This window comes from Oryzibacillus soli (assembly GCF_051594765.1).
Lineage (GTDB): Bacteria > Bacillota > Bacilli > Paenibacillales > NBRC-103111 > Paenibacillus_AR.
In genome coordinates this window covers 115,344-230,686 of record NZ_JBPPGJ010000001.1, presented here as the reverse complement: position 1 = coordinate 230,686, position 115,343 = coordinate 115,344, and the positions used below count along the sequence as shown (strand labels likewise).

Here is a 115,343-nt window from a genome sequence, read left to right as displayed (position 1 = left end):
TTCTCTTCCCCATCTGGTGGATTTTCCGAACGTCTCTGATGACGAATGCCGAGATCTACAGATACCCGCCATCGCTGCTGCCGGAGAATTGGCTGTTTTCCAACTATGAGAGAACCCTGAAGGTATTTCAATTTTGGAAATATTTGTGGAACACGATGATCATTATCGTTCCTTCCTGTTTGGCGGGAACCTTCACGGCCACCTTGTGTGGATATGCCTTTGCAAGGCTGCGTTTTCGAGGCAAAAAGCTGATATGGTCCCTTTGTATCGGGTCCATGCTTCTACCTGCGATGGTTACGCTCATTCCGCTGTATATTGGGTGGACGCGGGGCTTGGGGCTCCATGACAGTTATCTGCCATTGATTCTGCCCTATTTCTGCGGCGGCGGAGCTTTTAATATCTTCTTGATCCGGCAGTTTATGATGTCCATCCCGAGAGAGCTCGATCAAGCGGCAACGATCGATGGCGCCGGATACTTCCGGATCTTGTTCAGCATCCTTATGCCGGCAATCCGGCCGGCTATGATCGTCGTTGCGCTGTTTATCTTCATCGGATTATGGAACGATCTTCTTCAGCAGATGATTTACATAAACTCGAGCGAGAAATATACGATTGCGTTGGGGCTTACCAACTTCAGAGGCCAATTGAAAAGTGATTGGTCGCTGACGATGGCGGCCACGTGCTTATCCTTTGCTCCGGGGGTCCTATTCTACATGATCGGTCAAAAGTATTTCGTAGAGGGAATCACTCTGACCGGATTGAAAAATTAGTCCTTATCCCCGTTATCCCATTCGAGGAGTGTGTTCGAAATGCAGGTTCATCTTCATGATCAATTTTGGAAGCCCAAGGTCCAACAGACGGTCTCCCATACGATTCCTTATCAATGGAGAGCGCTTAACGATGAAATCGAAGGCGCGGAGCCCAGTCATGCCGTGGAGAACTTTCGCATCGCGGCGGGAGATCAGACTGGAGCATTCTACGGGATGGTCTTCCAGGACAGCGACGTGGCCAAATGGATCGAAGCCGCCGCTTACAGCCTGCGGCAAAATGCTAATCCTGAGCTCGAAGCCATCATCGATGCCGTCGTGGATTTGATGGAACGGTCCCAGGGATCGGACGGATATTTGAATACGTATTATTCGGTAGCGGAACCGGAACAGCGGTGGAGGGACTTTGCTTTCGGGCATGAGCTGTATTGCGCCGGGCACCTGATCGAGGCGGCGGTCGCGTATTACGAGTCTACGGGCAAGCGGGCCTTTTTGGACATGATGTGTCGCTATGCAGATTATATCGATCGGATGATGGGTCCCGAACCCGATAAGATGCAGGTGTATTGCGGCCATGAGGAAATTGAGCTTGCCTTAGTCAAACTGTACCGGGTGACGAAGGAAAGCCGGTATTTGCAATTGAGCCGTTATTTCGTGGAGGAGCGGGGAAAGCAGCCCAGCTTTCTGACGGAGGATCCCGGGTTCGGGTACAAGTATAAGGACCGTTGGTTTGAACTGGATTATCATCAGGCTCACGCCCCCGTGAGAGATCAGGAAACGGCGGAGGGTCATTCGGTTCGGGCCATGTATTTGTATGCGGCAATGGCGGACTTGGCTCACGCATACGGCGATCCCACCTTGGTCGAGACCCTTCGCAAGCTATGGGATAACGTGACATCCAAGCGGATGTATATCACGGGGGGACTGGGCTCGCAGGGCCATGCCGAGCGGTTCACGATCGATTACGATCTCCCTAACGATACGGCGTACACGGAAACCTGCGCCTCCATTGGACTTGTCATGTTTGCTTCCAGAATGTTGAGCATCGAACTGGACAGCCGATACGGGGATGTGATGGAGCGCGTTCTGTACAATGGGGTGCTGAGCGGCATGTCACTGGACGGCACCCGTTATTTTTATGTCAATCCTTTGGAAGTCCATCCTGCCGTCGCGCAATACCGTTATGATATGCAGCACGTCAAGACCGAACGCGTCCCATGGTTTGGCTGCGCCTGCTGTCCGCCGAATATCGCACGGCTGCTGACATCCTTGGATCGTTACTTCTTTACGCAGAACGATGAGGAGATTGCCATGCATCTCTATGCTTCTAATGAAAGCAGCTTCGATGTCCAAGGGCGAAGGATGATCGTGCGTACAGATAGCCGTTATCCATGGGAGGGAAGGATTCAGGTCCGTGTGCATCTGGATGAGCCAACCGATTGCACCTTGTCTTTCCGGATCCCTTCCTGGTGCAGACAACCCAGCGTCACGGTCAACGGGGAGCTGCTGGGACTGGATCAACTTGTCAAGCGCGGGTATGCGTGTATAAGCAGAAGATGGATGGACGGGGATGACATCCAACTGGATTTTCCAATGACGGTCGAACGTATGGAATCGAATCCGAAAGTCCACGAGAATGCTGGCAAAATCGCCTTGCAATATGGTCCGCTTGTGTATTGTTTGGAGGAGGTGGACAATGGCCCGGATCTAACGGATATTTGCCTAGTCGAGGGCTCCGAATTCAAACCGGAATACAGAGAGGACCTGCTGGGCGGTATCGTCGTCTTAACAGGAGAAGGCCTTCGTTCTGAGCACACCTGGGCTAATGAACTATACCGGCCGGTCATCCGGAGTAAAACCAGCGTCCCGGTCTCGGCTATTCCATACGCATTGTGGGGGAATCGGAAGCCGGGCGAAATGACGGTTTGGGTTCGTGAACATAAGTAAGGTCCGAATGAATGTACAGCTCCCGTATGGTACGCTGTGGCTTCGATCCTAAAAACACAAAAGGATTTCCTGCACTTTACACAGCGGGAGATCCTTTTGTTTTATCGCCGATATAGCAGGCCAATCCCCAAAAAGTTATCTCAAGTCTATTGTGTGAAATGCCCGCAGCGTAGATGATGGTACTTGAGATAACCTATGAGGTTATGTAAAGCTAATGACGACGGTTCGAGTCCTACATCCAGGAGGAATACAGATTGAGCAAATATATGCTGCGGCTGCTTGCCTACAGTCTCGTGCTGGGGATGCTTCCCGCCATCATGATCGGAGCCGCTTCCTATTCCATCGCATCGCGGGATGTGGAGAACAAGGTGAAGGAAGCGAATATGCATTGGCTGTCCCAGACCCAGATGCGCGTGGAGCAGACGTTGAAGTCCATCGAGAAGTCCGCCACCCAATTCGCCAATTCCTCCCTTGTCGTGAATTCCATGAACACCTCGTATACTTCAGCCGACTTCGGGTCCGTCCGCGAGCTCTCCAAGGAGCTCTATAACCTGCAATCCAGCGATGCGACCATAACACAGGCCTACCTGGTAAATTTCGAACGGAATTGGGCGCTGAACCTGAATGTGCTGAAGCCGTTGGACAAGATGGAGAATCAGCAGGAATTGAAGGACAATGCCAAGGATCCCAAGAGCATCCGGTGGTATGCGGGTCTCACCGCTCCTTATCAAGAGGATCTCTACGAGCCTCTGGAAACCATCACCCTGGTGCACAAGATCCCCATCCTCCCGCAGACGGACCGGCCTAAGGGACTTCTGATGATCCGTATCATGGCATCCGAGATCCAAGCCATGTTATCCTCCCCGGATTCGACGAGCCCCAACCGCAGCTATCTGCTGGACCGGACGGGAGCGGATATCCTGAAGTCCGGCTCGGAGGCGGAGCCGTACCCGGAGATGAACCGCGCCGTGCTGAGCCGCTTGGAATCGGACCCGGAGCATCGGCCGGGACTTATCAATATGAAGCTCGGAGGGAAGCAAGCGGCCGTCTTGTACCGCCACTCCGACTATAACGGCTGGACCTACGTTTCCGTGGTTCCGATCGGGGAGCTGAAGAAGGAAACCCGGAAGATCGCAGCATTAACCATCACCGTCTGTGCGGCGATACTGCTGATCGTCATGGCGGTAGCCTTATTCGGCAGCCGGCGGATGTACCGCCCTATAGGGGCATTGCTGGAGGTGGCCAGAGGTCTCGGGCCCTCCGGCAAGGAGCCGCCAGTGCCGTCCCAGAGGGACGAGATGGAATTCATCAAGACCAGCATGCAGTCTCTTGCCCTATCGAGAGACCAGGTGGAGCAGCAGATGCGGGGGCAGGCGAGCCACTTGAAGGAATTCTTCGTCCTGAAGCTCTTCACGGGCCAGATTACGGAGAACGACTACCTGTACCGGTCCGGCATCCACGGCTTCCCCCAAGGCTGGAAGCGTCTGGGGGTCCTTGCTCTGCAGATCGACAATCTGCAGGAAACCCGGTACAACGAGGAGGATCGGGATCTCCTGCTTTATGCGGCCAGCAATATTGCCGAAGAAGTTCTCCCGGCGTCGGTCCGGTTTACCCCGATCACCCTGAATTCGACCCAGGTGACGCTGGTGGCTCCGGACAGCGACGATCCAGAGACAGTCAAGCGGATCCTGTACCAGGCGGCGGACTGTACGAAGAAGCATGTGGAGAAGGTGCTTCAGGTGAAGGTCAGCATCGGCATCAGCCATCCGTTCGAGCGGCTGACGGATACCGTTAAGGCCTATGGGGAAAGCCTTGCGGCACTGAAGACCAGGATCAGCCTCGGTCCGGATATCATCATTCACTACGGGGATATTGTGAGCTCCCCCGGCGCCGACCATTACGAATATACCCATCTGAAGGTGCTGGAGGAGAGGCTGGCCTACGCCATCCGGGAGCGGCAGCCGAAGACGGCCGTGGAGATGTTCGGACAGTATCTGGATGCCTTGCTGTATAAGGACGGTACATTGCACGAGCACCAGACGCTCTTGATCCAACTGGCTGCAAGACTGCTGCAGATTGTACAGGATCAAGGGATACCGCTGAAGAAGGTGCTGGAGGACGAGAGGATGATGGAGAAGCTGTTCCGCCTGCAGACCCGCGAGGAGATCATCCATTGGTTCGAATCCCGGCTGTTCGCCCCCATGATAGACCGGCTTGCGGAGCAAGCGGAGAGCCAGTATGTCACGATCGCGGATAAGCTGGTCCGAATGATCCAAGATCAATACGACCGGGAGCTGACGCTGGAATCCTGCTCCCAGCTGCTGAACTACCATCCCGTCTACCTGAGCCGGATCTTCAAGCGCGAGATCGGCATTCCGTTCAGCGATTATCTGAGCGATTACCGGATGAAGATGGCCCGGGTCATGCTGGAAACGACGGACATGAAGATTGCGGAAATCAGCGAGAAGCTGCAGTATAAGAATATCAGCTCCTTCATCCGGAACTATAAGAAGACGTATCAGATTACACCCGGACAGTACCGCGATAAGATCCTGAAGGGGGGAACGGAATGAAGCCCTATGCATCCGTGATGCTTGCCGCTGTGTTGGCGAGCTGCCTGCTAGGGGGCTGCGGCGGTTTCGTCGACGGCCGCGCAGGCGGCACCCCAGAGCCGGACAGGTACTATCTGTCCATCGGGACGACCTTGATCGGGGAGCTCCCTCCTAAGAATAACGAGGTGGAGAAGTCTATCGAAGCATATACCCATACGGATCTTCAGATCCAATGGATCCCGATGTCCGCCTACGATGACAAGCTCCGGCTGATGATCGCCTCCGGTGAGCTTCCCAAGCTTATCAAGCTGGGATACGCGCCCGCTTACATCTCCACCTTACGGGCCGGGCAGTTCTGGGAGATCGGCCCTCTGCTGAAGGACTATCCCCATCTGTCCGCGCTGGACCGGCAGTATTATACGAACATCTCCGTGGATGGCAAAATATTCGGCGTCCCGATCCTACGGGACCTGGGCCGCGCCGTCATTCAATACCGGAAGGATTGGTTCGACCGGCTGGGGCTGAAGGTGCCGGTGACCCTGGAGGACTGGTACTGGGTGGTGCGGGCCATGACCCTGGATGATCCGGACGGCAACGGGAAGCAGGATACCTACGGCATGGTGCTGGAGAAGCGGTATAACCAAGATGTCAGCTCCATCCTGACCCGGATCTCGGTATCCCAGGGCGGACCGAACAAGTGGATGGTGCAGAACGGCCGGTTCACGCCGGAGTTCATGACCCCGCCTTTCTTCGAGACCATGAAGCTGTTCCGCAGACTGTATCAGGAGAATCTGATCAATTCGGATTTCGCCGTCGTGGATACGAACGAAACGGCGAAGCTCTATGATTCGGGACGAGCGGGAATCCAGATCACCGGCGGCAATGCCCAGACCTGGCTGGACAAGCTCGGCAAGGCGGTCGGCGGCGCCCAGGTGGACGTAGCTCCTCTCGCAGGGCCCGGAGGCATCCGTCTGCCGGGTGAACCGGGCAACGCAGGCTTCTATGCCATTCCCAAGGAGACCGTCAAGACGCTGGGGGAGGTCAAGCGAATTCTAAGCTTCCTCGACCAGCTCCTGGAGCCCCCTATGCAGACGGTAATCGCCAAGGGGGTAGAGCACCGCCATTGGTCGGATCAGGGCGACTACACCGTGGTTCTCGATCGAACCTTGGACCTCAAGGAGGTGAAGCCATACCGGGATATGCTTCCTTTCCTGGGGGAGGATCAGAGCCCCATCAAGCCCAATCTCCAGCCGGAGCTGTACCGGAAGAACCTGCAGATCGGGAGGGAGAACCAATCCCATATCGTGGAGAATCCGGCGCTCAACCTGGAATCCGTTACCTACACGGAGCGGGGCAAGGAATTGGAGACCATCATCACGGATGCGGGTACCAAGTTCATCATGGGCCTCTTGGATGAGGAGGGATGGAAGGCGGAGCTGGCCAAGTGGAGGCAGGCCGGAGGCGACCGGATGATCCGGGAGTACGAAGAAGCGAATAGCAGAAGCGTGAAATAAATGCACGGCGGGGAGATTCAGGTCTCCGCCGTGTTTTTTTTGGCATGGAATAGTTGTCTGAAGCACACCGGAAGGTTATCCCATGATGATTTCCCAGGCAATGGCCGCATTCCTCGCACAAGGTTATGCCAGCCTTATAGCCGGAAATGGCGCGTAGGTCCGATAATGGGGCAGAAACCACTGAGATCAGGTAGGAGGTTACGAAACGATGAAGCAAGGATTGTCCGCTCCGGCACAAGCCCCCGTATGGCGAGCCCGCAAGGGCCGGTTCGGGATGCTGCTGCGGGATATGACGCGGGACAAGTGGCTGTATCTGATGCTCTTGCCCGGCGTGCTGTACTTTATCATCTTCAAATATGTGCCCATGTACGGAGTGAGCATGGCGTTCCAGGATTACAAGCCGTATACCGGCTTCTTGGGAAGTCCCTGGGTCGGGTTCAAGCACTTCGAGAGATTCTTCTCGGAGCCGCAGTTCGGCATGCTGTTCCGCAACACGGTCATCCTGGCCGTGTACAACCTGGTGTTCTTCTTCCCGCTGCCCATCGTTCTGTCGCTGATGTTGAATGAGGTCAGGCGTGCCAAGTTCAAGAGCTTCATACAGACCTTGATCTACATCCCCCACTTCGTCTCCTGGGTGGTGGTCGTCGGGATCTTCTACATCCTCCTCACCACCGAGAGTGGGGTATTGAACGAGCTCCTGAACCATATCACAGGGAAGAAGATCGCCTTCCTGCTCGAAGCGGAATGGTTCCGGACGATGATCATCACCCAATCCATCTGGAAGGAAGTGGGATGGGGGACGGTCATCTTCCTGGCTGCCCTGGCGGGAGTGGACTTGCAGCAATATGAGGCGGCCCGGATCGACGGAGCCGGCCGCTGGCGCCAGCTCTGGCATATTACGCTTCCGGCCATCCGAAGCACCATCGTGATCCTGTTCATCCTCCGGTTGGGCAGCTTCCTGGATTCCGGCTTCGAGCATATCTTCCTGATGCTGACGCCGACCAACCGGGAAGTGGGCGAGGTCTTTGACACCTATGTCTATACCAAAGGGATGACGCAAGCCCAATACAGCTACAGCGCGGCCGTCGGATTATTCAAGTCCGCCGTCGGACTGGTGCTGGTTCTGGGCTCCAACTGGCTGGCGAAGCGATTCGGGGAAGAGGGGATCTATTGAGATGATGCAGGATAAAACATGGGGCAACCGGATCTTCGATTGGGTCAACGGCTTCCTTCTCTTGCTGATCGCCGTCGTCTGCGTGCTACCCTTCGTGTATGTGCTGGCCGTCTCCTTTACCAGCCCGGCCGAGGTGGCGAAGGGCGGCTTGATTCTGTGGCCGAAGGAATGGTCGCTGGCGTCCTACCGCTATATTTTCTCCACCGATACGTTATTCCGCAGCATGCTCGTCTCCATCTATATCACCGTTCTGGGGACGCTCATCAATCTGTTCTTCACCTCCCTGATGGCTTACCCGCTGGCGAAGCCGCATCTGCGGGGACGCCAGGCCGTACTGCTCGGCGTTCTGTTCACCATGCTGTTCAGCGGCGGGATGATACCGACGTACTTCGTCGTGAAGGGTCTGCACCTTACCAATACCTTATGGTCCCTGATGATCCCGGGCGCCATCAGCGCGTTCAACCTGATCGTATTGAAGAACTTCTTCCAGCAGATTCCGGACGGATTGGAGGATTCGGCCCGGATCGACGGCTGCAACGACGTGGGGGTGCTCTTCCGCATCGTCCTGCCCTTGTCGCTGCCGGCCATGGCTACCTTCGGCCTCTTCTACGCGGTCGGACACTGGAATCAATTCTTCAATGCCGTGCTGTACATCAGTGACAGCCGCTTGTATCCCATTCAGGTGCTGCTGCGGCAGATCGTCATTCTATCCCAGAGCAGCATCGGAGACACGTCTATCGATAGCACGGAGATTCAACCGCTTACGATCCGGATGGCGGTCATCGTATTCGCCACGGTTCCCATTCTGCTGGTGTATCCGTTCCTGCAGAAGCATTTTGCCAAAGGGGTCATGCTGGGTTCGGTCAAAGGCTAGCCCGGTTCCCATAGATCACATTCATAGCGGAGGGGTAAAGAATGAAGAAAAGAACAGTGCTACTGCTGGGAGGCGTTCTGGTGGCCACCGCCGTTCTGTCGGCGTGCGGTTCCGAGGAGGAAGGGACGGCAGCCAGTACCAGTCCGGGGGCCAGCGGGCCGGCGGCGAAGCAGGAGGAGAAGTCGCTCGACCTGACCCTAGCCGTCACACTAGCGGGGGAAGCGCCGGCCAAGGGGAATCCGTTCGAACAGGCGCTTGCCAAGTATACCAACTCGAATCTGAACTTCCAATGGATACCGACCTCGGGCTACGATGACAAGATCAATGTCATGATTGCGTCGGGTGAACTCCCCAAGCTGGTGAAGGTCGGCTATATTCCCAGCATCATCAGCGCCATGCAGAACAATGTCTTCTGGGAGGTGGGGCCTTATCTGAAGGATTATAAGAACCTGGCCGCCCAATCTCAGACCTATTACGACAACGTGAAGGTGGACGGCAAGCTGTACGGGATTCCGATCTACCGGGGCATCGGCCGGGCTGTTCTTCAATACCGCAAGGACTGGTTCGACGCAACGGGACTCAAGGTGCCGAAGACGCTGGATGACTGGTATAACGTGATGAAGGCGGTTGCCGAAGGGGATCCCGATAAGAACGGGAAGAAGGATACCTACGGGATGATGCTGGACAAGAATTATAACCAGAACGTCTTCTCCACGCTGACCCGGTTAAGCGTCTCTCAAGGGGGCCCTAACAAGTGGAAGGTGGATGCCCAGGGGAACTTCACACCGGAGTTTATGACCGACGAATTCTATCAGACGCTGAAGCTGTTCAAGCGGCTCTATGACGAGAAGCTGATCAACCAAGACTTTGCGGTATCGGATGCGACCGTCATCGATAAAGCCTATGAATCCGGCCGTGTGGCGCTCCGCATCTCCGGCGGCAATGCACAATCCATGCAGACGAATCTCGAAAAGGTAGTGCCGACAGCCGTGATGGATGCCGTGGCGTTGGAAGGCACGGCGGGGATCAAGGTGCCGGCGGAGAGCGGCAACGCGGGTATTCTGGCGATCCCGAAGTCGGCGGTCAAGACCGAAGCGGAGATGAAGCGGATCTTGAGCTTCCTCGACAAGCTGCTGGACAAGGAAATGGTGAATCTGATCAACAAGGGGATCGAAGGCAAGCATTACAAGGTGGAAGGGGACTTCACCATTCTCCTGGACCGCGATGCGGATGCCAAGGAAGTGAAGCCTTACCGCGACACCCTGCTTCAGCGCGGGGAAGCCTACAACATGGACAAACCGATGAAGCAAACGGAGTTGTTCCTGAAGAACAACAAAGTGGTTTCGGATAACGACAAGTATGCGGTGCCGAATCCGGCGCTGACGCTGCTCTCCACAACGTTTACGGAGCGAGGCGGCGACCTCGAACAGATGATCACCGATGCCGAGACGAAGTTTATCATGGGCAAGATCGATGAAGCCGGCTGGAAAGCGGAAGTGGAGAAATGGAAGAAGTCGGGCGGCGACAAGCTGATGGAGGAATATAAAGCGTCCTATTTGAAGGCGAAGAAATAAGGGATCGGTTCTACGATGCCGCCTTATGAAGCGTGAATGCCGTAAGGCGGCATCATAATCCAATAAGGAAGGGGCTTTCATTAGTGGGTAATGGAATTCGTGCCTTACGGAAGGGGTTCATCCTGACGCTTGTCGCATCTCTCGTCCTGTCGTTGATTGGTTTGTTGGGTTGGCCGGCGCGGGAGGTCTTAGCTGCTGAGACTCCAGTGAACGTATCAGCCCCCCTCCAGGAATTCAGAATCGTGGGTGCGAACGGAGACAACATCAATATTACAGGGTACGGCAACAACGATCCGATTAACGTCTGGTTTACGCAAGGGTTGCCGAATGAACGTTGGCGGTTGGATTCGGTAGACGGGCAGAATTACAAGCTGGTGAATACGAAGACCCTGAAGCTGTTGTCGCCGAAGGATGGGGCCATGAGCGGAGAGTCGGTCCTGTTCGAGGATGCTTCGAGGGAGGAGCAGCTCTGGCAGTTTGTCGTGGCGGATCCCTTGAACGAGGAGGGATTCGTCCGGTATAAGATCGTGAACAAGGCCGACCCTTCCAAGGCGCTGACGCTGGATGCCGATGCCCGCAGGGTTCGGATCGATACCTATCAAGGCTTGGCCGTTCAGAAGTGGAGGCTGGTGAACGACGGGACGCCCGCATTCCCCGGCGCCGAGGGCGGCGGCAAGTATGTGACCGGCGGAAGAGGCGGGGAGGTCTACGAAGTAACGACGCTGGCCGATGCCGGGCCGGGCTCCCTGCGCGAGGGGGTGACCCAGAGCAACAAGACCATCGTATTCCGGGTAGGCGGCACCATCCATCTGCAATCTCCGCTAAAAATTACCGGCTCAAACCTGACGATTGCCGGCCAGACGGCTCCGGGTGAGGGCATCACGGTATCCGATTATGCCACCTACTTCGAGGCGGACAATCTGATCCTCCGGTACATGCGCTTCCGGCTGGGAGACCGGTTCCCCAGCGAGGACGATGCCTTCGGCGGCCGGTATCGTAAGAATATCATCGTCGACCATTGCTCCTTCAGCTGGTCCGTGGACGAGGTTCTCAGCATGTATGTGAATGAGAACACCACGGCGCAGTGGAACCTGGCCACGGAGAGTATGCTGATGACCACACACCAGAAGGGCAGGCACGGCTACGCCGGCATCTGGGGCGGCAACAATGCGACATTCCATCACAACCTGTTGGCTCATAACGTCAGCCGGAACCCCCGGTTGGCCGGTTCGCCTAACTTCCCGACGGATGTCTACAACAATATCATCTATAACTGGGGCTTCTTCTCGTCTTACGGTGGGGAACAGGGCTCCTATAACCTCCGCAACAATTACTACAAGTTCGGCCCCAACACGTACCGTTCGGTCCGGGATACCTTGTTCCTGGACGTAAGTGCAGAAACCCGTCTCTTCATCGGCGGGAACTATATGTTCGGTTCTTCGGAAGTTACCGCGGACAACTGGAAGGGGGCCGGCGGACTGGCCAACCCGGCTTCGAAGCTGAGCAGCCCCGTTGCGATGCCGCAGCCGGCATCTCCCGAGCCGGCCGTGGAAGCCTACGAGCAGGTGCTTGCCCATGCCGGTGCAACGCTGCCCAGGCGGGATGCGATCGATGCCCGGATCGTACAGGAGGTCCGGAGCGGAACCGGACGCCACATCAACTCTCCGAAGGAAGTCGGCGGATACCTGGAATTCACACAGACGGCCTCGGCCTTGGCGGATGACGATCACGATGGAATGCCGAATGAATGGGAAACGGCGAACGCATTGAATCCGAACGAGGCCTCTGACCGCAACGGAATTCAACCATCCGGATATACGAACCTGGAAGTGTATCTGAACAGCATGACCGGAAACGGCTCGTTGAATCCCCATGCGGCTATCGTCAGCCCAACGGACAACACCATTGCGGAGGAAGGGACGGACGTTGACATCGCAGCCGCCGCTTCCGATCCGGATGGGACTGTGGCGAAGGTGGAGTTCTACCTCGGCGATAGCCTGCTGGGGGTGGATACCGAGGCACCCTACACCTTCACGTGGAAGCAGGTCCGGGACGGCACCTACTTCCTTACGGTCCGTGCGGTTGACAACAGCGGCACGTCTACACAATCCAGCAACGTAGCCGTTCACGTCAACAAGACGGGCAGCACGGCTCCGTGGCAGTCGGCGGATATCGGGACGCCGGGAATCGCGGGGCATACGCAGCTGGGAGCAGCATCCAGGGAAGTGACGGTGAAGTCCGCCGGAGATATCGGGGGCCGCATGGATAGCTTCCACTTCGCTTACCAGACGCTGACCGGCAACGGGGAGATTGTTGCCCGCGTCGATAGCATCACCGCAACGGATGACGGAGCGGAGGCCGGGGTCATGGTGCGGGAGGACCTGGAGGCAGATTCCCCGTTCGTGGGTCTTCTAATTCCTTATGTGAAATACGGCAAGAAGAGTGTGGTCATAAAGCGTATGTCCGAGGGGGGGGCGGCTTCGACGGTAGAGCCGGACGCCTTCATCAATACCCCTTATTGGGTGAAGCTGGTCCGGCTGGGAGATACCTTGACCTCGCTCGTATCGGACAACGGAAACGATTGGATCGTCATCGACTCCACCGTGCTCCCTCTGCCGGAAACGGTCTATATCGGCTTAGCAGCCGATGCTTCTAAGGCGGATGACGATGTGAGCAAGTACAATACCTCCTTGTTCTCCCAGGCATCGGTCCAATCGCTGCCCGCCGACTTCCCTCCGGCACCGCAAGGCCTGACCGCGACCCCGGGTGATAAGTCTGTGACCCTGATCTGGAGTACGGTACCGGCAGCTGAAGGGTATAACGTGCTGCGTAGCGAGCTTCCGGGGGGACCCTATACCCCGGTCATCGAAGGGACCGCCGATACTTCCTACACCGACCGGAACCTGATTCCGGGCATGACCTACTACTATGTGGTGACTGCGGTGAACGAACACGGAAGCAGCTTCCATTCGTCGGAGGCGAACGCCACGGCGGAGGGGGAACCGGAGACCGTGTATTTCGTGAATGATGATTTCGAGAACCCAGCCGTGGACACGGTTCCAACAGGCTACACCTTTGCCCCCAATCCTCAGGATGCCGACCATAAGGTCACCGTGGCGAATCTGCCTTCCGGCAGTACGGGCAATCCGTCGGAGAAGGCGCTGATCCTGTATGACAACGCCGCTGGCAGCACGGAGCTGTTCCGCAAGTTCGCGCCGCAAACCGGGAAATTCGTTCTGGAGGTGGACATCATGTCCCCGGGCTGGCCGGGCACTTCGACGGTTCTGAATCTGCAGGACGATGCCGGCAGCAAGACGGGGCTGTCGTTCCAGCTCCGCAAGCCGACCGCACCGGCTGCAGAGAACAGCTATACCTTGGTTTATAAGAAGAATGGGGCGGATTACAAGCTGATGACTCCTCCCGCGAACAACCGTTGGTACAACTTGAAGATCGTGGCGAACGTACCGTCCAAGACGGCGGATATCTATATCGACAACGTCTTGGTGGAGGACAACGCCCCTCTTGAATCGGATCTCAGCTCCGTTGGCATCGGACGGATCTCGGCCAAGACGCCGGGCAGCGGCAAGGGCACAATCTACTACGATAACCTGAGAGTGTATGTGGAACCGGTTGAAAGTCCGAACGGACTGGCGGCTGCACCCGGCAATGGCAAGGTCCAGCTGAGCTGGACCGCGGCCGAAGGGGCCTCCACCTATACTGTCAAGCGGAGCACCGCAGACGGAGGTCCGTACACGACCTTGGCTGCCGGCATTACCGGAGTAACCTATATCGATGATACGGCTGCCAACGATACTACTTATTATTATGTGGTTACGGCCGTAGGAACAACCGGAGAGAGCGGACCCTCCAACCAAGCCTCGGCCACCCCGTCGTTGTCCGCCGTGAAGCCGGAAGCACCTGCAGGCCTGACTGCTTCACCGCGCAGCGCACAGGTGGATCTGGCATGGCAGGGCGTGGAGAACGCCATCTCCTATACGGTCAAGCGAAGCACCCATCCGGAGGGGCCATTCGTCTCCGTGACCTCGGGGTTGACCGGAAGCTCCTACCGGGACGGGAGCCTGGATAACGGGACCACCTATTATTATGCGGTATCTGCCACCGGCATTGGAGGAGAGGGGCCCGATTCGGCAGCGGCTGCCGTTACTCCTTACACACACCTCGCCACTCCCGCCGTGTCCGTCCGGTCCGTCCCGAACGGAGCCGAGCTGCAATGGGAGCCGGTGGAGGGAGCCGGGGCCTATCGGGTGAAGCGGGCCTCTTCACCGGATGGTCCGTACGAGACCGTGGCGGATGCGGTTCCGGGTACCGCCTATGCGGATACCGGATTAACCGCGGGCTCACCCTACTATTATCGCGTAACCGCTTGGAACGGCAGTACGGCCAGCTTGGATTCCTATCCGTCCGGCGTTCGGGCGGCCTCCCTTGACGGGACTCCCGGCTCCCCTTCGGGTCTTGCTGCGGTACCGGGGGATGGGGGCATCGCCTTAAGCTGGGAGGCGGTACCCGAAGCCACCTCTTATGCGGTGAAGCGGAGCACCTCCGCCGCAGGACCGTTCGCCGCCATTGCGAAAGGCGTCACGGGGACCTCCTTCACGGACGCGGGCCTTGTGAACGGAAACCGGTATTATTACTTGGTGACGGCTTCCAATGAAGCCGGGGAGGGGCTCTCGTCCGTCACCGTGGCGGAGGTGCCGGCGCAGGTGCTGACTGTAGCCGCCGACGGCAGCGGATCGTACACGAAGGTGCAGGATGCCATTCATGCCGTGCCTGCCAACAGCTCGCTGCCGACCATCATCAAGATCAAGAACGGGATCTACCGCGAGAAGCTGGATGTTCCTTCAACGAAGGTGAAGCTGCGGATCATCGGGGAAAGCCGAGAGGGCACCGTGCTGATCAACGGGGATGCCGCCAGCACGCCGGATGCCAACGGCAATCCGATGGGCACCTCCGGAAGCTACAGCTTCCGGGTACAAGCGGCGGATTTCACCGCGGAGCATCTGACCATCCAGAATGATGCCGGGATGAACGCAGGGCAGGCGGTGGCGCTCTACGCCAACGCGGAGCGGCTGGTCTTCCGTGACGTGAGCCTGCTCGGGCATCAGGATACCGTGTACGCCAACGGAGGCCGGCAATACTATGTCGACAGCTACATTGCCGGAACCGTGGACTTCATCTTCGGCGGCGCTGCTGCAGTGTTCGAGAATTCCGTCCTCCACAGCCTGGGCGGCGGATATGTCACGGCTGCTTCTACCGGTGCGGGCAAGTACGGGTACGTATTCCTGAACAGCCGGATCACATCGGAGCCCGGAGTAACCGGAGTGGCACTGGGTCGGCCGTGGAGGGGCGATGCGAACGTCGTCTACGTGAACAGTTACTTGGGAAGCCATATCACACCTGCGGGCTGGAATAATTGGGGGAATGCCAACAATGAGAAGACCGCCCGTTACGGCGAGTTCGCCAGCTTCGGTCCCGGGGCCGATGCCAAGAGCCGGTACAGCTGGACGAAGCAGCTGACTACGGAGGAGGCGGCGCAGTATGCTCCGTCTGCTGTATTGGGCGGCAGCGACGGCTGGGATCCGGCCGGCGTCATCCCGATTGCGGACGGCAACCGCGAGCTGGCCGCGCTAGTCGTGAACGGTACCGCGCTGCCGGAGTTCACTCCCGCGAAGACGGAGTACCGGGTGGAGCTGGCGGATCCCCACACGGTACCGGTCGTAACCGCCAACGCCCGTTCGGCAGCGTCTGCGGTTACGGTGGAGCAGGCGGCAGCGGTTCCCGGTACGGCGGTGATCCGCGTTGCCGCACAGGACGGCGGCATGCGGACCTATAAGGTGGCTTTCGTTCCGTTGGATCGCCAAGCGCCCATCATCACGCTGTTGGCGAACGGACAATCGGTTTCTACCGGCACCACCTTCCTGGATCACCAGACCGTCACGTTGTCCGTCTATGCGGAGGACTCGTTATCCGGTGTGAAGGAGCTGTCCGTACTAGTGGACGGCAAGCCGTATGTACCGAATACCGGGTTGGATTGGGCCGGACAATTGGGGCCGCATCGGATCCGGGTCCAGGCAACGGACCAAGCCGGCAATACCGCACTGGTGGAGGTGGAGCTCACCATGATCACGAGCATGGATTCGGCAGCCCTGTTGATCGGACGGTTCAGTCAAGCGGGTGAACTGGACGGACCGCTGCTGGCCCAACTCACCAATAAGCTGAATCAGGCCCGAGAGCACTGGAACAAAGGGAACCGGGCCCAGGCAGCCAAGCACCTGCACGATTTCCTGCAGCACTTGAATAACGGAGCGATGCAGCGGCATGTATCCGCCCGCGCGAAGTCGGTGCTTCAAGCCGATGCGCAGGCAATTCTCCAGAGCTGGAGCCAGCCGTAAAGGGGCTGGATGGGATCAGACTCCGGAAGGCCGGTCCACCGGCTCCGGAGTCTGCTTTTACGATGAAGGGAGACCTATACGATGTCCAACCGAATTTTCTTCCATGCACACCATGCCCCGATTGGGGCATATGCCAGCTTTACCCTGGGTTACCCGGGCGCCAGCGGCGGCTTCGATCTGGAGCTGGCCCAACCGCCCAAGGAACAGGTCTATGTGATGATGGAGCAGGAGGACGGAGGTTATTACCAAGCTCTGCCCTTCTACGGGGACAGCTTCGATGAAGGCCAGTGGTTTACCTTGGCGGAGCCTTCCCCCGGTCACCCGGAGGAGGACCTCCTCGTCCGGCCCTTCCGCCAGGACGAGATCAAGCGGGACTACCGGTTGGGAACCGATACGTGGCAGGCCGGCGCGCTGACCTTCCGCCTTCTGTCCCAAGTACGGCCGGTCCCGGACCCGGAGACCGCCAGGGAGGAGGAGCTGCAGGAAGCGCTGGTTCCGGCGATTCTGGCGGAGCTTACCTTAGACAACCGGAACGGAAGCCGCCCCCGCAAGGCCATGCTCGGGTATCAGGGCAGCGACCCGTACAGCCATATGCGCCGGTTCCGGACGGAAGCCGGAGTTACGGGCGTGGGGCAGGGCCGGCATACGGCCATTGCGACGCTGGACCCCGATGTCCAGGCGGTTCAGCACCGGACGATCGAGAGAATGATTCAGCGGATGGCGTCCGGTCTTCCGGCAGATAATGGTCTTGGCAAGACGGCAGCGCTTCTCATGGAGGTTCCCGCCGGAGAGTGCCGGACCTATCGCTTCGCCTTATGCTTTTACCGTGGGGGGGAAGTCACTTCCGGAGAAACCATGTCCTACTGGTATACCCGATACTTCCCGGACATCGAGCGTGTGGCCGAATATGCGTTGGAGCAATATGAGCCGATCAGCCGGATATGCCGGGAAGCGGACGGGATGCTCGCCGGCCCCAAGCTGTCGGAGAATCAGCGCTTCATGATGATTCATTCGATCCGCAGCTACTATGGGAATACCCAGCTGCTGGACTGGAAGGGCCGTCCCTTCTGGGTGGTGAACGAAGGCCAGTACAAGATGATGAACACCTTCGACCTGACGGTGGACCAGCTCTTCTATGAGATGCGCCTGAATCCGTGGACCGTCCGCAATGAGCTTGACTTCTTCGCAGAGCGCTTCAGCTACACCGATGAGGTCCGGTTCCCTGGCGAAGAACGGTTGTATCCCGGAGGGTTGAGCTTTACGCATGACATGGGGGTGGCCAACGCCCTGTCCCGGCCCGGGTATTCGTCCTATGAGCAGTCGGGGCTGACGGGATGCTTCTCCTACATGACCCATGAGCAGCTGACGAACTGGGTGCTCTGCGCCGCCGTCTATGCCCATCAGACCGGAGACCGGGAGTGGCTGCAGCACCGGCTGCCGATCCTGGAGATGTGCCTGTCGAGTATGCTGAACCGGGACCACCCCGATCCGGAGCAGCGCAACGGCATTATGGGCCTGGACAGCTCCCGCTGCCTCGGCGGGGCGGAGATCACCACGTACGACAGCCTCGACGTCTCTCTGGGACAGGCACGGAACAATATTTACCTGGCGGGGAAGTGCTGGGCGGCTTACGTGGCGTTGGAGCGGATCCTCCGGTCCTTCGGACGAACGGAAGCGGCGGAGACGGCCGCCGCTTCCGCCAGGCGGTGCGCGGATACCTTGGCCGGCCAGGTGAAGGACGGCGGCTACATTCCGGCCGTCTTATATGAGGATAACGATTCCCGTATCATCCCTGCAATTGAGGGCCTGGTCTTCCCGTATGCTTGCGGCTGTGATGGGGCTCTGGGCCGGGAGGGCCCCTATGCCTCGTATATCCGGGCGCTGGAGCGCCATCTTCATACGGTTCTATCCGTAGAAGGGGGCTGCCTGTTCGAAGATGGCGGATGGAAGCTGTCCTCCACCAGCAGCAATTCATGGTTGAGCAAGATCTATCTGTGCCAATTCGTCGCCCGCCGCATCCTGGGGCTTCCCTGGGAGGAAGCGGGTCGACGGGCGGATTCCGCCCATGTCGCATGGCTGACCGACCCGAGGAACGCCATCTGGTGCTGGAGCGACCAGATCCTCTCCGGCCTGGCCAAGGGTAGCAAGTATTATCCGCGCGGGGTGACCTCGATTCTGTGGCTGGAGGAATAGACATTTCCATAAGACGTGAGAGCAGACGGAGCGCGGGCTCCGTCTGCTATCTTTTTCATGGAAGCCCCTGCATACAGGGACTTGCCCCGGTATTCTAGATCTTCGTCCTGTAGGCTTTTGGGGAAAGACCGAATATTCTCGTAAACTGCCGGGTGAAGTAATTGCTGTCATTAAAGCCGCATATGCTGGAGATGTCCATGATGGGGAGCTTGGTTTGCTTCAGCAAGGAGCTCGCATGCTCCATCCGGAGCCTTTGCAGATAGGTCATGGGGGTTGTTTGGAAATAGGATTGGAAGACACGGTTCAGGTGCCGGACCGAGATGCCGGATTGATCGGCGATTTCCTCCAGCGTCAATGGCTCGAGATAATGGTCTTCAATATAGGAGATGGCATTCGCCAGATGTCTCAGATAACTGCCAGCGCCTCTCTCTTGATGCTCATACTGCCTGGATAAATACACGATGAGCTCCATCAGCTTGGAGATCAGCAGCGTCTGGTACCCCTGCTGCTTGCCGTTATACTCGTCGATCATCACGGAGATCAGCGAGGAGATGTACTCCAGGCTGGGGATGGGCAAGCTGAGGCTGCTGTCAAAGGCATGGATATTCCGGTAGAAGGGCTCCAGCACGAATAGGCTCTGAAAGCCGTTGGAGGTCCGAAGATCCGGACCGACGGACCGCAGGATTTCGGGACGGAACATTATATTGCATATCTTGAAGTCATGAGGGTCCTTATAGGCATGGAGCGTTTCGTCTTTGATGACGAAGACGTCCCATTTTTTGATAAAGGAATGATGGGAATTGACGATATGGGTAGCATTTCCATTCAAGACGATGACAAGCTCTAGGAAGTCAATGTGCTTATGCAGTTCCAAGTCCTCGTCATGCCCCCCGTATTGAATAAAGAATGGGAAATGCTCGTCCTTCGTAAACCATTCCAAATAGGTAATACTCATGCTTCCCCCTCCAAACCCCCTTCATAATGTCTATATTATGCTATTCCATGACTGGATTATCAAGGCTAACCTCCATTCCTTCTTATATAATTCGGATTATTAAGGAGTGATCTCAATGCATGCTTCGGAACAAAGAAAGTATTGGCTGGATACGATGCTGACCATCGGGGAGCCGGTGTTGTCGGCTCTTGCCAAGAGACAGCTGCGGCAGGTGCTGCCGACGGATTTCCATCCGGATCGCAGTCCATTAGCCCACCTGGAGGCCTTCGGCAGACTCGCCTGCGGCATGGCTCCCTGGCTTGAACGAGAGGGGCTTGCCGGAGAGGAGGAGCAGCTGCGCGCCCGGTATGCCAGTCTGATGCTGGAATCGCTGGACGCGGCCACAGATCCGTCTTCCCCGGACTATATGAACTTCGAAACGATAGGCCAGCCCTTGGTGGATGCGGCTTTTCTCGCCCACGCCCTTGTCCGGGCGCCCAACCGGATCGTGGCGGCGCTGGATTCCCGGGTGAAGGCTCAACTGGCCGCTTCCTTGAAGAAGACACGCCGTACGGTGCCGGGCGGCAGCAACTGGCTCTTCTTCAGCGCCATGGTGGAAGCCGGCTTATATGTCCTCGGCGATCCGGAATATGACCCATTGCGGATTGACTATGCGGTCCGCATGTTCATGAAATGGTATAAAGGCGATGGCGTATACGGGGACGGCGAGAGCTTCCATTGGGACTATTACAACAGCTTTGTCATCCAGCCCATGTTTGTGGATATCGTCACTTTGTTTGAACGGGAATTCGGCGACTACTCCGCATTGCGGACAGTCATTGTAGAACGAGCCCAACGGTATGCCTCCATTCTGGAACGGTCCATTTCTCCGGAAGGGACTTACCCGTACATCGGCCGTTCCCTCGTCTACCGCTTCGGGGCGTTCCAGCTTTTGGGCCAAGCGGCCCTTCAGCATTTTCTGGACGAGAGCCTGAAGCCGGCCCAGGTACGCTGTGCTCTAACGGCCGTTATCCGCCGGGTCATGGACGCACCGGGGAACTTCGATGCCAACGGATGGCTGCGTCCGGGGCTTTATGGGTTCCAGCCAGGCCTTGCAGAAGGATATATAAGCACAGGAAGCTTGTATCTGTGCGCCGCCGTTTTTCTCCCATTAGGCTTGCTGCCGTCTGATCCGTTCTGGGCGTCGCCCCATGAGAAGTGGACCTCCCAGCGTGTCGTCTCCGGTGAAGACCTGGAAGCGGATCACGCGATTAACCATTAAGAGGTGGGACAAGATGATACATCCGAATAAACCGAAAATTTGGTACGGCGGCGACTATAATCCCGAGCAGTGGGAGAAGCCGGTGTGGGACGAGGATATGCGCATGTTCAAGCTGGCCGGCATTGATGTGGCGACGCTGAACGTATTCGCATGGGCCAAGAACCAACCCGACGAGGACACCTACGATTTTCAGTGGCTCGACGACATGATGGATAAGCTTCATGCAGAAGGAATCGGCGTCTGTCTCGGGACGAGTACGGCTGTGCATCCCGCCTGGATGGCGCGCAAATATCCCGATGTGCTTCAAGTCAATTTCCAAGGCCAGAAACGCAAGTTCGGTGGACGCCACAATTCCTGCCCGAACAGTCCGACGTACCGTAAATATGCGGTTCGGATGGCTGAGAAGCTTGCCGAGCGTTACAAGAACCATCCGGCTCTTCTCATCTGGCATATCAGCAACGAATATGGCGGAGCGGGGAATTGTTACTGCGACAACTGCGAGAGGGCATTCCGCCAATGGGCGAAAGCGCGTTACGGCACCCTGGACGAACTGAACCGGGCTTGGAACACGTCATTCTGGGGTCACCTCTTCTACGATTGGGACGATATCGTCCTTCCGAATGCGCTTAGCGAGGAATGGCATGGCGCTGACGGACGGACGTCGACCAACTTCCAGGGGATTTCGCTGGATTACATGCGCTTCCATTCGGATAGCTTGCTGGAGTGCTACAACCTGGAATATGAAGCGGTGAAGAAGCATACGCCGGACATCCCCGTCACGACGAATCTGATGGGCGCCTACAAGAAGCTCGATTATCATAAATGGGCCAAACACATGGACGTGGTGTCATGGGACAACTATCCCCGGCTGGATACACCGTTCAGCTATACGGCCATGGTTCATGATCTGATGCGCGGACTGAAGGATGGACAGCCCTTCATGCTGATGGAGCAGACCCCAAGCCAGCAGAACTGGCAGCCGTATAACTCGCTCAAGCGTCCTGGCGTGATGAGGTTGTGGAGCTACCAAGCGGTGGCACGGGGGGCAGATACGGTCTTGTTCTTCCAGCTTCGGCGGTCGATCGGAGCCTGCGAGAAATTTCACGGTGCCGTCATTGAGCATGCCGGCCACGAGCATACCCGCGTATTCCGGGAATGCGCCCAGCTTGGTGCAGAGCTGGGGAAGCTCGGTGACCAGCTCTTGGATTCACGGGTAAGCGCGAAGGTGGCCCTTCTGTTCGACTGGGAAAACTGGTGGGCCATTGAAATGTCCAGCGGTCCGACCGTTGCCCTAAACTATATGGACGAAGTGCATAAGTTCTATGATGCGCTGTTCCGTTCGGGTATCGCGGCGGACGTCGTTGGCGTGGCCGCCGATCTAAGCGCCTATGATCTCGTCATAGCGCCGGTCTTATACATGGTGAAGCTGGGGGTGGCAAGCAGGCTGGAACAATACGTGAAAGCCGGTGGGACGCTCATCACGACCTTCTTCAGCGGCATTGTCGACGAGAACGACCTGGTCCGGACAGGCGGATATCCTGGCGAGCTTCGGCATCTGCTCGGCATATGGGCGGAGGAAATCGATGCTCTGCTGCCGGATCAGCGGAATCGGATGGTGATGCAGGAGCCGGCTCCCGGCTTGAAATCGGAATACGAGTGCGGCATGCTCTGCGATCTGATCCACTCCGAGGGTGCGGCCGTTATGGCGGTGTATGGCGACGACTTCTATCGCAGAATGCCGGCGCTCACCGTCAACCGGTTCGGTGAAGGTGAAGCCTGGTACCTGGCGACGAGCGCGGAAGCCGCGTTCCTGCAGGATTGGCTTCCGCAGCTGTGCGCCTCCCGTGGGATCGCCCCGCTTATTCCCCGCATGCCGGAAGGTGTGGAGACGACGCTGCGTATCAAGGACGGGCAAGCCTATTTGTTCGTGCTGAATCACAATGCGGATGCCGTTGCGGTTGACCTGGGTGAACGGTCGGGCATCGATCTCTTGACCGGCCTTACGGTGCAAAGCGGAGTGAATAAGCTTGCAGGCCGAGAGGTGTGGATTCTGCGGCTTCATTCAACGGAGTGATCTATCGAATAGGGTCTATCCCCTCCCCCCGAACAATGGGGGGATTTTTGTCTTGCCGTTTGCGGTACTGCGACGGATTCATGCCGTAGTACGAGGCGAACTGCCGGGTGAAGAAATCGGGCGAATGAAATCCGACGTCCCATGCAATCTCGGTAATGGGGCGGAGGGTGTACTTCAGCAGCTTCTCCGCCTGCCGAAGCCGATATTTGTTCAGTGTCTCGATGATGGAGTCTCCGACTTGTTCCTTGAATAAGTGAGACAGGCGGGAAGGAGACAGACAGACCTGGCGCGCCAGATCCTCGATGAGGTGGTTCTCCGCGAACTGCCGGGCAAGAATGTCGAGCACCTCCTTCACTCTCGGATCGAGAGGCTTCCGGTCGGTCTGCAGGCTTGCAGCCAGCAGCAGAATTTCTTCCAGGGCATTGAGCGTAAGCTCCTCCCGAAGAGTGGTGTAGGTGTCCAGACGATAGGAGAGGACACGGCGGAAAGCGGCTTCCATGGATTGGCGGATAAGCGGGCTGCCGATAGGAACATGGTAGACCGGTCCGTCGGTATTGCTTGCCGGAATCCAATCCATCCAAGAGATCCGAGGGATGAAATGGGCCCAGAGCTTCTCCCACACCTCCTGCTCCGCCGTGTAATAGTCGTGCATGACCCCTTGGGGAATCAGGGTCAGCGTGCCTTCCGTACACTCCAGTAATCCGCAGCCCGCATTATTGACGAAGCCTTTCCCCGCAAGGGTATACATCACCAGCCAGTCCTTCGTCCCCTCCGGGCGGTAACAGGAATAGCCGTATGGTTTGCAATAGGAATCGGAGACTAGGATGCCCGGGGGATGGGTGTATTGGGAAGAAGCAGCAGGATCATTCGGTTTTACAGCCATATCATCATTCCTTTCGGTTCCCCTTTATTCTAAAATAAACCTACAGGTCCTACAATGAATTTTCGCATCCTGTATGGCTTAGATCGCATGGGTTGGAGGTCGTACCATGGAGAAGGTGGAGCAAGATCAGACGGTTCTCCGTCTGGACGGATCATGGGCGTATGCCCTGGATCCCGAAGATGCGGGCGAAACGGAAGAATGGTATGGCGAGTCCGGCCTCCCCCATCAGGAGGGGACCCTCCGGCTTCCCGGCACCTTGGCGGGGAATGGAATCGGTCAGCAAACGGTGTGGAACGGCGAAATGAATCGCGAATCGGTCCGATCCTTAAGGCAGCACCATCGTTATGTCGGGGCGGCTTGGTATTCGTGTGAGCTTGCGGTCCCGGATCACTGGGCGGGCAAGCGGGTGGTTCTCTTCCTGGAGCGAGTCATGTTTCAATCGACCTTATGGATCAACGGCCGTCTGGCGGGTAGGCAGGATAGTCTGTCAGTCCCCCATCGGTTCGATGTGACGGCATTCATCCGGACAGGGGCTGCTAACAGAGTCACGATCCGCATCGACAACCGGGATCTTCATAAGCTCGGAGGGTGTCCGAGCGCCTATACGGATGAAACGCAGACCATCTGGAACGGCATGATCGGCCGTCTGGAGATGCAGGCAACGGACCGGGTTTATACGGATTCCATTCGCTTCTTCCCGGATATTGAGAACCGCAAAGTGAAGGTTACGGGGAGATGGATCAATCCTTCAGAGCTCGAAGCGTCCGCAACCCTAACCCTCACGGCCCAGCTTGTGAACGGTACGGATTCGCATCGGACGGATGGGATGCCGTATGGATTCACGCTTCCCCCGAACAGCTCGAATTCTTATGAGTTGGTCTACGATATGGGGGAAGAGGTACGGCTGTGGGACGAATTTCAGCCTGCTATCTATGAGATGCAAATCTTGACCCGTGTGGTAACGGCGGAAGGGTCCGAGGAGTCGGAGCGGCGCCACCGCTTCGGCATGCGTTCCTTCCGCCAGGCCGGGAACCGGTTCGAGATCAACGGGCGACCTGCCTTCCTGCGTGGAACACTGGAGTGCTGCATCTTCCCGTTGACCGGGCATCCGCCTGCGGACACGGCGCCTTGGCTGCACCTTTTTCAAACCGCCAAGGACTACGGGCTAAACCATATCCGCTTTCATTCCTGGTGCCCGCCTGAAGCTGCATTCGATGCGGCGGATCAGCTCGGGATCTATATACAGGCCGAAGGTCCGGTATGGATGGATACCTGGAATATGCCGGTCGGCGCGCATCCGGAGCATTATGACTATTTGCCGGAGGAAGCGAAGCGGATCGTGGATGAATACGGCAATCATCCGTCCTTCTGCCTGTTCAGCAATGGCAACGAATTGAACGGCGATTTTGGCCTGCTTCACCGGATCGTTGCGGCTCTGAAAGAGGAAGACGACAGAAGATTGTATACACTGACGACGAACTGGGACCGCCCGCTGGATCCGGCGGATGACTGGTTCTGTGCCCAGACCGTCGACGGTGCGGGAGTCAGGGGGCAATTTTATCCCGATGAATGGATGGTTTCCACCCTGCTCGACTTCCGGGAAGCGGTTGAGAAGCGGGAGGTTCCATTGATTTCTCATGAGGTAGGTCAATATGCGGTCTATCCCGACGTGGACGAGATCAATCGATACACAGGGGATCTCAGACCGGTTAACCTGGAAGCGATCCGAACGGATCTGGAACGAAGAGGGCTGCTGGGCTATCTACGTAAGTTCGTTCACGGATCGGGCAAGCTGGCGCTGCAGCTGTACCGCGAAGAAATCGAAGCCGCCTTGCGAACCCCTGGAATGGGCGGGTTTCAATTACTGGGCCTCCACGATTTCCCGGGGCAGAGTACGGCAACCGTTGGCATTCTGAATTCGCTCTGGGAATCCAAGGGCTTGATCGAGCCGGAAGCGTTCCGGGCATTCTGCAGGGAGACCGTTCTGCTCCTTCGCATACCGAAGCGCATCTATACGACGGATGAAGGGTTTAGGGCTCAGGTGGACATCGCCCACTTCGGACCCGAGGCGCTGCCGGCATCGGATTGGCAATGGAGTATCCGGAGCGAGGCGGGCCGTAGGCTGGATCATGGAGTGCTCCGGGCAGCAGCAATCGGGCAAGGCTCGGGAATTCCGATCGGAGCCTGGACCTCGGATGTATTCCATCGGTTGGAACGGAGCGAGAAATTGACCGTCTCCATTGAGGGGCCCGGCGGCCAATACCGGAATGAATGGCCGGTATGGGTGTTCAAGGATTCGGAGGAAGGGACCGGCACGGCTCATGATGGTCTCTTGGTAACGGATACCTGGAACGAAGCCGCCGAACAAGCGTTGGCAGAGGGAGGATCCGTGCTGTTCCTCGTTACGGCCAATATCTCTGGGGCCGTTCCCGGAGCCTTTCTTCCCGTCTTCTGGAGCCCTGTCCATTTCTCTACGGAAAATCCGTGCGGCATCTGGGTCCAGGCGGATCACCCCGTTTTCACCTCGTTCCCGACTGAAACGTATGCCGAGCCTCAATGGAAGGATCTGCTGGACCGTTCCGTATCCCTGTGTCTTGACGGTTTCCCTCTAGGGATCGAGCCGATCGTCCAGGTCATTCCGAACTTCTACCATAACCGCAAGCTCTCCAATCTCTTGGAGTGCCGGGTCGGCAATGGCAAGCTCATGATATGCGGGATCGACCTAACGAACGAGCTGGAGACCAGGCCGGCGGCCAGACAGCTGCGGCGCAGCATTTTCACTTATATGAAGACGGAAGCATTTGAACCGGAAATCCTCGTGACCGTTGGGGAAGTACGGAAGTTGTTAAGAGTTCAAGGGGGAGCGGCTGATGGTACCAATGGGTAGGCAAGTCATACGTTGCGATTCACTCTGGAGGTTTCGTACGGATCCTCTGGACCGCGGTCTGAGCGAGGGGTGGCCCCAGAATGGGCTGCCCGATCTGCCGGAGACCGACATGGTTTCGGTTCCCCATACCTGGAATGTAGATCTGGGGACGGAGGATTACAGAGGAACGGGCTGGTACGAGTACCGGTTCTCCATCCCGGGGTACACGACCGGACAACGGGTTTGGGCGCATTTCGAAGGGGTGTACCGAGATGCCACCGTTTGGATCAACGGAATGAAGGCAGGAGAGCATTTCGATTCCGGCTATACCCCTTTTCGGCTGGAGCTGACTCCCTATCTCAACCCGACCGGAGATAACCGTCTCGTCGTATCGGTAGATAACCGGAACAGTGAAACGGCTTTACCCCGGGGCAATCATTTCGACTGGGCGGATGACGGAGGCATCATACGGGATGTAAGCTTGATCATAACGGGGAAAGCAACGATCGATCATACGATTATTCGAGCGGCCCCTGAATTTCCCGAATGGCCCCATGCTGAGGCAGCAGGGGAAATCGATGTCGAGCTGATTCTAGCCGAACCAATCCCTGCAGAAGCATCGCAGGTCAAGATTACGTATTCCGTATCCAAGGACGGGGAGACGGTCTGGAGCGGCAGTGGTCCCCTTACGAATATGGGCCGGAAGTTGAATTCGGGTAAGATCAGAATTCCTTCCGTTGAGCTTTGGCATTTTGACCATCCTCACATATACGAAATGGAAGTATCTCTATACGAGGGGGATACCTTATGGGATAGAACGGTGACCTGTTTTGGGTTCCGAGAATTCCGGGTGGAGGGAAACCGGTTGATGTTAAACCGCGAGCCGGTTCGACTCGTTGGCGTGGAATGGATGCCAGGCTCTCATCCGGATGTTGGAATGGCGGAAACCGACGAGGTCCGAGAAACGTTTCTAACCAAGCTGAAGGAAGCGAATTGTGTCTTTACCCGATTTCATTGGCAGCAGGACGAGAAGCTTCTCGATTGGTGCGACCGTCACGGAATGCTTGTCCAGGAGGAAATTCCCATGTGGCAGCAGCCCGCGGAGCCTGATGGGGCCGCACTGGCGAAAGCGAGGGAACAAGCAGCGGAGATGGTTCTTCGGCATGCCAATCATCCCAGCATTATTGCATGGGGCATGGGGAATGAGCTGGACGGCCAGTCCGAGCAGACCGTCCGGTTTATGGAGACGTTGAAGTCCTCTATCAAGAGCCTTGATTCCAGCCGGCTGGTGAATTACGTCAGCCACATGGTTCATCTTGGGCCAGAGCGGGACGCGACCAAGGTCGGCGATGCGCTGATGTGGAATGACTATATCGGGACCTGGCATGGGAATCACGATATCGATGGAGTTATTACAGGTATCGTCACCCATCACCCCGATAAGCCGGTAGTCGTAGCAGAATTTGGACTTTGCGAGCCGGCATTCTCCGGAGGCGACCCGAGGCGGGTTGAAATTCTGAAGGAAAAGCTGGGCATCTACCGTAAGGTTCCGGCCATTGCAGGCGTGATCTTCTTCAGTCTTAATGATTACCGTACGCAAATGGGCGAGGAAGGCCAAGGCCGATTAAGACAGCGTGTACATGGCACGACGGATCTGTATGGAAGGGCAAAGCCGTCCTACGCTGCGCTTAAGGAGGAGGCTTCTCCTATACGGGTAGAGCTAACGGTCAGGAAGGATCCCCCCGGTCTACAATGCCATATCGAATGCAAGAAGGATCTTCCCGCCTATTCCATCCAAAATTATCGCATTCATCTTCGCTTGGAAGAAACGGACCATGAGCTTAGCCAATTATTGTCCCTGTCTCCCGGAGAGTCGGAAGATATTCAATGGGCGTTCCCGGTGAAGGGGAAGCTAACCGTTTCCGTAGTAAGACCCACAGGCTTCTGCGTATGGAGAAACCGGTATCTCCTTTCGAACGATGAGGTTTGTTTGCTATAGTCCATCACCATTTATAGAGGCTAAAGTCCTTCGCCAGCACATTGGGGCGTCTACTTATAGCCTCTTTGCGTTTATCAGGCTGATCTGTCCGAATTGTGCTAGTTGAAGACTCGATAATCAAGGTTTTGGTAGAAGGGGCTGTAATATAATGGTAATGGAAAACAATCCTAAGAGGAGTGATAGGGCTTGTCTGTCATACCGTTAGAGCGCGGCAGAACCAAGGCAAGACGCGGTTTATGGCGCCGCCTCGTTCAGCAGAAATACCTCTATTACATGTCCGTTCCGTTCGTGCTTTGGGTTTTTGTATTTCATTATTTGCCGTTATGGGGCTGGACGATGGCCTTCCAGAAGTTCCGGGTAGGCCGTTCGTTCTTCGAGCAAGAGTGGGTCGGATTCGATCACTTCCGCCTGTTGTTTCAGGATGCCCAGTTCTTTAACGCGCTCCGCAATACGCTGGCCATGAGCGTCATGGGCTTGGTCGCCGGCTTCACCGTTCCGATCCTTTTTGCGATTCTCCTGAACGAAGTGCGGGTTTCCTTTCTCAAACGTTTCGTGCAGACCGTGTCCTATCTGCCGCACTTTGTCTCTTGGGTGGTCGTGGCCGGCATCGTCACCAAGATGCTCTCGGCGGAGGGCGGTATCGTAAACGAGGTTCTTGTCAGACTGAACATCATCCACGAGCCTATCCCCTTCATGGCGAAGGAAAGCATGTTCTGGTACGTCGTCACAAGCGCTGACATTTGGAAGGAAACCGGTTGGAATGCCATCATCTATCTGGCAGCCATCGCAGGGATCGGCCCCGAGCTGTACGAAGCGGCCCGCGTAGACGGCGCAAGCCGAATCAGACAGATCTGGCACATTACGCTCCCGGGGATCCGCTCGACCATCATTATTCTCCTGATCATGTCCATCGGCCACCTGATCAGCATCGGATTCGAGAAGCAATTTCTCCTCGGCAACAATCTGGTCAAGGAGAAGTCGGAGGTGCTGGACCTGTACGCTCTCAACTACGGTCTAGGCATGGGCCGTTATTCGTTCGGTACGGCGATTAATATATTCAACTCCGTCGTCAGCTTGCTTCTTCTCTTTTCCGCCAACGGCATTCTGAAGAAGGTCACCAAAGAAAGTATCATGTAGGGAGGAATTCCAGTGGACATACGCAATAGACGACCGGCGGGCACCCTCCAGTACCGCATGTTCGACGTCTCCGTTTATCTAGTCGTCACGCTGGTTGCGGTGTGCACGCTGTACCCATTCTTGAATGTGCTGGCCATCTCCTTCAACGATTCGACCGATACGGTCAGGGGCGGCATTACGATTTACCCCAGACAATTCACGCTTGAGAATTATTCATTGATTTTCTCCTTCGACGGGCTGCTTACCGGGTTGAAGATCTCGGTGCTCCGCACCCTAACCGGCACCATTCTTGGACTTATCAGCGCCTCCATGCTGGCTTATGTATTAAGCTGTTCCTACTTTCAGGGGAGAAGATTCCTTTCGACGTACCTTGCTTTAACCATGTATATTTCGGGAGGACTCATTCCTTTTTACCTCCTCATGCGGGATATGCATCTTCTGGGCTCCTTCGCCGTCTATGTGCTTCCCGGACTCGTAAGCGCCTTCAACGTCTTCATCGTACGTTCGTTCATTGACGGTCTTCCGTATGCATTGCAGGAATCGGCCAAGATCGATGGTGCCAACGACTTCATGATCTACTGGCGGGTCATTCTGCCGCTAACGACGCCGGCCCTTGCAACCATCGCTTTATTCTTGGCCGTCGGCCAATGGAACTCCTGGTTCGACACTTACCTGTATAACGGCTCCAAGCCACATCTTACGACCCTGCAATTCGAGCTTATGAAGGTGCTGCAGAGCACCCAGATTGGCAGCAACGGGAAAGACGTGAATGGACTTAATATGGGCCAGGTCATGAATCGGATCTCGCCGGAGTCGGTCAAGATGGCGATCACCATCGTCGTTACCGTGCCGATTCTTCTGGTCTATCCGTTTCTCCAGCGGTATTTCATCACGGGGATGACGCTTGGCGCCGTGAAGAATTAAGGGGTAAGCTACTATGATTATAATGGGGGATGGCGATGATGAAGATGAAAAAGGTACAGCTGATCCTGGCCTTTACACTTGCAGTGGGTTTACTATCGGGCTGCTCGGGAAGCAATGAAAGCACGGAAACCGGAGAAGCGAAGGAAGGAAATGACCAGTCGCCTGTTACCTTTACCTTCTTCAGCGCGGATCCGAATCCGAACTGGATGAGGATGCAGGACGAGGTCGGCAAGGAAATAACCAAACAAACGGGCGTAACCCTGAATGCCGAGTTCGCAGTCGGCGACCCGGCGCAGAAGATCGCCTTGATCGCAACCAGCGGAGATTATCCGGACCTGATCAGCCCCAAGGGAGAGCTGAACAAACTGGTAGATGCAGGGGCAATGCTGGATCTGACGGATCTGATCGAGAAGCATGCGCCGAATCTCAAGAAGCTCTTCGGGAATCAGCTCAAGCGTCTTCGCTACAGCAACGGGGACCAGTCGATTTACGTGATTCCGACGTACTCGGCCGTAGACGGGAAGACCTTCGTTGCCGGCGGAGGCTTCGAGCTGCAGCACCGTGCCGTGAAGGAAGCGGGATACCCGCCGATCAAGACGCTCCAGGATTACGAGAAAGTTATAAGGTCCTATCTGGACAAACACCCCACCGATGAGTCCGGGAATAAGAACATCGGCCTTACTCTGAATGCGGATGATTGGCGAATGTTCATCTCCGTCACGAATCCGGCCGCCGAAACGACAGGCAAATCGGGAGATGGAGAGTACTATATCGATCCGAAAACCTACGAAGCCACCTATCACTTCCGTACGGAAGGCGAGAAGGAATATTTCAAGTGGCTGAACCATATGTACAGCACCGGTTTGCTGGATAAAGAGAGCTTTGTCCAGAAGCACGACCAATATCAGGCCAAGGTCGCTTCGGGACGGGTGATCGGATTGATCGATGCCGATTGGGATTATGCAGACGGCGAGAAATCACTGAAGACCTCCGGCAAGCTGGAACAGACCTATGGGCATTATTCCGTCATGCTCTCAGACAAGTACAAGGACAATCGGCTTCAGTCCACCGGCTTCATGGCAGGCTGGGGAGTGGGGATATCCAAGGATTGCAAGGACCCGGTCCGCGCCATCCGATTCCTGGACTATCTGGCGTCCGAGCCCATGCAGATTCTCAACAATTGGGGGATCGAGGGGAAGCACTACAATGTGGTGAACGGCAAACGCGTGGTACCGGCGGACATCCAGCTGCGTATTGTGAACGACAACACGGCATTCAGCAAGGAGTCCGGCATCGGCTTCTATACTAATCTGGGCGCGCACTATGGTGATGGCGTGAAGGATTCAACCGGCAACTACTATACCAAGAACTTCCCGGAGCAGATCATCGAGGGGTATACGGCAGCCGACAAAGAAACGTTGAAGGCATACGGTGCGAATACTTGGCTGGACTTGTTCCCGAAGCCGGATGAATTTCCGGTGAAGGCCTGGGGAGCGGCATGGAACATTCCTGTTCCGGGCGATGATGAAGTGACCATTCTGGGGAACAAGATGAAGGACATCACCTGGAAGAGGATTCCGCAGGCCATTATGGCAAAGCCGGAGGAGTTCGATAAGATATGGGACGATTATCAGCAAGAGCTGATCAAAGCCGGTGTTGAAAAGATGGAAAAGGGCTATACCAAATATGTGCAAGATCGCGTAAATCTATGGAATAAGTAAGGAGAGCCAACATTATGAATTATTGTAATCCTGTTATCAGCGGCTTCCATCCGGACCCCAGCATTTGCAGAGTCGGGGAGGACTATTATCTGGTGACCAGCTCCTTCGAGTACTTTCCGGGTGTTCCGTTGTTCCATAGCAGGGATCTCGTGAACTGGGAGCAGCTTGGCCATGTCTTGACGCGGACGGTGCAACTGGAGCTGCGCAACGCATGGAGCTCAGGAGGAATCTTTGCGCCAACCCTCCGCTATTACAAAGGGATGTTCTACATGACGACCACCAATGTCTCCAGCGGCGGCAACTTCTACGTATATACGGACGACCCGAGGGGGGGCTGGTCCGATCCCGTCTATGTGGATCAGCCCGGCATCGATCCGGACATCTTCGTAGATGCGGATGGCACAGCCTATTACACGACTTCCTATGACGCCGAGGGGCAAGGCGCCTATCAAAGCAGGATTGATCTAAGTACAGGCAAACGGCTGTCGGAGCTTACCCTTATCTGGAAGGGAACCGGCGGTCAATATCCGGAGGGTCCGCATCTCTATCGGATCGGTGAATGGTATTATCTGATGCTGGCAGAAGGGGGTACGGAATACGGTCACATGGTTACCGTGGCAAGAGGCAGGAAACCGGACGGACCGTTCGAGAGCTGTCCGCATAACCCGATCCTGTCCCATAGAAGCCTGCAGAAGCCGGTTCATGCGACGGGGCATGCCGATCTGGTTCAGACGCCGGATGGGGACTGGTGGGCCGTATTCCTGGGCATTCGCCCGATCGGATATCCTACACATCATCATCTCGGCAGGGAAACCTTCTTGGCGCCGGTCACCTGGACGGAGGAGGGATGGCCGATCATCGGGGACCACGGAACCATACCCGAATCTGCACCGGATCCCACCCTATCACGAAACCCGGATTCCCATATCCACGTCAGGGATGAGTTTGACGAAGGAGATCTTGCTCCGAGATGGAGTTTCCTGCGCTCCCCGGACCCGGATAATTGGTCACTCTCCTCCCGGAGCAGTTGTTTGACATTATTTGGGTCCCCGGTTACGCTGAATGAAAGAGGCTCGGTGGCCTTTGTTGGCCGAAGGCAGCAGCACTTTGCCTGCCGGATCACCGCACACTTGACGTTCGTGCCTGAGCGTGACGGGGAAGAGGCCGGTATCACGGTGTATATGAACGAACGTTTCCATTACGAGCTTGCGGTAACGCAAATGGCGGGCGAGCGTAAACTCCTATTCCGAAGAAGACTGGGGACGCTGTGGAAGGTGGAACACGAGGTCTCTTGGCCGTCCGATTCGGTTGTGATAACGGTCGATGCGGACAAAAAGCACTACTGCTTCGGCTATTCCGCCGTTAGCGGAGAAGAGCCGGTTCAGCTCGGAACGGGGGAGTGCGGGCTGCTGTCCACCGAGGTGGCTGGCGGCTTTACGGGGGTCTTTATCGCCATGTACGCAACCGGAAACGGGCAGCGTTCCGGATCGCCTGCTCATTATGACTGGTTCGATTACGAAGCCTTCGAATAGGGAGTGAAACACGATGACATTCGAGAGGAACTACCCTTATTGGAATCCCGATCTCCCGCTGGAGGAGCGATTGAACGATCTGATCGGACGGCTGACGCTGGAGGAGAAGATCGGGCTCATGCCGCAGTATCAGATGGCAGTGGAGCGGCTGGGGGTGCAGGCATACAAGCACGGCACAGAGGCCGCTCACGGCATGGCCTGGCTTGGGGAGGCGACGAGCTATCCGCAGCCCATTGGCCTTGCCTGCACCTGGGATAAGAATCTGTTGAAGCGGATCGGCAGTGCGATCGGCGACGAGGCCCGCGGCTTCTACCGTCGGAATCCGACCCATAACGGGTTGACGCTGTGGGCGCCGACGGTCGACATGGAGCGTGACCCCCGCTGGGGAAGGACGGAGGAAGCGTACGGCGAAGATCCCGTGCTGGCCGGCAAGCTGACCGCTGCGTTGACACGGGGCATCCAGGGGGACGATCCGTTTTATTTGAAGGCGGTCGCCACGCTGAAGCATTTTATCGGCAACAACAATGAGGCGGGAAGAGGCGATACCTCCGTTTCCCTGGATCCCCGGAACCTGAGGGAGTATTATTTGAAGGCATTCGAAATCCCGTTTAAGGAAGGCGGCGCCCAGTCCATGATGACGGCGTACAATGCGGTCAACGGGGTACCGGCGAACCTTAGCCGGGAGGTGATCGAGATTGTCAAAGGCGAGTGGGGCATGAACGGCTTTATCGTCAGCGATGCGTTCGATGTGTCGGGCACCGTGCGTGATCACCATTACGTGGAGACGCCTAAGGAAGCGGTCGCCCGCTCGGTCCGGGAAGGGGGCATCGACAGTATTACGGATGAAGCCGCCTGGGTGACGGAATCCATTCGCCAGGCGTTAGCGGACGGACTCCTGACGGAGAATGACCTCGATACCGCGCTTCGCAACACCTTCCGTGTCCGGTTCCGGCTCGGGGAGTTCGATCCGGCGGATCGGAATCCGTATGCAGGTCTCGATGAGTCAACGATCCTCCGGCCGGAGCACGCAGAGCTGTCCCGGGAGGCTGCGCAGAAGGCCGTCGTGCTGCTCAAGAACGAAGGGCGCACGCTGCCGCTGCAGGCGGACCGGCTGCGCAGGGTAGCCGTTGTTGGCCCGTTGGCCGATATCGTCTACCGCGATTGGTACAGCGGTGCGCTGCCCTATGCGGTCTCTCCCCTTGCAGGGATTCGGGAGCGTCTCGCTGCAGCGGGGTGCGGCGCGGAGACCGCTTATGCCGACGGCAATGACCGCGTTCGCTTGAAGGCAGCCTCCAACGGGAGATATGTCCGGATCGGCGAGGATGAGAAGGCGAGGCTTAGCGCCGACGCGCTGCAGGCTCAGGACGCCGATGTGTTCGAGGCAACGGACTGGGGCTGGGGCAGCCATACCTTCCTTGCGGAGCGGAACGGGCTCTACCTGACGACTGACGACAAGACGGTGCAGGCATCGGCACATCGGATCTGGGAATGGTTCACGAAGGAAGTGTTCCAGATTCGGCCGGCAGATCGGAGCGAGATGCATGTGACCCTCGCAACCTGGAACGGTATGCCCGTGACGGCCGACGCTGAGACGGGCGAGCTGCTGGTCGGCGATGGCCGTGCGGCAGAAACCGCGAATACCATCAACGTCGGCGGCGCGTCGGAAGTGGATTCCACGGACGCCGAAGTGCAGGCGGAGACCTTCGAGCTGGAAGTTGCGGCCAGCGGCTTGGAGGCCGCGGTTGAAGCAGCCCGCGGAGCTGAAGTGGCGATTGTGGTTGTCGGCAACCACCCGCTGATCAACGGGAAGGAGACGATGGACCGGCCCGATATTACCCTGGCGGAACGGCAGGAGAAGCTGGCGCTTGCAGTGGCGGAGGCGAATCCGAACACCATCGTTGTGGTGGTCGGCAGTTACCCGTTCGCTCTGAATGCCTTGCAGGAGAAGGTGCCGGCGATCCTGTTCACCTCGCATGCGGGTCAGGAGCTTGGACATGCCGTGGCCGACGTGCTGTTCGGAGACGTCAATCCGGCAGGCCGTGTCCATATGACCTGGTACAAGTCGGTCGATCAATTGCCGCCTTTTATGGATTACGACATCATCCAGGGAGGACGCACGTATCAGTACTTCGAAGGCGAACCCCTGTATCCGTTTGGACACGGGCTCTCGTACAGCGAGTTCCGGTATGAGAGCCTTCGGTTGTCCGCGAACCGGGTCGAGGCGGGAGGAGATGCAGCCGTGGAGGTTGCCTGCCGCATTACGAATACAAGTAGCTGCCCGGGGGAAGAAGTCGTCCAGCTGTATGTGCGGGCGGGCGATTCCCGAGTGAAGCGTCCCCGCCTACAGCTGGCGGACTTTGAGCGGATCGCCCTGGCTCCGGGTGAAGCGGCGGATGTGACGTTCCGCCTCCCGCTGGAGTTCCTGGCTATGTGGGATGTGACCCGGGACCGCTTCTGTATCGAGACGGGGGAATATACGGTTCTGCTCGGCGCCTCCTCCTCCGATCTCCGGCTGGAAGGCCGCCTCTTCGTCGCAGGGGAGACCATTCCACCCCGCGATCTCAGTCAGGTGACCCGGGCTGCGAACTATGATGCCTGCCAAGGCATCCATCTTGGTGAATGCAGCGAAGGCGGAAGCGCCGCTATTGTCAGCGGGGCAAGGGGCTGGCTATCCTTCCGGGATGTAGAGCTCGGCTCCGGCGTCTCGGTGATCGAGCTTCAGGCTGCCGCGGCTGAAGACGCATCGGTGGAGGTCCGGTTGGACGGACCGGAGGGGCCTCTCGTTGGCAGGTGCTCCCTTCCCGCCGGCGATGAACAGGAATGGCAGCAGGTCACCTGCGGGCTGACGTTCGCAGCCGGCCGGCGCGATGTGTATCTGGTGCTGTCCGGACCGGTGTCGCTTAGCCGCTTCCGGATGATGGCATCCTTGCCGGCCTAACAAGACCCGGAGGACAAAAGAGCTCTCCCGACCACATGGATGGTTCGGGAGAGCTGATTTGTTGTACAAACCTGAATCCTATGCGAAAATGGAAGGGTATACTTTTCCAAATAAAGGGTGGCTTGCATGCGCGCTATCATCAACCGGCTCTTTCATCGAAGATACAACTTCAGCACCAAGCTCATCCTGATTCTTGTTGCAGTGAACCTTGGCATTTCCGGGATTACGGGTCTCGTCACCTATCGGGTTCATTTGAGGCTGTTCAACGAAGAGCTGAGCCGGCAGTATGGCATGCAGAATCAACAGATCCTGGCGCGGCTTGACTCCCGAATCAAGGACATGTACCGCATTACGGAGTACATCATCTTTAATCCCATGGTCAAGAAGCTAGTCAGCGGGCAGGGGGAGAATGCAAGCGCCAGCTCCTACGACCGGCTGCTTCTGGAGAATGAACTGGAAGAGCAGCTGCGCCAAGTGCGTCTGGATGCCCCCGAGATCGTGGCCATCCGGATTTACGATTTGAATGAGAATATGTTTAATTTGGGCACGTATGCCGGCTCGTTCCAGCAGCTTGATCCGGTGTTTCTGGATGAGACTATCGAACAATTGAAGGGCACGAGCGGTGAATATATTTGGCGGCGGATCGGGGAGGCACAGTTTCAGGATTACACCTATAAGAACTGGGTGTTGGCTGCGCGGCTTATGCGATCCTCGGATCTGGAAACCTATGGCGCGATGCTGATTCTATTTAACACCTCCCTGTTCGAGGCCTACTTGAAGGACCTGCGCAAACTGGGCGACACAGAGGCTTATTTGTACGATTCCAATGGAGCATTGCTCTATAATTCGGTTGAATTTGGCCAGGAGCAGGATAGAATCCTGCCCTCCATGGGAGATCGGGGAGATCGCATCGTAGAGGAGGACGGAGGCTCCTATCTGTACACCAAGCAGATATCCGACAAGGTCCATTTTGAATTGGTCAGCCGTGCATCCCTGGGAGAGGTCCACCACCGCAGCCAGCTGATCCTGAAGGTTGCCGTCATCTCGGCCATCGGCAGCATCATTCTCTTCTGGTTGATCATCACCATCATCAGCCGGCGGCTGCTCAGTCCGCTGAAGAGTCTGGTCAAGGCGATGACGCTGGTACGCACGGGCAAATTCGATACGCGGGTGGATATCCGGTCCAGTGACGAGCTCGGGTTTATCGGAGACCGCTTCAACCAGATGACCGAGCAGATCGATACCCTTATCCGGGAGGTGTACCAGCGGGAATTAAGCGAGAAGGAAGCGGAATTAAAGGCGATTCAAGCGCAGCTGAATCCCCATTTTCTATACAATGCATTGGGCATGTTCTTCTGGAAGTTCTATGGTCTAGGGGATGAAAAGTCCGCACAGCTGGTCAATTCCTTGTCCGAAATGCTGCATTATTCATTGGAGCCGGCGAGACGGTTGACCACATTGAGGGATGAATTGAAGCAAATCGACCATTACTTAAGCATACAGAGGGAAAGGCACAAAGAGGTGCTGACGACGGAGATCGAGGTTCCGGAAGAGCTATATGACTGCCAGATCATCCGCCTGCTGATACAGCCCATCGTCGAGAACGCATTCGTACATGCCTTCCGTAACAAAAAGAACGGGCACCACCTCACCATTCGGGGCTGCCGGGAAACCGTACCGGGAGAGAATGGGGCGTTCCTCGTGCTGGACATTCAAGACAACGGCTGCGGCATGTCGGAAGGAACCATCCGCCGTATTCTCCAGCCGGTGTCTTCCATGGAGCATCAAGAAAGCCAACGTGAGGGGATTGGCCTGAGCAGTGTCGTTCGGCGTATTGAGCTGATTCATGGCCAACCCTATGGGATTCAGATCACCTCAATTCCAGACTTGGGAACGAAGGTGCGGCTGCGGCTGCCGGACAAGAGGGAATGGGAGGGGGACAAACCATGATCGGTAAATTACTGATTGTCGATGATGAATCCTGGTGCCGGGAAGGCCTGATGAAATTGATCGGCAGCGAACACCTGGGCTGGGAGGTTGTGGGGGAAGCGTCGGACGGAGAGGAAGCCCTCGCCTTGATCGAGACGGCCAAGCCCGATCTGATCATTACCGATATCCGTATGCCAGTTGTGGACGGCTTGATGTTAACCGAACGGCTCGCTCAGGCGGGAAGCGAGATAATGGTCATCCTCTTGACGGGCTACCGGGACTTCGAGTATGCGCAGCGGGCGCTTCGTTACGGTGCCATCGAGTTTCTGCTTAAGCCGATGTCCATTCAGGATACCACCCGAATCCTGCGCACTGCCTATGAGAGATTCAGACAGAAGCAGCTGGATCAGAAGCTGCGGCAGCGGGAGAAGCAGGTCAATACCCTGCGCGCTGCCTTGTACCGGCTGCCATGCGACAGGCAGGATTGGGCGGAGATGAGCGGCTTGCTGAGCGGCTATGAGCTGTGGTTATTACAGGTCGACAGCTTCTTCCCCGAAGGAAGAGGCTATGGGGAGAAGGATGTGAAGCTGCTCCATTACGCCATCTCGAACATTGCAGGGGAGCTCTTGCAAGTACAGGATCGGGCGCTCAACAGTGTTTATCTCTCCGTGAGCAGCGGGGAATTCGTGTTCTTGCTCGCACCGGGGGTGGTTGAGCCTTACTGCTCCTTGGTGGCAGAGAATGTGGAATCGCTCCTTCACCTGAAGACGAAGTGGAGCTTGGCCGGAACCATGAATGAGCTGGATTCGCTTGCGGCGGGGTATGCCGAGCTGCGCGGTGCCTCTCATGCCCATAATCAGCCGATGGATTCCGAGGCAGACCGGTCCTTGGCCTTGCGGGAGAGCATATTGTCCGATCTGATCATTGGAGATGTGGAGGAAGCCCGAAGGAAGCTTGCCCGTCATATTCAACGCGCCGCAGCTCTGCCGATCCAGACCTGCAAGATCGAAATCTATGCGATGGTATCGGCCCTGTCCGATTTGCTTGCGGGCGACTTTAAGCATTTGAGGGCGGATGACTACGATGATTTGCAACCGGGAGCCCTTCTATTGTTCTCGGAGAATCGGCAGATAATCGAGTGGGCGGAGCACAAGGCGGAGACCTTCCTTCGGTTGTTCGAGGGATGGCTTCAGGAGAAGCGGGATAATGTGGTCATCCGGGCCCAACAATATATCGAGACTCATTACCGGGAAAACTGTTCCTTGCAAGCGGTATCCGCTCATGTTCATGTTACGCCGAATTATTTGAGCAACCTGTTCAAACGGGAAACGGGAATCGCCTTCAGCAATTATGTCAGCAAACTACGCGTCGAGAAGGCCAAAGCGCTCCTTACCTGCACCAAAATGCGAATGACCGAAATTGCCGACCAGGTTGGTTTTGACAATGCCAGCTACTTCACCACCGTGTTCAAGCAGTTGGCCGGAATATCGCCGAGCGAGTACCGAAAGTCTCAGTAAAAAGATGTGTTAGACCGGCAGCGCGTACAGCGAAGCCGGTCTATTTGTGTAATAAGGGGGATCGGATGATTGTGTAGAATATCTAAAAGTTCTCTGTGGATTTCAAATGCTCTGTCCTGGGGGTTTCACTATAATAAGACCATAGCCATCCAACATTTCACGATGAAAGGAGCTCCTATGGATAGCATACCAATGGTTGAAGTGCCGCAAGCTGCCCTGGAAGCCAAACGCAGGCTGCGCAACCAACGCGTTCGCCGGTTCAAATCGAACATCCCTTTGCTGATCATGTTCACCCCGGTTGTGCTGTACTTCCTGATCTTCAAATACGCCCCGATGGGTGGGCTGATCATCGCGTTTAAGGATTACAATTTTTTTGACGGCATCCTTCAGAGCCCTTGGGTAGGCCTCCAGTATTTTGAGACGCTGCTTCATGACCCTAGAACGCTGGAGATCATTCGCAACACGTTTTTCCTAAGCCTGCTGAGCATCGTTTTTGGTTTTCCCGTACCGATTATTTTGGCCATTCTGCTTAACGAGGTTCGCAGCATGAGCTTCAAGCGGACGGTGCAGACCATTGTGTATATGCCCCACTTCCTGTCCTGGGTCATCATATCGATGATGATCATGACCTTGTTCTCCCTCGAGAACGGCATGATTAACAACGTGGTGAAAATGATCTTCGGCGAGCCGTACGCCTTCATGTATCACAATTTCTCGTGGGTCGTCGTGTTTGTCGGCTCCGGCATATGGAAGGATATGGGCTTCAATGCGATTATTTTCCTGGCCGCATTGACCACCATCGATCCGAGCTTGTACGAGGCGGCCAACATGGACGGAGCCACCAAGGCCCGTCAGATCTGGCATATCACCTTGCCCGGCATCCGCTCCACGATTATCCTGCTGCTCATTCTCTCGATGGGCAGAGTGATGGAGGTGGGCTTTGATCAGGTGTACATGCTCCAAAATCCAAACGTCAACGAGATTGCCGACGTCATCAGCACCTATATCTATCGAATTGGTCTGCAAGGAGCACAATTTAGCTTAACGACAGCCATGGGGCTGTTCGAATCGCTGGTTGCCTTTGTGCTCGTCGTCAGTGCGAACTATATCGCCCGCAGATTTAATGAGGGACTTTGGTGAAACTACGAATGGACCGGAAGGGAGGATGAACATGCGAGATTCAACCGGAGAAAAAATCTTTTATGCCGTCAACTATGCCATACTCACCTTGCTTGCCTTAAGCTGCATCATTCCGTTAATGAATGTCATCGCTCTGTCGCTCAGCGATGCCGATGCCATAATGACCGGGAAGGTGTCGCTCATTCCGGTGGGGTGGACGCTGTATTCCTTTGAGAGCTTATTTAAAGGGACGCCGATTGTCAGCGCATTTTGGAACAGTGTTGAAATTACCTTGGTCGGTACGATTCTAAGTGTATCCGTTACCATCATGGCGGCCTACCCGTTGGCGCGCAAACAATTTTATGCCCGGAACTTCTTTACCATGGCGATGGTCTTCACGATGCTCTTCAACGGCGGCCTCATCCCGACCTATCTGATCGTATCTAAACTGGGGCTTGTCAATTCATACGGCGCCTTATGGCTGCCCGGGCTTGTAAGTGCATACAATGTGCTCATCATGCGGACCTACTTCGCCAACATCCCGTACGAGTTGGAGGAAGCGGCACGGATTGACGGCTGCGGCGAAACCCGCATTCTATTTAACATCATGCTCCCCCTTTCCAAGCCGGTGCTGGCAACCATTGCGCTGTTCTGCGGAGTCGGCTTCTGGAATGCGTTCATGAGTGTGATGATCTATATCAATGACACCGCCAAATATAATCTGACTGTTCTTGTTCAGAACATGATCAAGTCGACCTCCATGGTCCAGGATTTTTCCGACCCGGATATGATCTCCAATCTAACGCCGGACGGCATCCGATCCGCTGCGGTCATCATCATGGTCGTTCCCATCCTGCTTGTATACCCATTCCTGCAAAAGTACTTTGTTAAAGGGGTGATGCTGGGATCTATAAAAGGGTAATCCGCCATTCGTTCTGACATGTTCGGGTCTTAATGAAAATGAAGAGGGGCGATTGTATGCAAAAGAAAGGCTGGATGAAACTGGGATTGACAGCGGTATTAACCGCTTCCATGCTTGCGGGCTGTTCGGATAACGGCAACAAGGCTACTGAACCTTCCAAAGCTGCCGGAGAGACGCCTAAGGCCTCCGGTGAGGCACCGGTGAAACGGGGCAAAATTACGGCAACCATCTATGAGCGCGGGAACGTGCCCAACGGGATGGGGACCATCGAAGATAATATGTGGAGCAAGTGGATGAATGAAAAGGGACCCAATGATGTGAAATATACAGCGGTTCCCCGTTGGGAATCTGCGCAGAAGTTGAATGTATTGTTCGCTTCGGGAAGCGCACCGGACCTTATCTTCGAATTCGGAACCGGCATCCGCAACTCCCTGTTCGCTCAGAAGCAGCTTATGCCTCTGGATGACCTGATCGAGAAGAACAGCACGGTGTATAAAGCATTGATGCAAAAATATCCGCAGCTGAAGAAAGCGGGTACGAAGAGCGACGGCAAGCTCTATGAGGTAGGCCGTATCAACGAGGTGTATCCTCTGTCGAGCGTGTTTATCCGGCAGGATTGGCTGGATAAGCTGGGTCTTCAGATGCCCAAAACCACGGAAGAAATGCTTGCGGTTGCGAAAGCTTTTACCGAGAAGGACCCGGACGGCAATGGCAAGAACGATACCTACGGTATTGCAGGAATTCAGTTCGGCGGCATGGGCGGACCGATCCGGTATATGTTCAACGCCAACTGGGTGAACGTAAACGATAAGAATGAGCTGCAATTCGGACTGGAGAACATGAAGCTGCAAGCCCAGTTCAAGCGGGACCTGTTTGAGGCCGGTGTCATGGACAAGGACTTCCTGACGGATAAGGATGGTTCCAAGGCTGCTCAGGATTTCCTGAACGGCAAGGTTGGGATCATGAGCTGGATGACCAACGATTACGCCGCCTTCGCTTCCAAGGAACTGGCGACCTTTATGAAGAATGTGCCCGGCGGTAAGCTCTCCATTATGCCGTTGCCGAAGTCGCCGGTTGGAAAGTTTACCGTGGTGTGGAATAACCCGGTTCAGATGACTGCGGTGGTCAATGCCAAAGCGAAGGATCCGGCCGCCATTATCCGGCAGATCGATTTCCTGGCCAAGCCCGAAACCGGCAATGTATTCCGGTACGGAATTGAAGGCACTCATTACAAGCCGGATGCGAACGGACGGCCGACGATCCTGGATAATGACAAGTACAAGAATGAAGTGAGCTGGAACAGCGATTTCGATATGATCTACAGCCGTCTGGAAAGCGGTAAATACGGCTATACCGAAACGTTCTTTAACGAAAGCGTTCCGGAACAAAAAGAAGCCCTGCGTTTGTTCAAGGCGGCGCGCGATGTATACATGGAGAAGATTCCGGTAGGAGAAGGCATTACACACTCCGAGCATATGCCGGAGCTGCCGAAGGATCTGCAGACGAAGATGGCCAACCTCACGAAGCCGATCGATGACTTGTTCATCAAGTCGATTGTCGGCGGCAAGTCTTACACGGTGGACCAGGCCTATACAGAGGCCAAAACCATGTGGGAGAAGCAAGGCGGCAAGGAAGTCGAAGCCTGGTACCTGGATTGGTGGAGCAAGGAGAAGAGCAACATCCTGGTCTGGGATGATTTCTACAAGATTTATGAATCGCAGCGTGCTGCATTTAAGTAAGTGAACGGTTAATAGCACCCTATCTACTCCAGTATTCTCGGTAAGCTCCTGATGGGAGACCGAGAATACTGGATTTTTTGTTTGCCGCGGATCGGCTAACTCACATGCCTCCCACTTTTTAAGTTAGTACAAAAATTGATTTAAGGGAGTACATTTTCTTATCTGAACCGGAAGGTATAATGAAAACCATGATCGTTCTTGAACACAGCGGAGGGATGAGGGTTATGAAAGCGTTTATAGACGGCTCCCGGGAGTACGCTGCAATAAAGAAGAAAAATAACGTTCTGCGCAACATCAAAAGAGACGGACTGTTATATTTTCTATTGCTGCTCCCTATGGCGTATATCCTGATCTTCAGGTATGCCCCAATCTACGGATTGGTGATGGCATTCCAGGATTACAACATTTTCGAAGGAATCAAGGGGAGCGACTGGGTCGGACTGGATGTATTCCGGTTTATCTTCCAACAGGACAGCTTCTACCGTGCGCTGAAGAATACGCTGGTCCTGAATGTTCTCGACTTGATTGCGGGCTTCCCGGCACCCATTTTGCTGGCGATTCTCCTTAATGAGGTGAGGCAGGCTGCATTTAAGAAAATGACTCAGACCGTGCTGTATCTGCCGCACTTTTTGTCCTGGGTCATCATCGGCGGTATGGTCTATCTGATGTTCTCCAACAGCGGCATGGTCAACCATTTCCTGACGAGCTTCGGCTTGGATAAGATCGAGTTCCTGTCGCAGAAGACCCCTTGGTTGATCACTTATATATCCGTCGGCGTATGGCAAAATATCGGATGGGGCACCATCATCTATCTGGCGGCCATTACGGGGATCAATAAGGAATTGTATGAGGCCTCCGATATAGACGGCTGCAGCAGGCTTCGCAAGATGTGGCACATTACACTGCCCGGCATTAAGCCAACCATTAATATATTGTTGATTCTCCAGATCGGCCGGATGGTTTCCATCGGGTTCGACCGTCCCTTTGTAATGGGGAATTCGCTGGTCAGCGAATACTCCGACGTAATCAGCACCTTCGTATACCGGGTGGGGATTAGCTCGGGGGATTTCTCCCAGGCGACAGCGGTAGGATTGTTCCAATCCGTGGTTGGTCTTGTCCTGCTGGTTTCTGCCAACTTTATCGCGAAGAAATTAGGGGGGGATGGGATATGGTGAGTACGGTGAGCAATTGGGGCAAGAAGAAGAAATGGAGTGCGGCGGATATTGCGATCATCGCCTTTATTGTGGCCTTATCCTTCACATGTATCGTTCCGTTCCTGTATATGATTGCGCTTTCCTTCAGCTCCAACGAGGCGATTATTTCTCAAAAGGTCGGACTGTGGCCGGTAGGCTTCTCAGCAGAAACGTACAAGACCATCCTGAGCGATGCGGATATGCTCTATGCGCTTGGATACAGTATTGTGCTAACCGTTCTCTATACCGCGTTGTGTATGTTCCTGACCATATGTGCAGCGTATCCGCTGACGAAGAAGCGGCTGATGGGAAGAAACTTTATTTTGTCGGCTCTGGTCTTCACCATGTATTTCAGCGGCGGTCTCATTCCCTCCTATATTCTGGTGAAAAACCTGGGTATGATGAATACGGTGTGGAGTTTGGTATTGCCAGGCGCCATGAGTGTGTTTAATATGATCATCCTGAAGACCTTCTTTACCAATCTTCCGGAGAGTCTGGAGGAATCGGCCGCCATCGACGGGTGCTCGGATCTGGGCATTCTCCTGAAGATTGTGCTTCCTCTCTCGCTGCCCTCGATCGCTACCTTGAGCCTCTTCTATGCGGTGGACAGATGGAACGGCTTCCAGGATGCGCTGTTTTATATTACGAACAAAAAACTATATCCGATGCAGATGAAGCTGTATCAGATCATTTCTGCCAATCAGCAGCTGGATAGCCAGCAAGGAGGAGAAGGAAGTGTCGGCTCCTTCATTGTGCCGGAGTCTCTGAAGGCCGCCAGCGTGATGTTTACGACCATCCCGATTTTGCTGATCTATCCCAAGCTGCAAAAGTATTTCGTAGACGGTGTGATGACCGGAGCGATCAAGGGCTGATGGGGTACGCAGCGGGTTGAAGGGGGGTGGTTCCCGGATTGGCGAAAGGATATCCAGATGCAAGGGATGTACAGCTTGGGTGTTATCATTACATGCAGCGTGAAAGGGTGGTTTAAGTGAATGCAGGCATGAAGAAGACAACCGCAATATTGTTTAGTACAGCGCTTCTGGCCAGTGTTGCGGCAGGGTGTGGAAGCGATGACAAGAAGAGTGGAGACACGGCATCGCCGGCGGCGTCAACCGCAGCATCGGCTGTGCCCTCCGGTCCTCCTGCAACCTTGACAGTGGAAGTGTTCGACAGGGGGATTCAGGGACAGCCGGACTTGAACAACAACGCATGGACCAAGTACGTCAATGAGAAGTTCGGCAAGGCCAATAACGCTGTTGTCAAATTCGTAGCGGTCCCCCGCTCCCAGGAAGTAGACAAGCTGAATGTGTTGATGGCTGCCAACGAAGCTCCCGATATTTCCTTCACCTATGACGGTACGACCGTAACCCGCTATGCCAAAAGCAATGGCCTCTATACGCTCGATGAATTGTTGGAGAAGCATGGCAAGCAATTGAAGACTTACCTGGGGGATAAGGTCCTGTCCTATGGGAAATATGAGGGCAAACAAGTCTCCATCCCGGCCAAGCGGACTCTGATTGCCTGGAACGGTATGTTCATCCGCAAGGATTGGCTGGATAAGCTGGGTATGCCGGTTCCGACCAACCGGGATGAATTGTATGCCACCCTGGTGGCCTTCCGCGACAAGAACCCCGGGAATGTGAACGGTGTCATTCCGTGGGCGACAGCGGCCGCCGGCATGAATTACACCTTCGGCAACCTGGTTCAATCCTTCTGGGGTCCGATGTCGGAGGAGGAATTCGTAACCACCACCAACTGGCTGAAGCCCGGTCACAAGGATGCGTTCAAATGGCTGAACAAGCTGTACAATGAAAAGCTGATCAGCCCCGACTTTGCGCTGGACAAAACCGCCAAGCAAGCGGATGCCGATGTGACCAACGGCAAGGTAGGCTTCTACGCAGCCAACTGGGATTATCCGCTGGTCCAGAAAATCCGTGAACCGCTGAAGCAGAATGCGCCGGCTGCCAACTTCGTTCCCGTAGATACCTTCAAGAACAGTGAAGGCAAATACCTGAAGGAGATGTACAATGAAAACGGAGTATTCTCCTTCATCCCCAAGAGCAGCAAGAATGCCGAGCTGGCGATCAAGTATCTGAACTGGATGGCGAACCCGGAAGTGCTGTTCTTCCTGCAGTTCGGTCAAGAAGGCGTCAACCACAAGATGGTTAACGGCATCCCGCAAGGGATTGTGCAAACCGGCGAGAATATGCAGATGAGCAATCTGAATCTGGACTATACACTGGTGGTTAATGGCGCAGAGCTGGGCGACACCGAGAAGAATGTCAGAACGTATGCAGCTGCTTTGGCAGCCGGAGATCCGAGCTATGAGAAGCTGGCTATCGATTCCTACAAGATCAATACCAAAGACGGCTACACCGGCTTCTACTATGGCGTTCCGAACGAAGCAAATATCAAATACGGCAAAACGCTAGGGGATATGAACAAGCAAATGATTGACAGGCTGCTTGTTGCCAAGCCGGCAGAGTTCGACGCCCTGTATGACAAGCTGGTCAAAGAATATATGGACGCCGGCGGCAAGGCGGTTCAGGATGAGAACGTGAAGAACTTCAGAGAAATCAAGGCCGGCAAAAAATAACCTTTTGGATACGGATAAGCCATCGATTTTTGATCCCATGGTTTATCCGTATTTGGTTTGCTATTCACGAACTGGTTTGCTATTATTCGGAGGAATCAACATCCTTAAGGAGGAACCCCATGTACAAGGTCATGATTGTGGATGATGAGACCTGGGCGATTAGAGGGATCCGCAATGCCTTTGACTGGGAGAAGTATGGTTTTGAAGTCATAGGCCAATTTACAAGCGCTTACAAAGCGTGGGATGCCATCAGAGCGGATGAACCGGATTTGGTGTTTACGGATATCCGCATGCCGGACATCTCCGGATTGGATCTGATGAAGAGAGCCAAGACGCAGGGTCTGAACACGGAATTTGTCATCGTTAGCGGATATGCGGAGTTTGAGTATGCCCAGGAAGCGCTGCGCTTCGGAGCGCTGGATTATATCCTGAAACCGCTGGATGTGGATATGACAGACCCACTGATTGCGAAGTTGGCCATGCACTTCTCCCGGAGCAGCTCCGTTCGCAATCAGCTCCTCCTGGATGCGCTGACTTCGGGGGATCAAGACGAGATCAAGCGGCTTCTGCCGTTATCGAATGGGGCGACTGAATGCTATTACCGGGTGTTCGCCATCTATTACGAGGGGGAGAACCCAAACCTCCGGGATTTGCTTCCCTTGGAGGGCAAGCCTGTTCAAGCGGTGGAAGTGGAAGCCGGCCCGGGAAAAATGCTGGTTGTAGTGATGACGGGGGATATGGCTTGCTTGGAGGGGACTTGGGATGACGCTGTTCTGCGGGAGACGGGCATCCATGCGGTGGGCATCAGCACCATCTCCAGCCAGCTGAAGCATATGAGCAAGCTCCTTAAGGAAGCGGATCTGTCCGCTTCCCAGGTTTTTCTGGAGGAAGCGGCAGGCGTCGTTCACTACGGGCCGAGGCTGCACCTGGTGAAGCCCTGTATCGAGGGGATCCACCGGTTCATCCAGGAGAATCCATATGACGGCATGGCTGTGTACATCCAGGGGCTGCAGGAATATTTCAGAGAACATCATCTGGGCATGTCCGAAGTGGTCTACTTGTGGAATCAGGCGGTGGGGATCCTGATCAATGTGGATTCGCTTGAATGGAAGGACATGGATCTGGAATTCCTGAATCATACCGAGATCAAGGAGCGGTTTGAAGACTTTGAGTCTCTGTGCAGCTTCTTGCATGACGTCCTCGCCTCCATCAGGCAGGGGAACCAGCGGACCTCCCAAGAGGGAGACATCCTGTCCTGCTTCAACCGGATGATTGCCTATATCGACCGTCACTTCGATCAGAAATTGTATTTGAAGGATTTGTCCGGCCAATTCTTCATCAATCAGGTCTATTGCTGTCAATTGTTCAAAAAAAATCTGGGCAGAACCTTCTCCGAATATGTGTCGGAGCTCAGGCTTAAGAAAGCCCGCGAGCTCTTGAAGCAAACGGAGCTGTCCATTGAAGAGATTGCCATTAAGGCCGGATATGTGGATTATTATTATTTCAATAAAGTGTTCAAGAAGCATTGCGGGATGACGCCCACCAAATTCAGAAAAAGTTAAAAGGGACGGAGCGGCGGGCCATGAAGACCAGTAGGCTGAAATTGAAGCATCAGATCTGGATGATCTTTTTTTTCTCTGTCGTGTTATTCACCGTCATGGAGCTCTATTTCTATTACAGCTTCTCCGACCTGACCCAGAAGAGGGCGGCCAACTACGGCAACCAGATCATAGAGCAAACTCGCCGTAAGGTCGATTCGGTGCTTAGTGATATCCGGGTCAGCACCAGCGTTGCGGTAAACAGCAAACTGATTCAGGAATTTACCGTAGTGGAGGATGATTACAAGAGGGCGTTTGATACCGGTCCATATGCACTGGATCTCATGGACTATATGAGATCCTTTAATTCGTATGTGAACGGAATTGTGATTAACGACATTCGGGGAAAGCAGATTTACAGTCTGGGGTCTGCAAGCGGCGATATTTTCTTCTTGAATCGTTATGAAACCTTTATCCGGACGTATAAGGACAACCCTTCGCTTCGGGATAAAGGGATGTTCACCACGATTCTAAGAGATGAGCGAACAGAAGCGGAACAATTCTTTTATATAGCGCCGATTGTGGAGACCATCGGAGGCATCCATTTCTCCCAGATTACAGGGTACTGCACCGTAATGGTCCAGATGGAAAAGCTGCAGGGGCTTGTGAAGAATACGGAACTGACGCCCAATTCCACCTTGTACATTCTGAATAACCGGGATGAGGTCATTGCGTCCACGAATGCCAATGCTCGGGGCACGCTGTTCACGGATGTTCTGTCCATGGATAAGGATATCCTGCTTAACGGCGTGAAAACAACCATCGAAGGGGAGGATATTCTAGTTCAGGTCAAGGGGCTGGAAGAGGCTGACGGGTGGCGGGTTGTAAGTATGATTCCGGTGCATGAGCTGACCGAGGACATGAACCCCATGCGGAAGGTCAGCATAACCGTGGGAATTGGAATTATCCTAAGCATGATTCTCATTGGCAGCTTTTTCATGAACAACCTGATGCGTCCGGTGATGGGACTCGTGATGGATATGAAGAAGGCGGTGGGGAGGCGGGACATGGGCTTCCGCATGAGAGTCCGGTCTACCAATGAGGTAGGCTTGCTGGCCTGCGACATCAACCGGATGATGGATGAAATGGAGGAAATGGCCCAGGACATGTTCAATACCCAGGCCCGATTGTATGAATCCGAGCTGAGCCAGAAGCAGGCGGAATTTTCGGCCCTCCAGAGCCAGATCAACCCCCACTTCCTCTATAATACGCTGAATTGCATCAGCAGCATCGGGCTGGAATATGGAAGCAAGGAGATCGCACAAATTGCATCCTGCATGTCCAAGATCTTCCGGTACAGCATCAAAAAGAATGATCTTGTGCAGATCCGGGAAGAGCTGGACTGTATTCAGGCATATATGAAGATTATCTCCATCCGGTATGAGAATAAATTCTCCATGGAGCTTGATGTGGAGGACCGGCTGTTGGAGATGAGAACCCCCAAGATGATCCTCCAGCCCATTGTGGAGAATGCCGTCTACCACGGGCTGGAGCGGATGGATCTAGGGGGGAGGCTCGAGGTTGCCGGAAGCATGGATCCGCATGGAGATGTGATCTTCCGAATCGCGGATACCGGGAGGGGAATGGAGCCGGAGGTGCTGGCCGCCCTTCAGGCGAAGCTGAGCATGGCGCAGCCGAAGCACGTGCCGGACGGCCAGCCGGCCAACAGCATCGGGCTGTCCAATATCCACAACAGGCTCCGTCTGCTGTTCGGAGAGGGGTACGGGATCACCATCGAAAGCCGGTTGTGCCAGGGGACGACCGTGACCGTGAAGATTCCGAAGCTGCTATACGACCTGGAATCCTCGGAAGAATAACAGCAGGAAATGGGTGTCCGGTCTGCCGGGCGGACCGTTACACCGTAATGGTCACCCGGATATCCTGGGGGTAGTTGCCGAAGCCTTTGCCGAAGAGGCTGACGCCTCCACAGTGAAGTGCGGTTTCCGGGCAGGAGATGCGTAAGCGCAGCTCCTGTCCTGCCCGGATATTCAACTGGCTGATCCGAATGCCGGAGAATTGGTTGCCGTCGATAAAGGTTCCATGGTCGGTGATGGACAAGGTCTTGTGCAGCCCATACTGGGTATCCACCCACCATGAAGGGGTATATACCCCGCGTCTGCTCCCGAAGTCTCCGGGGCAGGTCCAGGTGGCTACATCTATGCCATTGATGGAGAAGGTGATGTCGGACGGCCAATTTTCGTTATACCCGGGAGCCTCCGAACCAATCTCCAGAGAGAGGGCCAGGCTGGCAGCAGACTGATTGCCTACCAGATAGTTGGGAATCCGGTATTCCACATAGCCGCTTGCAAACCAGAGATGTTCGGCCTTGGTACGTTCAGGGTCATCGAAGTAGCGGGGATCATCCATCATGCCGATCCGCTTCTCCGACGAAGCCAGCCCGCAGGTCGGTGTGACTTCGTAAGCGATATATTGCCCCACAGGCAGATCCACCGTATAACGGTTCTGATCGGTCTGTTCCTCCGCGACGCTTGTCCGCAGCACAAGCGTCATCTGATCCAGCTTCAGCGTACAACGCTTCTGAGTGCCCCGTTTGCCCACCAAATTTTCCGTTGCTACAATGCCCGCTTCCTCCAGCTTCTGAATATGCTTGGTTATAATGGCCGAGGAGAGCTCAAGGGCTTCCGCCAATTCCCCGATATTGTAGGCTTTCTCATTCAATAACTCTATGATGCGGACCCGGGTTTCCGAAGAGAAACAATCCAGAATCCGCATGTTGGCTGTTATGACTTCCAGCTTCATGGGCTCACACTCCTGACTGCTTCAATTATATAACTTAAAAGTTAAGTAATCAACTTCATTGTTGACATAAAGAGGCGATATGCTTATTATATTAACTGTTGAGTGATTAAGTTAATTTTTATATTACATAAAAGAAGGGAATGTTTGCCATGACTTCATCCATCCTCCGGACCGAATATCCCCGTCCGCAATTCGTAAGATCAGATTGGCAGCATTTGAATGGAACATGGGAGTTCGAATTTGATGACGAACGGGTTGGCGATGCGGGCCAATGGAGCAGCGGCCGGCAAATCTTCAGCCGCCGGATTCAGGTTCCCTTCGCTTACCAAAGCCAATTGAGCGGTATTGGAGAAACAGGCTTCCACGATCTGGTATGGTATAAGCGCAGCTTCACCATTCCGGCGGAATGGGCGGGGCGGCGGGTGATCCTGCACTTCGGAGCTGTGGATTACCAAGCTACGGTCTGGGTGAATGGCAGGCAGGTGGCTTATCACGAAGGCGGACATACGCCATTCCAGGCGGATATAACGCTGGCTCTGCAGCCCGGGGAGAACTGTGTGGTCGTACGTGCGGAGGACTTCAGCAGGGATGTGACCCTGCCACGGGGGAAGCAGTACTGGAAGGAGGATTCGGCTTCCATCTTCTACACCCGGACAACGGGAATCTGGCAGTCCGTTTGGCTGGAGCCCGTAGCGGAGCTTCATATCCGGAAGCTGAAATTCAAGCCGGATATTGACCGCAATGAAATCCAAATCCGCACGTTCCTTAACCAAGCTCCGGTTGGCTGCAAGGCGGAGGTCCGCATCGATATCCGCTTCAAGGATGAATACCGGACGGTTACCACCTTGTCCGTTGACCATGCCGAGGAAACCCGTACCATCGGACTCCATGATTTTAACGATCATGGACTGGGCCGTTGGTGGTCCCCCGAGCGTCCGAATCTGTACGACGTGACCGTCACACTCCTGGTGAACGGCAAGGAAGCGGATCAGGCGGAAAGCTACTTCGGCATGCGTAAGATTGCGGTGGAAGGCGGCAAACTGCTGTTGAACAACCGGGTTTACTTCATGAGGCTGGTGTTGGATCAGGGGTATTTCCCGGAGGGTGTTCTGACGGCGCCCAGCGACGAGGCTTTGAAGCGGGACATTGAGCTGGCCAAACAAATGGGCTTTAACGGCGCGCGCAAGCACCAGAAGATCGAGGATCCCCGCTTCTTGTACTGGGCGGACCGGCTCGGTTATCTGGTGTGGGGCGAGATGGCCAATGCCTATGCGTATTCGGAGGAGTATGTGCGCAAGGTAACGGCGGAATGGCAGGAGGCGGTGGAGCGGGATTACAACCATCCGTCCCTGGTGGTGTGGGTTCCCCTTAACGAAAGCTGGGGAGTGCCCAACATCTTAATCGATGAGCGGCAGCAGCGGCATGCCATGGCGATGTATTACCTGACCAAGTCCCTGGATGACAGCAGACTTGCAGTATCCAACGACGGCTGGGAGCAGATGACCACGGATCTGGTCACCATCCATGACTATGAATGGAGGCGGGAGGACTTGACGGAGCGCTACAGCACCTTGGAGCGGACGTTGGGGGAGAAGCCGCACCGCAGGGAGCTGTTCGTAGGGGGAACCGCTTATGCGGGCCAACCGGTTCTGGTGACGGAGTTCGGCGGTATTGCCTATAAGAAAAGCGATTGGGAGGGCTGGGGTTATTCCGGTGCGGACAACGATGAGGACTTCCAGGCTAAGCTGGCCGATGTGATTGAGCCCCTGCTGCAATCGCCTCATGTCCAAGGCTTTTGTTATACCCAGCTGACCGATGTGGAGCAGGAGATCAACGGCTTGTTGACCTATGACCGGACCCCCAAGGTTCCGTTGGAGCATATCAGACAGATCGTTGCCGGGAAGATGAGGTAGGGATATAGATCTTGTAAGGAGGACACAATCTTTCATTGAGGATGGTGTCCTTTTTTTATGAGGAGCGCGTACACGCTCCGATACTCTTTTCTAAAACGGTTACAAAAACAATTTAAGATCGTCCATTTTTATCATGGGCCTTGGAAGGTAGAATGTGGACATTGCTAGGCAAATCCAATCAACAAGGGGATGAAAAGGTTGAAAGCGGTTTAATTCGAGCCGTAGGTCTAGGGTGTGACGCACATGATGATACGATTCCGGGGAGGATTGCAAATGGTCAAGAAAGGCTACAGGTATCTGCTGCTTGTTCTCGCGGTGCTGCTGATGCTGCCGCAATGGAGTGGAGCAGTCTCGGCGGCAGAGCCCGCGCCAGGTGCGCAGAATTCAGCGTTGATGCAAGGGGGGAAGAATGTGTCGGATTTCTACAATGTGATCATGCAGTCAGGAGCCGACCCTTGGGTATACAAGCACACGGACGGCTATTATTACAATGTATTCGTCAACGCCAGCGGTATTATGATCCGCAAAGCGAAGACCATCTCCGGCATAGATGCAGGCGAGAGAAGCTTAGCTTGGGTACCGGTGAAGGGGACCATGTACAGCTCCAACGTATGGGCGCCTGAAATGCACTATCTTAAGGATACCGACGGCACGTACAAGTGGTATATCTACTTCGCAGCGGACAACGGAACCAACGCCAACCACCGGATGTACGTGCTGGAGAACGCCAGTGCGAATCCGATGACGGGAACTTGGGAGTTCAAAGGCAAGATTACCGATGCCACCGACCGCTGGGCGATCGACGGTACCGTGCTGACGGTCAATGAGCAGCATTATTTCATCTGGTCCGGCTGGGAGGAAACGGATGGCAGCTTCCAAAATTTATATATCGCCCGGATGAGCGATCCGCGCACCATCAGCTCGGAACGAGTGCTGATCTCGACGCCGGTCCATGAGTGGGAATCGTCTCCGGGCAGGATCAACGAAGGCCCCGAGATTCTGATTAAGGGCGACACCATCAACCTGATCTATTCCGCTAACGGAAGCTGGACGGACAGCTACTGCCTCGGGCTCATCACGGCCAAGATCGGCGACGACCTGATGAATCCCGCCTCCTGGGTGAAGCACGATATGCCGATCTTCTCCAGCGCCAACGGCGTCTACGGACCGGGTCATCACAGCATCGTCACGTCTCCTGACGGTGCGGAGGACTGGATCGTCTACCATGCCGCCCGTTGGCCGGGATCCGGATGGACCCGCAAAGTCCACACGCAGAAATTCACCTGGAACGCAGACCATACGCCGAACCTTGGCGAGCCTGTCGATCCGAACAAGCCCATTGCCAAGCCCTCGGGCGAGCCGGTTCGCATACGCTGTGAGGCGGAGCAAGCGCTGCTGGTGAAGGATCCTAGCGGTGAATCTTCCCCGGCCGTCCGGCGGGAGGACACCGCTTCAGGCGGGATGAAGATTGCCAACATCAAGAACGCCGATGATTATGCGCAGTTTACCGTACACGTGCCGGAGGCCGGATTTTATATGCTGTCGGTGCGCAATGCCAACGGCTCGCCCAATGCAGCCGATGCCTCCCATATCTTGTCGGTCAACGGCAGCCCCGGCGCCAATCTGAACATCGTCTATTCCGGCTCGAACCGTTGGGGAGCCTCTACAGCAAAGGTCTATCTCAAGGAAGGCGACAATATCCTTCGCTTCTCGAAGGGGAACAACCTTGGCGAGATTGACAGCATGGATCTATTCAAGCTGGATACCTCCGAAATTATATTCGAATCACCCGGATATACGCTTGGTTTGGGAGAGACCCTCAGCCTATCGTTGTATTCGGTAACGGGCACTGTCCACACCGCTGTCGACGCAGGAGCGGTATTCACTTCTTCCGACACGAAGGTCGCCGTAATGGACGGAGGGGCTAAGGTGAAGGCTATTGGGGCGGGCACCGCCACCATCACCGCCACCTACAACGGGAAAACGACAACGGCCACCGTAACCGTTGCTGCAGAGCCTAAATCCGTCCAATCTGTAGCTATGAGCGGATTGGACAGCATTCTGGCCAGCGGGCAGAGCAGCCGGCCCTTGCAGGTAACGGCACGCTATACCAACTATGAAGTGCAGAATGTGACAACCGGTGTACAGTATAGCAGCAGCGACCCCGGGGTGGCAGGGATTGATTCGGTCACTCAATCGGTATATGCGGTGAAGCCGGGAACCGCTCTTATTACAGCTGAGTATGGCGGCAAGAAAGCGGCCCGCCAATTGAAGGTCGTTGACGCTTCCGATGCGGTTCAGGTGGTTTCGGCAGGGAGGACGCCTTCCGGTGTAACGCCCAAACGGCCCAGCGTAGTGGACGTGGTCTACCATAACGTGTCCATGAAGGCCGATGTCGTCAATTGGGAGTCGGAGGGAGTGGACTTCAACTCGCTTGGCACGGTTCAGGTGCCTGTCACCTTGAAGGTCGGTGGCCATGAGCTTCCTTCCACGATGGCCGTAGAAGTCATTCCGGGATGGGGCCTGGACGAAGTGGTGAATCAGCTCCGCAGCAAGCTGGCCAATTTCTCCTATCCCTTGGGCGATGGGTTGGGCAATTATAGTCCAGCCAAGTATGATGCCTTCGTGGCCGAGGTGAACAAGGCGGAGCAGATGGCCGTCAACGCGGACCTGACCAAGGAACAGTTTGACGAAGCACGGGATCGGCTTGCTCAAGCGGAAGCCGCTCTATTAAGTTCGCTTCGCAGTGTGCAGGACGGCGTCATCTATAACGCTTTCCGGGATTTCTCCGGCGATACGGTTGGCAAGTATCCTTATGGCTTTACGACCGAGGATCTGACCAATGGCGCTACTGCCACCGTGCAGGAAGAGAACGGGAACCCATTCCTGCGGCTGACCACAACCGCCACTTCGGGCAAGGCCAATCTGCTCCTGCCCTATGCAGGCGAGGTAAAGGCTGGGGCAGACCAGCGCATCGTTATCGAATATCGCGCCAGATTGAACAGCAGCTTCCAGTACGCCAATGGCGCCATGATGAGAAATGACAGCGGGACGAACAATTATTCCATGGTCACGGCTTTTGATTCGGGAAAAGTAGTCGTGCAGAATGGGGCGTCCAATAAGGTTAAGGTCCAGAACTATACAACCAATACATGGTACAACATCAAAATGGTGGCAAATTGGGATGCCAAAACGTACACCGTCTATATAGACGATGTTCCGGTGGCCGTTGATTACAACTTCCGCCACACAGGCGGCGACAAGCTGGTCGGCCAGCGGTTCGGCATCGACGGCTACGCCAACGCCTCCATGGACTTCGATGATTTCAAGGCCATGGTGATCGGAGGACCGAAGGCTGCCCCCGAGGGGCTTGGGCACGTGAATGAGACGGCGGTTGGGGCCAACGACGGACGACTTACCGGTGTGAACGCATGGATGGAATGGTCCTCCGACAAGGGGAGCACCTGGTTGAGTGTGGAAGGGGAGACCATCGACCCATTACCGCCGGGAACGTATTGGGTTCGATACCGCGCGACGGATACGCATCAAGCAAGTCCGCATGTGGAGCAGACCATTACGGCTTATACGCAACCTAACGACAGCACGGGAAGCGGTGGCGATACCCCAAGCGGCGGCAGCGGACCCGTTGTCCCAACCACGCCGGCTGCTGGAGCCAAGAACGGGGACGGCGGTACAACGACCAGCGTCACTGAACCGACAACCGGAATGGTGACGGAAACCACCGTCTGGCCGAACGGCGACCGCAAAGTCGTCACGAAGGAACGCAATGGAGTCCAAGTGGAGACCAGCACGACGTCCCAGGGGGAAGTAACGGCCGGCATCCATCTGCCCCAAGGCACAGCACAAGCACGGGTTACGATTCCCGCCAAGAATGTCTCGCTCTCCACTGTAGCCTATATGGTCAGGAAAGACGGCTCCCGGAGTATTATTCGGACCTCCGTTCGCACAGAGAATGGCTTGAGCATCCTGGCCAAGGGCGATATGACGGTGAAGCTGATGGACCATAAGGTCACCTTCAGCGATGTGCCTGACGATCATTGGGCCGCCGAGGCGATCGCCTTCACCGCAAGCCGCGAACTGTTCCTGGGAACGGAGCGGGGAGGCTTCGCCCCCGAAGCTACCATGAGCCGCGCCATGCTCTTCACCGTGATGGCCCGGCTGGACGGATTGGAGAACGAAGGCGGCGACCCCTGGTACAGCAAGGCGCAAGAGTGGGCAGTGGATGCGGGAATCAGCGACGGCAACGCCCCGGAGGCTGCCATCACCCGGGAGGAGCTGATCACGCTCCTGCACCGGTACGCCGGGAAGCCCGCAGCGAACGGCAGCGGCAAGAGCTTCACGGACAGCGGCGATATTTCCGCCTGGGCAAGGGAAGCCATGGGCTGGGCGGTGGAAGCGGGGATCCTGAACGGCAAGCCGGGGAATCTTCTGGAGCCCTCCCGTGTTGTCTCCCGGGCGGAAGTGTCCGCCATCCTCGCGCGTTATATCCATCTGGATACACGGAATGTGGAAAGACCAAAAAGCATATAAACCTCACCAAAAGGTTCGTTACACTCCAGGGGCTCTCAACGGTATGATCGGTAATAGGAATCTGAAGGAACCTTGGAGGGAAGAGAGACATGTCAAATCCGACCTATGACAAATTTGAGCCCTTAACGAATGCGAGACTTGTGCTGGGGTATCTGACATCCATGGTGGATGAGAAGGAGGACAACCTTCCGTATTGGCTGGTGCTGCCGCACAAGAAGCCGGCCGAAGCAGCCCACTGCCGGGTCGACGATGCGGAGCTGGTTGGCTCCTGGTATGAAGCCATCGATGCCGTCCGGAAAATGCTGAAGACGGATGAAGGCGCCGCGGTTCAGCAATCCTTTTACCACCATATCATGAAGTCTTGGGGAGAGCACGGGCTGCGCTTTCATGAGCCGTACCCCTGGACCCATACGAATCACAGCTCCTTTCACGAAATGGGCTATATTCTTCCGGCGCTGAACCGGATGCTGGAGAACCATCCCGGGGATCAGGAGGCGGAGAAGCGGGCCTCTGAGCTTGTAAGAGGGCTGCGCTCTCTCGTCATCGAAAGGAAGGTCAGAACCTTTTGGTCCGGGGATTATGAGGAGAAGGAGCCGGTATACGAATTCCCCAATGATGTGTATCTGAAGGACGGCGGATTTGATCTGTCCAGGCACACCGGGCGGGGGGAACAGGGGATCCGCAATGCCATTGTGCTTCACTCTCTGGTGCGCCGGTATGAACTTGCCGGAGACGAGGTTGCGCTTGATTTGGCGGTGGGCCTTGCCAATCATCTCTTGGGACCCTCGCGTTATTTCAATTACAAAATGGAGTTTTTCGGCCATGTTCATTCGGCCGGCTGGGTTGCCTCCGGACTGGTCCGGCTTGGCCGAGTCACCGGTACCCAGCGGTACATTGCCGCAGGGAAGGGGATCTACGACTATATCCGTTCCCTGTCCTCCTCCTTCGGATGGGTACCCGAATATGCTCAGTGGCATCCGCAGCATGAGGAGCACTGTGAGACCTGCTGCATCAAGGATATGATCGAATGCGCCAATGAATTGATTCTGGCCGGGTATGAGGAATACTGGAAGGATTTGACCCTGTTTGCTCGGAACCAGCTGGTGGAGAATCAAGTGAAGGTGTCCTCTTATGTCGTAACGGACAATACCCGGCCCGATGGGGAGGGGATTACCTACAGGGAGATTGACAAGAGAATGATCGGAGGCTTCACCGGAGGCTCCCTGGTCAATTCCATATCGTTGTCCAAGTTCCGCTCCATTGCAGGCTGCTGCGTCGGCATGGCTCCGGTGGCACTGGAAATCGTATGGAACCGGTCGGTGGAATACCGAGGTGGAACGGTTCTCGTCCAAATCCCCGTTGATAAGGAAACGGAGGAAGCCTCGGTGAGCATGAATTATCCCGAAACAGGCTCTATCGCCGTTACGCCCAAGCGGCGATGTGATGTTGCGATAAGGGTGTACGACTGGATGGGCCAGGAGCTCATCGGGAGGATCAATGGAAAGGCCTGCGCCTTCTCCAGGGAGGGTAATCTGGCGGTATTCCGCAGCGTAGCGGCCGGAGACCGGGTGGAGTTGGAGCATCCTCTAGAGACGGCAGTGGTGAAGGAAACGGTGAGGGGGGAGGAATATTCGGTATCCTGGAGAGGCTGTGATGTCGTCGATATGCTTCCCCGCGGAGAGCACTTGAGGCTGTACCAGCGGGACGGGCGCATACCGAAATATTATCCGTCCGCGGAGGACGTTCATTTCACCGGCGCCGCCAATTATGGTCCCACCCAACAGGCGCAGGGCAAAAAGTAACGGCGCAGGTGATCACGATGGCCCATCAACGGAGCGAGCAAATCGTCTATGAGAACCCCCTGCAGCCTGTCCGGGTCTTGCATGAATCCCGGAAGGAACGGGTTGCGGGACCCTGGCATTACCATCACGAGCTGGAGATGATTGCCATCGTCAGGGGAGAGTTCAGCATCTATACCAAGGACCGGGGGTTCAGACTGTCCGCCGGAGACGTTGCGATTATCGGCTCCTTCGAGCCGCATCATTCCTTCAAGGATGAGGGGGATATGGAGTATGTGGTGCTGCAGTTCGATATGTTCCGGTTTCTTGGCCAGGACATGATTCCGTACATGAAATATTTAACGGAGGCCGGGCGCTTATATAGCAGACTTAACTCCATCTTTGCGGAGCATCCCGACATCAAGCAGCAGGTTTTTTCCTATGTGAAGGATATTGCTATGGAATATGCCGCTAAGCAAAGAGGCCATGAGATCGCCATCCATAGCCTGATCTACCGAATCATACTGGCGCTTCTACGTAACGACAGCGGCTTCCTGCCGGACGCCAGCCAGGACCGGGAGCTATCGAAGCTGGTGCCTGTCCTGAACTACATCGAGAGGAATGTCAACGGCAGGGTGGAGATGAAGGAAGCGGCCAAGATCATGAATCTGGATTATTTCTACTTCGGCAAGTACTTCAAGAAGATGATGGGCCGAACGTTTCTCGAATATGTCCATTCCCAAAAAATCGCCAATGCGGAGCGGCTCTTATTAACCCGGGATATCTCCGTCCTGGAGACGGCTTCTCTGGTTGGCATGCCGAATATGGCGAACTTCTATAAGATGTTCTACAAATACAACCAATGCTCTCCGAAGGAGTTCCGGAATAAAGTGACGAAGGCTGGAACAGCTTTCATTCATCCCCTGCACCTATAGTTTGTTCAATCAACCGGATACTCCCTATCCCTTGGGAATTCTGCGGTAGTCCGTTGGGGCGTGGCCCATCAGCTTCTTGAACATCCGGGAGAAGTAATAGGGATCCTCCATGCCGATGGAAGCGGCAATCTCCTTCACGGTTAAGCCGGTCAGATCCAGCATGTTGGCGGCGTGCTGCATCTTCATCCGAAGGAAATAATCGATGGGAGCAAAGCCGGTTTCCTTGTTGAACAGATAGATCAGGTGCTGCTTCGAGATGCCGGTATAAGCGGCGAGCTCCGGAAGCCGGATGGAGGATGCGATGTGCTCTTCCATATACCGGATTGCATTCTCCAGATGATGCTCCCGCTTCCGGTCCTGATGGGTATGAAGAAGCTCGCGCCCCAAGCCGCTGATCAACCAGCGCAGTGTCTGGGATACGTAGATATGCGAGGGGATGGAATAAGGGCGGTCGGTCAGGATCGCCAAGGTCTGATCCAGGCGGGCGATGAACTCCGACACGAAGGTGCGGGGCATCCGGACGGCGTCGTGCCCCAGCCCGTAGTGGACGCATAACTCCCCGACGTGCTCTCCCTTCACATGAAACCAGTAGATACTCCATGGATCCTCCTCCGAGGCCCAATAACGGTGCGGGACGCCGGCAGGGATGACCGCCATGATGCCCGGCGATAGCTCGAGCGGATCTTCCCCAGCCTTCTCCACGATTCCTCTGCCTTCGATGCAGTAGATGAAAATGTGGGCATCGGCGCCTTCAGGCCTCTCCCGATAATGGTTTCTGGCATGGGGGAATACGCCGATGTCGCTGACGAACAGCTGCCGGGTCAACTCGGTCCTTGCCAGCTCCTTCTGCACGTATTCCGGGAGTACCATTAGCCGCTGCTCCCGAAATCCCTCCCTCTTGTGAGTCATCATCCCCGTTGGCCCACCCCTTCCGTATAAATACGAATATTATCCATCATTCTCCGCATATCGTCAATTGGATTCGGCCTCTGACGCGAGTACACTGAAGGTATTCCAGACAGGGGAGTGAGCTCTTGTGAGCGAGAAGAATGAAGAGAGGCCGGCCTCCGTTCGGGTATGGGAGGAGAAGCGATCCATCCCCACCTACGGTATCGGACAGCCGGACAAGAATCCGATGTTTCTCGAGAAGCGGGTGTATCAAGGCAGCTCCGGGCGAGTTTATCCCCATCCGGTGATCGATAAGATCCACGATGAGAAGAAGCCCGTGGATTATCAGATGGTGATTCTCGAGAATGAGTACGTCCGGATCGAGATCATGCCGGAGCTGGGCGGCCGGATCTATCGGGCGCTGGATAGGACGAACGGCTATGACTTCGTCTATTACAACCGGGTGATCAAGCCGGCGCTGGTCGGGCTTGCGGGGCCTTGGATCTCGGGAGGCATCGAGTTCAATTGGCCGCAGCATCACCGGCCCAACACTTTCGGCCCCGTGGAATGGTCCTATGAGGGGAATGCAGACGGCTCCGCCACCGTATGGGTCAGCGAGATCGACCGGATGTACGGAACCAAGGTAACGGCAGGTTTCACCCTCTATCCCGGCAAAGCCTACCTGGAGATCAACGCCCAGCTCTACAACCGGACCTCGGAGCCGCAGACGTTCCTCTGGTGGGCCAATCCGGCGGTTGCCGTGAACGACCATACGCAATCCGTATTCCCCCCTGACGTGGCGGCGGTGTTCGACCATGGCAAGCGGGACGTGTCCCGGTTCCCGATTGCGACGGGGACGTATTACAAGATGGATTACTCCGACGGCGTGGACATCTCCCGCTACAAGAATATCCCCGTGCCGACCTCTTATATGGCTTACAAGTCGGACTATAATTTCGTAGGCGGGTACGACCATGGAGTCCAAGCCGGCCTGCTTCATGTGGCCAACCACCATGTCTCTCCGGGCAAGAAGCAGTGGACCTGGGGCAACGGCGAATTCGGCCAAGCCTGGGACCGCCAGCTGACAGACGAGGACGGCCCATATATTGAATTAATGACCGGGGTGTACACGGACAACCAGCCGGATTTTTCCTGGCTGCAGCCCTATGAGGAGAAGTCCTTCAAGCAATACTTCATGCCGTACAAAAATATCGGGGTCGTCAAAAATGCCTCCATCGACGCTGCGGTGAATCTGGAGGTGGAGGAGGCGACCCGCCAGGCGACGGTCCAGGTCTATGCGACCGGGGTATACGAGCAGGCGGAGGTCGAGCTCAAGGGAGCGAAGCGGACCTATCTCCGGGAGACGGTAACTCTCTCTCCGGCGGAGACGTTCCGATCCGTCGTGTCTCTGGATGAAGCGGACCGGCCGCATGACCTGAAGGTCACCGTTCGGGATTCGTCCGGAAGAATCCTGATCGCCTACCGGCCGGAGCAGCCGCGCCTCGAAGAGGTGCCCGAGGCGGCCAAGCCGCTCCCCCGGCCGGAGGAGCTGAGAACGAACGAGCAGCTGTATCTGGCGGGACTTCACCTGGAGCAATACCGTCATGCCACCTTCGAGCCGGAGGATTATTATCTGGAGGGTCTGAAGCGGGATCCCGGAGACATCCGGATCAACACTGCTTATGGGGCGTTACTTCTGAGAAGAGGGCAATTCGTGCAGGCGGAGTCCCATTTCCGGGCTGCCGTGAAGTCTGTGACCTGGCGGAACACCAATCCGTACGACAGCGAGGCCTTTTACCGGCTGGGCATGGCACTGCTGCACCAAGGCCGTCTTCAAGAGGCGTTCGCAGCCTTGTACAAATCCACCTGGTCTGCCGCTTGGCAGGATGCGGGGTACTTTGCCCTGGCCCGGATTGCTTGCCGGCAGGGAAATCTCGAGGAGGCGCTGGAGCTGGCGGACCGTTCTCTCATCCGCAACACACGGCATTACAAGGCCCGGCATCTGCGTGCGGCGCTGCTTCGCAAGCTGGGACGGCCGGAGGCTGCCCTAGCCTATGCGGCCGAAACGCTGGCGCTGGATCCGTGTGACTTCGGTTCGGCGAATGAGCGGGCATTGGCCTTGGCCGAAGCCGGCCGGACGAGGGAGTCGGAAGAAGCGTTAGTCGGCTTGATGAGGCTCATGCGGAATGAGGCCCATACCCACTTGAATCTGGCAGCCGATTATGCCGAAGCCGGATTGCTCGGAGAGGCGGTCTGCGTGCTGCGAAGGATCGTGCCTGGCCCTTCGGCGCAGGTGTACCCGATGCTCCATTACACACTCTCCTGCTTGTACGAGTCTGCCGGCCAGCCCGAGGAAGCGGCGGCTTATCGGGAAGGAGGGCGGCAGGCGCTTCCCGACTACTGCTTCCCGAACAGCCTGTTTGAGCTCCAGGTGCTGGAACGCGTTCTTCAGGCGAATCCCGCCGACGACCGAGCCCATTACTATCTGGGTAATCTGCTGTATGATAAGAAGCGGGCGGAGGATGCGATTCGTCATTGGGAAACGTCCGCCAAGCTCCAGGATCGCTTCCCGACCGTACACCGCAATTTGGCACTGGCTTACTATAACAAACGCTCCAACCCGGAAGCAGCGCGTGAAGCCTTGGAAAAGGCCTTTGGTGCCGATCCCGCCGATGCCCGTATCTTTTACGAGCTGGATCAATTGTACAAAAAACAGGGGATTCCGGCTGAGAAGCGGATCGATGCCCTTACGTCCCATATGGAGCTGGTTGAGCTCCGGGATGATCTGTACCTGGAATACGTGACGCTCTTGAACACCCTGAACCGGCACGAGGAAGCCGCCGCAGCCCTGGAGAAGAGATGCTTCCACCCGTGGGAAGGCGGAGAGGGCAAGGTAACGGGACAGTATGTCCTGGCCCATGTGGAGCTGGCCAAGCGGAGGCTCTCGTCGAAGGAATACCGGGAAGCCGTCGCGTACCTGCAGAAGGCATTGATTTATCCGGTGAATCTGGGTGAAGGCAAGCTGGCCGGCGCGCAGGAAAACCATATTTACTACTACATGGGATGCGCCCGCGAGGGACTCGGGGAAGCTGCCGAAGCACAAGCCTGCTTCGCCCTTGCCTCCCAAGGATTGGAGGAGCCGGCCGGGGCCATGTACTATAATGATCAGCCGCCGGATATGATGTTCTACCAAGGACTGGCATGGCGGAAGCTGGGCAACGAGAAGGAGATGAAGCGGCGCTTCAACAAGCTGGTCGACTATGCCGAGAAGCATATGTTCGACGAGGTGGCCTTCGATTATTTCGCCGTGTCGCTTCCCGATTTCCTCGTGTTCGAGGATGACTTGAGCAAGCGGAATCAGATACACTGCCGCTATATGCGGGGGCTGGGGCTGGCCGGCTTGGGACGCGGGGCCGAGGCGCTCCGGGAGTTCGAGGAGGTGCTGGCGCTTGCGCCCAGCCACCAAGGAGCAAGAATCCACATTGAATGGTGCTAACCATAGGGGGTTACGGAGTATGGCCGGCTATCGGATCGATGCACGGGAGGACCACAAAAGAATCGTAGCCATGCCTGGCTACATGGAAGGCCGGAATCCAACGGGCGAGCATTTCGGCTTTACGAATTATTACATGGAGAAGAACGGCCGGCCGTTCTTCGGGATCTGCGGGGAGTTTCACTACTGCCGCTGCCCGGAGGACCGTTGGGAAGACGAGCTGATCAAGATGAAGATGGGCGGCATCAACATCGTGTGCACCTATATCTTCTGGAATGTGCACGAGGAGGTTCAAGGCGTGTTCGACTGGAGCGGCCGCCGCAACCTGCGCGGCTTCATCGAGCTCTGCGGCCGGCACGGCTTGTACGTCATCATCCGCATCGGCCCCTTCGATCACGGAGAGATCCGCAACGGCGGGCTGCCGGATTGGCTGTTCGGCCGCCCGTTCGAAATCCGGTCCAACGATGAGGAGTACTTGGCCTATGTGCGGGTGCTCTATAAAGAGATCGGTGCCCAGGTGCAGGGACTGCTCTTCGGGCAGGGCGGTCCCGTCATTGGGACGCAGATCGAGAACGAGCACGGACACTCCGCCGCCCAGTGGGCGCTTACGACGGGCATCAGCAACCAGTGGGTGAACACGGGGCTCGAAGGCGAGGACCATATGCGCAAGCTGAAGCAGCTGGCGATCCAGGCCGGCATCGAGACGCCGCTCTACACCTGCACCGCCTGGGGCGGCGCCAATGCCCCGATCGACGAGATGCTGCCGCTATGGGGGGGCTATTCCCACTGGCCCTGGATCTACTATGAGCATGACCGGCCAGGCGAGAAGGGCGAGCATCCGGCGACTCCGGAATACATCTTCCGGGACAAGCACAATAACGCCATACCTTCCTCCTATAATTTCGAGCCGAGGTATTGGCCCGAGGATGTCCCGTATGCCTGCTGCGAGATGGGCGGCGGCATGACGCCCTTCTACAAGTACCGGTTCGACTTCCCGTACGTCAGCGTACCGGCCATGACCGGCATCAAGGTGGCGGAGGGCTGCAATCTGATCGGCTATTATATGTACCGAGGGGGCTCCAACCCCACCGGCCGCCGGGACTTATACCTGAACGATCTGGCCACGCCCAAGATCTCCTACGACTTCAACGCCTGCATCGGGGAGTTCGGGCAGATGAGGGAATCGTACCACCGGACCCGGCTGCAGCATCTGTTCTTCCGCACGTTCGAGGACTGGTTCTGCAAGACCATGACGATCCTGCCGGGAGACACCGCACAGATGGATCCGTACGATACGGATACGCTGCGCTACGCCGTCCGGGCCGCGGAGGGCTCGGGCCTCCTGTTCCTGAACAACTATCAGGACCATGCCGAGACCCGCGATCTCTCCGTTGCGGAAGGGGTCACGGTTGAGACTCGGAAGGCAGATATCCGGTTCCCGGCCGAAGGACCATTGCTGCTGGCCCATGACAGCTTCGCCATGCTGCCGTACCGGCTCGAGCTGGACGGAATCCTCCTGGAGCATGCGATGGCGCAGCCCGTCACCCGGCTGGAGCTTCAGGGAACGGCGTATTATTTCTTCGTGTCGCCGAAGGGAATGCCGCCGGAGTACGGCTTCGTCTCCGCCACTGTATCCCGTCTGGAGGCCGGCGAGGCGCTGGTGTCCGAGCGGGACGGCGTGACCCTCGTGCGTCCCCGAGAGGGAGGAGCCTCTCCGATCCGTATGACAACGGCTTCCGGCCGGCAGGTGCAGGTGGTCACGCTCACCGACGCGGAGGGCCTGAGCTTCTGGAAGGCCCAGGTCTGGGGGGAGGAGCGGGTGCTTCTGACGGATGCCGGCTTGCTTGTTACGGAGGATCAAGTGAAGCTGGAGGTGACCGACGCGGAGGAAGTGACGCTTCGTGTGTTCCCGGATCTGGAGGGACTCGGCACCGTGGCGGGCGGCGAATTACTCGAACGGTACGGCGACGGACTGTTCACGGCTTACCGATTCCGGCTGCCCAGCAAGGAAGTCCGCTTCGGAATCAAGCCGGTGAAGCAGGATAAGGCCGTTCTGACCTTCGAGCCGGATGCCTTCGACGGCAGGAAGGAAGTGCTGCTGCGTGTCGATTATCGGGGGGACATCGGGTATGCTTTTATCGATGGAGACCTCATCAACGACAACTTCAGCAACGGAAACACCTGGGAGATCGGGCTAAGCGCACACCGGGAACGGCTTGTCCGCCAAGGCATGTATCTCTACATCTCCCCAATCCGCAAAGGCAGCACGGTCAACAGTCAATCCACCATGGCCGGCTGGAGTGAGCATGCCGAAGAACAGATCGCACAATTGCAGCATATCCGTGCCGCGGCGGTGGTTGAGCTTGTGCTGCATCGAGGCTGACTGTAACCCATTCCATTACTGAGGTGACTTATAGATGAAGAAACTCACTATGCTTCCGACGCATCTCCCACGCAAGCTGACGATTTCCTTATGGGATTTCTCCTGGTACACGATGACTCAACCCGGTGAGCCCTATCATGACCTGACTGCTAGGTTCGACGAGCTGGTGGAGCGGGGATACAATACGATTCGGATCTGCGCCATGCCTTATTTCCTGTTCGGCCCGAACGGGAAACGGGAGGGGCGGCTGCACTTCGGAAATCTGGGCGAGGTCGGCAAGCGGACCCGCTGGTACAACTGCGCCGGCGGCGCGGAGCTGGACGGACACGCTCATATCCTGGAGCTGTTCCGGCAGGCGAAGGAGCATGACTGCTATGTGATTCTCTCCTCCTGGGAATACCAGCAGAGCCCCAGCTTCCTGGCCACCCCGGAGCTGGCCGATGAGCTGGCGGCCATTCCGCCCGCTGACCGCTTCATGGCCTTGGCCCGTTCTATGGACCGGCTCATCACCTTCCTGAAGGAGGAAGGCTACGGAGACCGGATTGCTCTGGCGGAGCTGCATAATGAATTGGAATTCGGCGGCTTGACGCAGGTCGGGCTGGATCAGGGCATCTCCTTCGAAGACAAGACGACGCTCCTGGCCTGTATGCGGCCTTACATCGAAGAGGCGCTGGGATACCTGCGGAGCCGTCATGCCGATACGCTGATCTCCATCAGCCATGTGCTTATCCACGATTATCCCAAGCAGCTGGTCGCCGCCAATACCCAGGTCGGGCAGTTCCACCTGTATCTGAATGGGGTGCTCCAGGAGCTGATGGATGAGACGGGCATCTGGGATGAGACCGTGCCGTTCCCCAATGCTCGGGTCCAAGCCCTGCTTCGGGAGGAGGCCCCGCCCTTCGAATCCTATCAACTCCCAGCGGGAGAGGAGTGGAGGCTGAAGGGCAACCCGATCGGGCTGAGACTCTTCTATCTCCACGATTGGACCGATCCGGACAAGTGGGACTACTTCCTGTATGACCGGTACGGCGCCCACAAGCTCGCCATGCTGCAGAAGACGGACCAGCGGTTCGCAGATGTGGCTTGGTGGGCGCAGCAGGCCCAAGTGCCCGTTGTCGTCGGGGAAGGCTACGTGGGATATACCCCGCTGCAAGCCGGCTTCGAGGAAGGGCCGGTCGGCAAATTCGTGGCGGAATACGCCATCCGCAAAGGAATGGAGCTGGGCTTCTGGGGAATGGTCCTGTGCTCCAATTGCGCACCGCATCATCCGTTCTGGAAGGACGTGGAGTGGCAGCTGCGGATGAATACACTGATTCAGCGTTCATAACGAAATTAGCGAAGCCATGGGATCCCGGATTCCCGTGGCTTTTTTTGTGCTTCCGGTACGCTGATCCGCCAGGGAACGGCCGGCTCCCGAGTTTTTGGACCGATTGCCTATTCCATTGGCTGAATTGCCGATCACCGGGCAAGGGGGTTCAATCCCATTGGATGTACTGAAGATATACAGGGTCCGTGTACCGGCTTATAGTTAAATCCGTAATGGAATTACACATGAAAGGCAGAACACGTACATGGAAACCTACAACGAACATGACAGCAAAGCCTTCTACGAGCAGATGCTGCTATCCATGGTGGAGCCGTTAATGAACCGGTTCAGTCCCGGCAAGGCCAGACTGGAGCTGGGGGCGGAAACAGCGGGCTATGGGAACCGGGTGGCCGGAATGGAGGCTTTTTCCCGTCTGCTGTGGGGGATGGTCCCCTACTGGGCCGGGGGAGGCAAGGATGAGAGATTGCTCCCGGTTTTTCTCGAGGGCATCGCGAACGGGACAGACCCTTCATCTCCCGAATATTGGGGTGACCTGCATCACAAGGACCAGCGGATGGTGGAGATGGCGGCCATCGCTTATGGCCTCCTGATGATTCCGGACAAGCTGTGGGAGCCCTTGGAGGAGCGCGTCCGCCACAACCTGTCGGAATGGCTGGGTCAGATTAACCGCTATACGCTGGCGGAGAATAACTGGCAATACTTCAACGTCTTGACCAATCTTGCTTTGAAGAGTATAGGAAGACCTTACAGCACCGAGCGGATGGAAGAGGCCATGGCCAAGTATGAGTCGTATTATCTGGGTAACGGCTGGTACTCCGATGGATTGCGGCCGCAGAAGGATTATTACATCTCCTTCGCCATTCATTATTACTGCCTTCTGTATGCCAAATGGATGAAGAAGGACGATCCGGCCAGGTCTGAGCGCTTCCAAGCGAGAGCCAAAACGTTCGCCCAGACGTTTCTTTACTGGTTCGACGAGGAGGGCAAAGCCCTGCCCTACGGAAGGTCGATGGCCTATCGCTTCGCCCAAGCGGCCTTCTGGAGCGTATACGCCATGACAGGACTGGACGGCTTCTCCCCCGGCGTGCTGAAGGGGATCATCGGGCGGCATCTCCGGTATTGGGCCAGGCAGCCCATGTACGACAACGGCGGTGTGCTGACCATCGGATATACCTACCCGAATCTGAATATGTCGGAAGGATATAATGCGGCAGGCTCGCCCTATTGGGCTTTCAAGACCTTCGCCTTCCTGGCCCTGCCGGACGGGCATGAATTCTGGCGCGCGAGGAGCGAACCGCTTCCGGAGCTGGACCAACAGAAGGTGATCCCGGAGTGCAACATGCTGATCACCCGGCGGGGCTCCGATGTGACGGCTCTTACGGCCGGACAGTATCCCGTCCTGCAGCTTACCCATGCAGCGGAGAAGTACGCCAAATTCGCCTATTCGTCCCGGTTCGGGTTCAGCTGTCCGCGGTCTTACTGGCATCTGCATGAGGCAGGGACGGACAGCATGCTGGCATTTTACGTGAACCGCATGGTTTATGTTCGGAGAGAGTGCCTCGACTATTCCGTCTCGGAGACCGGAGTGTATGCCAGATGGAGTCCGGTAGAGGGGATTGATGTAGAGACGTGGCTGATTCCGACGGACAAGGGGCATATCCGCCGCCATACGGTCACCAGTCAGGTGGAATGTACGGCCTATGACTGCGGCTTTTCGTATCCGGACCGGCAGGAGGAAACCCGAAGCCACTGCAGCGAAGGAACGGCTGAAGTGACGGATGCTAATGGATGCAGCCGTGTCCGGTCTGAGACGGGAAGAGGCATGGTCATTACGAGCGCGCCCAACACCAACCTGATCTTCCCCACAACCCGGATCCCCGCGGTGGAATACCAGATTCCGGTTGGAAGGACCACGATGGAGACCCGGGTAGATACGGAGTTCAGAGAGATCACAATACGGATAGGAGCCGGGAATGGGTATGAGATATGCGGTGAGTGAAGAGGACCGCCAGTGGGCGGAACAGGTGTGGGGGAAGCTGGAAGTCAAGCTGAAGGCGGAATGCGGCCGCATCGGCTCCTCCATCCCGTACATTCCGGTGAACGGAGTGTATTCGGACATGGGGGAGAAGTCTCTGGTCTGGTGGACCAACGGCTTCTGGAGCGGCATGCTGTGGCAGATGTACCATGCCACGCAGGAGAAGCTCTACAAGGAAACGGCGGAGCAAGTGGAAATCCGGCTGGATCAAGGGCTTGCCGATTATATGGGGCTGGATCATGATGTGGGCTTCTTGTGGCTTCATACGGCCGTGGCGAACTACCGGCTGACCGGCAATCCGCGCTCCAGAATCCGCGGGCTGCATGCAGCGGGAATCCTGGCCGGCCGGTACCAGCCGGCAGGAGGTTATATCCGGGCCTGGAACGAAGGTCAGGAAGGCATCGCCATCATAGACTGCCTGATGAATCTTCCGCTGCTGTACTGGGCGGCTGCGGAGAGGAAGGATGCGGGCCTGAAGCAGATCGCGGTCAGCCATGCCCAGATGGCACTGCGGCATATCCTAAGGCCGGACGGCTCCTGCAATCATCTGGTCGTATTCGACCCGGAAACCGGAGAGTACCTGAATAACCCGGGAGGCCAGGGATACGAGAGCGGTTCCTCCTGGACCCGAGGGCAATCGTGGGCCATCTATGGAATGGCGTTGTCCTACCGGTATACGGGGGACCGGGAATACCTGGACGCGGCCAAGAGAGTGGCCCATTATTTCATCGCCAATGCGGCGCTGAACGATTATGAAGTGGTCATCGATTTCCGCGCGCCGGAGCAGCCTGTCTATTATGATACGACCGCCGCCGTATGTGCGGCCTGCGGGCTGCTGGAGCTGGCGGAGGCGGTGGGCGATTACGAGAAGCCGCTGTATGTCAAGGCGGCGGTCCGATTGCTTCGGAAGATCGGCGAGAAGTTCTGTGAATGGGATCCAGAGCAGGACTCCATCGTGTCCCACGGCTCCGGAAGGTATCACCGGGAATCGGACCGCGAGGTGCCGATCATCTATGGCGATTACTTCTTCCTGGAGGGCATTCTGCGTCTGTTGGATAAACACTTGATGATCTGGTGACGGAAGGTTGCAAGTGTTCTATGGAACGGATCGCCTGTGAAATAACGCTCTGCGAGCCGTGTTGGCTGACACGGCTTGCAGCTGTTGTCCGGCAAAATAATGCGAAAGGAGCAAAATAGTATAAACACCAAAACCGGACGGTCAAAAATGTCTCATTGCCGGAAAAGACGGGGAGGCGTATGGTAAACCTGCAAGAGAGAGGAGCAGCTGCTTCTCGATCATGATTTCTTATGGCAGGAGGCTTTCACAATGAGTGTGCAAATGGAAAAATTAGACCGGGGGCTGGCGGCAGTCTGTACCTCCGAAGGAATATTCGTCAGCTGGAGACTGCTGGGGCAGGAGGTCAGCGGTTCTACGGAGCGGGGACTGACGGCTGCGGATTTCCGCTTGTACCGGAACGGCCAGCACATAGCGGACATCACCGACAGCACCAACTATCTGGACCGGGACGGCGGCAAGGAGTCCGCTTATTCCGTAGCAGCGGTTATCAACGGTCAAGAGGGGGGGAGATGTACGGAGGTCCGCCCCTGGGAAACACCCTATCTGGAGATTCCGCTGCAGAAGCCTGCGGACGGCGTGACGCCCGCCGGACAGAGCTATACCTACAGCGCCAACGATATGAGTGTGGGCGACGTGGACGGGGACGGGGAGTACGAATACCTGGTCAAGTGGGATCCGTCCAACTCCAAGGATGTATCCCACGTCGGCTACACCGGCAACGTCTACATGGATTGCTACAAGCAGAACGGCACCCTGCTGTACCGGATCGATCTGGGCGTGAACATCCGTGCAGGCGCCCACTATACCCAGTTCCTGGTCTATGACTTTGACGGAGACGGCAAGGCGGAGCTGATGTTCAAGACGGCTCCTGGCACCCGCACCATCCGGTACAAGGACGGCAAGCCCGTATCGGAGGCTTATATCACCCTCCTGCCGGAGGATGTGAAGGATGGGGTCAGCCACGAGGATGACTACCGCATGAGCCGCGACGATTATTACGAGCATGTGGTCGGAATGTTCTTAAGCTGGCACAGGCATGAGGAAGTGGAAGCCGGCCGCTGGCCAGCAACCTTGGAGGAATGCTTCGGCATCGAGCCGCAGTATCCGTATCCCTTGTCCCGCGAGAATGCGGAGCGCCTGGCGGATTACTTCCTCGACGTGTATGCGCCGAACAAGAGCGAGCGGAACAAGCTGCGCGATTTCGAAGGCTTCATCCTGACGGGACCGGAATACTTAAGCGTATTCCGCGGGGAGACGGGGGAAGAGCTTACCACCATCCGCTACAAGCCGGGACGCCACGACGACGGTCTGATGTGGGGAGACTATTCCTGGAAGAGGATCGAGCCGGGAAACCGGGTGGACCGCTTCCTGGCCGGTGTGGCTTATCTGGACGGACGGAAGCCGTATGCGATCTTCGCGCGCGGCTACTATACCCGTGCGACGGTAGCCGCCTACAGCTGGGACGGGCAGAGCCTGAAGGAAGTCTGGTATACCGACAGCGGCTGGGTGAACATGAACAATCCGTTCGCGGACACGCTGCATGAGCAGGATGGCCGCAACCCGGGAACGGGCTCGCTTGCCTCGCAGGGAGCCCACGCCCTCTCCACCGCCGATGTGGATGGGGACGGCTGCCAGGAGATCATCTACGGCTCGGCCACCATCGACCACGACGGCAGCATCCTGTACAGCTCCGGCGGCATTCTCCCCGAAGGCAGCGCCGCTCCCGGCCGCTACGCCAAGCTGGGACATGGGGACGCCCTGCACGTGGCGGCGGTGGATCCCGAACGCGGCGGCTTGCAGATCTATATGGTTCATGAGGCGGGGATTCATGGCCCTTACGGGTATACGCTCCGGGATGCAGCCACAGGGGAAGTGCTGTTCGGCGATTTCGCCAGGGATGATGTGGGCCGTGGGATGATCGGCAAGGTGGAGCCCCAGGTGCCCGGTCTTCAAGCCTGGTGCAGCGAAAGCCATCTGGCCGATGAGCCGTCCCGGGGACTCCGGTCGGCCAAGGGGGAGATGCTGAGCCCGGAGGCCCCCGGCACCAACATGAGCATCAAGTGGGGGGCCGACATGACGACCCAGATCATCAGCGGCACCTTCGACCAGCCGGTGGTGATCGAGGACTGGAAGCGGGGCAAGCTGCTGACCGCCGACGGCACCCGTTCGAACAACGGAACCAAGGGGAACCCCTGTCTGGTAGCCGATCTCTTCGGAGACTGGCGGGAGGAGCTGGTGGTCCGTACGGCAGACAGCACGGCCATTCGAATCTACATGAGCACGGAGGTCACGGACCGCAAGCTGTACACGCTGATGCATGATCCGCAGTACCGAGCCGGCGTGGCCTGGCAGAACGTCGTCTACAACCAGCCCTGCTACACCAGCTTCTACTTCGGCACGGATATGAAATGGGAGAAGGTTCCGGTACCGGACCTCGTGTGATGTTTTCTATTGTTCTCCTGATCTTCAGGTAGTAAGATCGTTATATGCATCCATACGGTTGGCTATCGCGGCTTACGCGGTAGCCAATGGTTGTTTATGGATAGTTCCACATACGACGTGGTAAAATGGTGGGAGTGAAACATGACGAATAATCCGAAATCCGGTCGGATGAAGGAAGTGGATTTGATTCTATTCATGGGTCAGTCCAACATGGCGGGCCGGGGAACGGCGGAAGAAGCACCCGAGGTACCAACCGGAGCGGCCTACGAATTCAGAGCCATAACTGACCCGACCCGACTCTACCCGCTCACGGAGCCCTTCGGCGTCCGGGAGAACAATGCGGACAGTGGCGTATCGGAGTCGCTCAAGACGGGCTCGATGGTCTCTGCCTTTGTCTCAACATACAATAAGCATACCGGCAGAACCATTGTAGGCGTCTCCTGCTCCAAGGGGGGCACCTCCATTAGCCAATGGCAGCCGGGCGGAGCATTCCTGAAGGACGCCGTCGCCCGTTATCATTCCGCGGCAGAGTGGCTGAGCGGCAACGGATATGCCATCGCCAACCGCTTCATGGTCTGGTGCCAAGGGGAAACCGACGGCGATCACGGCATGCCGCCGGTGGAATATACGGCCAAGCTGACGGCCATGATCGAAGCCATGATCGAATCGGGGATGGAGATGTGCTACCTCGTCCGAATCGGGCGTCATCGTGACAATGCTTCCTTGTATGATCCCATCATGGCGGCCCAGACGGAGCTGTGCCGAACCTTCCGGCATGCAGTTCTCGTCTCGACCAAGTTCGAGAGCATGGCGGCGGACGGGCTCATGAAGGATCCGTTCCATTATAACCAGATGGGCTATAACTTGGTCGGCGAGGACGCCGGCAGGAACACGGCCTACCATATTATGACGGGCAAAGAGCCGGAGCTGTATGACACCCGAACCCAATCGATGTACGTTTCATGCAAGTAGCTGCCGGACAGGAGGAAACGAATGGAGAAGCACCGAAGAACATGGTTCCATAGCCGGAGCGTTCTGTTGTCATGGACCCTATCCTATTTATCCGTTCTGCTCCTTCCGGTCATCCTTAGCGGCTTCGTCTACGTGCAGTCGAGCCGAATGCTGACCGACGAGATTCATCTGGCGAACAACTCCCTGCTCAAGCAGCTGAGAGAGCAGATGGACAAGCAGATCATGGCCATTGACCGGCTGAACTTCGAGCTGAATTGGAATCCGAAGGTCCGGGAATTGATCGCTCAGCATAAGTACAAGAACTATCCCAAGGATTTCTTGTACGATCTTCATGAGGCGACCAAGGATCTGATCGTCTACCGGTCCGCCTATTCCGAGATCGATCTGTTCTACATCTATCTGGCCCAACCGGACCTCCTGATGCTGCCGGACTTATACCGCGATTCGAAATTCGCCTACTCCGAACATCACCAGTCTCCGGACATGAGCTATGAGGAATGGCTGGATATCCTCCGCAGGAACAAGTTCAAGGGCTTCGTCCCGATGATGAGAAACAATGCGAACGGCGTCTCCACTGCCTCGCTCGCTTATGTCAGCACCTATGACTATGAAGACGGGAAGCCTTCCGGCGCCAATGTGATTCTGATCGACCAGTCTCGGATCCTGTCCGCCATCCAAAACATTGAAGCGTTCAGCAAGGGACATGTTCTCATTGCCGACGCCAACAACCAGGTCCTGGTCTCCAGCGGCGATACGCCTCTTCCGGAGGGAATGCCGATCGGACAGCCGGAGGATGGCAGCGGCATGTTCATCTGGAAGTCCGGGGGACAGCGGTTCGAGGTCTTCACCGTTCCATCCAACGTGTCCAAGCTCCGGTATATCTCCATGATCCCGAGTGAAATTTATTGGAAGAAGGCGGAGTGGGTACGCAAGCTGACCTACTTGAGCTTCACGGCCAGCTTGCTGGGCGGCGGCGTCTTGACCTACTTCTTCCTGCGACGGAATTACAATCCGATCCAGCGTCTGGTGCGCGTCTTTCATCACAAGGCTCCGACCCGGGAGAAGGGGGCCAACGAGTTTCTTTATATCCAGCAGGCCGTGGACAGCACACTCAGTGAAATGGACCAGATGCTGCTGGAGATGAAGAGGCAGCGGTTTACGATGCGGTCCCATTTCGTTGCCAAATTGCTGAAGGGCAAGCTGGACAACGGTCTTCCGCTGGCGGAATCCTTAACCGCATTCGATATGAAGCTGCTGTCGGAGGATATTGCGGTTCTTCTCTTTTACACGGAGGATCACGACGTATTCCTGGAACGGGTTCAAGGCAAGGGGACGGGCGAGAAGCTGGAGTTCCTGCATTTTATCGTGACGAATGTGGTGGAGGAATTGGTGAACGTGAAGCACCGCGGGTATATGACCGAAACGGACAACACCCTGGCTTGCCTCGTCAGCCTGTCCGATACCGATCCCGAGAACAATGCTACGGCAGACCTCTTGAAGGTTGCCCGATCGGCCCAGGAATTCCTCTCGGAGAAGTACAGCATCTATATCACGGTATCGATCAGCCGCGTACATCGGGGATTGGATCAAGCCCACCTGGCTTACCAGGAGGCTATGGATGCGATGGAATACAAGCTGGTCATGGGGAAGCAGGAAATATTGCCCTATGAGGAAGTCGAACGCTACAACAGCCGCGCGGAATCCGACTCGGGCTATTATTACCCCCTGCAGGTCGAGCAGCAGCTGATCAATTACGTCAAGGTGGGAGACTATCCGACGGCCCAGGCGGCTCTGGATGAGATCCTGGAGATGAACTTCGCCAAGCAGACCGTGTCCGTTCCCTTGGCCCGATGTCTCATGATGGATCTGGCCGGCACCCTGATGAAGTCTGTCGCGGAGCTGGGCGGAGGCCAGGAGAATGTGCTGGCGCAGGGGACCAAGCGAATCGAGCGGCTGGTCTCCTCGGAGACCTGGTCCGAGATGCGGGAGCAGATGTCGGTCATGCTGAAGGAGGCATGCGACTACGCGGGCGCGAAGCGGCAGATGAACGTCCAATTGAACCGGCAGCGGATGCTGGACGACCTGATCCGTGAGGTCGCCGCCTACATCGACGGGAACTACACCGACCCGGGACTCAATGTTTCCGTACTGGGTCAGCAGTTCGATATGAAGCCCACCTATCTCTCCAAGCTGTTCAAGGAGCAGACCGGAGAGGGGCTGCTGGAAACGTTGAACATGAAGAGAATCGAGCGTGCCAAGGAACTGCTCGCGGACAAGCGGACGGTCAACGAGGCGGCCGAGAGCTCAGGCTTTAACGATGTGGGCACCTTCATCCGCACCTTCAAGAAGCTGGAGGGCATCACCCCAGGCAAATATAAAGAAGTGTTGGATGAATAAAGGGTCCCCGATCCCCCTGTTCCGGTATTTTCGTGTGCCGGACAGGGGGTTTTTGCGCGTATGGAGCCGGTTTTGGACCCATTGCCTATCGTTTTGGCGGATTTGCCGATTCGCAATAGACCGATTTCAATTCTATTGGATGTACTGAAGATATACAGTGAAAACGGGCAATCTTATAGTAATACACAGGAGCTGCTAGCAAGCAGACTCGTAACGACAAGGTGATCCGATGGATCCAAGGAGGTTAATCAAGAGTGAGGAATCACATCAGAAAAACCGTACCCGCTCTCATGGCGTTCCTGCTGACGGGAAGCGCACTGGCCGGTTGCTCGGGCAACGAAAAGAAAGAGGAAGCAGCGGCCCCTTCCGCTGGCGCATCTGCAGCGCCTGCCGCGGTGTATCCCATCCAAACCGATAAGACGCTTTCGTATTGGGGGGCATTACCGAACAACCTGGTCGGCGTGAAGTCGAAACACTCGGATGTGCCGTTCTACCAAGAATGGCAAAAAAAGACCGGGGTAAAGGTGAATTTCACCGCACCGCCGGCCAATCAAATCGATGAATCGTTCAATGTGATGCTGGCCTCGGGTGAGCTGCCGGACATGGTGGAGTACAACTTCTTCAACTTCCCGGGCGGACCCGAGAAGGCCATCAAGGATGGCTATATCATGAAGCTGAATACGCTGATTGACAAGTATGCGCCGAACTATAAGAAGTTCCTGAAGGAAAACCCTGAGATTGACAAGATGGTCAAAACCGACAGCGGAAGCTATTATTCCTTCCCATTCATCCGTGGCGATGCATCCCTTATAACATTCCAGGGTCCGATCATCCGGAAGGATTGGCTGGATGAGCTGCAGCTGCCGGTTCCCGAAACCATCGATGAGTGGACGGCAACCTTGAAGGCATTCAAGGAAAAGAAGGGGGCCAAAGCGGCCATTTCCTTCGTAGCGAAACCGCGAGTGTTCAATGAGCTGGGGAACGGAGCCTTCATCGGTGCCTTCGGTGTAACCCGCGACTTCTATCAGGAGAACGGAACGGTCAAGTTCGGCCCTGCTGAGCCGGGGTATAAGGATTTCCTGGGGCTCTTCCGCCAATGGTACGCCGACGGGCTGCTGGATAAGGATGTGGCGACCGTGGATTCCAAGGTGCTGGATGCCAATATTACCAGCGGTGCTACCGGCGCAACCTGGGGCAATGCAGGAGGAGGCATCGGCAAGTGGCAGCCGCTTCTGAAGGAGAAGGATCCCAAAGCTTCGGTGATCGCCGCGCCGTACCCTGTCCTGAAGAAGGGCAGCACTCCGAAATTCGGCCAGAGGGACTATGCGTACTCCACCGGAGGAATGGTGGCCATTTCGGCATCGTCCAAGAATGCGGAGCTGGCGGTCAAGATGCTGGACTTCGGTTACAGCGAGGAAGGGCGGATGTTCTTCAACTTCGGAACCGAAGGTGTCAGCTACAAGATGGAGAACGGTTATCCCAAGTACACGGATCTGTTGATGAAAAATCCGGATAAGCTGGCTCCTGCCCAAGCCATGTCCCTTCATATCCGGGGTAACACGTCAGGGCCCTTCATTCAAGACAAGCGTTACTTGGAGCAATATCTGAACCTGCCGGAGCAGCAGTCGGCCGTTTCCTTGTGGCAGAAGACAGATATGGCCAAATATCAGCTTCCGCTGATCACACCGACTCCGGAAGAGAGCGCGGAATTCGCCAAGATCATGGCGGATGTGAACACGTTGGTGGATGAGATGACGCTGAAGATCATTCTGGGTTCGGAACCGCTGGACTCCTTCAACAAGTATGTGGAGAAGCTGAAATCCGTCAAGCTGGACCGTGCCATCGAGATCAAAAAAGCGGCGTTGGAGCGTTATACGAAGCGCTAAGCAGGAGAAGGACCGGAGGGAGGGCAGTAATCCTCCCCCCGGTTTTCTATGAAGGAGGAGTGGCCAGAGATGTCCAGAACGCAAGTGGCAACGGGTCGGAAGACCGCCATAGACAGAAACAGCTTCACCTACCGCTTTGCCCGGGATTTTAAGCTGAACAGACTGCTGTATTTTATGATGATTCCCGTCTTGGCTTATTACGCCATTTTCCATTATGCGCCGATGTACGGCGCGGTCATCGCCTTTAAGGATTTCTCCCCCATGAAGGGAATTATGGGCAGCGATTGGGTGGGCTTGCAGCATTTCCAGGATTTCTTCTCCAGCTATTACTTCTGGAGGATCCTGAAGAACACCGTCGTGATCAGCGTCTATTCCCTGATCTTTATGTTCCCGGCTCCGATCATTTTGGCTTTGCTCATCAATGAGGTCCGCAGTCAGGCCTTCAAGCGTGTCGTGCAAACCATTTCCTATATGCCGTATTTCATCTCCCTGGTCGTCATCTGCGGGATGGTCACCGACTTCACGAACAGCAACGGCATTATCAATACCCTCTTCTCCTACTTCGGCTATGACGGCACCGCCATGCTGCAGAAGCCGGGGCTGTTCCGTCCCATCTACATCCTGTCGGAGATCTGGCAGAAGGTCGGATGGGAGTCCATCATCTATATCGCAGCACTCATGGGCATCGACCAGGAGCAGTATGAGGCGGCCCGCATCGACGGAGCCAGCCGCTTGAAGCAGATGCTGTACATTACGCTGCCGGGTATTCTGCCTACCATTACGATCATGTTCATCCTTCGTATGGGCAACATGCTGAACGTCGGTTTCGAGAAGATCATCCTGCTGTATAATCCGGTAACCTACGAGACGGCGGACGTCATCTCCTCCTTCGTCTACCGCAAGGGTCTTCTGGAATTCGGCTGGAGCTACAGCACCGCGGTCGGGCTGTTCAACTCGCTGGTGAATCTGGCGCTGCTGATTACAGCGAACTATGTCAGCCGTAGAGTCAACGAAAGCAGCTTATGGTAGGAGGAACACAAATGAAAGCCCAGATCAGCACGGGAGACCGTACCTTTGACATCACCATCACCGTGGCTCTCTCCCTTCTCGTCATCGTTACGCTTTATCCGCTCTTATATGTGACGTTCGCCTCATTCAGCGATTCCAGTCAATTGATCGCCCATACCGGCTTTCTGTATAAGCCGCTGGGCTTCAGCCTGGATGCCTACCGCAGTGTATTCGATAACCCGGGCATTATGAAGGGCTATGGCAATACCTTGTTCATTCTGGTGGTTGGGGTGTCGATCAATCTGCTGCTTACCGCGGTGGCCGCTTATGTCATGTCCAGAAGAAACGTCATGTGGAACGGCTTCTTCACCTTCCTGATCGTGTTCACGATGTTCTTCCACGGCGGCTTGATTCCGCTGTACCTGATCGTGAAGGACGTGGGGCTGATGAACTCCCTGTGGGCGACCATCATCCCGTTCTCCATCAGTACCTTTAACCTGATTATTATGCGCACCTCCTTCCAGGCTATCCCGGAGAGTCTGGAGGAATCGGCCAAGATCGACGGGGCCAATCATCTGACGATTCTCTTCCGGATCGTGCTGCCCCTGTCCATGCCGGTGGTGGCTGTCATGATTCTTTACTACGCGGTGGAAAAATGGAACGCCTGGTTCTACGCCTCCATCTTCCTGAAGGACCGGGGCCTGTTCCCGCTGCAGCTGGTGCTCCGGGAGATCCTGATCGCCAACTCCACGGACAGCATGACGTCCGGCGCCGGCTCGGCGGATCAATTCAAGATCGGCGAGACCATCAAGTACGCCACGATCATGGTGGCTACGGTACCGATTCTCTGCATCTATCCCTTCGTGCAGAAGTATTTTGTGAAGGGCGTTATGATCGGTGCAGTGAAGGGTTAAGGTTCGTTTCAACGGACACCCGCTGCATCAGAACAAAGCTCTATCCCGGACGTGGATCCGGGGTAGGGCTTTTTGCTTATCCGTGGCAAGCCTCGCATTCTAGAACAAGGAAGGTTAACATGATAGAATAGCAGGAGGGCCTCCCGCTTGGCCGCTTCAGGAATAGGCGGATGATTCAGCATGGGACATCAGGGGATAAAGGTGGGAGAACGTTGCTAAGAAAACTACAGGGAGCCTTCGGTTTTTCGTCGGGACAATTGCGAAGAAAAGTGCTGATCTTCTCCTCCCTCCTTGCTACGATCCCGGTCATGATCATGGGGATCGCCGCCTATTACATCGCAAGCGGCAAGATGATCGATGAAATCGGGGAAGCCAACAGGCAGACCATGCTGCAGATTCAGCAGCGGATCGACGAGAAGCTGACCACCCTCGAGAAGATCGTGCTTCAGAATTCCGTGAACCCAACGCTGTCCAGCTTCCTGTCCCAGCCTAAGCCGGAGGCGGATCTGGAGAATTTGGGCCTGACCATGTCCCTTCTGAATTCCATCCAGGTATCCATTGAGGACGTGGATGCCGTCTACTTGTACCACCCCGACAAGCATCTTGTCGTTGCCCCTGACCGGGGAATCGTAGGGGAAGAGACTCTGTCGGAGCCTGTACGGACTGCGGTCAGCCGGGATCCTTCCAAAATATGGATTGACCATAAGCTCGAATCGACCCTGGTTCGCGACGGCTTCCACCAGATTACCTTCGTCCTGAGGATTAATCCCTACGACAAGTCCTCTTCCGGCTATTTGATCGTCAATTTAAATGACAGCGCTTTTTTTCGTGTATTCAGCAAGATGCGGCTGGGCTCCAGAGAGCTCTTGATCGTGACTCCGAGCGGCAACGTCTTTTCGGACTTGTCCGGCAGCACGGACCGCGCTCCCTATGAGGATTACGGTCTGATCTCCAAGCTGCTGGTATCCCATGAGGAGGAGAAGCTCTGGACGGAGAAGTGGAACGGCCGCAGCTTGTCCATTCATTCCCTCCAGTCCCACTATAACGGGTGGAAGTATGTGACCGTCATCCCGACCAGCGATCTGACCCGGCATCTGCAGAAGATTAAAGAGACCACCTTCCTGATCTGTCTCCTTCTCATATTAGGCAGCACGGCCGCCACAGGAATTCTGTCCAAGCGCTGGTACCGCGGCCTGCAGTCGCTGATGGATCTGGTCAAGAACAAGGGTGGTCTGGGAGATGCTCCTAAGAACCAGAACGAATTCACCCTGATCCGGAATTACTTCGAATCCTTATCGGCCAGCAATGAGCAGCTTGGCAGGCAGATCGAAGAATCCATGCCGCTGCTTCGGGCCAATTTTATTCAGAAAATGCTGACGGAACCCTTGGACGGTTCCTTGCTCGAACGGGCGGAATATTACAGCATTCCGGTGAAGCATCCGTACTATACGGTGATCTGCGTCGAGCTGGACAATATGAGGGGCCAGACGGAGAAGGACTTGAACCTGTTTCATTATGCCGTCATCAATATTGCCAAGGAGATCCTGAGCCGCGCAGCGGAGGGGCTGGTGGTCCGCATGCACAGCGGACATATCGCCATTCTGGTGAACCACGGCGTGGAGGAGGAGGCGTCGGAGGACCCGAATGGGGCTATTCTGAAGAACAAGGCCTTCTTTATTGCCGAGGAAATACGCAGCGTTTCGGAGAGCCTGCTCCATATCACCGTCACCATGGGAATCGGCCACAGCTACGAGGGCCTGGCGTTGGCCAGAAGCTCGTACCGGGAGGCGTTGGAGGCGTTGGAATACCAGCTGGTGGAAGGCAGCGGAAGGGTGCTGTACATCGGGCACATCAAGCCGGAGACCGCTTCCTTCGACTATCCCTATGAGATCGAGCAGCAGATTGTGACGCACTTGAAGCTGGCTCATTTGTCCCATATCCAGAGCCTGCTGGATGATTTCGCCGAAGCCTTGAGAGTGGATCTCTATCATCATGAGCATGTCCGCCAATCGTTCGCACAGCTCATTGCGGCCTCCTTGCGTACGTTATATGAGATGGACCCCAACGGCGCACAGCTGTATGATTACAACCTCTACCAGCGACTGAACGAACTGAATACGTCGGCTAAGATCGTGAACTGGCTGAAGACGGAGGTATATCCGCCCATCGTCGAGCACCTGAGCAGCAAAGCGGTGCAGCGCAATCACAGCATGGTATCGCATGTGCTGGATTATATCCATGAGCATTACGATACGGACGTGTCGCTGTCCCTGCTTGCGGGCCGGATCTCCATGCCGCTGTCCCAGCTGAGCTTCATGTTCAAGGAGGAGGTCGGGATGACCTTCTCGGATTATCTAATCTCCCACCGAATGGAAAAGGCGAGAGACCTTCTGGAGACCACGGATCTGAAAATTTCGGAAATCGCCGAGAGACTGCGTTACAACAACTCGCAAAATTTCATCCGGGTCTTCAAGAAAATCAACGGTATCCCCCCCGGTGAATACAGAAGCCGCTATTCTCAAAAAAGGGCGGAGGGGTGAGTGAGATGATGAAAAAGCTAATACCCATCGCCTGCAGCACCCTCCTGACCGCCGGTCTCGCCGCGGGGTGCAAGGGTGGTGCTGAAGAAGGTGCTTCGAACGGGACCGGTACTGCCCGGCCTGCGGCGCTGACGTCCATTCCCCTGCCGATCGTCAAGGGGCCGTTCACCATCGATTACTGGCGGCCCACGGATGCGAAGCTGACGGCATCGCTCGACCACTTCGGCGAGATGGCTGCCTACAGGAAGAAGGAAGAGCTGACGGGCGTCCATGTGAATTGGACCCATCCGCCCCTCGGGCAGCACAAGGACCAGTTCAACCTGCTGCTCGCCACGAATGATATGCCGGACGTTATCTATTACAACTGGTCCGAAGCCGTTGGCGGGCCGGAGAAGATGCTGGCGGACGGCCGGATCATCAGGCTGAACGACTATATTGCGGCATATGCGCCGAATCTCAAGAAGCTGATGGAATCCGACCCGGATATCAAGAAGCAGATTACGCTGGATGACGGAACGATCTACATGTTCCCTTATATCCGGTCCGATGCCAGGAAGCTGGCCGCAACCGTAGGAATGGTCATCCGGAAGGACTGGCTGGACCGGTTGAATCTGAAGGTTCCGACAACCATAGACGAATGGTATGCGGTACTGAAGGCATTCCGGGAGAAGGATCCGAACGGGAACGGGAAGCCGGATGAGCTTCCCTTCTCCGGGAGCTCCGGCCCCGGCAACTTGACGAAGCTGCATGATTTCGCTCCTGCCTTCGGCGTACTGGGCGGCATGCAGTTCCGGGATGGCCGTATCCTGTACGGGCCGGTACAGCCGGAATATAAGAAATTTCTCGAGACGATGGCCCAATGGTACGCGGAGGGATTGATCGACCCGGGTATTAAGGACAATGACGCGAAGACGTTCGATTCGAAGGTTACGGACAATCGGATCGGAGCTTTTTTTGGCGGCGTCTTCAGCGGAATCGGCAAGTATCAGTCGCTGATGGCGGCGACGAATTCTAAGTTCGAGCTGACCGGTGCGCCGTGGCCGAAGGGAAGCGAGGGGAAGCCTTATTCCACATTCGGTTTACAAACGAAGGTTCTCCCATACGGGGAAGCCATAACGGCTTCCGCCGACAAGGCGAAGCTTCCCGCTATCGTGCAATGGATGGACTTTAACTACAGCCCACAAGGTCATGACTTGTTCAACTTCGGGATCGAAGGCGACAGCTACACCCTGGAGGGAGGCGCAGTCCGGTTCACGGACAAGATTACGACCCATTCGAAGCTGACGATCGATCAGGCGCTTGCGGCATACGCCCTGTCGATCATGGACGGTCCGATGAATCAGGATTCCCGGTACCTGGACGCCGCCATGACCTTCCAGGGCCAGAGAGAGGCGAACTCCGTCTGGATGAAGGGCGACGATTCGCTGGTCGTTCCTTCCGTGCGCTTCACGGAGGATGAATCCCGTCTGATCGCGACCGTTATGACCCCGATCACGGCTTATGTGAACGAGATGATGACCCAGTTCATCATGGGGAACACGCCCTTATCCGAATTCGATACCTTCACGCAGACAATTCGGAAGATGGGGATTGACCAGATGGTGCACATCCATGAGGAAGCCTACAAACGTTACAGCAGCCGTTGACGGCCGTACTGCAATAAGCGCCTGACATCTCCGCTTTAGGAGATGTCCGGCGTTTTTGATATGCCTGTACACCGTCCGGAGCGATAATCATCACTTGGGATTACTTCCGGCAAGGCTGCAACGGCGCTGAAATGCCGGTTCCTCATAATCTGAAGATGTGATTATTTCGATAAGCATCCGGCCGTGCTACTCTTTCACTGAAGACCGTATAGATGTAGAAACGTTTCCGGAACATACCGGTTGAGTTTAGAGGAGGGGCTGTATGAAACGGTTTCCGATGATGCTTCAATTGGCCTTAATCCTGTTCTGTGTCATGACCGTTCCTACGGCTACCTTAACCTGGTACAGCGGTGCGCAGATCCTGGAGAACTCGGAGCATGCCATAGCGGATTCCTCTCTGGCCGGATTGGTTGCCAGCCGCAGGCTGAATGAGAATACGCTCGACATTATGGCCCAGAATACGATACGGCTGGCCGGAACCCATATTTTCGACCGGATCCGACCGTACAAGTCGTATGAGGAGATCAACTCCAATTACGAGAATGTGTTGAACGCGCTAACGGTGCAGCAGGATCTGCTCAGTCTGAACCGGATCGGCGACGGCGTGTATTCCTCCTTCTTCTCCCTGGGGGATACGGACTATGTCGTGTCCACGGACAAGGGGATCATGAAGCTGGACCAGTACGAAGCCACTGACTGGATGAAGGATGCCCTTGCGAGCCGTAGCGGCATTACCGGCGTCTGGTATCCGCGCACCCTGAATTCGGGGGTTCCCGTCGTGTCCTATGTGCTGCCCCTGAACCGGCTTACGACGACGACGCGCGGAACGATAGTCGTGAATGTGCGGGAAACCCAGCTGGAGAGAGACATGCGCTCATCCGGCGCCGTCAGGCAGGATTACATGATCCTGGATTCGGAGGGCACTCTGATCTCCCACCCGGACAAGAGCTTGCTGTTCAAGAACGGGCTGGAGGATCCCCTGATCGACGAGATCCTGAAGCAGGACCAAGCCGAGGGATTCATGTTCCGCGAGATGAAGGATGACCGGCTGCTGTATACGTGGTCCCGGTCGGAGCTGAACGGATGGACCTATGTGAAGATGTCCTCGGTCAATGCGCTGATGACCAAGACCCATACCATGCAGAAGAAGATCATCCTTCTGACCGCCATCATCATATTCGCAGGAACGCTGCTCACGCTCTTCTTCTCCACCTGGCTGTCCAAGCCGGCCCGGGAGCTGGTCCGGACCCTGCGCCAGCGGGGAAACCTGATGGTGAAGGGGCGGAATGAGCTCGCCTATCTCGACGCGGCATTCCGGCGGATGCAGGAGGAGGAGCATGCGCTTCATGGGCTCCTTCATGTACGGGAGCAGGACGCCTGCAGCATGGCCGTCCATAACCTGCTTCGGGGCGAGCTGACCCCGCAGGCCGCCAAGATGTTTCCGGCCCGTTATTTTCTGGTGGCCGTTCTTTCCATCGACCGGTACAGGCAATATTCGGGCAAGCACGATCCCAAGACTCGAAGCGACCATCGGCATCTCCTGATCTCCCTCTGCGAAGGTACGGTTTCGGAAGCGGGGAATGTCCGCTGCGTCTACCAAGGGGACGGCTGCTTCGCTATGGTGATCAATTGCGGTCAGGAGGAATTCGAACGGGGCAGAACGGCTATAGGAGCGGCACTAAGCGCCGTCCGGGACAAAGCGGCGGAGCTGCTGGACCAGTCCGTCACCATCGGAGTAAGCTCCCCGACCGAATCGAGCGATCATATTGCGGAACGCGTCGTTGAAGCGATGGAGGCCGTCAAGCACCGCATGATCGCCGGCAGCGGAGGAATCACCTATTGGAAGGAGCAGGAAGGGCGTGACAAGCGATACCTGTATCCGGCCATCAGCGAACGGCGGATTCTGAACTTCCTGGAGCATGGACAGCTCGACAGCATCATCAAGGAATTGAAGGTCATCAGCAGCGAGATTCTCGCCGCGGACTACATTTCCTACGACAATATTCTCTTTATCTACCATCAGTTGGCGGGTGTAACCATCAAGCAGCTCCGGGAGGGCAATATCAACACGTCGCGGATTTTTGCTGGAAGGGGCAATATCTATGCGGCTCTGGCCTCGATCGATACCCTGGACGAGATGGAGGAGTATCTGATCGGCTTCTACAGCGAGATCGTGCAGTATCTGGCGCGGTCCGCCTGCGAGACGAACAGCCACGGGGAACGGATCATTCACTACTTGAACGAGCATTACCGTGAAGAAATTGTATTCGAGGAGATGGCCAAGGAGATCGGCATCAGCTATTCCTACATGCGCAAGATCGTGTACGAGATGACGGGCATGAGTCTGATCGATACGCTCAACCAGCTTCGGATCGAGAAGGCGAAGGAGCTGCTCCTAAGCTCCAAGCTCAACATCACCCAGATCGCGCTTGAGGTCGGGTACTATAATGTCCAAAGCTTCAACCGGTTTTTCCGGAAGTTCGAAGGTATGCCTCCCAGCAGCTACAAAGTGGCGAAGACACAGGCTCTAAGCGCAGATTAACTTTTGATTCTGCCTATCAGATTTGATCATTGGGACAAGCGGAGAGCGGGAATCAGCCTCGGTTGAATCAAAAATGACGGGTAGAATCAAACCTCACGATTTACCGGACCGCGCAGGGAACGGTATGATGGGACCAATTCCGGAACGACCCGAATGACAACATCAGCCGGGGATGCAAAATACGAGGAGGTGAAACTGTGAAAGCCATTCCAACCACAGATTCCAAACATGAAACCGCTTTAATGACCGCGAAAGGCAAGAGGCTGGGGATGCTCTATTATTTGCGAAGGGATTGGCAGCTCTATGTGCTCCTGCTGCTCCCCCTGGCGATGGTATTGCTCTTCAAGTACGCCTCCATGTTCGGTCTCACCATCGCTTTCAAAAACTATAAGATCGCCAAGGGCTTCTGGGGCAGCGATTGGGTCGGCTTCGATGTGTTCAAGGAAATATTCGCCAAGCCCGACTTCGGACGTGCCATTCGAAATACGCTCATGCTGAATGTCCTGGACCTCCTGTTCAGCTTTACGATGCCGATCGTACTCGCCCTTCTGATCAACGAGGTGAAGAACCTTCTGTTCAAGCGGGTGAACCAGACCCTGCTCTATCTGCCCCACTTTCTGTCGTGGGTCATCATCGGCGCCATTGCCTATCAGCTCCTGAGCGAGGGCAACGGCATGGTGAACAATATTATCGAGCAGCTGGGATGGACGCGGATCCCGTTCCTGCAGGAGGATACCAACTGGCTGATCAGTTACTTGGTGATCGGGGTATGGCAGAGTATGGGATGGGGAACCATCATCTACCTGGCGGCCATCAGCGGCATTAATCCGGAGCTGTACGAAGCAGCCATCGTGGACGGCGCGGGCCGTTGGCGCAAGATGTGGAACGTCACCCTGCCCTCCATCCGGATGACCATCGTCACCCTATTGATCCTGAGCTTGGGCGGCGTCATGGGCGGCTCCTTCGAACGGATCATCGCCTTGCAGAACAAAGCGACCACGGAATTCACCACGACTATTCCGGTTCTGGTGTACCGCTGGGGGATTGAGAGCGGCAACTTCAGCCGCGCCACCGCATTGGGGTTATTCCAGGCCATCATCGGGCTTGTCCTCGTCCTTCTCGCCGACCGAATCGCGAAGAAGCTGGGCGAAGACGGTCTGATCTAGAAAGGAGGCGAACCATGAAATCATCTGCAACCACCTATTCCGCAAAACGGAGAATTCGCTTCGACATCTGGGATGTGCTAATCCATCTGGTGTTGATTGTCGCCTCCCTGGCCTGCTTGTTGCCCTTTCTCCATGTCGCTGCCAAATCGTTAAGCGAAGACGCCTATGTAATCGCTAACAAGGTCTATCTCTGGCCGGCCGGCTTCACCCTCGGCGCTTATCAGAAAATATTCGCGGACGCCAGTATCCTAAGGTCTCTGTACGTATCCGTCATCGTCACGGTGCTGTTCACCATCCTGGGGATGTTCGTGACCATCTGCGCCGCTTATCCGTTGTCGCGCAGGCAGCTGAAGGGACGTACGGTGTTTACCTTCCTGTTTATCTTCACCATGTATTTTCAAGGCGGGATCATTCCCGACTATATGCTGATGAACAGCCTGGGACTGCTGGATACGATGTGGTCGCTGGTACTCCCGCTGTCCTTCAGCGCCTTCAATCTGCTGATCATGAGGAGCTCGATTGCCAGCAGCATTCCCGTCAGCTTGGAGGAATCGGCGAGGATCGACGGTGCCAGCCATTTCCGCATCCTCTTCAACATTGTGCTCCCGCTCTGCAAGCCGATCCTGGCCACGCTGTCCCTCTTCTATGCGGTAGGCCGCTGGAATGCATACCAGGATGCTCTGTTCTACATTAAGCAGAACGTCGACCTGCGGCCCCTGCAGCTGAAGCTGTATTATCTGGTCATCCAGGCTACGGAAAGCTTCCAGCTGGAGGTCAGCCAAGTGGAGCTCAGCAACCCCGAGGTGCTCAAGGCATCGGTCGTGGTGTTCGCCACTCTGCCGATCATCTGCGTGTATCCGTTCATTCAGAAGTATTTCGTCCAGGGAACGATGCTTGGAGCCGTCAAGGAGTAACCTTGAACAGGCTATGGCATAGATACTAATTGATAATGGGGGAATTACGTTGAACGCAAAGAAATGGGTTCCAGTGCTGTTGGCCTCCGCTATGAGCGTTGGTCTTCTGGCGGGCTGTAATGACAGCGATTCCGGGAACGAAGCGTCTCCGTCGGCAGGCAGCTCGGCAAGTCCAAGCGCCAGTGCAAGCACCGGATTGCTGGATGCATCGGGCAAGTTTCCGCAGACCGTCACCATCGATGTTCCGGTATATGACCGTGCCTATGAGGGTTGGAACGTAGCGGACAACTACTATACCAGATGGATTCAGAAGGAAGTGCTCGAGAAGCATAACGTCAAGGTCAACTTCGTGGCGATCTCGCGCGCCAACGAAATCCGTGACTTCGAGCAGCTCCTGTCCGCTGGCAAAGCGCCGGATATCATCTTCCACTACGACATGCCTCAGGCGCTGAACTACTACGGCGAGGAAGTCCTGCAGCCGATCAACGTGCAGGAGGTTGCTAAGTACGCGCCGACCTATTGGAAGAATATGAGCAAGACCGTCGAGCAATACGGCACCGTAGACAAGAAAAACATGTTCGTATTCGCCAAGCGTCCGAATTTCAACAACTTCGTTAACATCATCCGGAAAGACTGGGTCGAGAAGGTCGGCATGAAGGTGGAGGACCTGACCTCTCTTGAGAAATATAATGAAATGCTCGTGAAATGGAAGCAAGCCGGACTTGGAGTCCTGGGCGGTTCCTTAACCCGGAACAACTTCAATTACAGCTACGCCTTCCGCGATTGGCCCATCGATCCGAAGTACCGGGCGCTTTACTCCGATCTGGCCGTTGCGGACTTCACCACTGCCGACACCGAGCGCTGGCTGAAGAACCTGAACTATCAATACAATAACGGTCTGATTGATAAGGAATTCTATCTGCGTGACGATGAGGCGAAGATTAAGGCCGAGTTCGTGAAGGGCAAGACCGGCACCTTCGGCTTCTACATGGCCAGCAATACGGACGTATTCGCCGCTACGCTGAAGAATAACCCGGATGCCAAGTTTGCGGTGGTTCCGCCGTTTGCCGGCGTGCCGCAAGGACGCAAGCCGCAGGGCCGTGCCGACTGGCCGTTCGGTCTGATCATGGGCATCAACCATAAGTCGACCGAACAAGAACGCGTCGCCGTCTGGCTGTATCTGGAGTGGATGAGCCAGCCCAAGAACCTGTTCTTCCTGCAGAACGGCGTTGAAGGCCAGAACTATACCCTGGATGCCGACGGTCTGCCGAAGAAGGTGGCGGACTTCAAGGGAGAGTCGAAGCTGTCCCAGAACAATAACAAGGACTATTGGGCCCTCGTAACCGAGATTGCCGAATTCTCCACACCGGAGCTGACCACCAAGGCGAACCTGCGCAACTGGTCCCCTGCCGGATACGAGCAGCTGGCCGAAACGATGCTGAAGTACTGGAACGAAACCGCCGAATTCCGCACGCCGGATGCCTTGTTCACCACCGTGCTCAAGAAAGTCAGCGAGCATAAGGCGGACCTGAACGCCCTCTTCCAGGAGCAGTACCTGAAGATTGTTATGGCACCTCCGGAGCAGTTCGACAAAGTGTATGCGGACGCCAAGAAGAAGTTCCTCGACGCCGGCTACCAAGAGATTCTGAACGAGAAGCAAAAGGCCATCGACGCGGGCCAATTCCGCTAATCAGCCTAACGCAAAAGCACTTGTTCTCCTAAGGGAACAAGTGCTTTTGCACGTGAGGTGCAGAGGCCGTGTAGCGGCGCAACGCGTTGGAGCGCATTATGATAAACCGCTCTTAGCGGCTGCTCCGGCCTTGTATTGGCTGGGGGTGACGCCCAGGAATTTCTTAAACTGCCGCATGAAGTGGGTGTCGTTTTCGTAGCCGCACATTCTGGAGATCACGGTGACGGGCAGCGCCGTGCTGTTAAGCAAATATTTGGCGTATTCCAATCGCGCATGAATCAGATCCGTGATCACGGAGCAGCCGAACAATTCCTTGTAGATATGCTGGAAGTAGGATTTGCTCATATTCACGCTGGAGGCGAGCTTCTCAACCGTATAGGCCGCGTTCGGCGAGCTGTACAGGTCGTTGCGCAGCCTGGAGAAGGAGAGAAAATACCGGCTGGACGTCTCATGGACGGCAGTCTGGTTCCGAAGCATAGCGAGCCTCATGAAGAGGGATTGAAGATCGCAGTCTGCGACCCGGCTCTTCAGCGGACTGGTCTGCCGGCTGAGATGGTTCAGATCCAGAATCGCCCTGGAGATCATGAAGGGGTCCTCCGCATGGACAGGGGTGTTCAGCGGGAATCCGATCTCGGCCAGGAATTCCTCCAGTCCGCGTCCTTCGCAGTGGAACCAGTCGTTGATGAACGGCTTGTCCAAATGCCGGTAGCGGTGCGGGGTATCGGGGCTGATCAGCACATAGGTATTCTTCTCGACGGCGCCGGACTTGCCGTGAAGCTCCAGCTCGGACCGGCTCTTAAAAAAGACGAATGCAAAATTGCCGGACCCATTAGGCCGGTTCATGTCGATGCCATCGTCATGGATATAGTGGTGCCCGCAGGAAATCAGCTGGATCATCGTTATCACCGGAAGAGAATAAGTAAGTTGACCCTATTGTATAATCTCAGAAGATTAGAAGCAACAGGCCTTATCGTTCCCCGGTCATCTTGAGCATGATAGATCAGTTATACACCGTGATAATGCATTGAAGAACATGGCGCCGGCACCTATACTTGATTCCATATGACGGGCAAAAAGAAGATGAGGTGACTATCCGCTATGGTTGACAATCCGGGCACAATACGGATCCATACCCAGCAAAGAGGCGCGTTGACGGGGGACTTATTCGGGATTTTCTTTGAGGATTTGAATCACGCCGCTGACGGGGGCCTGTATGCCGAGCTGGTTCGGAACCGCTCCTTCGAGTTCGATCCGATCGACCGGCACGACTATCATGCGCTGACCGCATGGGACAAGGTGGAGCGGGGCGGCGGCCGGGCGGAGCTTCGCGTAGAGGCTGCCGATCCGATTCATCCGCAGAACAAGCATTATGCCGTCTTGGAGATCCTGGACGAGGGAACGGGAGTCGGCCTGTTGAATCACGGCTTCAACAGCGGCATCTCCGTCCGGCAGGGCGAGAGCTACCGGTTCTCCATGTATGCGAAGCGGAAGATGAGCACGGAGGAGCCGGTGGTCATCTCCATCGAGAGCACGGACGGAGCCGTCCATGCCCGGACAGAGGTGACGGTGCATGCAGGAGGTTGGGAGAAGTACGAGGCCCGGTTGACCGCTCAGGCGACCGATCACTCCAGCAGGCTGGTCATCACCACCAAGGGCAGCGGAACCCTCTGCCTGGACATGGTGTCCTTGTTCCCGGAGAATACCTTTCGGAAGCGGCTCAACGGGCTTCGTACGGATATTGCGGCGCTGCTGGCGGATATGAAGCCGAGATTCATGCGCTTTCCCGGAGGCTGCCTGGTGCATGACGGGTCCTTGAACCCGGAAGACCGGAATTCCATGTACCGCTGGAAAAATACGCTGGGGGATCCGGCACACCGGCCCGCCAGACGAAACAACTGGGGCTATAACCAGACCCTGGGGCTGGGGTATTACGAATACTTCCAATTCTGCGAGGATATCGGGGCCAAGCCCATTCCGGTGCTACCCGGCGGGTACGACCCACATCATAAGCGAATGGTTCCTATCGAGGAGCTGGGTCCTTGGATCGACGATGCGCTCGACCTGATCGAGTTCGCCAATGGGGACGCAACGACCCCATGGGGCAGCATCCGGGCGGAATTGGGGCATCCGGAGCCCTTTGGGCTTGAATATATCGGCATCGGCAACGAAGAGGTGGGAGAGCCCTTCTTCGAACGGTACGCTTACTTCCACCGGGCCATCAAGGAAAAGCATCCGCAGATGAAGATCATCAACTCCAGCGGTCCTTTTGCCGCCGGCGGGGAATATGACAGGGGCTGGAACTCGGCCAGGGAACACGGCTCGGATCTCGTGGACGAGCACTATTACCAATCGCCGGAGTGGTTTTTGGCCCATTATCACCGGTATGATTCCTTCAGCGCCGACGGACCGAAGGTGTTCCTGGGAGAATACGCATCCTGGGGCAATACCTACTATAATGCGCTGGTGGAAGCGGCGTTTATGACCGGTCTGGAGAGGAACGCCCATGCGGTGGGTCTAGCCTGCTATGCTCCGATGCTCTGCAATGCCGATTACGTCAATTGGAAGCCGGATATGATCTGGTTCAACAATCATCAGGTGTTCGGAACGCCCAATTATTACGTGCAGAAGCTCTTTATGAACCATCACGGGGATCAATTGCTGCATGTGGAGGCCGCGGACTTCATGGAACCGGAACGAACACCGGACCATCCGATCAACGGACGCATGCTGCTCACGGTGGACCGCTGCTCCGCCCGGTTATCGGAGATTCGGCTGATGAATCTGGAGACCGGGGAGGTACGGCGTTACGGGGACGGCACGGCTGCCGCTGCGTCTCCCGGCTCCGAAGGGAGCTTCTTGGACTTGGGGGAGACGACCTGGAACAGCTACACCCTGAGCTGCGTAGCGGTCCGTACCGGCGGGGACCGGGGGTTCCAGCTCCACTTCGGCAAGACCGGCGAACAGGACCATTTATGGTGGGAAATCGGCGGGTGGCAGAATCAGGATTCCACGATCTGTTCAAAAAAATCAGGCCGAACGTCCTGTTTGACACAAAGCCTGTTTACGGTTGAGTCGGATAGGGAGTATCATTTGGTCATGGAGGTTACGGGAAGGAAAATCCGGACGTATATCGATGGTGACCTGATTCATGAGACCGAAGACAAGCTTCCGGTGATCGAACCGCTTTATTGTTCGTCCACCGTGGAGCATCCATCGGGCGATGTGATCGTGAAGGCCGTCAACGTGCAGGAGCGCAGCGTACCCGCCCGGATGGTTCTTGAGGGACTGGATGCTCTGGGCTTGTCGGGAGAGGTATACGAGATGGCGGGGTACCTGCCGTCCGATGAGAACAGCTTCGAAGCGCCCGAGCATGTTGTGCCGAGAACGAGGAGCTTCCATGCAGACGGCACCATCTTCAGCTATGAGTTCCCGAAGCAGTCCATTACGATCTTCCGGTTGAGGCCGTCACGCCGGACTTGATGCCAGTGCCTTAAACATACCTATCTTGAAGGATGATGGAGGAGTATTCATGAGCATGGACGTAAGAAGCGCCATTCAGAACGGCAAGACCGTATTGGGGATTGAGCTGGGCTCAACCCGGATTAAAGCAGTTCTCATTGGCGAAGACCACGCCCCGATCGCTTCAGGCAGCCATGATTGGGAGAACCAATACGTGAACCAGATCTGGACCTACAGTCTGGAGGATATTTGGAAGGGGATACAAGACAGCTACCGCAGGATGGCGGAGGACGTCAAGAAGCAGTATGGCGTCACGCTCCAATCCGTAGGAGCCATCGGTTTCAGCGGCATGATGCACGGCTATATGGTGTTCGATGCGCAAGACGGTCTCCTGGTTCCCTTCCGGACCTGGCGCAATAATATCACCGGGCCGGCTTCGGAGGCGCTGACTGAGCTGTTCCAGTACCAGATTCCGCAGCGCTGGAGCATCGCGCATCTGTATCAGGCCATCCTGAACGAGGAGGAGCATGTACGGAACATCCGCTTCCTCACGACGCTTGCAGGCTATATCCACTGGAAGCTGACCGGGCGGAAGGTGCTGGGGGTGGGAGAAGCATCCGGCGTATTCCCCATCGATCTGAATACCAAGGATTTCAACGGAGACATGATCAAGCAGTTCAATGATCTGACCGCATCCAGGAGCCTTCCCTGGAAGCTGGAGGAGATCCTTCCGCAGGTGCTGGTAGCCGGCGAGAGCGCCGGTGTCCTGTCGGAAGCAGGAGCGCTGCTCCTGGATCCCGCCGGAGAGCTGCAGGCCGGTATTCTTCTGTGTCCTCCGGAGGGCGATGCCGGTACCGGCATGGTAGCCACCAACAGCGTCGCACAGCGGACCGGCAACGTCTCTGCAGGCACCTCCGTTTTCGCCATGGTGGTGCTGGAGAAGGAATTGTCCAAGGTGTACCCGGAGATCGACTTGGTGACCACTCCTACCGGCAGCCTGGTAGCCATGGCCCACTCCAACAACTGCTCCTCGGACTTGAATGCGTGGGTGAGCCTGTTCGAGGAATTCGGCAGCGCCTTCGGTCTCAAGATCGACAAGAACGAGCTCTATGGAACGCTGTTTAACATCGCCCTTCAGGGAGATCCGGACTGCGGAGGCTTGCTGTCGTTCGGGTATCTGTCCGGCGAGCACATTACCCACTTCGAGGAAGGCCGGCCGCTGTTCGTCCGTTCCTCCGACAGCACATTCAATTTGGCCAATTTCATGCGGACCCATCTGTCCACCGCCTTGGGTGCCCTGAAGATCGGCATGGATATTCTGCTCAAGCAGGAATCCGTACAATTGGATGAAATCCTGGGCCATGGCGGCTTCTTCAAGACCAAGGGAGTGGGCCAGAGCCTGATGGCCGCGGCGCTGGACGTTCCCGTATCCGTCATGGAAACGGCCGGAGAAGGAGGCGCTTGGGGCTGCGCCCTTCTGGCGGCGCACTCCATCCGCAAGGCAGACAACGAAACGCTGGAGGAATACCTGAACGCTCACGTATTCGCAGGAAAAGCGGGATCCCGGATCGAGCCGGAGCCTAAGGATACGGCCGGCTTCGAAGCCTTCATGGACCGCTACAAGAAAGGGCTGGCCATTGAAAGAGCGGCCGTTGAAGCTCTGGATTAACCTGTTATGCTGCCGCATCTCTTTAGCATCTCTTTAGTCCATGTCCGGAATCATTCCGGACATGGGCTTTTTTGTGCATACATTCCCCTTAAGGCGTCTTGCGATACGACAAGGGAGTGACCCCTGTGATCCGCTTGAACAGCCGGTGGAAGAACTTCAGATCCGTATATCCTACGGAGTGGGCCGTATCCCGGATGCTCATGCGGGTGGTCTGCAGCAGCCGGCAAGCGGCTTCTACCCGGCACATCTGGAGATAGCCGGAGAAGCTTAATCCGGTCTGCTGCCGGAACAGCCTGCTGAATTGGCGAACGCTCAGCCCCGCCTGGCGGGCCAGCTCCTGGAGCGTGACGGGCTCCGCGTAATTCGCTTGGATGTAGCCGATGGCATTCTCGATGAAAGGCCATGTCCCTGCGGAGCCCTTCCGGACATCAGGCAGCTTCTCCACACAGTGACGGTGCAGCGCTGTGAGAATGAGGACAACCCAAGCGGCCAGCACGGCCGGATACCCCGGCATTTGGGCTTCATATTCCCGGTACAGCTCCCGGAACCAGCCATGGAAGCCGCCGCTGTCCTTGATCTGCAGCCAGGGGGTAGAGGGATCCTTGAAGGGGGCGAAGAGGGACGCAGTAGCCGGAAACAGCCGCATCAGCTCCTCGATGTAGGCTGCGGGGAAGATGCAGTTGTACACCACCAGCTTCCGGTCCGGGCGGGGAGCCGTCGGGCGGAACACATGGGAGACCCCCACCGGGATGAAGAAAACGTCACCCTGTGCAACGGGGATTCTCTCGTTCTGGATATAATGGACGCCGGAGCCTTCGCTGACATACGTGATTTCGATAAAATCATGGGTGTGCTCCACCAGCTCGAACGATTCCGTGGCCCGGTTCACATAGATCGGCGTTTCGGAATGAAAGAAGCTGGAGCCCGTCATATGGTCCACAGTCCGTCTCACCGTCATCGGCGCACCTCCTGGTTTTCCGTTATGCCGTTATCGTATAACGGTGCTGCCGAAGTTGTCTAGATCGGCCTACAAATACGTCCGATTCAGCACCCGCTATGGAGAATGGCCCCCTGTACAATGAGGGTAGAAATCATTTTACCGGGAGGGAACCCCATGACACTTCTCATCACGGAGCCGCGCTGCGAGTATTTCAACAACCCCTTGAATCTTGCTGCAAAAAAGCCCAGGCTCAGCTGGAAGCTTACGTCGGACCGCCGCAATGTCCTGCAGGCCGCTTACCGGATTCAGGTATCCCGCGAGGACCGGAGCTTCCTGCCGGAGCATCTCGTATGGGACAGCGGGAAGGTCGATTCCGACCGCAGCATCCATGTGGAGTACGCCGGAAAGCCGCTTGAGTCCGATACCCGTTACTATTACCGGATCCAAGCCTGGGACCGTTCGGGGGAAGCTGCGCCATGGAGTGAAGCCGGGTATTGGCAGATGGGCCTGCTGGATCCCAGCGAGTGGAAGGCGGAGTGGATGACGCCGGCTCCGGATGCCATCGACCCCCTGGCGGAAGCCGCCTTCTATCTGCGGAGAGCCTTCGTGCTCCAACAGAAGCCCGTACACCGGGCTACCCTGTACGCCACCGCCCTCGGGCTGTACCAGCTGGAGCTGGACGGCAGCATGGTGGGAGACAGCCTGTTCACTCCGGGCTGGACCAGCTATAAGCACCGGCTGCAGGTTCAAGCTTATGATGTGACGGACGGCCTTCAGTGCGGCGGTGTCCATGCTCTCGGGGCGGTGCTGGGCGACGGCTGGTACAAGGGACGGTTGACTTGGGAGAACCGCAGCCGGGTGTACGGAGAGCAGCGGGCCTTGCTTCTTCAGCTGCATGTCAAGTACCAGGACGGGACGGAGGATACTCTCTGCAGTGACGACACTTGGCGCGCTTCAACCGGCCCCATCCGGATGTCGGAGCTCTATGACGGCGAGACGTATGACGCGCGGCTGGAGCTTCCCGGCTGGAGCACGGCCGGCTATGACGATTCCAGCTGGAGCCGGACCGCCGTCCTGCCGCATCCCAAGGAGCACCTTGTAGGGGAACAGAGCGAACGGGTGAAGGTGACCGAATGCCTGAAGCCCATTGCGGTGATCCGTACCCCCAAGGGCGAGACGGTGCTCGATATGGGGCAAAATATGGTCGGCCGGGTTCGGTTTACGGTCGATGCGCCTGCCGGCACGGTGGTGAAGCTGTATCATGCCGAGGTGCTGGACCAAGACGGGAATTTCTATACGGGCAATCTGCGGAACGCCAAACAGACGGTGACTTATACTTGCCGGGGCAGCGGAGAGTACTATCGGCCCACCTTTTCGTTCCAGGGCTTCCGGTATGTCCGGGTGGAGGGCTGGCCGGAACCTCTCGATCCTGCCAGCTTCACCGGAGAAGTCATTCACACCGACATGATTCCCACCGGATCCTTCGAGTGCTCTCATCCTCTGATCAACCAACTGCAGAGCAATATCGTATGGGGCCAGAGGGGCAATTTCCTCGACGTCCCTACGGATTGCCCGCAGCGGGACGAGAGGCTGGGCTGGACTGGCGACGCCCAGGTTTTTGTCCGTACGGCGGCCTTCAACTATGGGGTGGCCCCGTTTTTTGGCAAATGGCTGAAGGATCTGGCTGCCGATCAGAAGCCGGACGGGGGCGTCCCCTTCGTGATCCCGGATGTGCTGGACGCCAGGTCCCATTCCTCGGCGGCTTGGGGGGATGCCGCGGTCATCTGTCCCTGGACCGTCTATCTGATCTACGGGGATACGCGCATCCTGGAGGAGCAGTACCCCAGCATGAGGGCATGGGTCGAATACATCCGCGCCCAGGGGGAGGAGGAGCTCCTCTGGAATACGGGCTTCCACTTCGGCGATTGGCTGGGACTTGATGCCAAGGAGAACAGCTATGTCGGAGCCACCCCGAAGGATCTGATCGCCACGGCCTTCTACGCTTATTCGACCTCCCTGGTAGCGAAAGCGGCAGCCGTACTCGGCCATTCGGAGGATGCGCAGCGGTACGGGGAGCTCCATGGCCGTATCGTCCGGGCATTCGCTTCGGAGTTCATTACCCCGAACGGCCGGCTGGCGGGCCATACCCAAACAGCGCACGTCCTTGCCCTGATGTTCGAGCTTGCCGACGGCGAGGTCCGCCGGAAGCTGGCGGCCGCCTTGGCCGCCTATATCGAAGAGCAGAAGATGCACCTGACCACGGGCTTCGTCGGCACGCCGTACCTGTGCCATGTGCTGTCGGCCCACGGGTACCATGACCTGGCCGTGAAGCTGGTGCATCAGGAGGAGTATCCCTCCTGGCTCTATTCCGTCCGGATGGGAGCAACCACCATCTGGGAGCATTGGGACGGGATCAAGCCGGACGGCTCGTTCTGGAGCGACGATATGAACTCCTACAACCATTATGCTTACGGGGCCATCGGGGATTGGCTGTACCGGGTCGTGGCCGGCATCGAGCTGGAGGAGCAGGCGCCGGGGTATAAGCGGATCCTCCTCCAGCCGAATCCGGAATCCGGTCTTGCTTATGCCCGGGCCTCCTACGAATCCATGTACGGCAGAATCTCAAGCGGGTGGTCGAAGGGGGAAAACGGCACGGTCACCTACACATTTGAGGTCCCGGCCAATACGACGGCCCGGGTTCGCCTGCCGGATGCCGCGAACCGGACCGTAAGGGCCGATGGCCGAAGCATCGCCGAGGCTCAGGAGTGGGCGGGCAAGCTCCACGGGGACGGCGCCGCCGTCCTGATCGAGATCGGATCAGGATGTTATACCTTCATCGTGGAAGAAGTACGATAGGATCCAGAAGGTTCTCCCGGCGCGGGGAGGGCCCTTTTTGTCGCGGTTTCAACGCTGTCGGGAGGGGCTCTCTGAATGGGAGGTTCTGGAGATTTGGATGTGGCCGGGGCGGGGCGCTAGAACCTGGCCTTCCGGTAATAGAGCGGTGCATGTCCGGTGACGGACTTGAAGATCCGGCCGAAATGTGTCACGCTGCCGAAGCCCACCTTCTTGCCGATGAGGGCCGCCTGCAGCTTGGTGCTCTCGAGCAGCTTCTTCGCTTCCGTCACCCGGACGCTGTTGACGTATTCCACGAAGGTGAATCCGGTCGCTTCCTTGAAGAACCGGCTCAGGTAGGAGGGGCTGACGTAGAATTTCTCCGCCAGAAGCGGCAGCGGCAGCTCCTCCATATAATGGGTGTTGATGTAGCGGACAACCTCCGAGATGCGCTCATGCATGGGACTCAGGGACTCCAGCGGCTCCAGGCTGTGCTGGAGCTCATACCTGCAGCAGATCACGAGCAATTGCATCACCAGGGTATGGGTGAACAGCTCGTAGCCCGCCTTCCGGTCCTGGATCTCCTTCAGGATGCTCCCGGTAAGCGAGGAGATGGCCAGCTTGTCCTGCGGGGAGGCGCGAACGATGAGAACCTCCTTCTCGTAGAGCGGCCGCAGAATATCTCGGTGGGCGTCCATCATGGTCATGTAATTCTTGTCGATGTTCACGATCAATCGTTCATGTTCGGGAATCTCGGCGTTGGTGGTCCGATGCAGGACGTTCGGCGCAATGATGACCACATCCCCCTCCTGGATGACGACGGTCCGGTCCTTAATGAAGAACGTGCGCTGGCCGGACATCAGGCAGTACACCTCGTAAGTACTGTGAAAATGGCTGGTCGGCATATGATGGCTCTGCACTTTCCAGTGATTGACCATGAAGGTTCCTTCTCCATGATCCAGATGGATGTCATCTCCCATAACGGCGGCTCCTTCCTTCCGAGTATCTGTATTTATTATAACCTGTTCCTTGGATAGGGCAAGATATAAGAAGAATAGTGCAATTTGTACAAAAAATGTACATCTTATTTTGCTAAGATAAGCGTAGAAAAAGGGATGCTGCCCATGAACAGGAGATGAAGACATGCGCAAGTTCGAATGCAATGAAGCGGAAGTTAGGGAACTGATCGACCGGGTGGTCCGGAGAACCATGAACATGGATTTCACATGGAATTGGTCCTGCGGAGTGGCTTTTTACGGGATCAGCAAGGCGTGGGAAGTGACCCGGAATCAGGAATACATCGACTTCCTGGTCAAGTGGGTGGATGAATATCTGGAGCTGGGAATCCCGACCCTGATGGTCAATTCCTGCGCCATGGGCCACACCATGCTGACCCTGCACGAAGCCACCGGCGATTCCAAATATCTGGACCTGGCCTTGATGAAGGCCGAATACCTGCGGAAGGACGCCATCCGCTTCGGACAAGGCGTGTTCCAGCATACGGTGTCCTCCAAGAACGATTTCCCCGAGCAGGCTTGGGCGGATACCCTGTTTATGGCCGCATACTTCCTGCTGCGCCTGGGCTTCAAGCTGGACAATAAGGAATACATCGACGATGCGCTGAACCAATTCTATTGGCATGAGGAGTACCTGCAGGATCCGAAGACGAATCTGTTCTATCACGCTTGGGACAACGTGCGCCAGGACCATCTGTCCGGCATCTACTGGGGCCGTGCGAATGCATGGGCCGCCTATACGATGGCGCAGGCGTACAAGATGCTGAACCCGTTCATGCCGATGTGGATGCAGATCGGCGGGGCGCTGGGAGACCAGCTGAGCGCACTGGTGCGGCTCCAGACGCCGGACGGGCTGTGGCGCACGGTGCTGAACGACGAGACCTCCTACGAGGAAACCTCGGCTTCGGCAGGCATCGCCGCCGCCATCGTCATCAACGGGCACCCGCTGCATCAGAACTATATGGCGCAAGCGTATGAGGGCATCCTGGCCAACATCGACGAGGACGGCTCGGTACGGAACGTGTCGGCGGGCACGGCGGTCATGCATTCCGCGGATGACTACAAGGTGATCTCCAAGAAGCGGGTGCAGGGCTGGGGACAAGGCTTGACCTTGGCCTACCTGGTGGCGCTGCTTCAGAACCGCGAGCTGGTCAGCAAGATCTAAGGATATAAACACGAGGGGCCTCGAGCAGGCACCTGCATGACCTCTTCTCGGCTTCCGGCGGAGCAATCCGCCGGCGGTCCGGGAAGAGGTTTTTTTGCGCTGAGAACGCTCTATTTTTTTGGCTTGTTTTCCAGTAAAATGAAACTGCATCAGCTCCTGATGCTGAACCAAATCCAATGGCGGGTGCCGCCGACGGAGGAATCCGGCCATGATTCATACGCTTCGCTTCAAGCTGGTGCGCGGATTTATCTTGATCCTGATCCCTCTGGCCCTGTTCTTATACTATAACAATTATTACGCCATGAAGGTGGTCCGGGAGGAGGTCTCCCGTTCCACGGCAGATACGCTGTCCTTCTATGTTTCCGGGATCGACCGGGACTTGGAGGAGGCCAACGATTATTTGCTTCGGCAGGTGACGAGCGACGCTTCCTACCCTTTTCTGATCGACCTTTCCTTATATACATCGGAGAGCAGCGCCTATTTCTTAAGCAAGCAGTGGATTCTTCGGACCTTCATGAACGACTTGAACGACTACCATGCGGTGGATGCCTTCTTCGCCTATTCCTTCCGGAACGACGATTTTATCGCCACGGAGCAGTCTTACGAAACCGCCCAGCGGAACGGAAGGCTGTTCCGAAGCTACTTTTACGACAGGGCAGTGCAAGGGGAGCAGCGATGGGAGGTGTACCGGTTCGAGAACAAGAGCTTCCTGATCCGGCTCGTCAAAGCCACCCAAGATGTATACGCAGGAGCCATCGTGGACTGCGAACGGTTCATGAAGCCTCTGGACCAGCTTGGCGGCAGCGGGAACGCCAGGGTGCTTCTGCTCACAGAGGAGGGCCTTCCGCTGGAGTGGTCGGACCTGCCGGCTGACAGTCTGGAATCGCTGAAGTCCGTAAAGCCGGGGCCGGAACGGCTGCACCGGACCTTCAAGGATCCTGCAGACGGCAAGAGCTACATGCTGGCGGATGCTTCCTTTCGTTGGGCTCCGCTGCGGTTCATGCAGCTGATCCCCGAGCAGGAGAAGCTGAAGCAGCTTCCCTTCTTCCAGCGGGTCATTCTCTTCATTCCGGTGGGGGCGGGGGTGCTGTTGATTTTTTACCACCTCTCTCTGAAGCGGATTCTCCTTGCTCCCCTGAATGCCCTGATCCGGGGCATGCGCAAGATCATGCAGGGGGACTTCGACGTCCGGCTGAAGGACGATCCCTCTACGGAGTTCCAATTTCTCATCGATACGTTCAATACGATGGTGACCGAGGTCCGGAGTCTGAAGATCAAGTTCTATGAGGAGAAGCTCCGGGCCCAGCAATCGGAGTTCAAGCATCTGCAGGCCCAGATCAACCCGCACTTTTACCTGAATTCCTTGAACATCATCTACAGCTTGTCCCTCTTGGGCGAGAACCGCCTGGTGGAGAAGATGGCGGAGCATATGGCCGATTATTTCCGATTCATCACCCGGTCCCACCGGGATTCCATCTCCCTGGAGGAGGAGCTGGAGCATATCCGCAGCTATATGGAGATCCAGTGCCTTCGTTTCCCGGATAAGCTGACCTACCGGATCGAGGTGCTGGAGGCATGCAGAAGGGTGCCAATCCTGCCGCTGACGGTCCAGCCCTTCGTCGAGAATGCCATCATCCACGGGATGACCAAGGGAAGCGGGGGCTTCCATGTGCATCTTAGGGCGGAATTTGCGGAGGGGGCGGCAGATCGGATCTGCGTGACGATCGCCGATAACGGCAAGGGTCTTCCAGCGGAGCTGGTGGACTCGTTCAACAGGGGAGAGGCCGGGTCGGGAACGGGACCCAAGCATCTCGGAATCTGGAATGTGCTTCACCGGCTCCGGATGAAGTATGGAGAGAAAGCGACTGTCCGCTTCGGTAACGGGCCGGATTCCGGAGCGGTCATTTCCATGGAATTGCCGTCGGACATTGACGAATAGGAGACGATGGGATGTATAGGCTTCTGGTGGTGGATGATGAGCTGTATGCGGTCCGGGCGCTGCTGAAGGGGGTTGACTGGAAGGAGCTGGGGTTCGAGGATGTGCTCATGGCCCGGGATGCGGATGAGGCGATGGAGATCATCAAGGCGGACACGGTGGATCTGATGATCTGCGATATCGAGATGCCGGGGATGACGGGGCTGGAGCTGGCGGAATGGGCGGCGGAGCAGTTTCCCTGGATGGAGACGGTATTTTTGACCGGCCATGCGGATTTCTCCTACGCTCAGCAGGCAGTACAGCTGGGAAGCTTCGATTACCTGCTGAAGCCGGTCCGGCCGGAGCAGCTCAGGCAGGTGGCGGTCCGGGCGCTGGAGAAGATCAAGAAGGGCCAGGATGCCCGGTCCTTCAATGTGATGTACAACAAGTATGTGAAGCTGTGGGAAGCCCAGAAGCCCATTCTCATCGAACGGTTCTGGCAGGACATCCTGGCCGGACGCCTGGCTCCGACGGAAGCGCAGCTGGAGGAGTCGCTGTCCGCATCCAACCTGTCCATCACACCGGAGACGCGTGTGCTCCCGATCCTGATCAGTGTGGAATACTGGCACAAGGAATTGACGGAGCGGGATGAAGAGATCATGGAATATGCCCTTCGGAATGCGGCTCAAGAGCTGCTCCTCCTCACTCCGCGGGGGGATGTGGTGAAGGACAGGAACGGGATCCTGTTCGCCTTGATGTATGCGGATCCGGATGCGGGGGGCTTCCCGGACAGAGGAGCGCTCGAAGCCGCCTGCCGGAGCTATACGGATGCGTGCAGCCGGTTTTTCTACTGCAGTGTCTCCTGCTACGCCGGTGCCCCTGCTGCGATCCGCGGACTGGTGGAGATGTGCCAACGTCTGACGGAGCTGGAGCATTACAATATCCGGCACACTGGCTCCGTGCAGCTTCTGGATGGACTGCCCCGGGAGATGCCGCGGCCTTCACGGAAGAAGCCGCTTCAGGCCGATTGGTCCGACTGGGCCGTCCTGCTGGAGGCCGGGAAGAAGGAGGAGCTTCTGAAGCGGGCGGAGCTGCTCTTCGAGGGCCTGCAGCAGGAGCAGGCGGACCCCGAGGACTTGAGTGCCGTCTACCATTCGATGATTCACGTCCTGTACCAAGCCGCCCGCAAGAAGGGAATGACCATGAAGGATGTGGCCGGTACCCCGAAAGGGATAGAGGACCCGGGGGCCACCCGGTCCATCTCGCACCTGAAGGCTTGGACGCTCCGGATTCTCCGGACCGCTGCAGACCGTATGCTCGGTTACGAAGGAGAAAGCTCGGCCCTGATCGAGAAGGTGAAGCGTTACATTGACGGCTCCCTGAAGGAGGTCACCCGCGAGAGCATCGCCGCCCACGTGTATCTCAACTCGGCGTATCTCTCCCGGCTGTTCAAGAAGGAGACGGGCCAGTCTCTCGTCGACTATATCATCCAGGAGAAGATGAACCGGGCCAAGCTGCTGCTGACCGAAACGAACTGCAAAATTACGGACATCTGCGACATGCTGGGCTACGAGAACCTCTCCTATCTGGGCCGGGTATTCAAGAAAACGGTAGGGGTGACGCCCCAGGAATACCGCAAACGGTACCAGAAATAAAAGCGAATCGACTCCGGACATCACGGGGCCGTCCATGATCGGTTGACCGGCATGGGCGGCCCCGTGATCCATATAGTCATGAAAATATCAACTAGGTCACAATGCCATATAGTGGAGGAATTGTAAGCGCTTTTATAATAGGAGATGGAATCATCCGTTTCTTGCAAGGGAGGAGGTATGAACGGGCTTGTGCCGGCGGATGGACGGGGTGCACACTCATGAAGATCGTGTGGGGAGGTAATCGTGGAATGAGAGGCTTGAACAAAGCGACGGCAATGGGGCTCTTGCTCGGCATGCTGGTGTCGCAGGTACTGGGAATGCCGCAGCAAACTCATGCATCGGCAGGTGCTGCGGTATACGAATCCGTCATCAAGTACGAAGCGGAGAACGGCATATTGACCGGTGCGACGGCGATTCAGCCGGACGCAGGCGCATCGGGCGGCCGGATGGTGGGGCACTTCAACGGGAACGGGGACGGTCTGACCTTCAAGAGCCTATCTGCAGGCACGAAGCTCACCGTTTATTATGCCGCCCTGTATAGCGGAACCATCAGTCTTTATATCAACAACCAAAAGGCAGGCACCCTGTCAGTCCCCGGCACCAACAGCTGGATCGCCCCCTACCAAGCAGCCGAGAAGGCGGTGAGTATTCCTGCCGGAGCTACGGTGACGCTGCAGCGGGATGCCTACGATACGGGGATCAACATCGACTACATCACCATCACCCAGCCGGAATCCACCGTTCCCTTCGATGCCAAGGGGAAATATACGGATTCGCTGGACTCGCTGAATCATACCGTAACCCATTCCGGCATCACCCAGTCGTCGGGAAGCATATCGGGGCCGGGCGACCTGGTGTATAGCGCAGGCACTGCCGGCTTTAAGTCCATCTCGCTTGAGACGACCTTTAATAAATGGTCCTTGAACTATAACGGGAAGGATCTTTCGGTATACGAAGCGGTGTATGACGCTTCATCGGGCGCCTTCACCAATACGAAGCAGGTGCCCCTCGTCCGGGAGCTCCGTCCCAACCTGATGGAGAACAAGGATGTCGGCAAGGCGGTATATATATCCGGGCCCATTACCCCTGGCACCCGGTATCTGCGGGTGGTGCTTCCGGATAAGGAATTTTTCCAGAATGAAGACCCGGCTCATTTCCCCAACTTCAAGGTGGACTCCATCACCATGACCAATAGTGCCGCCGCCGGCTATTCCAATACTTACATGGTGGATGATCTATCCGGCTTCACCCGGTTTGCGCCTGGTGCCAATACCGATAATTTGTACGTGACGGATCTGACGGCCCCCGACAAGATCTGGGACGCCCGTACCTTTGCCGCCAGCCATTTTATGGAGCGCAAGAGCGCTACAGTGGCCGATCAGGGGATGACCTATGCGGCCCCGGAGGGTAAGGAGCTTAACAGCGTATATGCGGAAGGCTACTATAATTTCGCTCCTCCTTCCTTATTCGAGATTTGGACCTCCGCGGACGGCGTCAACTTCGTCCCTTCCACCCAGAACATCAACCGCTCGAACCCTACCTTCTTGAACAACGGCCAATGGCTGCCCTTCGTGGTGAACATACCGGATCTTCCTACCGGCACCCGGTACGCCCAGATCCGCCTCCCTGCCTATGCGGCAGGCGAGCTCTATGGAATGAAGCACCCGCGCATGACGCAGGTCGCACTCGGCTACGGGGAACCGGGCACGGGCAATCCGGTGCCAACTGACCCTTCCGGCCCCAAAGAAACGGTCATTGCATATACGGATGCTCCCCTCATCATGGATGGGATCGTAGAGACGGATGGGGATAGCGGTCCGGTCGGAGAATGGGCTGGAGCCTCCTCCGCCGTACTGGCGGGAACCGTAGATACCAATGGGGACTCGCACAGTGCCGTGGTATTCCTGAAGTATGATTATGAGAAGCTCTACATCGGTGCCAAGATTAAGGACCCGACTCCGATGCAGAACACGAATACGGGAGGCAACATCTGGAACGGGGATAATCTGGAGCTCTTCTTGGGTACGGAGGATCTGGACTTCTCCCAGTATCCGGACAAGAAGCTGGCTATGCTTCCAAGCGACGTGCAGGTCGTATTAAGCGGGGGCATGGAGCAGGGGCCTCAATTCTATCTCTATCAGAACGGCGTCTTCAGCTATCCAAATATCGAGATGAACGTCCGGCCGGATGCCAACGGGAAGGGCTATACCATCGAAGCCTCCATTCCCCTGCATGTACTGGGCATCACTGACCCCTGGGACCACAAGCGGGTGATTTTGAATCCGGTGCTGAATGACGGGGCCATGCCGAAGAGAGGGCAGTACGGCTGGACCACCACGGACGAGCCCACCAAGAAAAGCAGAAGCTTATGGGGAAGCGCCGATCTGGAGCCGACGCTTGCTCCCGCAGCCGGGCTGTCCGTGGCAGCCGCCGTGGATGCGCTCACCGGGGCCGTAACCGTGACGGGTACGACATACCAGGCTCTGGCGAAGGATGTCACGATTCTGGTCAAGAATTCCGGCGGATACACGGCCTATCTGGATCAAGCGCGGAGTGATTCGCTGGGGCGGTTTAGCTTCACCTTCCCCATTAACGGCGAAGTCTTCGGCGGCGGCAGATACACGGTACTGGCCGGTGGAGACGGCATCGATCGCCCGGGCTCCACGGTTTTCGACTATACGCCTGTACCTGAAGGTCCCGCTGCGGTATCGGCGAGCTTGACAACGGATGCAGCTGTGCTCCAAAAAGGCTCCGTTCTGCAGGCAACCGCCGGGCTGGAGCGGGCCAGCGGGGTTTCCGCCGTGGAGATGGAAATCCGGTACGACCCGTTGCTCTTCTCCTATGTTGCCGGAAGTGCCGCGCCCGCCGATCCGAATTCGGCGATCGTGGACAGCCAGCTGGACGAAGCAAACGGGTCGCTCCGGTTCGTATTGGCCCGTCTGGGTCCGGATCATACGTTGTCAGGTTCAGCTCCTGTTCTGACCCTTCGTTTCACGGCGATCGGAGCTTCCGGACAAGGTAAAATCGAAGTCGCCCGGACGGTCGTGTCCAACCCGCAGGGTGCCCTGACGTCGGCTGCGGTGAACCAAGCCATCGTCATGGTCACCGTAATGCCGGAAACCACTCCATTGTTGTCTGCCATTATCCAAGCCCAAAACCTCTATGACCATACCGCAGCAGGCATGGAGAATGGCAACGTACCGCCCAAAGCGAAGGAAGCGCTGCTGGCGTCCCTTACAAGCGCCCAGGCAGCAGCTCACGACCCTGCGTCAACACCGGATAGGATCGCCCAAGCATTATCGGCATTGACTGCTGCCGTCTCCAAGTTCCAAAGCCTGGTGATCACGGTTACGACGGGGGATTTCGGCAGCCCGGGCTATGATCTGAGCGAAATCGGAATCATGGCCGGTTCGTACGGGGTGAAGGCTAACGATGCCGGCTGGAATCCCGCTTATGATCTGGACGGCGACGGCGAAGTCGGAGATTATGAGCTGGTCTTCGTCGCCAAACGTTTCCACGAGGAGGGGTAAGAGTGAAGGGTGCCATCATGCTTAAAAAAGGAATCACCCTATTGTGGATCGCGATGCTTCTGCTGCTCTCCTGGACATGCGTCGTGCCGGCGGACCCGGCCTATGCCGCAACAGGTATCGTCTATTACGTCGATTCCGCATCCGGAAAGGATACCAACAACGGAACAAGCCAGAATACGCCATGGAAGACGCTTGCCTCTGTGTCGTCCCGGGCTTCCCAGTTCAAGCCGGGGGATCAGATTCTGCTGAAATCGGGAAGCATCTGGAACGAGTCCTTCGATATCACCTTTTCCGGTGCGGAAGGCAGCGCGATTACAGTGGGGAAGTACGGCGGAGACACCAAGCCCGTCATCAACGGAAGAGGCGGCAATTACGCCGTCCGGATTCAGAACCAGCAGCATATCACAGTGCGAGATATCGAGATCACCAACTTCTCCGCATCGAATTATGATGACTACAAGTCCGCCTATTACCGCCGATCCGGCGTTTGGGTCCAGGCCTACCACAAGGGAGCGATGAGCAATATCAGCCTGATCGGATTGGATATCCATGATATTACAGGGATATCCGTCACCGGTGAGTCCTGGGTGAAGGATACCGACGGCGATATGGTGAACAAGAACCATAATGCCGCGATCCTGCTCAATTCCTGGGAATGGGAGGCCAATGTGGCCGCCGACAAGCATGCCTATTTCAAGAATCTGCTGGTCCAGGATTGCAGCATCCACGATATCCGGACCATCGGAATCACACTGGACGGACATGAGAAACAGACGGAGACTCTGTACCACAAAAATGTCGTGATCAAGAATAATACGATCAGCAAGACCGGCTCGGACGCCATTGTCATCGGGGTCTCCGAAAATCCGCTCATCGAGTATAACACCGCCTACGATGCCGGGATCCATTCGGTGGACGGCAAGTGGATCGCAGGGATCTGGGTATGGAGGACCCTGGGCGCAACCATCCAGAACAACGAGGTGGCCCGGGTTCATTACCAGTCCAGCGCCAGCGCCGATTCCAATGCCTTCGACGTGGACATTCAGGCTCAAGGAAATCACCTCTTCCAGTACAACTATTCTCATGACAATACGGGCGGCTTCGCCATGGACATGGGACAGCTGAAGAACGGAAGAACAGTGTACCGGTACAATATCAGCCAGAACGACCAGCACCACAGCTTCTCCGGCAATACGATGAATATATCGGATCCCTCGTTGTTGTATAACAACCTCTTTTATAACGACAATGGGGATGGCTTCGTCATCGCGAACAATGCGAAGGCCACCTTCGTGAACAATATTTTCTACACCTCCAAAGGCAATACTCCTTATCCGGCCGGTCCTAAATTTTATAACAACGGCTTCTTCGGCGCTGCGCCGCCCGCCCAAGGCTTGAACAACCTGACCGTGGATCCGAAATTCGTGAACCCGGGCCAAGGCGGGGACGGAATGGCCAGCGTCGCCGGATACCGTCTACAGCCTGACTCTCCTCTGATCGGCGCCGGAAGGGCGATGGAGGAACATGGAGGGAAGGACTTCTGGGGGAATGCGCTGTATACTGGGTCGCCGGATATCGGGGTATTCGAGGCCCCGGACAGCACCGTATCCGATTCCACGGCTCCGGCACGACCGACCGGTCTGACCGTCATCGATCGGACGGATACGAGTGTCACGCTGGCATGGAATGCCATGGAAAACGGCGTTCCCTTGGACGGAGAGATCTACAACGCGGCAGACCAATCGAAGGCGGCGTCGGTCATGTTCGGCAACCGGGTGACGGTGACCGGGCTTGCTCCGGACACCGCATACAGCTTCTATGCCGTGGCGAAGGATAGGTCCGGCAATCCGTCGGCGGGAAGCGATCCGGTAACGGTCCGGACGTCGATGGCGGCGGTTGCTGTGGACAATACGGATGCCCAGATTACGGGAAGCTGGAATGCGGCAAACGGGGGCAGCTCCTACAACAACGATTACTTGACCATTGCCAAAGGAAGCGGCGCCAATTCGGTTACCTGGACGCCGAGCCTGGCCAGGGACGGGTATTATCAAGTCTATTACCGGCTGCCTGCCGGCAATGGGAACAGGGCCTCTAACGCACCGTTTACGGTCAGCTTCGACGGCAGCTCCAAGACCTACCTAATCAATGAGCGCACTGCAACCGGAGAATGGACTCCGCTCGGCATCCACCGCTTCAAGGCGGGCACGTCCGGCAGTGTCAAGGTGACGGATCTGGCGAACGGGGAAATCGCGGCAGACGCCGTGAAGTTCCTCTATCTGGAGGGCTTCGGCCCCTCCAGCATCTCAAGGGCTATCCTGACCGCCGAGAAGCAGCAGCTGCGGGTCGGCACCTCCATGTCCCTATCCGTGGTGGGGACCGACGAATCGGGGGGGAAGGCTCTGGATCTGGTATCGGCGGGCTTCCCCATCCAATACGAGAGCGATAATCCCGCCGTGACTGTATCGTCCTCCGGTATCGTGACTGCCGTCACGCAAGGAACGGCCCAGATCAAAGCAACAGCCGTGCTGAACGGGGCGTCGGTTGTCAGCAATACCGTCCGGGTTATCGCAGGGCCGGCATTCACTGTTCTCCCCCCGGCGATTACGGACGGGTCCGGCCAACCGATTGCCTCGCTCACGCCCTACGGGCTGGTGCAGGCCTCTACGACGGTGGTCAATTCCACCGACAACCAGCAGTCCGCCACCCTGATCCTTGCGGTATATAATCAGGATGGCCTGTTGAAGAGCAGTTCGGCCGACGCGGCCGTCAAGAGCTATGATTCCTCGACGCTAACTACGACCCTGGTCTTGCCGGGGGATGTGGCGGGATGTTATGTCCGGGCATTCGTATGGGACGGCAAGGAAAGTATGCATCCGCTGGCGCCACGTACGGGATATCCGAATTGACGAAGATTTCGGAATGAAGGGAACGGAGCTCCTCCGGAAGCGGTTTAACGCTGCCGGAGCATGGGCTCTCTTCCTTTTCATCATGCCGGTTGAAGGAGGGGTGTAGGATGTGGCGGTACGTGGGGGGATGGAAATTGGCCCGTATGATACTCCCGCTTCTAGTCCTGGCGGCGGTCATGATCATGAAGGACCGGTTGCCAGAGCCGGCTGATGCACCCGCTGGGGGGGACATTGCAGCTGCCGTGGATGGGGAGCCGCTGACGGTTCAGGAGCTGCGGCTGCATATGGCTGAGCAGAGAGCACGGGTCTCCGCTTATTTCAACGCGGCGTATCAAGCGGAGGAAAGTCCGGCGTTCTGGACCACCTCTTATGGAGGGGAGATCCCTCTGGAGAAGCTGAAGAAGGAAGCTCTTGCCGCTGCGGCCCGCAGCAAAATCCCCATGCTTCTGGCCAAGCGGGAAGGGATCGTGGCCGATATCAGCTATGCCGCTTTCCTGCAAGGATTCCAGTCGGAGAATGAACGCAGGGCGGCGGCCAAGAAGAACCGCCAGCCCCTTTACGGGCCGGAGCAATACCGGGAGTCCGAGTATTATCGGGTCTATCAATCCAATGTAACCGGCGAGCTGCAGAAGAAGCTGCAGCTGGGGAGCCGCTTCTCGGAAGAAGAGCTGCTGCGCTACTACGAGTCCCGGAAGGAGCAGCTCTTCAAGCTGCCGGATACCATAACAGTCCGCAGACTGACCTTGACCCACCCGGAGGCAGGGTCTGTTCTGGCAGGGATAAAGGAGAAGGCCGATGCGGGTATGGAGCTGGAGGAGGCCGCAGCACCGTACAAGGAATGGGCGGTATGGGAAGAGACCGTGACAGGCGGGGGGAGTGTCCGCAGCAGTGCCCTGTCGGATCCGGAGCTGATGTCGCGGATCTCTTCCTTGGGGGAAGGGCAAGTATCGGATGTCTTCCAAGCGAACGGGAAGCCGTGGCTGGCGGTATGTATCGGACGGGCAGGCAACGGCTACCGGGCGTTTCACGAGGTCAGGGAGGGTATTCGGAATACCCTGGCTTCCGAAGCCTTCCGGACCTTGCTGGAAGA

65 protein-coding genes (2 of these 65 cut by a window edge) are annotated in these 115,343 nt (G+C 56.5%); 58 read left to right on the top strand and 7 right to left on the bottom strand.

From position 1 onward, the window contains the following. From ACSEXW_RS00740 to ACSEXW_RS00700, 9 genes are all read left to right on the top strand, one after another. Positions 1 to 770 carry the 3' portion of a carbohydrate ABC transporter permease gene (locus ACSEXW_RS00740; protein ID WP_438444170.1) on the top strand. The gene continues 100 nt to the left of window position 1, outside the view, so the window shows 770 of its 870 coding nt (coding positions 101-870); its start codon lies off the left edge, out of view; it ends in the stop codon at positions 768 to 770. A 39-nt stretch (positions 771 to 809) separates the two neighbouring features. Further along, positions 810 to 2,714, top strand: coding sequence for a glycoside hydrolase family 127 protein (locus ACSEXW_RS00735; protein ID WP_438444169.1), 1,905 nt, complete (start codon positions 810 to 812; stop codon positions 2,712 to 2,714). Positions 2,715 to 2,968: 254 nt separating this feature from the next. Next, a complete protein-coding gene (locus tag ACSEXW_RS00730) occupies positions 2,969 to 5,287 on the top strand; it encodes a helix-turn-helix domain-containing protein (protein WP_438444168.1) in 2,319 nt (772 codons plus the stop codon). After that, entirely contained in the window at positions 5,284 to 6,780 is a 1,497-nt protein-coding gene (locus ACSEXW_RS00725) for an extracellular solute-binding protein (RefSeq protein ID WP_438444167.1), read from the top strand. Before ACSEXW_RS00730 ends, ACSEXW_RS00725 begins: the two co-directional genes overlap by 4 nt. A gap of 274 nt (positions 6,781 to 7,054) precedes the next feature. Next, the gene (locus ACSEXW_RS00720) at positions 7,055 to 7,954 is read left to right on the top strand and encodes an ABC transporter permease (protein WP_438444408.1); all 900 of its coding nucleotides are present in this window, start codon (positions 7,055 to 7,057) and stop codon (positions 7,952 to 7,954) included. 1 nt (position 7,955) lies between these two features. After that, a complete protein-coding gene (locus ACSEXW_RS00715) occupies positions 7,956 to 8,828 on the top strand; it encodes a carbohydrate ABC transporter permease (protein ID WP_438444166.1) in 873 nt (290 codons plus the stop codon). Between the two features lie 41 nt (positions 8,829 to 8,869). Beyond that, positions 8,870 to 10,402 (top strand): extracellular solute-binding protein, encoded by a 1,533-nt coding sequence (locus ACSEXW_RS00710; protein ID WP_438444165.1) that lies wholly within the window; start codon positions 8,870 to 8,872, stop codon positions 10,400 to 10,402. A gap of 242 nt (positions 10,403 to 10,644) precedes the next feature. Further along, complete coding sequence (locus ACSEXW_RS00705) at positions 10,645 to 16,812, top strand: pectinesterase family protein (RefSeq protein ID WP_438444164.1); 6,168 nt, start codon at positions 10,645 to 10,647, stop codon at positions 16,810 to 16,812. Between the two features lie 81 nt (positions 16,813 to 16,893). Then, on the top strand, positions 16,894 to 19,005 hold the full coding sequence (locus ACSEXW_RS00700; RefSeq protein WP_438444163.1) for a glycoside hydrolase family 52 protein: 2,112 nt from the start codon (positions 16,894 to 16,896) through the stop codon (positions 19,003 to 19,005). Positions 19,006 to 19,099: 94 nt separating this feature from the next. Here ACSEXW_RS00700 and ACSEXW_RS00695 read toward each other — a convergent pair whose 3' ends face one another. Beyond that, positions 19,100 to 19,960, bottom strand: coding sequence for an AraC family transcriptional regulator (locus tag ACSEXW_RS00695; RefSeq protein ID WP_438444162.1), 861 nt, complete (start codon positions 19,958 to 19,960; stop codon positions 19,100 to 19,102). A gap of 115 nt (positions 19,961 to 20,075) precedes the next feature. On the opposite strand from ACSEXW_RS00695, the gene ACSEXW_RS00690 reads away from it, so the two are divergent. Both ACSEXW_RS00690 and ACSEXW_RS00685 read left to right on the top strand, forming a co-directional pair. Next, on the top strand, positions 20,076 to 21,221 hold the full coding sequence (locus ACSEXW_RS00690; RefSeq protein ID WP_438444161.1) for a DUF2264 domain-containing protein: 1,146 nt from the start codon (positions 20,076 to 20,078) through the stop codon (positions 21,219 to 21,221). 13 nt (positions 21,222 to 21,234) lie between these two features. Continuing rightward, the gene (locus tag ACSEXW_RS00685) at positions 21,235 to 23,295 is read left to right on the top strand and encodes a beta-galactosidase (RefSeq protein ID WP_438444160.1); all 2,061 of its coding nucleotides are present in this window, start codon (positions 21,235 to 21,237) and stop codon (positions 23,293 to 23,295) included. A gap of 1 nt (position 23,296) precedes the next feature. Here ACSEXW_RS00685 and ACSEXW_RS00680 read toward each other — a convergent pair whose 3' ends face one another. Beyond that, positions 23,297 to 24,178 carry a helix-turn-helix domain-containing protein gene (locus ACSEXW_RS00680; protein WP_438444159.1) on the bottom strand — a complete coding sequence of 294 codons (882 nt, stop codon included), beginning with the start codon at positions 24,176 to 24,178 and terminating at the stop codon, positions 23,297 to 23,299. A gap of 106 nt (positions 24,179 to 24,284) precedes the next feature. On the opposite strand from ACSEXW_RS00680, the gene ACSEXW_RS00675 reads away from it, so the two are divergent. The 17 genes from ACSEXW_RS00675 (at position 24,285) to ACSEXW_RS00595 (ending at position 51,725) form a co-directional block, all read left to right on the top strand. Further along, positions 24,285 to 27,065, top strand: coding sequence for a DUF8487 domain-containing protein (locus ACSEXW_RS00675; RefSeq protein ID WP_438444158.1), 2,781 nt, complete (start codon positions 24,285 to 24,287; stop codon positions 27,063 to 27,065). After that, complete coding sequence (locus ACSEXW_RS00670) at positions 27,049 to 29,043, top strand: glycoside hydrolase family 2 protein (protein ID WP_438444157.1); 1,995 nt, start codon at positions 27,049 to 27,051, stop codon at positions 29,041 to 29,043. The genes ACSEXW_RS00675 and ACSEXW_RS00670 overlap by 17 nt, the downstream gene beginning before the upstream one ends. A gap of 273 nt (positions 29,044 to 29,316) precedes the next feature. Further along, positions 29,317 to 30,180, top strand: a complete 864-nt coding sequence (locus ACSEXW_RS00665) for an ABC transporter permease (protein ID WP_438444407.1) — start codon at positions 29,317 to 29,319, stop codon at positions 30,178 to 30,180. 57 nt (positions 30,181 to 30,237) lie between these two features. Beyond that, on the top strand, positions 30,238 to 31,104 hold the full coding sequence (locus ACSEXW_RS00660; RefSeq protein ID WP_438444406.1) for a carbohydrate ABC transporter permease: 867 nt from the start codon (positions 30,238 to 30,240) through the stop codon (positions 31,102 to 31,104). A 38-nt stretch (positions 31,105 to 31,142) separates the two neighbouring features. Further along, positions 31,143 to 32,825 carry an ABC transporter substrate-binding protein gene (locus tag ACSEXW_RS00655; RefSeq protein ID WP_438444405.1) on the top strand — a complete coding sequence of 561 codons (1,683 nt, stop codon included), beginning with the start codon at positions 31,143 to 31,145 and terminating at the stop codon, positions 32,823 to 32,825. A 14-nt stretch (positions 32,826 to 32,839) separates the two neighbouring features. After that, positions 32,840 to 34,357 carry a glycoside hydrolase family 43 protein gene (locus tag ACSEXW_RS00650; protein WP_438444156.1) on the top strand — a complete coding sequence of 506 codons (1,518 nt, stop codon included), beginning with the start codon at positions 32,840 to 32,842 and terminating at the stop codon, positions 34,355 to 34,357. A gap of 13 nt (positions 34,358 to 34,370) precedes the next feature. Further along, on the top strand, positions 34,371 to 37,295 hold the full coding sequence (locus ACSEXW_RS00645) for a glycoside hydrolase family 3 C-terminal domain-containing protein (protein WP_438444155.1): 2,925 nt from the start codon (positions 34,371 to 34,373) through the stop codon (positions 37,293 to 37,295). A 126-nt stretch (positions 37,296 to 37,421) separates the two neighbouring features. After that, positions 37,422 to 39,245: a sensor histidine kinase gene (locus ACSEXW_RS00640; RefSeq protein ID WP_438444154.1), complete on the top strand. Its 1,824-nt coding sequence runs from the start codon at positions 37,422 to 37,424 to the stop codon at positions 39,243 to 39,245. Beyond that, on the top strand, positions 39,242 to 40,741 hold the full coding sequence (locus ACSEXW_RS00635) for a response regulator (RefSeq protein WP_438444153.1): 1,500 nt from the start codon (positions 39,242 to 39,244) through the stop codon (positions 40,739 to 40,741). Before ACSEXW_RS00640 ends, ACSEXW_RS00635 begins: the two co-directional genes overlap by 4 nt. 177 nt (positions 40,742 to 40,918) lie before the next feature. Then, on the top strand, positions 40,919 to 41,881 hold the full coding sequence (locus tag ACSEXW_RS00630) for an ABC transporter permease (protein WP_438444152.1): 963 nt from the start codon (positions 40,919 to 40,921) through the stop codon (positions 41,879 to 41,881). A gap of 31 nt (positions 41,882 to 41,912) precedes the next feature. Then, on the top strand, positions 41,913 to 42,782 hold the full coding sequence (locus ACSEXW_RS00625) for a carbohydrate ABC transporter permease (protein WP_438444151.1): 870 nt from the start codon (positions 41,913 to 41,915) through the stop codon (positions 42,780 to 42,782). Positions 42,783 to 42,838: 56 nt separating this feature from the next. Further along, entirely contained in the window at positions 42,839 to 44,521 is a 1,683-nt protein-coding gene (locus tag ACSEXW_RS00620) for a type 2 periplasmic-binding domain-containing protein (protein ID WP_438444150.1), read from the top strand. 224 nt (positions 44,522 to 44,745) lie between these two features. Next, positions 44,746 to 45,696 (top strand): ABC transporter permease, encoded by a 951-nt coding sequence (locus tag ACSEXW_RS00615; protein ID WP_438444149.1) that lies wholly within the window; start codon positions 44,746 to 44,748, stop codon positions 45,694 to 45,696. Beyond that, positions 45,690 to 46,586 (top strand): carbohydrate ABC transporter permease, encoded by an 897-nt coding sequence (locus tag ACSEXW_RS00610; RefSeq protein WP_438444148.1) that lies wholly within the window; start codon positions 45,690 to 45,692, stop codon positions 46,584 to 46,586. Before ACSEXW_RS00615 ends, ACSEXW_RS00610 begins: the two co-directional genes overlap by 7 nt. Positions 46,587 to 46,714: 128 nt before the next feature. Then, the gene (locus tag ACSEXW_RS00605) at positions 46,715 to 48,310 is read left to right on the top strand and encodes an extracellular solute-binding protein (RefSeq protein WP_438444147.1); all 1,596 of its coding nucleotides are present in this window, start codon (positions 46,715 to 46,717) and stop codon (positions 48,308 to 48,310) included. A 119-nt stretch (positions 48,311 to 48,429) separates the two neighbouring features. After that, the gene (locus ACSEXW_RS00600) at positions 48,430 to 49,872 is read left to right on the top strand and encodes a response regulator transcription factor (protein ID WP_438444146.1); all 1,443 of its coding nucleotides are present in this window, start codon (positions 48,430 to 48,432) and stop codon (positions 49,870 to 49,872) included. 20 nt (positions 49,873 to 49,892) lie between these two features. Next, positions 49,893 to 51,725 carry a sensor histidine kinase gene (locus ACSEXW_RS00595; protein WP_438444145.1) on the top strand — a complete coding sequence of 611 codons (1,833 nt, stop codon included), beginning with the start codon at positions 49,893 to 49,895 and terminating at the stop codon, positions 51,723 to 51,725. Between the two features lie 37 nt (positions 51,726 to 51,762). Here the strand turns inward: ACSEXW_RS00595 and ACSEXW_RS00590 are convergent, their stop codons facing one another. Beyond that, the gene (locus ACSEXW_RS00590) at positions 51,763 to 52,668 is read right to left on the bottom strand and encodes an ArsR/SmtB family transcription factor (protein ID WP_438444144.1); all 906 of its coding nucleotides are present in this window, start codon (positions 52,666 to 52,668) and stop codon (positions 51,763 to 51,765) included. Positions 52,669 to 52,817: 149 nt separating this feature from the next. On the opposite strand from ACSEXW_RS00590, the gene ACSEXW_RS00585 reads away from it, so the two are divergent. From ACSEXW_RS00585 to ACSEXW_RS00570, 4 genes are all read left to right on the top strand, one after another. Next, a complete protein-coding gene (locus ACSEXW_RS00585) occupies positions 52,818 to 54,581 on the top strand; it encodes a glycoside hydrolase family 2 protein (RefSeq protein WP_438444143.1) in 1,764 nt (587 codons plus the stop codon). Between the two features lie 273 nt (positions 54,582 to 54,854). Continuing rightward, positions 54,855 to 59,132: a family 43 glycosylhydrolase gene (locus ACSEXW_RS00580; protein ID WP_438444142.1), complete on the top strand. Its 4,278-nt coding sequence runs from the start codon at positions 54,855 to 54,857 to the stop codon at positions 59,130 to 59,132. A gap of 89 nt (positions 59,133 to 59,221) precedes the next feature. Continuing rightward, a complete protein-coding gene (locus ACSEXW_RS00575) occupies positions 59,222 to 60,934 on the top strand; it encodes a glycoside hydrolase family protein (protein WP_438444141.1) in 1,713 nt (570 codons plus the stop codon). A 17-nt stretch (positions 60,935 to 60,951) separates the two neighbouring features. Continuing rightward, positions 60,952 to 61,845, top strand: a complete 894-nt coding sequence (locus ACSEXW_RS00570; RefSeq protein WP_438444140.1) for a helix-turn-helix domain-containing protein — start codon at positions 60,952 to 60,954, stop codon at positions 61,843 to 61,845. Positions 61,846 to 61,869: 24 nt separating this feature from the next. On the opposite strand, the gene ACSEXW_RS00565 is transcribed toward ACSEXW_RS00570, so the two are convergent. Continuing rightward, entirely contained in the window at positions 61,870 to 62,715 is an 846-nt protein-coding gene (locus ACSEXW_RS00565) for a helix-turn-helix domain-containing protein (protein WP_438444139.1), read from the bottom strand. A 166-nt stretch (positions 62,716 to 62,881) separates the two neighbouring features. On the opposite strand from ACSEXW_RS00565, the gene ACSEXW_RS00560 reads away from it, so the two are divergent. From ACSEXW_RS00560 to ACSEXW_RS00480, 17 genes are all read left to right on the top strand, one after another. Continuing rightward, on the top strand, positions 62,882 to 66,229 hold the full coding sequence (locus tag ACSEXW_RS00560; protein ID WP_438444138.1) for a DUF5107 domain-containing protein: 3,348 nt from the start codon (positions 62,882 to 62,884) through the stop codon (positions 66,227 to 66,229). A gap of 19 nt (positions 66,230 to 66,248) precedes the next feature. Beyond that, positions 66,249 to 68,609 carry a beta-galactosidase gene (locus ACSEXW_RS00555; protein ID WP_438444137.1) on the top strand — a complete coding sequence of 787 codons (2,361 nt, stop codon included), beginning with the start codon at positions 66,249 to 66,251 and terminating at the stop codon, positions 68,607 to 68,609. Positions 68,610 to 68,643: 34 nt separating this feature from the next. Further along, on the top strand, positions 68,644 to 69,936 hold the full coding sequence (locus ACSEXW_RS00550; RefSeq protein ID WP_438444136.1) for a cellulase-like family protein: 1,293 nt from the start codon (positions 68,644 to 68,646) through the stop codon (positions 69,934 to 69,936). A 244-nt stretch (positions 69,937 to 70,180) separates the two neighbouring features. Next, complete coding sequence (locus ACSEXW_RS00545; protein ID WP_438444135.1) at positions 70,181 to 71,935, top strand: DUF2264 domain-containing protein; 1,755 nt, start codon at positions 70,181 to 70,183, stop codon at positions 71,933 to 71,935. After that, entirely contained in the window at positions 71,916 to 73,049 is a 1,134-nt protein-coding gene (locus ACSEXW_RS00540) for a glycoside hydrolase family 88 protein (RefSeq protein WP_438444134.1), read from the top strand. The genes ACSEXW_RS00545 and ACSEXW_RS00540 overlap by 20 nt, the downstream gene beginning before the upstream one ends. A gap of 249 nt (positions 73,050 to 73,298) precedes the next feature. After that, positions 73,299 to 75,491 (top strand): rhamnogalacturonan lyase, encoded by a 2,193-nt coding sequence (locus tag ACSEXW_RS00535; protein WP_438444133.1) that lies wholly within the window; start codon positions 73,299 to 73,301, stop codon positions 75,489 to 75,491. A gap of 141 nt (positions 75,492 to 75,632) precedes the next feature. Beyond that, entirely contained in the window at positions 75,633 to 76,463 is an 831-nt protein-coding gene (locus ACSEXW_RS00530) for a sialate O-acetylesterase (protein ID WP_438444132.1), read from the top strand. A gap of 21 nt (positions 76,464 to 76,484) precedes the next feature. After that, positions 76,485 to 78,860 carry a helix-turn-helix domain-containing protein gene (locus tag ACSEXW_RS00525; RefSeq protein ID WP_438444131.1) on the top strand — a complete coding sequence of 792 codons (2,376 nt, stop codon included), beginning with the start codon at positions 76,485 to 76,487 and terminating at the stop codon, positions 78,858 to 78,860. A 254-nt stretch (positions 78,861 to 79,114) separates the two neighbouring features. After that, positions 79,115 to 80,746, top strand: a complete 1,632-nt coding sequence (locus ACSEXW_RS00520; RefSeq protein WP_438444130.1) for an extracellular solute-binding protein — start codon at positions 79,115 to 79,117, stop codon at positions 80,744 to 80,746. A gap of 69 nt (positions 80,747 to 80,815) precedes the next feature. Next, positions 80,816 to 81,775: an ABC transporter permease gene (locus tag ACSEXW_RS00515; protein ID WP_438444129.1), complete on the top strand. Its 960-nt coding sequence runs from the start codon at positions 80,816 to 80,818 to the stop codon at positions 81,773 to 81,775. Between the two features lie 11 nt (positions 81,776 to 81,786). Then, positions 81,787 to 82,668: a carbohydrate ABC transporter permease gene (locus tag ACSEXW_RS00510; RefSeq protein WP_438444128.1), complete on the top strand. Its 882-nt coding sequence runs from the start codon at positions 81,787 to 81,789 to the stop codon at positions 82,666 to 82,668. A gap of 212 nt (positions 82,669 to 82,880) precedes the next feature. Then, positions 82,881 to 85,208 carry a helix-turn-helix domain-containing protein gene (locus ACSEXW_RS00505; RefSeq protein WP_438444127.1) on the top strand — a complete coding sequence of 776 codons (2,328 nt, stop codon included), beginning with the start codon at positions 82,881 to 82,883 and terminating at the stop codon, positions 85,206 to 85,208. A 5-nt stretch (positions 85,209 to 85,213) separates the two neighbouring features. Next, positions 85,214 to 86,854: a type 2 periplasmic-binding domain-containing protein gene (locus ACSEXW_RS00500; protein WP_438444126.1), complete on the top strand. Its 1,641-nt coding sequence runs from the start codon at positions 85,214 to 85,216 to the stop codon at positions 86,852 to 86,854. Between the two features lie 262 nt (positions 86,855 to 87,116). After that, positions 87,117 to 89,396, top strand: coding sequence for a helix-turn-helix domain-containing protein (locus ACSEXW_RS00495; protein ID WP_438444125.1), 2,280 nt, complete (start codon positions 87,117 to 87,119; stop codon positions 89,394 to 89,396). Between the two features lie 242 nt (positions 89,397 to 89,638). Beyond that, positions 89,639 to 90,562 carry an ABC transporter permease gene (locus ACSEXW_RS00490; RefSeq protein WP_438444404.1) on the top strand — a complete coding sequence of 308 codons (924 nt, stop codon included), beginning with the start codon at positions 89,639 to 89,641 and terminating at the stop codon, positions 90,560 to 90,562. A gap of 14 nt (positions 90,563 to 90,576) precedes the next feature. Further along, positions 90,577 to 91,476, top strand: a complete 900-nt coding sequence (locus ACSEXW_RS00485; protein WP_438444124.1) for a carbohydrate ABC transporter permease — start codon at positions 90,577 to 90,579, stop codon at positions 91,474 to 91,476. Between the two features lie 49 nt (positions 91,477 to 91,525). Continuing rightward, positions 91,526 to 93,166 (top strand): type 2 periplasmic-binding domain-containing protein, encoded by a 1,641-nt coding sequence (locus ACSEXW_RS00480; RefSeq protein ID WP_438444123.1) that lies wholly within the window; start codon positions 91,526 to 91,528, stop codon positions 93,164 to 93,166. A gap of 96 nt (positions 93,167 to 93,262) precedes the next feature. Here ACSEXW_RS00480 and ACSEXW_RS00475 read toward each other — a convergent pair whose 3' ends face one another. After that, positions 93,263 to 94,063, bottom strand: a complete 801-nt coding sequence (locus ACSEXW_RS00475; protein WP_438444122.1) for a helix-turn-helix domain-containing protein — start codon at positions 94,061 to 94,063, stop codon at positions 93,263 to 93,265. Positions 94,064 to 94,264: 201 nt separating this feature from the next. Here ACSEXW_RS00475 and ACSEXW_RS00470 point away from each other — a divergent pair, with 201 nt between their 5' ends. Together ACSEXW_RS00470 and ACSEXW_RS00465 are read left to right on the top strand one after the other, a co-directional pair. Further along, positions 94,265 to 96,646 (top strand): alpha-L-arabinofuranosidase family protein, encoded by a 2,382-nt coding sequence (locus ACSEXW_RS00470; protein ID WP_438444121.1) that lies wholly within the window; start codon positions 94,265 to 94,267, stop codon positions 96,644 to 96,646. Between the two features lie 49 nt (positions 96,647 to 96,695). Next, a complete protein-coding gene (locus ACSEXW_RS00465; protein ID WP_438444120.1) occupies positions 96,696 to 98,294 on the top strand; it encodes a xylulokinase in 1,599 nt (532 codons plus the stop codon). 88 nt (positions 98,295 to 98,382) lie between these two features. Here ACSEXW_RS00465 and ACSEXW_RS00460 read toward each other — a convergent pair whose 3' ends face one another. After that, the gene (locus ACSEXW_RS00460) at positions 98,383 to 99,252 is read right to left on the bottom strand and encodes a helix-turn-helix domain-containing protein (protein ID WP_438444119.1); all 870 of its coding nucleotides are present in this window, start codon (positions 99,250 to 99,252) and stop codon (positions 98,383 to 98,385) included. 156 nt (positions 99,253 to 99,408) lie between these two features. Here ACSEXW_RS00460 and ACSEXW_RS00455 point away from each other — a divergent pair, with 156 nt between their 5' ends. Continuing rightward, a complete protein-coding gene (locus ACSEXW_RS00455; protein WP_438444118.1) occupies positions 99,409 to 102,090 on the top strand; it encodes a glycoside hydrolase family 78 protein in 2,682 nt (893 codons plus the stop codon). Between the two features lie 116 nt (positions 102,091 to 102,206). Here the strand turns inward: ACSEXW_RS00455 and ACSEXW_RS00450 are convergent, their stop codons facing one another. Then, positions 102,207 to 103,046: a helix-turn-helix domain-containing protein gene (locus ACSEXW_RS00450; protein ID WP_438444117.1), complete on the bottom strand. Its 840-nt coding sequence runs from the start codon at positions 103,044 to 103,046 to the stop codon at positions 102,207 to 102,209. A gap of 163 nt (positions 103,047 to 103,209) precedes the next feature. Between ACSEXW_RS00450 and ACSEXW_RS00445 the strand changes: the two genes are divergently transcribed. From ACSEXW_RS00445 to ACSEXW_RS00420, 6 genes are all read left to right on the top strand, one after another. Beyond that, complete coding sequence (locus ACSEXW_RS00445) at positions 103,210 to 104,247, top strand: glycoside hydrolase family 88/105 protein (protein ID WP_438444116.1); 1,038 nt, start codon at positions 103,210 to 103,212, stop codon at positions 104,245 to 104,247. A gap of 208 nt (positions 104,248 to 104,455) precedes the next feature. After that, a complete protein-coding gene (locus tag ACSEXW_RS00440; protein WP_438444115.1) occupies positions 104,456 to 106,186 on the top strand; it encodes a sensor histidine kinase in 1,731 nt (576 codons plus the stop codon). Between the two features lie 11 nt (positions 106,187 to 106,197). Then, a complete protein-coding gene (locus ACSEXW_RS00435) occupies positions 106,198 to 107,817 on the top strand; it encodes a response regulator transcription factor (protein ID WP_438444114.1) in 1,620 nt (539 codons plus the stop codon). Between the two features lie 248 nt (positions 107,818 to 108,065). Then, a complete protein-coding gene (locus tag ACSEXW_RS00430; protein WP_438444113.1) occupies positions 108,066 to 111,347 on the top strand; it encodes a sugar-binding protein in 3,282 nt (1,093 codons plus the stop codon). 17 nt (positions 111,348 to 111,364) lie between these two features. Then, entirely contained in the window at positions 111,365 to 114,253 is a 2,889-nt protein-coding gene (locus tag ACSEXW_RS00425; protein WP_438444112.1) for a golvesin C-terminal-like domain-containing protein, read from the top strand. A gap of 107 nt (positions 114,254 to 114,360) precedes the next feature. Next, a protein-coding gene (locus tag ACSEXW_RS00420; RefSeq protein ID WP_438444111.1) for a peptidylprolyl isomerase crosses the window boundary here: on the top strand, positions 114,361 to 115,343 show its 5' portion. It continues 73 nt past the right edge of the window; the window shows 983 of its 1,056 coding nt (coding positions 1-983); the start codon lies at positions 114,361 to 114,363; the stop codon falls past the right edge of the window.

Excerpts from the sequence above, each read along its gene's own strand:
- ACSEXW_RS00515 (WP_438444129.1), top strand. The coding sequence starts at position 80,816 with ATGTCCAGAACGCAAGTGGCAACGGGTCGGAAGACCGCCATAGACAGA.
- ACSEXW_RS00550 (WP_438444136.1), top strand. The coding sequence starts at position 68,644 with ATGAAGAAACTCACTATGCTTCCGACGCATCTCCCACGCAAGCTGACG.
- ACSEXW_RS00610 (WP_438444148.1), top strand. The coding sequence starts at position 45,690 with ATGGTGAGTACGGTGAGCAATTGGGGCAAGAAGAAGAAATGGAGTGCG.
- ACSEXW_RS00715 (WP_438444166.1), top strand. The coding sequence starts at position 7,956 with ATGATGCAGGATAAAACATGGGGCAACCGGATCTTCGATTGGGTCAAC.
- ACSEXW_RS00655 (WP_438444405.1), top strand. The coding sequence starts at position 31,143 with ATGAAGATGAAAAAGGTACAGCTGATCCTGGCCTTTACACTTGCAGTG.
- ACSEXW_RS00725 (WP_438444167.1), top strand. The coding sequence starts at position 5,284 with ATGAAGCCCTATGCATCCGTGATGCTTGCCGCTGTGTTGGCGAGCTGC.
- ACSEXW_RS00435 (WP_438444114.1), top strand. The coding sequence starts at position 106,198 with ATGTATAGGCTTCTGGTGGTGGATGATGAGCTGTATGCGGTCCGGGCG.
- ACSEXW_RS00475 (WP_438444122.1), bottom strand. The coding sequence starts at position 94,063 with ATGATCCAGCTGATTTCCTGCGGGCACCACTATATCCATGACGATGGC.
- ACSEXW_RS00595 (WP_438444145.1), top strand. The coding sequence starts at position 49,893 with ATGAAGACCAGTAGGCTGAAATTGAAGCATCAGATCTGGATGATCTTT.
- ACSEXW_RS00615 (WP_438444149.1), top strand. The coding sequence starts at position 44,746 with ATGAAAGCGTTTATAGACGGCTCCCGGGAGTACGCTGCAATAAAGAAG.
- ACSEXW_RS00535 (WP_438444133.1), top strand. The coding sequence starts at position 73,299 with ATGAGTGTGCAAATGGAAAAATTAGACCGGGGGCTGGCGGCAGTCTGT.
- ACSEXW_RS00485 (WP_438444124.1), top strand. The coding sequence starts at position 90,577 with ATGAAATCATCTGCAACCACCTATTCCGCAAAACGGAGAATTCGCTTC.
- ACSEXW_RS00675 (WP_438444158.1), top strand. The coding sequence starts at position 24,285 with ATGGAGAAGGTGGAGCAAGATCAGACGGTTCTCCGTCTGGACGGATCA.
- ACSEXW_RS00445 (WP_438444116.1), top strand. The coding sequence starts at position 103,210 with ATGCGCAAGTTCGAATGCAATGAAGCGGAAGTTAGGGAACTGATCGAC.
- ACSEXW_RS00620 (WP_438444150.1), top strand. The coding sequence starts at position 42,839 with ATGCAAAAGAAAGGCTGGATGAAACTGGGATTGACAGCGGTATTAACC.
- ACSEXW_RS00530 (WP_438444132.1), top strand. The coding sequence starts at position 75,633 with ATGACGAATAATCCGAAATCCGGTCGGATGAAGGAAGTGGATTTGATT.
- ACSEXW_RS00635 (WP_438444153.1), top strand. The coding sequence starts at position 39,242 with ATGATCGGTAAATTACTGATTGTCGATGATGAATCCTGGTGCCGGGAA.
- ACSEXW_RS00590 (WP_438444144.1), bottom strand. The coding sequence starts at position 52,668 with ATGAAGCTGGAAGTCATAACAGCCAACATGCGGATTCTGGATTGTTTC.
- ACSEXW_RS00465 (WP_438444120.1), top strand. The coding sequence starts at position 96,696 with ATGAGCATGGACGTAAGAAGCGCCATTCAGAACGGCAAGACCGTATTG.
- ACSEXW_RS00470 (WP_438444121.1), top strand. The coding sequence starts at position 94,265 with ATGGTTGACAATCCGGGCACAATACGGATCCATACCCAGCAAAGAGGC.
- ACSEXW_RS00645 (WP_438444155.1), top strand. The coding sequence starts at position 34,371 with ATGACATTCGAGAGGAACTACCCTTATTGGAATCCCGATCTCCCGCTG.
- ACSEXW_RS00665 (WP_438444407.1), top strand. The coding sequence starts at position 29,317 with ATGTCCGTTCCGTTCGTGCTTTGGGTTTTTGTATTTCATTATTTGCCG.
- ACSEXW_RS00555 (WP_438444137.1), top strand. The coding sequence starts at position 66,249 with ATGGCCGGCTATCGGATCGATGCACGGGAGGACCACAAAAGAATCGTA.
- ACSEXW_RS00700 (WP_438444163.1), top strand. The coding sequence starts at position 16,894 with ATGTCCAACCGAATTTTCTTCCATGCACACCATGCCCCGATTGGGGCA.
- ACSEXW_RS00495 (WP_438444125.1), top strand. The coding sequence starts at position 87,117 with ATGAAACGGTTTCCGATGATGCTTCAATTGGCCTTAATCCTGTTCTGT.
- ACSEXW_RS00650 (WP_438444156.1), top strand. The coding sequence starts at position 32,840 with ATGAATTATTGTAATCCTGTTATCAGCGGCTTCCATCCGGACCCCAGC.
- ACSEXW_RS00565 (WP_438444139.1), bottom strand. The coding sequence starts at position 62,715 with ATGGTACTCCCGGAATACGTGCAGAAGGAGCTGGCAAGGACCGAGTTG.
- ACSEXW_RS00630 (WP_438444152.1), top strand. The coding sequence starts at position 40,919 with ATGGATAGCATACCAATGGTTGAAGTGCCGCAAGCTGCCCTGGAAGCC.
- ACSEXW_RS00450 (WP_438444117.1), bottom strand. The coding sequence starts at position 103,046 with ATGGGAGATGACATCCATCTGGATCATGGAGAAGGAACCTTCATGGTC.
- ACSEXW_RS00710 (WP_438444165.1), top strand. The coding sequence starts at position 8,870 with ATGAAGAAAAGAACAGTGCTACTGCTGGGAGGCGTTCTGGTGGCCACC.
- ACSEXW_RS00690 (WP_438444161.1), top strand. The coding sequence starts at position 20,076 with ATGCATGCTTCGGAACAAAGAAAGTATTGGCTGGATACGATGCTGACC.
- ACSEXW_RS00545 (WP_438444135.1), top strand. The coding sequence starts at position 70,181 with ATGGAAACCTACAACGAACATGACAGCAAAGCCTTCTACGAGCAGATG.
- ACSEXW_RS00490 (WP_438444404.1), top strand. The coding sequence starts at position 89,639 with ATGACCGCGAAAGGCAAGAGGCTGGGGATGCTCTATTATTTGCGAAGG.
- ACSEXW_RS00735 (WP_438444169.1), top strand. The coding sequence starts at position 810 with ATGCAGGTTCATCTTCATGATCAATTTTGGAAGCCCAAGGTCCAACAG.
- ACSEXW_RS00580 (WP_438444142.1), top strand. The coding sequence starts at position 54,855 with ATGGTCAAGAAAGGCTACAGGTATCTGCTGCTTGTTCTCGCGGTGCTG.
- ACSEXW_RS00685 (WP_438444160.1), top strand. The coding sequence starts at position 21,235 with ATGATACATCCGAATAAACCGAAAATTTGGTACGGCGGCGACTATAAT.
- ACSEXW_RS00510 (WP_438444128.1), top strand. The coding sequence starts at position 81,787 with ATGAAAGCCCAGATCAGCACGGGAGACCGTACCTTTGACATCACCATC.
- ACSEXW_RS00680 (WP_438444159.1), bottom strand. The coding sequence starts at position 24,178 with ATGGCTGTAAAACCGAATGATCCTGCTGCTTCTTCCCAATACACCCAT.
- ACSEXW_RS00440 (WP_438444115.1), top strand. The coding sequence starts at position 104,456 with ATGATTCATACGCTTCGCTTCAAGCTGGTGCGCGGATTTATCTTGATC.
- ACSEXW_RS00540 (WP_438444134.1), top strand. The coding sequence starts at position 71,916 with ATGAGATATGCGGTGAGTGAAGAGGACCGCCAGTGGGCGGAACAGGTG.
- ACSEXW_RS00670 (WP_438444157.1), top strand. The coding sequence starts at position 27,049 with ATGGTACCAATGGGTAGGCAAGTCATACGTTGCGATTCACTCTGGAGG.
- ACSEXW_RS00600 (WP_438444146.1), top strand. The coding sequence starts at position 48,430 with ATGTACAAGGTCATGATTGTGGATGATGAGACCTGGGCGATTAGAGGG.
- ACSEXW_RS00525 (WP_438444131.1), top strand. The coding sequence starts at position 76,485 with ATGGAGAAGCACCGAAGAACATGGTTCCATAGCCGGAGCGTTCTGTTG.
- ACSEXW_RS00460 (WP_438444119.1), bottom strand. The coding sequence starts at position 99,252 with ATGACGGTGAGACGGACTGTGGACCATATGACGGGCTCCAGCTTCTTT.
- ACSEXW_RS00695 (WP_438444162.1), bottom strand. The coding sequence starts at position 19,960 with ATGAGTATTACCTATTTGGAATGGTTTACGAAGGACGAGCATTTCCCA.
- ACSEXW_RS00500 (WP_438444126.1), top strand. The coding sequence starts at position 85,214 with ATGATGAAAAAGCTAATACCCATCGCCTGCAGCACCCTCCTGACCGCC.
- ACSEXW_RS00720 (WP_438444408.1), top strand. The coding sequence starts at position 7,055 with ATGCTGCTGCGGGATATGACGCGGGACAAGTGGCTGTATCTGATGCTC.
- ACSEXW_RS00425 (WP_438444112.1), top strand. The coding sequence starts at position 111,365 with ATGCTTAAAAAAGGAATCACCCTATTGTGGATCGCGATGCTTCTGCTG.
- ACSEXW_RS00585 (WP_438444143.1), top strand. The coding sequence starts at position 52,818 with ATGACTTCATCCATCCTCCGGACCGAATATCCCCGTCCGCAATTCGTA.
- ACSEXW_RS00570 (WP_438444140.1), top strand. The coding sequence starts at position 60,952 with ATGGCCCATCAACGGAGCGAGCAAATCGTCTATGAGAACCCCCTGCAG.
- ACSEXW_RS00575 (WP_438444141.1), top strand. The coding sequence starts at position 59,222 with ATGTCAAATCCGACCTATGACAAATTTGAGCCCTTAACGAATGCGAGA.
- ACSEXW_RS00660 (WP_438444406.1), top strand. The coding sequence starts at position 30,238 with ATGTTCGACGTCTCCGTTTATCTAGTCGTCACGCTGGTTGCGGTGTGC.
- ACSEXW_RS00640 (WP_438444154.1), top strand. The coding sequence starts at position 37,422 with ATGCGCGCTATCATCAACCGGCTCTTTCATCGAAGATACAACTTCAGC.
- ACSEXW_RS00430 (WP_438444113.1), top strand. The coding sequence starts at position 108,066 with ATGAGAGGCTTGAACAAAGCGACGGCAATGGGGCTCTTGCTCGGCATG.
- ACSEXW_RS00455 (WP_438444118.1), top strand. The coding sequence starts at position 99,409 with ATGACACTTCTCATCACGGAGCCGCGCTGCGAGTATTTCAACAACCCC.
- ACSEXW_RS00625 (WP_438444151.1), top strand. The coding sequence starts at position 41,913 with ATGCGAGATTCAACCGGAGAAAAAATCTTTTATGCCGTCAACTATGCC.
- ACSEXW_RS00605 (WP_438444147.1), top strand. The coding sequence starts at position 46,715 with ATGAAGAAGACAACCGCAATATTGTTTAGTACAGCGCTTCTGGCCAGT.